Annotated in this window: 129 protein-coding genes, 1 tRNA gene and 1 pseudogene (1 of these 131 running past the window's edge); 103 read left to right on the forward strand and 28 right to left on the reverse strand. The window is 26.9% G+C overall.

The window, feature by feature from the left end:
* Window positions 1–284 (forward strand): LPXTG cell wall anchor domain-containing protein (locus ABDZ60_RS15595; RefSeq protein WP_343779320.1); only part of this gene is annotated, 284 nt, incomplete at its 5' end.
* Between the two features lie 156 nt (window positions 285–440).
* On the opposite strand, the gene ytaF is transcribed toward ABDZ60_RS15595, so the two are convergent.
* Window positions 441–1,064, reverse strand: coding sequence for a sporulation membrane protein YtaF (gene ytaF / locus ABDZ60_RS15600; RefSeq protein WP_047001141.1), 624 nt, complete (start codon window positions 1,062–1,064; stop codon window positions 441–443).
* A gap of 162 nt (window positions 1,065–1,226) precedes the next feature.
* Here ytaF and ABDZ60_RS15605 point away from each other — a divergent pair, with 162 nt between their 5' ends.
* The gene (locus ABDZ60_RS15605; RefSeq protein WP_047001142.1) at window positions 1,227–1,496 is read left to right on the forward strand and encodes a DUF1292 domain-containing protein; all 270 of its coding nucleotides are present in this window, start codon (window positions 1,227–1,229) and stop codon (window positions 1,494–1,496) included.
* A gap of 15 nt (window positions 1,497–1,511) precedes the next feature.
* The gene (locus ABDZ60_RS15610) at window positions 1,512–1,910 is read left to right on the forward strand and encodes a hypothetical protein (RefSeq protein ID WP_047001143.1); all 399 of its coding nucleotides are present in this window, start codon (window positions 1,512–1,514) and stop codon (window positions 1,908–1,910) included.
* Between the two features lie 231 nt (window positions 1,911–2,141).
* On the opposite strand, the gene ABDZ60_RS15615 is transcribed toward ABDZ60_RS15610, so the two are convergent.
* On the reverse strand, window positions 2,142–2,342 hold the full coding sequence (locus ABDZ60_RS15615; RefSeq protein WP_047001144.1) for a hypothetical protein: 201 nt from the start codon (window positions 2,340–2,342) through the stop codon (window positions 2,142–2,144).
* 305 nt (window positions 2,343–2,647) lie between these two features.
* Between ABDZ60_RS15615 and ABDZ60_RS15620 the strand changes: the two genes are divergently transcribed.
* From ABDZ60_RS15620 to ABDZ60_RS15645, 6 genes are all read left to right on the forward strand, one after another.
* Entirely contained in the window at window positions 2,648–2,839 is a 192-nt protein-coding gene (locus ABDZ60_RS15620) for a DUF896 domain-containing protein (RefSeq protein WP_016207243.1), read from the forward strand.
* Window positions 2,840–2,851: 12 nt separating this feature from the next.
* Window positions 2,852–3,760: an HPr(Ser) kinase/phosphatase gene (gene hprK / locus ABDZ60_RS15625; protein ID WP_016207242.1), complete on the forward strand. Its 909-nt coding sequence runs from the start codon at window positions 2,852–2,854 to the stop codon at window positions 3,758–3,760.
* Window positions 3,761–3,817: 57 nt separating this feature from the next.
* Window positions 3,818–5,212 (forward strand): aminopeptidase, encoded by a 1,395-nt coding sequence (locus ABDZ60_RS15630; protein WP_047001145.1) that lies wholly within the window; start codon window positions 3,818–3,820, stop codon window positions 5,210–5,212.
* Window positions 5,213–5,330: 118 nt separating this feature from the next.
* Window positions 5,331–5,576: a phage holin gene (locus tag ABDZ60_RS15635; RefSeq protein WP_016207240.1), complete on the forward strand. Its 246-nt coding sequence runs from the start codon at window positions 5,331–5,333 to the stop codon at window positions 5,574–5,576.
* A 276-nt stretch (window positions 5,577–5,852) separates the two neighbouring features.
* On the forward strand, window positions 5,853–7,067 hold the full coding sequence (locus ABDZ60_RS15640; protein WP_047001146.1) for a methyltransferase domain-containing protein: 1,215 nt from the start codon (window positions 5,853–5,855) through the stop codon (window positions 7,065–7,067).
* A gap of 101 nt (window positions 7,068–7,168) precedes the next feature.
* Complete coding sequence (locus ABDZ60_RS15645) at window positions 7,169–8,434, forward strand: MFS transporter (protein ID WP_047001147.1); 1,266 nt, start codon at window positions 7,169–7,171, stop codon at window positions 8,432–8,434.
* A 47-nt stretch (window positions 8,435–8,481) separates the two neighbouring features.
* On the opposite strand, the gene ABDZ60_RS15650 is transcribed toward ABDZ60_RS15645, so the two are convergent.
* Entirely contained in the window at window positions 8,482–9,318 is an 837-nt protein-coding gene (locus ABDZ60_RS15650) for a PHP domain-containing protein (protein WP_047001148.1), read from the reverse strand.
* Between the two features lie 132 nt (window positions 9,319–9,450).
* On the opposite strand from ABDZ60_RS15650, the gene ABDZ60_RS15655 reads away from it, so the two are divergent.
* From ABDZ60_RS15655 to folK, 7 genes are read left to right on the forward strand one after another with little or no spacing between them, the layout of a single operon-like run.
* Window positions 9,451–10,044, forward strand: a complete 594-nt coding sequence (locus ABDZ60_RS15655) for an anthranilate synthase component II (RefSeq protein ID WP_047001149.1) — start codon at window positions 9,451–9,453, stop codon at window positions 10,042–10,044.
* Window positions 10,037–11,386 (forward strand): aminodeoxychorismate synthase component I, encoded by a 1,350-nt coding sequence (gene pabB / locus ABDZ60_RS15660; protein ID WP_343779328.1) that lies wholly within the window; start codon window positions 10,037–10,039, stop codon window positions 11,384–11,386. The genes ABDZ60_RS15655 and pabB overlap by 8 nt, the downstream gene beginning before the upstream one ends.
* The gene (locus tag ABDZ60_RS15665; protein WP_242835092.1) at window positions 11,383–12,129 is read left to right on the forward strand and encodes an aminotransferase class IV; all 747 of its coding nucleotides are present in this window, start codon (window positions 11,383–11,385) and stop codon (window positions 12,127–12,129) included. Before pabB ends, ABDZ60_RS15665 begins: the two co-directional genes overlap by 4 nt.
* 12 nt (window positions 12,130–12,141) lie before the next feature.
* Window positions 12,142–12,696 carry a GTP cyclohydrolase I FolE gene (gene folE / locus ABDZ60_RS15670; protein WP_047001151.1) on the forward strand — a complete coding sequence of 185 codons (555 nt, stop codon included), beginning with the start codon at window positions 12,142–12,144 and terminating at the stop codon, window positions 12,694–12,696.
* An 11-nt stretch (window positions 12,697–12,707) separates the two neighbouring features.
* A complete protein-coding gene (locus tag ABDZ60_RS15675) occupies window positions 12,708–13,181 on the forward strand; it encodes an HD domain-containing protein (RefSeq protein ID WP_047001152.1) in 474 nt (157 codons plus the stop codon).
* 18 nt (window positions 13,182–13,199) lie between these two features.
* Window positions 13,200–14,009 (forward strand): dihydropteroate synthase, encoded by an 810-nt coding sequence (gene folP / locus ABDZ60_RS15680; protein ID WP_343779334.1) that lies wholly within the window; start codon window positions 13,200–13,202, stop codon window positions 14,007–14,009.
* Window positions 14,010–14,019: 10 nt separating this feature from the next.
* Window positions 14,020–14,835 carry a 2-amino-4-hydroxy-6-hydroxymethyldihydropteridine diphosphokinase gene (gene folK / locus ABDZ60_RS15685; RefSeq protein WP_016207226.1) on the forward strand — a complete coding sequence of 272 codons (816 nt, stop codon included), beginning with the start codon at window positions 14,020–14,022 and terminating at the stop codon, window positions 14,833–14,835.
* Between the two features lie 73 nt (window positions 14,836–14,908).
* Here the strand turns inward: folK and ABDZ60_RS15690 are convergent, their stop codons facing one another.
* A complete protein-coding gene (locus ABDZ60_RS15690) occupies window positions 14,909–15,397 on the reverse strand; it encodes a DUF4883 family protein (protein WP_016207225.1) in 489 nt (162 codons plus the stop codon).
* 115 nt (window positions 15,398–15,512) lie between these two features.
* On the opposite strand from ABDZ60_RS15690, the gene ABDZ60_RS15695 reads away from it, so the two are divergent.
* The 3 genes from ABDZ60_RS15695 to ABDZ60_RS15705 all read left to right on the forward strand — a co-directional run bounded on the left by ABDZ60_RS15695 (window position 15,513) and on the right by ABDZ60_RS15705 (window position 18,385).
* Window positions 15,513–15,950, forward strand: coding sequence for an N-acetylmuramoyl-L-alanine amidase (locus tag ABDZ60_RS15695; RefSeq protein WP_016207224.1), 438 nt, complete (start codon window positions 15,513–15,515; stop codon window positions 15,948–15,950).
* Window positions 15,951–16,100: 150 nt separating this feature from the next.
* Entirely contained in the window at window positions 16,101–17,111 is a 1,011-nt protein-coding gene (locus tag ABDZ60_RS15700) for a pyruvate kinase (protein ID WP_343779338.1), read from the forward strand.
* Between the two features lie 500 nt (window positions 17,112–17,611).
* Complete coding sequence (locus ABDZ60_RS15705; RefSeq protein ID WP_016207223.1) at window positions 17,612–18,385, forward strand: response regulator transcription factor; 774 nt, start codon at window positions 17,612–17,614, stop codon at window positions 18,383–18,385.
* 166 nt (window positions 18,386–18,551) lie between these two features.
* Here ABDZ60_RS15705 and ABDZ60_RS15710 read toward each other — a convergent pair whose 3' ends face one another.
* The 3 genes from ABDZ60_RS15710 to ABDZ60_RS15720 all read right to left on the reverse strand — a co-directional run bounded on the left by ABDZ60_RS15710 (window position 18,552) and on the right by ABDZ60_RS15720 (window position 21,699).
* Window positions 18,552–18,872: a DUF1540 domain-containing protein gene (locus ABDZ60_RS15710; protein ID WP_016207222.1), complete on the reverse strand. Its 321-nt coding sequence runs from the start codon at window positions 18,870–18,872 to the stop codon at window positions 18,552–18,554.
* Between the two features lie 26 nt (window positions 18,873–18,898).
* Window positions 18,899–19,441, reverse strand: coding sequence for an NADH peroxidase (locus ABDZ60_RS15715; protein ID WP_016207221.1), 543 nt, complete (start codon window positions 19,439–19,441; stop codon window positions 18,899–18,901).
* Window positions 19,442–19,581: 140 nt separating this feature from the next.
* On the reverse strand, window positions 19,582–21,699 hold the full coding sequence (locus ABDZ60_RS15720) for a sensor histidine kinase (RefSeq protein WP_343779343.1): 2,118 nt from the start codon (window positions 21,697–21,699) through the stop codon (window positions 19,582–19,584).
* A gap of 340 nt (window positions 21,700–22,039) precedes the next feature.
* Between ABDZ60_RS15720 and ABDZ60_RS15725 the strand changes: the two genes are divergently transcribed.
* The 3 genes from ABDZ60_RS15725 to ABDZ60_RS15735 all read left to right on the forward strand — a co-directional run bounded on the left by ABDZ60_RS15725 (window position 22,040) and on the right by ABDZ60_RS15735 (window position 25,668).
* Entirely contained in the window at window positions 22,040–23,650 is a 1,611-nt protein-coding gene (locus tag ABDZ60_RS15725; protein ID WP_343779345.1) for a methyl-accepting chemotaxis protein, read from the forward strand.
* Window positions 23,651–23,767: 117 nt separating this feature from the next.
* Window positions 23,768–24,439 (forward strand): hypothetical protein, encoded by a 672-nt coding sequence (locus tag ABDZ60_RS15730; RefSeq protein ID WP_343779348.1) that lies wholly within the window; start codon window positions 23,768–23,770, stop codon window positions 24,437–24,439.
* 134 nt (window positions 24,440–24,573) lie between these two features.
* On the forward strand, window positions 24,574–25,668 hold the full coding sequence (locus ABDZ60_RS15735; RefSeq protein WP_343779350.1) for a PQQ-dependent sugar dehydrogenase: 1,095 nt from the start codon (window positions 24,574–24,576) through the stop codon (window positions 25,666–25,668).
* Between the two features lie 86 nt (window positions 25,669–25,754).
* On the opposite strand, the gene ABDZ60_RS15740 is transcribed toward ABDZ60_RS15735, so the two are convergent.
* The 3 genes from ABDZ60_RS15740 to ABDZ60_RS15750 form a co-directional block, all read right to left on the reverse strand.
* The gene (locus ABDZ60_RS15740; RefSeq protein ID WP_016207215.1) at window positions 25,755–26,072 is read right to left on the reverse strand and encodes a hypothetical protein; all 318 of its coding nucleotides are present in this window, start codon (window positions 26,070–26,072) and stop codon (window positions 25,755–25,757) included.
* An 82-nt stretch (window positions 26,073–26,154) separates the two neighbouring features.
* Window positions 26,155–26,472, reverse strand: a complete 318-nt coding sequence (locus ABDZ60_RS15745; RefSeq protein WP_016207214.1) for a hypothetical protein — start codon at window positions 26,470–26,472, stop codon at window positions 26,155–26,157.
* Window positions 26,473–26,617: 145 nt separating this feature from the next.
* A tRNA-Leu gene (locus ABDZ60_RS15750) sits at window positions 26,618–26,700 on the reverse strand.
* Window positions 26,701–26,944: 244 nt separating this feature from the next.
* Here ABDZ60_RS15750 and ABDZ60_RS15755 point away from each other — a divergent pair.
* The 14 genes from ABDZ60_RS15755 (at window position 26,945) to ABDZ60_RS15820 (ending at window position 41,426) form a co-directional block, all read left to right on the forward strand.
* Complete coding sequence (locus ABDZ60_RS15755; RefSeq protein ID WP_016207213.1) at window positions 26,945–27,637, forward strand: iron-sulfur cluster assembly scaffold protein; 693 nt, start codon at window positions 26,945–26,947, stop codon at window positions 27,635–27,637.
* A 20-nt stretch (window positions 27,638–27,657) separates the two neighbouring features.
* On the forward strand, window positions 27,658–28,656 hold the full coding sequence (locus ABDZ60_RS15760; RefSeq protein WP_016207212.1) for a GGGtGRT protein: 999 nt from the start codon (window positions 27,658–27,660) through the stop codon (window positions 28,654–28,656).
* A 396-nt stretch (window positions 28,657–29,052) separates the two neighbouring features.
* The gene (locus ABDZ60_RS15765) at window positions 29,053–30,342 is read left to right on the forward strand and encodes an NCS2 family permease (protein ID WP_423219288.1); all 1,290 of its coding nucleotides are present in this window, start codon (window positions 29,053–29,055) and stop codon (window positions 30,340–30,342) included.
* Between the two features lie 298 nt (window positions 30,343–30,640).
* Window positions 30,641–32,059: an amino acid permease gene (locus tag ABDZ60_RS15770; protein ID WP_343779354.1), complete on the forward strand. Its 1,419-nt coding sequence runs from the start codon at window positions 30,641–30,643 to the stop codon at window positions 32,057–32,059.
* 143 nt (window positions 32,060–32,202) lie between these two features.
* On the forward strand, window positions 32,203–32,490 hold the full coding sequence (locus ABDZ60_RS15775; protein ID WP_016207209.1) for a hypothetical protein: 288 nt from the start codon (window positions 32,203–32,205) through the stop codon (window positions 32,488–32,490).
* A 58-nt stretch (window positions 32,491–32,548) separates the two neighbouring features.
* A complete protein-coding gene (locus ABDZ60_RS15780) occupies window positions 32,549–33,436 on the forward strand; it encodes a LysR family transcriptional regulator (RefSeq protein WP_047000774.1) in 888 nt (295 codons plus the stop codon).
* Window positions 33,437–33,543: 107 nt separating this feature from the next.
* Complete coding sequence (locus tag ABDZ60_RS15785; protein WP_047000775.1) at window positions 33,544–34,596, forward strand: YeiH family protein; 1,053 nt, start codon at window positions 33,544–33,546, stop codon at window positions 34,594–34,596.
* Window positions 34,597–34,764: 168 nt separating this feature from the next.
* Entirely contained in the window at window positions 34,765–35,457 is a 693-nt protein-coding gene (locus ABDZ60_RS15790; RefSeq protein ID WP_016207206.1) for a response regulator transcription factor, read from the forward strand.
* A gap of 106 nt (window positions 35,458–35,563) precedes the next feature.
* Window positions 35,564–36,877, forward strand: coding sequence for a sensor histidine kinase (locus ABDZ60_RS15795; protein WP_172655010.1), 1,314 nt, complete (start codon window positions 35,564–35,566; stop codon window positions 36,875–36,877).
* 60 nt (window positions 36,878–36,937) lie between these two features.
* Window positions 36,938–38,164 carry a hypothetical protein gene (locus tag ABDZ60_RS15800; RefSeq protein ID WP_047000776.1) on the forward strand — a complete coding sequence of 409 codons (1,227 nt, stop codon included), beginning with the start codon at window positions 36,938–36,940 and terminating at the stop codon, window positions 38,162–38,164.
* A 245-nt stretch (window positions 38,165–38,409) separates the two neighbouring features.
* The gene (locus ABDZ60_RS15805) at window positions 38,410–39,627 is read left to right on the forward strand and encodes an NADP-dependent isocitrate dehydrogenase (protein ID WP_016207203.1); all 1,218 of its coding nucleotides are present in this window, start codon (window positions 38,410–38,412) and stop codon (window positions 39,625–39,627) included.
* Window positions 39,628–39,754: 127 nt separating this feature from the next.
* On the forward strand, window positions 39,755–40,573 hold the full coding sequence (locus ABDZ60_RS15810; protein ID WP_343779361.1) for a glycerophosphodiester phosphodiesterase: 819 nt from the start codon (window positions 39,755–39,757) through the stop codon (window positions 40,571–40,573).
* Between the two features lie 69 nt (window positions 40,574–40,642).
* Window positions 40,643–40,804 carry a small, acid-soluble spore protein, alpha/beta type gene (locus ABDZ60_RS15815; RefSeq protein ID WP_343779363.1) on the forward strand — a complete coding sequence of 54 codons (162 nt, stop codon included), beginning with the start codon at window positions 40,643–40,645 and terminating at the stop codon, window positions 40,802–40,804.
* A 166-nt stretch (window positions 40,805–40,970) separates the two neighbouring features.
* Window positions 40,971–41,426 carry a DUF3284 domain-containing protein gene (locus tag ABDZ60_RS15820; protein WP_016207200.1) on the forward strand — a complete coding sequence of 152 codons (456 nt, stop codon included), beginning with the start codon at window positions 40,971–40,973 and terminating at the stop codon, window positions 41,424–41,426.
* 44 nt (window positions 41,427–41,470) lie between these two features.
* On the opposite strand, the gene ABDZ60_RS15825 is transcribed toward ABDZ60_RS15820, so the two are convergent.
* Entirely contained in the window at window positions 41,471–42,415 is a 945-nt protein-coding gene (locus ABDZ60_RS15825; protein ID WP_343779365.1) for an NAD-dependent epimerase/dehydratase family protein, read from the reverse strand.
* 134 nt (window positions 42,416–42,549) lie between these two features.
* A complete protein-coding gene (locus tag ABDZ60_RS15830; protein ID WP_343779367.1) occupies window positions 42,550–43,782 on the reverse strand; it encodes an aminopeptidase in 1,233 nt (410 codons plus the stop codon).
* A 194-nt stretch (window positions 43,783–43,976) separates the two neighbouring features.
* Between ABDZ60_RS15830 and glsA the strand changes: the two genes are divergently transcribed.
* The 4 genes from glsA (at window position 43,977) to ABDZ60_RS15850 (ending at window position 48,987) form a co-directional block, all read left to right on the forward strand.
* Complete coding sequence (glsA, locus tag ABDZ60_RS15835) at window positions 43,977–44,894, forward strand: glutaminase A (protein ID WP_343779370.1); 918 nt, start codon at window positions 43,977–43,979, stop codon at window positions 44,892–44,894.
* A gap of 302 nt (window positions 44,895–45,196) precedes the next feature.
* Window positions 45,197–47,809, forward strand: a complete 2,613-nt coding sequence (gene polA / locus ABDZ60_RS15840) for a DNA polymerase I (protein ID WP_343779372.1) — start codon at window positions 45,197–45,199, stop codon at window positions 47,807–47,809.
* A 16-nt stretch (window positions 47,810–47,825) separates the two neighbouring features.
* Window positions 47,826–48,428, forward strand: a complete 603-nt coding sequence (gene coaE, locus ABDZ60_RS15845) for a dephospho-CoA kinase (protein WP_343779375.1) — start codon at window positions 47,826–47,828, stop codon at window positions 48,426–48,428.
* A gap of 10 nt (window positions 48,429–48,438) precedes the next feature.
* Window positions 48,439–48,987: a lytic transglycosylase domain-containing protein gene (locus tag ABDZ60_RS15850; protein WP_016207197.1), complete on the forward strand. Its 549-nt coding sequence runs from the start codon at window positions 48,439–48,441 to the stop codon at window positions 48,985–48,987.
* Window positions 48,988–49,194: 207 nt separating this feature from the next.
* Here ABDZ60_RS15850 and ABDZ60_RS15855 read toward each other — a convergent pair whose 3' ends face one another.
* The 3 genes from ABDZ60_RS15855 to ABDZ60_RS15865 form a co-directional block, all read right to left on the reverse strand.
* The gene (locus ABDZ60_RS15855) at window positions 49,195–50,061 is read right to left on the reverse strand and encodes a 50S ribosomal protein L11 methyltransferase (RefSeq protein WP_343779380.1); all 867 of its coding nucleotides are present in this window, start codon (window positions 50,059–50,061) and stop codon (window positions 49,195–49,197) included.
* A gap of 106 nt (window positions 50,062–50,167) precedes the next feature.
* Window positions 50,168–50,848, reverse strand: a complete 681-nt coding sequence (locus ABDZ60_RS15860; RefSeq protein WP_343779383.1) for a flavin reductase family protein — start codon at window positions 50,846–50,848, stop codon at window positions 50,168–50,170.
* Window positions 50,849–50,947: 99 nt separating this feature from the next.
* Window positions 50,948–52,237, reverse strand: coding sequence for a D-alanyl-D-alanine carboxypeptidase family protein (locus tag ABDZ60_RS15865; RefSeq protein WP_343779385.1), 1,290 nt, complete (start codon window positions 52,235–52,237; stop codon window positions 50,948–50,950).
* Window positions 52,238–52,553: 316 nt separating this feature from the next.
* Between ABDZ60_RS15865 and ABDZ60_RS15870 the strand changes: the two genes are divergently transcribed.
* Window positions 52,554–53,273: a polysaccharide deacetylase family protein gene (locus tag ABDZ60_RS15870; protein ID WP_016207194.1), complete on the forward strand. Its 720-nt coding sequence runs from the start codon at window positions 52,554–52,556 to the stop codon at window positions 53,271–53,273.
* Window positions 53,274–53,321: 48 nt separating this feature from the next.
* Here the strand turns inward: ABDZ60_RS15870 and ABDZ60_RS15875 are convergent, their stop codons facing one another.
* Both ABDZ60_RS15875 and ABDZ60_RS15880 read right to left on the reverse strand, forming a co-directional pair.
* The gene (locus ABDZ60_RS15875; RefSeq protein ID WP_016207193.1) at window positions 53,322–54,050 is read right to left on the reverse strand and encodes a type 1 glutamine amidotransferase; all 729 of its coding nucleotides are present in this window, start codon (window positions 54,048–54,050) and stop codon (window positions 53,322–53,324) included.
* Window positions 54,051–54,066: 16 nt separating this feature from the next.
* The gene (locus ABDZ60_RS15880; RefSeq protein WP_040436681.1) at window positions 54,067–55,425 is read right to left on the reverse strand and encodes a Mur ligase family protein; all 1,359 of its coding nucleotides are present in this window, start codon (window positions 55,423–55,425) and stop codon (window positions 54,067–54,069) included.
* A gap of 205 nt (window positions 55,426–55,630) precedes the next feature.
* Between ABDZ60_RS15880 and ABDZ60_RS15885 the strand changes: the two genes are divergently transcribed.
* The 5 genes from ABDZ60_RS15885 to ABDZ60_RS15905 all read left to right on the forward strand — a co-directional run bounded on the left by ABDZ60_RS15885 (window position 55,631) and on the right by ABDZ60_RS15905 (window position 63,374).
* Window positions 55,631–56,551, forward strand: a complete 921-nt coding sequence (locus ABDZ60_RS15885; protein ID WP_016207191.1) for an alpha/beta hydrolase — start codon at window positions 55,631–55,633, stop codon at window positions 56,549–56,551.
* Between the two features lie 207 nt (window positions 56,552–56,758).
* The gene (locus tag ABDZ60_RS15890; RefSeq protein WP_343779389.1) at window positions 56,759–58,678 is read left to right on the forward strand and encodes a HAMP domain-containing sensor histidine kinase; all 1,920 of its coding nucleotides are present in this window, start codon (window positions 56,759–56,761) and stop codon (window positions 58,676–58,678) included.
* An 18-nt stretch (window positions 58,679–58,696) separates the two neighbouring features.
* A complete protein-coding gene (locus tag ABDZ60_RS15895) occupies window positions 58,697–60,706 on the forward strand; it encodes a sensor histidine kinase (protein ID WP_016208467.1) in 2,010 nt (669 codons plus the stop codon).
* 59 nt (window positions 60,707–60,765) lie between these two features.
* Window positions 60,766–61,353: a TspO/MBR family protein gene (locus ABDZ60_RS15900; RefSeq protein ID WP_343779391.1), complete on the forward strand. Its 588-nt coding sequence runs from the start codon at window positions 60,766–60,768 to the stop codon at window positions 61,351–61,353.
* A 68-nt stretch (window positions 61,354–61,421) separates the two neighbouring features.
* The gene (locus ABDZ60_RS15905) at window positions 61,422–63,374 is read left to right on the forward strand and encodes a DNA topoisomerase (protein ID WP_343779393.1); all 1,953 of its coding nucleotides are present in this window, start codon (window positions 61,422–61,424) and stop codon (window positions 63,372–63,374) included.
* Window positions 63,375–63,431: 57 nt separating this feature from the next.
* Here ABDZ60_RS15905 and ABDZ60_RS15910 read toward each other — a convergent pair whose 3' ends face one another.
* Entirely contained in the window at window positions 63,432–64,136 is a 705-nt protein-coding gene (locus tag ABDZ60_RS15910; protein ID WP_016208464.1) for an LrgB family protein, read from the reverse strand.
* Window positions 64,137–64,157: 21 nt separating this feature from the next.
* Window positions 64,158–64,514, reverse strand: coding sequence for a CidA/LrgA family protein (locus ABDZ60_RS15915; RefSeq protein ID WP_016208463.1), 357 nt, complete (start codon window positions 64,512–64,514; stop codon window positions 64,158–64,160).
* Between the two features lie 217 nt (window positions 64,515–64,731).
* Here ABDZ60_RS15915 and ABDZ60_RS15920 point away from each other — a divergent pair.
* Both ABDZ60_RS15920 and ABDZ60_RS15925 read left to right on the forward strand, forming a co-directional pair.
* Window positions 64,732–64,971, forward strand: a pseudogene (locus ABDZ60_RS15920) (ABC transporter substrate-binding protein); the annotation flags it as partial.
* A 169-nt stretch (window positions 64,972–65,140) separates the two neighbouring features.
* Window positions 65,141–65,638 (forward strand): hypothetical protein, encoded by a 498-nt coding sequence (locus ABDZ60_RS15925; RefSeq protein WP_343779396.1) that lies wholly within the window; start codon window positions 65,141–65,143, stop codon window positions 65,636–65,638.
* A gap of 38 nt (window positions 65,639–65,676) precedes the next feature.
* Here ABDZ60_RS15925 and ABDZ60_RS15930 read toward each other — a convergent pair whose 3' ends face one another.
* Together ABDZ60_RS15930 and ABDZ60_RS15935 are read right to left on the reverse strand one after the other, a co-directional pair.
* Window positions 65,677–67,296 carry a recombinase family protein gene (locus ABDZ60_RS15930; RefSeq protein WP_343779398.1) on the reverse strand — a complete coding sequence of 540 codons (1,620 nt, stop codon included), beginning with the start codon at window positions 67,294–67,296 and terminating at the stop codon, window positions 65,677–65,679.
* Between the two features lie 62 nt (window positions 67,297–67,358).
* Window positions 67,359–67,856, reverse strand: a complete 498-nt coding sequence (locus tag ABDZ60_RS15935) for an ImmA/IrrE family metallo-endopeptidase (protein ID WP_343779400.1) — start codon at window positions 67,854–67,856, stop codon at window positions 67,359–67,361.
* 171 nt (window positions 67,857–68,027) lie between these two features.
* Here ABDZ60_RS15935 and ABDZ60_RS15940 point away from each other — a divergent pair, with 171 nt between their 5' ends.
* Window positions 68,028–68,423 carry an ASCH domain-containing protein gene (locus tag ABDZ60_RS15940; protein WP_343779402.1) on the forward strand — a complete coding sequence of 132 codons (396 nt, stop codon included), beginning with the start codon at window positions 68,028–68,030 and terminating at the stop codon, window positions 68,421–68,423.
* Window positions 68,424–68,439: 16 nt separating this feature from the next.
* Here the strand turns inward: ABDZ60_RS15940 and ABDZ60_RS15945 are convergent, their stop codons facing one another.
* The 5 genes from ABDZ60_RS15945 to ABDZ60_RS15965 form a co-directional block, all read right to left on the reverse strand.
* A complete protein-coding gene (locus ABDZ60_RS15945; RefSeq protein WP_343779404.1) occupies window positions 68,440–68,778 on the reverse strand; it encodes an ASCH domain-containing protein in 339 nt (112 codons plus the stop codon).
* 32 nt (window positions 68,779–68,810) lie between these two features.
* A complete protein-coding gene (locus tag ABDZ60_RS15950) occupies window positions 68,811–69,860 on the reverse strand; it encodes an N-acetyltransferase (protein ID WP_343779406.1) in 1,050 nt (349 codons plus the stop codon).
* A 20-nt stretch (window positions 69,861–69,880) separates the two neighbouring features.
* Window positions 69,881–70,180 (reverse strand): helix-turn-helix transcriptional regulator, encoded by a 300-nt coding sequence (locus ABDZ60_RS15955; protein ID WP_343779409.1) that lies wholly within the window; start codon window positions 70,178–70,180, stop codon window positions 69,881–69,883.
* An 86-nt stretch (window positions 70,181–70,266) separates the two neighbouring features.
* Window positions 70,267–70,626, reverse strand: coding sequence for a hypothetical protein (locus tag ABDZ60_RS15960; RefSeq protein WP_343779412.1), 360 nt, complete (start codon window positions 70,624–70,626; stop codon window positions 70,267–70,269).
* A gap of 108 nt (window positions 70,627–70,734) precedes the next feature.
* Window positions 70,735–71,082, reverse strand: coding sequence for a helix-turn-helix domain-containing protein (locus ABDZ60_RS15965; protein ID WP_008679587.1), 348 nt, complete (start codon window positions 71,080–71,082; stop codon window positions 70,735–70,737).
* Between the two features lie 163 nt (window positions 71,083–71,245).
* Here ABDZ60_RS15965 and ABDZ60_RS15970 point away from each other — a divergent pair, with 163 nt between their 5' ends.
* From ABDZ60_RS15970 to ABDZ60_RS16200, 47 genes are all read left to right on the forward strand, one after another.
* Entirely contained in the window at window positions 71,246–71,440 is a 195-nt protein-coding gene (locus ABDZ60_RS15970) for a helix-turn-helix transcriptional regulator (protein WP_008679585.1), read from the forward strand.
* A gap of 199 nt (window positions 71,441–71,639) precedes the next feature.
* On the forward strand, window positions 71,640–71,843 hold the full coding sequence (locus tag ABDZ60_RS15975) for a hypothetical protein (RefSeq protein ID WP_008679584.1): 204 nt from the start codon (window positions 71,640–71,642) through the stop codon (window positions 71,841–71,843).
* A 158-nt stretch (window positions 71,844–72,001) separates the two neighbouring features.
* Complete coding sequence (locus ABDZ60_RS15980) at window positions 72,002–72,493, forward strand: helix-turn-helix domain-containing protein (protein ID WP_343779417.1); 492 nt, start codon at window positions 72,002–72,004, stop codon at window positions 72,491–72,493.
* Between the two features lie 11 nt (window positions 72,494–72,504).
* Window positions 72,505–72,681 carry a hypothetical protein gene (locus ABDZ60_RS15985; RefSeq protein ID WP_008679580.1) on the forward strand — a complete coding sequence of 59 codons (177 nt, stop codon included), beginning with the start codon at window positions 72,505–72,507 and terminating at the stop codon, window positions 72,679–72,681.
* Between the two features lie 140 nt (window positions 72,682–72,821).
* Window positions 72,822–73,730, forward strand: coding sequence for a conserved phage C-terminal domain-containing protein (locus tag ABDZ60_RS15990; protein WP_343779421.1), 909 nt, complete (start codon window positions 72,822–72,824; stop codon window positions 73,728–73,730).
* A 12-nt stretch (window positions 73,731–73,742) separates the two neighbouring features.
* Window positions 73,743–73,931, forward strand: a complete 189-nt coding sequence (locus ABDZ60_RS15995; RefSeq protein WP_343779423.1) for a BC1881 family protein — start codon at window positions 73,743–73,745, stop codon at window positions 73,929–73,931.
* Window positions 73,932–73,944: 13 nt separating this feature from the next.
* A complete protein-coding gene (locus ABDZ60_RS16000; RefSeq protein WP_343779426.1) occupies window positions 73,945–74,118 on the forward strand; it encodes a hypothetical protein in 174 nt (57 codons plus the stop codon).
* Between the two features lie 108 nt (window positions 74,119–74,226).
* Entirely contained in the window at window positions 74,227–74,418 is a 192-nt protein-coding gene (locus tag ABDZ60_RS16005) for a hypothetical protein (protein WP_343779429.1), read from the forward strand.
* A gap of 76 nt (window positions 74,419–74,494) precedes the next feature.
* A complete protein-coding gene (locus tag ABDZ60_RS16010) occupies window positions 74,495–74,839 on the forward strand; it encodes a GTP-binding protein (RefSeq protein WP_343779431.1) in 345 nt (114 codons plus the stop codon).
* A 171-nt stretch (window positions 74,840–75,010) separates the two neighbouring features.
* The gene (locus ABDZ60_RS16015) at window positions 75,011–75,553 is read left to right on the forward strand and encodes a hypothetical protein (protein ID WP_343779433.1); all 543 of its coding nucleotides are present in this window, start codon (window positions 75,011–75,013) and stop codon (window positions 75,551–75,553) included.
* A 617-nt stretch (window positions 75,554–76,170) separates the two neighbouring features.
* Window positions 76,171–76,563 carry an ArpU family phage packaging/lysis transcriptional regulator gene (locus ABDZ60_RS16020; RefSeq protein WP_343779435.1) on the forward strand — a complete coding sequence of 131 codons (393 nt, stop codon included), beginning with the start codon at window positions 76,171–76,173 and terminating at the stop codon, window positions 76,561–76,563.
* Window positions 76,564–76,680: 117 nt separating this feature from the next.
* On the forward strand, window positions 76,681–77,109 hold the full coding sequence (locus ABDZ60_RS16025) for a hypothetical protein (RefSeq protein WP_343779438.1): 429 nt from the start codon (window positions 76,681–76,683) through the stop codon (window positions 77,107–77,109).
* Between the two features lie 229 nt (window positions 77,110–77,338).
* Window positions 77,339–77,497 (forward strand): hypothetical protein, encoded by a 159-nt coding sequence (locus ABDZ60_RS16030; RefSeq protein ID WP_343779440.1) that lies wholly within the window; start codon window positions 77,339–77,341, stop codon window positions 77,495–77,497.
* Window positions 77,498–78,103, forward strand: a complete 606-nt coding sequence (locus ABDZ60_RS16035; RefSeq protein WP_343779442.1) for a tyrosine-type recombinase/integrase — start codon at window positions 77,498–77,500, stop codon at window positions 78,101–78,103. It abuts the gene before it with no gap.
* A gap of 208 nt (window positions 78,104–78,311) precedes the next feature.
* The gene (locus tag ABDZ60_RS16040; RefSeq protein ID WP_343779444.1) at window positions 78,312–78,482 is read left to right on the forward strand and encodes a hypothetical protein; all 171 of its coding nucleotides are present in this window, start codon (window positions 78,312–78,314) and stop codon (window positions 78,480–78,482) included.
* A 2-nt stretch (window positions 78,483–78,484) separates the two neighbouring features.
* The gene (locus ABDZ60_RS16045) at window positions 78,485–78,937 is read left to right on the forward strand and encodes a hypothetical protein (RefSeq protein ID WP_343779446.1); all 453 of its coding nucleotides are present in this window, start codon (window positions 78,485–78,487) and stop codon (window positions 78,935–78,937) included.
* A 119-nt stretch (window positions 78,938–79,056) separates the two neighbouring features.
* Window positions 79,057–79,443 carry a phage terminase small subunit P27 family gene (locus ABDZ60_RS16050; RefSeq protein ID WP_343779448.1) on the forward strand — a complete coding sequence of 129 codons (387 nt, stop codon included), beginning with the start codon at window positions 79,057–79,059 and terminating at the stop codon, window positions 79,441–79,443.
* Window positions 79,436–81,076, forward strand: coding sequence for a terminase large subunit (locus ABDZ60_RS16055; RefSeq protein WP_343779450.1), 1,641 nt, complete (start codon window positions 79,436–79,438; stop codon window positions 81,074–81,076). Before ABDZ60_RS16050 ends, ABDZ60_RS16055 begins: the two co-directional genes overlap by 8 nt.
* Before the next feature lie 177 nt (window positions 81,077–81,253).
* Complete coding sequence (locus tag ABDZ60_RS16060; RefSeq protein WP_343779452.1) at window positions 81,254–82,468, forward strand: phage portal protein; 1,215 nt, start codon at window positions 81,254–81,256, stop codon at window positions 82,466–82,468.
* Complete coding sequence (locus tag ABDZ60_RS16065) at window positions 82,461–83,072, forward strand: HK97 family phage prohead protease (RefSeq protein WP_343779810.1); 612 nt, start codon at window positions 82,461–82,463, stop codon at window positions 83,070–83,072. The genes ABDZ60_RS16060 and ABDZ60_RS16065 overlap by 8 nt, the downstream gene beginning before the upstream one ends.
* 36 nt (window positions 83,073–83,108) lie before the next feature.
* Window positions 83,109–84,188 (forward strand): phage major capsid protein, encoded by a 1,080-nt coding sequence (locus tag ABDZ60_RS16070; RefSeq protein ID WP_343779454.1) that lies wholly within the window; start codon window positions 83,109–83,111, stop codon window positions 84,186–84,188.
* Between the two features lie 50 nt (window positions 84,189–84,238).
* Complete coding sequence (locus tag ABDZ60_RS16075) at window positions 84,239–84,520, forward strand: head-tail connector protein (RefSeq protein WP_343779456.1); 282 nt, start codon at window positions 84,239–84,241, stop codon at window positions 84,518–84,520.
* Window positions 84,521–84,841: a phage head closure protein gene (locus ABDZ60_RS16080; RefSeq protein ID WP_343779458.1), complete on the forward strand. Its 321-nt coding sequence runs from the start codon at window positions 84,521–84,523 to the stop codon at window positions 84,839–84,841.
* Entirely contained in the window at window positions 84,842–85,273 is a 432-nt protein-coding gene (locus tag ABDZ60_RS16085) for an HK97-gp10 family putative phage morphogenesis protein (RefSeq protein WP_343779461.1), read from the forward strand. It abuts the gene before it with no gap.
* A gap of 8 nt (window positions 85,274–85,281) precedes the next feature.
* Complete coding sequence (locus ABDZ60_RS16090) at window positions 85,282–85,626, forward strand: hypothetical protein (RefSeq protein ID WP_343779464.1); 345 nt, start codon at window positions 85,282–85,284, stop codon at window positions 85,624–85,626.
* Window positions 85,627–86,262, forward strand: coding sequence for a major tail protein (locus ABDZ60_RS16095; protein ID WP_343779467.1), 636 nt, complete (start codon window positions 85,627–85,629; stop codon window positions 86,260–86,262).
* A gap of 56 nt (window positions 86,263–86,318) precedes the next feature.
* Window positions 86,319–86,639: a phage tail assembly chaperone G gene (gpG, locus tag ABDZ60_RS16100; protein ID WP_343779470.1), complete on the forward strand. Its 321-nt coding sequence runs from the start codon at window positions 86,319–86,321 to the stop codon at window positions 86,637–86,639.
* A gap of 265 nt (window positions 86,640–86,904) precedes the next feature.
* On the forward strand, window positions 86,905–89,736 hold the full coding sequence (locus tag ABDZ60_RS16105) for a phage tail tape measure protein (protein WP_343779473.1): 2,832 nt from the start codon (window positions 86,905–86,907) through the stop codon (window positions 89,734–89,736).
* Window positions 89,736–90,434, forward strand: coding sequence for a phage distal tail protein (locus tag ABDZ60_RS16110; protein ID WP_343779476.1), 699 nt, complete (start codon window positions 89,736–89,738; stop codon window positions 90,432–90,434). The genes ABDZ60_RS16105 and ABDZ60_RS16110 overlap by 1 nt, the downstream gene beginning before the upstream one ends.
* Window positions 90,435–90,479: 45 nt before the next feature.
* A complete protein-coding gene (locus tag ABDZ60_RS16115; RefSeq protein ID WP_343779479.1) occupies window positions 90,480–90,827 on the forward strand; it encodes a hypothetical protein in 348 nt (115 codons plus the stop codon).
* Between the two features lie 75 nt (window positions 90,828–90,902).
* Window positions 90,903–91,286, forward strand: a complete 384-nt coding sequence (locus ABDZ60_RS16120) for a hypothetical protein (protein ID WP_343779482.1) — start codon at window positions 90,903–90,905, stop codon at window positions 91,284–91,286.
* Window positions 91,287–91,326: 40 nt separating this feature from the next.
* The gene (locus ABDZ60_RS16125) at window positions 91,327–93,105 is read left to right on the forward strand and encodes a phage tail protein (protein WP_343779485.1); all 1,779 of its coding nucleotides are present in this window, start codon (window positions 91,327–91,329) and stop codon (window positions 93,103–93,105) included.
* Window positions 93,095–95,173: a hypothetical protein gene (locus tag ABDZ60_RS16130; protein WP_343779488.1), complete on the forward strand. Its 2,079-nt coding sequence runs from the start codon at window positions 93,095–93,097 to the stop codon at window positions 95,171–95,173. The genes ABDZ60_RS16125 and ABDZ60_RS16130 overlap by 11 nt, the downstream gene beginning before the upstream one ends.
* Window positions 95,163–95,375: a hypothetical protein gene (locus ABDZ60_RS16135; RefSeq protein WP_343779491.1), complete on the forward strand. Its 213-nt coding sequence runs from the start codon at window positions 95,163–95,165 to the stop codon at window positions 95,373–95,375. Before ABDZ60_RS16130 ends, ABDZ60_RS16135 begins: the two co-directional genes overlap by 11 nt.
* 56 nt (window positions 95,376–95,431) lie before the next feature.
* On the forward strand, window positions 95,432–95,638 hold the full coding sequence (locus tag ABDZ60_RS16140; protein WP_016208508.1) for a BhlA/UviB family holin-like peptide: 207 nt from the start codon (window positions 95,432–95,434) through the stop codon (window positions 95,636–95,638).
* Between the two features lie 5 nt (window positions 95,639–95,643).
* Window positions 95,644–95,838, forward strand: a complete 195-nt coding sequence (locus ABDZ60_RS16145) for a hypothetical protein (protein ID WP_343779495.1) — start codon at window positions 95,644–95,646, stop codon at window positions 95,836–95,838.
* Window positions 95,839–95,908: 70 nt separating this feature from the next.
* Window positions 95,909–96,823, forward strand: a complete 915-nt coding sequence (locus ABDZ60_RS16150) for an N-acetylmuramoyl-L-alanine amidase (RefSeq protein ID WP_343779498.1) — start codon at window positions 95,909–95,911, stop codon at window positions 96,821–96,823.
* Between the two features lie 127 nt (window positions 96,824–96,950).
* Window positions 96,951–98,477 carry an NlpC/P60 family protein gene (locus tag ABDZ60_RS16155; RefSeq protein WP_343779500.1) on the forward strand — a complete coding sequence of 509 codons (1,527 nt, stop codon included), beginning with the start codon at window positions 96,951–96,953 and terminating at the stop codon, window positions 98,475–98,477.
* A gap of 175 nt (window positions 98,478–98,652) precedes the next feature.
* Window positions 98,653–99,339, forward strand: a complete 687-nt coding sequence (locus tag ABDZ60_RS16160) for an Rv1352/Rv1906c domain-containing protein (RefSeq protein ID WP_343779503.1) — start codon at window positions 98,653–98,655, stop codon at window positions 99,337–99,339.
* Between the two features lie 104 nt (window positions 99,340–99,443).
* A complete protein-coding gene (locus ABDZ60_RS16165; protein ID WP_343779506.1) occupies window positions 99,444–99,620 on the forward strand; it encodes a hypothetical protein in 177 nt (58 codons plus the stop codon).
* An 89-nt stretch (window positions 99,621–99,709) separates the two neighbouring features.
* The gene (locus ABDZ60_RS16170; protein WP_343779509.1) at window positions 99,710–99,919 is read left to right on the forward strand and encodes a DUF6290 family protein; all 210 of its coding nucleotides are present in this window, start codon (window positions 99,710–99,712) and stop codon (window positions 99,917–99,919) included.
* Window positions 99,920–100,087: 168 nt separating this feature from the next.
* Window positions 100,088–100,876 (forward strand): ABC transporter substrate-binding protein, encoded by a 789-nt coding sequence (locus ABDZ60_RS16175; RefSeq protein ID WP_343779512.1) that lies wholly within the window; start codon window positions 100,088–100,090, stop codon window positions 100,874–100,876.
* An 83-nt stretch (window positions 100,877–100,959) separates the two neighbouring features.
* On the forward strand, window positions 100,960–101,727 hold the full coding sequence (locus ABDZ60_RS16180; protein WP_047000791.1) for an ABC transporter ATP-binding protein: 768 nt from the start codon (window positions 100,960–100,962) through the stop codon (window positions 101,725–101,727).
* Window positions 101,720–102,508 carry an ABC transporter permease gene (locus ABDZ60_RS16185; protein WP_343779516.1) on the forward strand — a complete coding sequence of 263 codons (789 nt, stop codon included), beginning with the start codon at window positions 101,720–101,722 and terminating at the stop codon, window positions 102,506–102,508. The genes ABDZ60_RS16180 and ABDZ60_RS16185 overlap by 8 nt, the downstream gene beginning before the upstream one ends.
* Window positions 102,509–102,731: 223 nt before the next feature.
* On the forward strand, window positions 102,732–104,558 hold the full coding sequence (locus ABDZ60_RS16190) for a tetratricopeptide repeat protein (RefSeq protein WP_343779518.1): 1,827 nt from the start codon (window positions 102,732–102,734) through the stop codon (window positions 104,556–104,558).
* 226 nt (window positions 104,559–104,784) lie between these two features.
* Window positions 104,785–105,882, forward strand: coding sequence for a hypothetical protein (locus ABDZ60_RS16195; protein ID WP_343779521.1), 1,098 nt, complete (start codon window positions 104,785–104,787; stop codon window positions 105,880–105,882).
* Between the two features lie 150 nt (window positions 105,883–106,032).
* Complete coding sequence (locus tag ABDZ60_RS16200) at window positions 106,033–106,923, forward strand: undecaprenyl-diphosphate phosphatase (protein WP_343779524.1); 891 nt, start codon at window positions 106,033–106,035, stop codon at window positions 106,921–106,923.
* Window positions 106,924–106,988: 65 nt separating this feature from the next.
* On the opposite strand, the gene ABDZ60_RS16205 is transcribed toward ABDZ60_RS16200, so the two are convergent.
* Complete coding sequence (locus ABDZ60_RS16205) at window positions 106,989–107,924, reverse strand: hypothetical protein (RefSeq protein ID WP_016208456.1); 936 nt, start codon at window positions 107,922–107,924, stop codon at window positions 106,989–106,991.
* A 322-nt stretch (window positions 107,925–108,246) separates the two neighbouring features.
* On the opposite strand from ABDZ60_RS16205, the gene ABDZ60_RS16210 reads away from it, so the two are divergent.
* From ABDZ60_RS16210 to ABDZ60_RS16220, 3 genes are all read left to right on the forward strand, one after another.
* Complete coding sequence (locus ABDZ60_RS16210) at window positions 108,247–109,347, forward strand: 6-phosphofructokinase (RefSeq protein WP_016208455.1); 1,101 nt, start codon at window positions 108,247–108,249, stop codon at window positions 109,345–109,347.
* Window positions 109,348–109,516: 169 nt separating this feature from the next.
* On the forward strand, window positions 109,517–110,296 hold the full coding sequence (locus ABDZ60_RS16215; protein WP_016208454.1) for a serine hydrolase: 780 nt from the start codon (window positions 109,517–109,519) through the stop codon (window positions 110,294–110,296).
* Window positions 110,297–110,470: 174 nt separating this feature from the next.
* Complete coding sequence (locus ABDZ60_RS16220) at window positions 110,471–111,142, forward strand: manganese catalase family protein (protein ID WP_016208453.1); 672 nt, start codon at window positions 110,471–110,473, stop codon at window positions 111,140–111,142.
* Window positions 111,143–111,566: 424 nt separating this feature from the next.
* Here the strand turns inward: ABDZ60_RS16220 and ABDZ60_RS16225 are convergent, their stop codons facing one another.
* Entirely contained in the window at window positions 111,567–112,157 is a 591-nt protein-coding gene (locus tag ABDZ60_RS16225; protein WP_343779531.1) for a hypothetical protein, read from the reverse strand.
* 366 nt (window positions 112,158–112,523) lie between these two features.
* On the opposite strand from ABDZ60_RS16225, the gene pyrB reads away from it, so the two are divergent.
* The 4 genes in view from pyrB to pyrF are tightly spaced (at most 28 nt apart) and all read left to right on the forward strand, a layout consistent with a single transcriptional unit that may run on beyond the window.
* Complete coding sequence (gene pyrB / locus ABDZ60_RS16230; RefSeq protein WP_016208451.1) at window positions 112,524–113,450, forward strand: aspartate carbamoyltransferase; 927 nt, start codon at window positions 112,524–112,526, stop codon at window positions 113,448–113,450.
* On the forward strand, window positions 113,451–113,882 hold the full coding sequence (locus ABDZ60_RS16235) for an aspartate carbamoyltransferase regulatory subunit (protein WP_016208450.1): 432 nt from the start codon (window positions 113,451–113,453) through the stop codon (window positions 113,880–113,882). It begins immediately after the preceding gene.
* A gap of 28 nt (window positions 113,883–113,910) precedes the next feature.
* Window positions 113,911–115,107 (forward strand): dihydroorotase, encoded by a 1,197-nt coding sequence (locus tag ABDZ60_RS16240; protein ID WP_343779535.1) that lies wholly within the window; start codon window positions 113,911–113,913, stop codon window positions 115,105–115,107.
* A gap of 10 nt (window positions 115,108–115,117) precedes the next feature.
* Window positions 115,118–115,343 carry the start of an orotidine-5'-phosphate decarboxylase gene (pyrF, locus tag ABDZ60_RS16245; protein ID WP_016208448.1) on the forward strand. 650 nt of this gene lie beyond the right edge of the window, so the window shows 226 of its 876 coding nt (coding positions 1–226); the start codon lies at window positions 115,118–115,120; its stop codon lies beyond the right edge, outside the window.

The raw sequence follows: 115,343 nt of genomic DNA on the forward strand, positions 1-115,343 counted from the left end.
GATTAAACAAAGGAAATTTAGCAGTATTCTATTATGATGAAGAAACTAAGACATTTAAAGAAATGGAAACAACTATAAATGGAAATGAAGTAACATTTAAGACTCCTCATTTTAGTAAGTTTATAATTGCAGAAAAAGCTTCTAATAATGGAAACGATAATGGAGGTTCTTTACCAGCAACAGGTGGAAATAATCCAATTTACCCATTAGTAATAGGATTAATTATAGTAGGTGCTGGAGCATTCTTCGTATTTAATAAAAAGAAAAAAGAAACAACTAAATAAAATATAAAAGGAAGCTATTTTAGCTTCCTTTTTATTTAGATATTATAAAAAGTTTAATAAATAAAGAGGCTTTACCCAATTTACTTTTCTTAGCTTTCAATAAAACATATGTAAGCTTGTATTTTTAGTATAGTATAACTATAAACTACAAGCTTTTTAAAATACTCTTAAAAAAGCAAGGATAATTAACATTGCTCCTGATAACCAAGAAAGATTTAGGTTTATATTTTCTATGAATTTTCTTCCGATAAATGCCCCTAATAATATTGATACAAGTCCTATAATAAGAGCAACTATAAAAACTTGAATATAATTAATAAAAATAAGGCTACTACCAAACCCTACAGCTAAGCTATCTAAAGAAAGAGCAAAGGCAAGGTAAAAGGCCTCTTTAGGAGTAAGTATTTTAGATTTATCAAAATCTGCTTTGACTTCATCAGCATATACTTGGAGAACAAATTTAAAATCAAATACTTTAAAGGTTAAAGGCGAAAAATTATGTGATCTTTTTTTTATATATGATTTGAGTAAGCTTTCAAAAAGTCTATATATACCTAGAAAAAAAAGTATAAAAAAACTTATTATTTTTGCAATATTAGAAGAAATATAATTTTGAAGAAATCCTCCTATTAATAAGGAGAATCCTAACATACTAGCAGAGATAATATCAACTATGAGAGCTGATAAAAATGGAATTTTTATTTTGCTAGTTCCATAAGCAATACTTGCTAAAAATGAATCTATAGATACTGATAAAACTAATAATATTGTTTCTAGCATAAACTCATCCTCTGAAAATATTTTTAATTTATAATATGAGAAAAATAGATATAAAGTTACAAAGTTTGACTAATAAATAAAAATGGATAAAATAAAAATAGTAGTAAAAAATTGCTTTTAAATATAAAATAATAATAATTAGTTAATATAAAGGAGAAAAGAATGGAAGATAAAGATTTTAACATTAATGAAGACGAAAGAAGAATAATGAGTTTTTTAGATGAGAAAGGTAATAAAATAGACTTTGAAGCAGTTGCTAGAGTTTATTTAGAAGAAACAGAATATTTACTTTTAGCACCAATAGATGAGAAAAGTGAAGATGTATATGTTTTTAGAGTAGATGAAGTAGATGGAAAAGAAGAATTAAATTTGGTTGAAGATGATAAAGAATTTTTAGCTGTAAAAAAAGAATATAAAAAATTGTTATATTAATTTGGAGGTTAAATTATGGATTTCAATAAAATTATAAACATATTAGATGAAAATGGATTATCTGAAATTGAAGATTTAAAAACTGAAGATGGTATATTTCTAGTTAAATTCTTTTTAGATTTTGATGAAGATGTATTAAGTGCAGCTAGAAGTTATTCAAATGAAGAAAGTGATTATGAAGAAGAAAGTAATGAATGGTTCAAAGAGTATTTTATTCCATACCTTTACGAGTATGCTAATGATGAAGTAGTTGATATAATAGAAGAAATAGTAGAAGAATTAGATGTTTTAGGAGAAGTTATGGCTTTTCAAATGGAGATATCAAATTATGAATCTATTCAATTCATGGCGCTATTTACAAAAGAAGAAAATGGAGTAACTATTGAAGATGTAGCTAAAGAATTTATCTGCTAATTAAAAGAGATTCCATTGAACATAAAAAGATATGGTTAAAAAACATGTTAGTAATATAATTTGTATTAATGCCTCAAATATTGAGGCGTTTTTTAATTCAAAAAAATATAAAAACTTTTAAAGCCATAAAAAGTTTTTATATTTTTTATTGATTATAAGTAATTATATTTATATATTCATAAAACAAAGTAATTTATACCTCTAATACATAATAAATAATTAGTAAATTATTTAGGCAACCTTTTTCAAAGGGTTGCTACCAAAGTGTTTTTTAATATATTTTCTATATATATTCTTTTGTGTTTTACTTATAAGCTTGTCCAAATCTTGAGAAAGATAAATTATTAGTTTGTTGCTTGGTGAAAGATATCCTAGTAAGAAATTTAGAATAGCTTTTTTAATTATTATTTGTTTTCTACGTTTTTTAATCATTTTAGTAGCACCTCCATCTATTTACAAAATACATCTTGTTATAACAATATTATACCAAAAAGTGTAAAAATGTAAAATGGTTTTATAAAACAAATAACAACAAAATAACCTATAAAAATTATGTAAATTTAATGAAAATATTAAAATAAATGGTATAAATTGAAAATAATACCTTAAAGTAAATGATTAACAAAAAAATTAATATTAGAATTTGTCGAAATTATATAAGTTGATATTGATTAAAATAGAAGGTAAAATGTAATAAAGAGTTAAATAAAATTAGTCAAAGCAAAGGAGAACCAAGGATGGAATATAAAGATATGAAAATGGATGATATAATAAAAAGAATTAATGAACTTTATAAAAAAAGTAAAGAAGAAGGATTAGATGATTCAGAAAAAGAAGAACAACAAATATTAAGAAGAAGATATATAGATAGTGTAAAAAGTAACTTCAAAGCTCAATTAGAAACAGTTGAATTAAAAAAAAGAAATTAAAGGGTGATAAATTTGTCAGTTACAGTAGAAAAATTAATTAAAGATTTTGATATGGAAGTATTAGTAGAAGGAAATAAAAACGTAGAAATTTTTGTTAATGATATAAATAGACCAGGATTACAATTAGCAGGGTTTTACAACTATTTTGCTCCTGAAAGAATACAAGTTATAGGTAAAGCAGAATGGAGTTTCTTAGATGCTATGGCAGTAGAACTCCGTAAAAAAAGAATAGATAAGTACTTTAGTTTTAATTTAAATTGCTTAATTATAACTAGGGATTTAGAGCCACATGAAGAATTATTAAAGGCAGCGAAAAAAAATAAAGTATGGATAATAAAAACTAAGTTAGTAACTACTCAATTTATAAGCAAAATAACAATTTATTTAGCAGGACAATTAGCTCCGGAAACTAGACTTCATGGAGTTTTAGTAGATGTATATGGAATAGGAATATTAATAACAGGTGAAAGTGGTATAGGCAAAAGTGAGACTGCTTTAGAGTTAATAAAAAGAGGACATAGATTAGTAACTGATGATGCAGTTGATATAAAAGAAATAGATGGAGAACTTATAGGAAGGTCTCCAAGAATAACAATAGGGATGCTTGAAGTTAGAGGAATTGGTATAATAGATGTTTCATCATTGTACGGCTTAAGTTCTATTCTTCCTGAAAAGGATATCCAATTACTTATGCATTTTGAGCATTGGAAAGATGATGGGGACTATGATAGATTAGGGTTAAATGATGAACGCCAAGATATTTTAGGAGTTAAAGTAAAAAGATTGAGAGTACCAGTAAGACCGGGTAGAAATATTGCTGTAATAATAGAGGCAGCAGCAGCAAATTATAGACATTCACTTATGTCAGATGTAACTCCAGTAGATATAATTGAAAATAGAATGGATAAGATAATAGAATAATAAATCATATAAATAAAAGTTATAATAATAAATATAATAGTTTTTAGGAGGAGTAATATGAATAAAGAAGATAAGAAAAATCCTTGGCAAAAATATTTAGGTAATAAAAAGGAAGAATTATTTGATTTCTGTAACGGCTATATAGACTATATGTCATTATGTAAAACAGAAAGAGAGTGTGTGTTGACTAGTATAGATATGGCAATGGCTCTTGGGTATAGGGATTTAGAAGAAGTAATAGAAAATCAAGAAAAATTAAAACCTGGAGATAAAGTGTTTATAAATAATAAAGATAAAGCACTAGCCTTATTTCTTATAGGAGAAGAGCCGCTAGAAAAAGGTATGAGAATAATAGGGTCACATGTGGATTCTCCAAGATTAGATTTAAAACAAAATCCACTATATGAAGATTCAGATCTTGCAATGATGGAAACACATTATTATGGAGGCGTAAAAAAATATCAATGGGTTACACTTCCGCTAGCGTTGCATGGAGTAGTGATTAAGAAAGATGGTACTAAAATAGATGTAGTTATAGGAGAAGATAGTAGTGATCCAGTAGTTGGAATATCAGATCTTTTAATACATTTATCAGCGGATCAACTTCAAAAGAAAGCTAATGTAGTAATCGAAGGAGAAGATTTAAATTTATTAGTTGGAAATATGCCTTTAGAAGGTAGTGAAAAAGATGCTGTTAAGGCAAATATTCTTAATATTTTAAAAGAAAAATATGATTTTGAAGAAGCTGATTTCTTATCAGCTGAAATAGAAGTAGTTCCAGCTGGAAGAGCTAGAGAGTATGGATTAGATAGAAGTATGGTAATGGCATATGGTCAAGATGATAGAGTTTGTGCGTACACTTCATTAATGGCTCTTTTAGATATAGACAAAACTAGATATACATCAGTAATATTGCTAGTAGATAAAGAAGAAGTTGGAAGTAATGGTGCTACAGGAATGCATTCAAAATTCTTTGAAAATACAGTAGCAGAAGTAATGGATAGACTTGGAGAATATTCAAGCTTAAAGTTAAGAAGGGCTCTATCAAACTCTAAAATGCTATCAGCCGATGTAACAGCAGCCTATGATCCTAATTATCCATCTGTAATGGAAAAGAAAAATTCATCATATTTTGGAAAAGGCCTTGTGTTTAGTAAGTACACAGGTGCAAGAGGAAAGTCAGGCTGTAATGATGCAAATCCAGAATTTATGGCATGGCTTAGAAATATAATGGATGAAAATGATATTGCTTATCAAACTGCTGAACTTGGAAAAGTAGATCAAGGTGGTGGTGGAACAATTGCTTACATATTAGCTGAATATAATATGGAAGTTATTGATTGTGGAGTAGCACTACAAAATATGCATGCTCCATGGGAAGTTGCAAGTAAATTAGATATATATGAAACAATGAGAGGCTATAAAGCCTTTTTAGAATCAAAATTAGATTAAATCCCAAAAGTCATATTAAATTAAGCTAAATAAGTCTTAATTTAATATGACTTTATTTTTTTATTCACATAATTTAATTATGTGAATAAAATATATTATGAATTAAGGAGGGGATATTATGGAATTTGATTGGTCAAGATTCAAAAATTATGGATTATGGGTATCCATATTTGCTTTAATACCAATGCTTTTAAATTCATTAGGTATAGAAGTAATTCCAGAAGAATATCAAGCAATAACAAATACTATATTGTCAATATTAGTTGCACTGGGAATAGTAAGTAATCCTACTACTCAATGTAAATGGTTTGTTGATGATAAAAAAGAAAAAGAGATAGATAATCAAGTGGAAGGTCATAAATAATTAGGTAATATCCTATATAAAGCATAATTTTTAGGAGCTGTTATAAGGCAGCTCCATTTTAATATTATTATGAATATAGTGATTTTCATATATTTTTATAATTTTAATACTACAAAAGTTTGAAAGATATAGTAAATTAATATAAAATTAATTAATATATATGTTTTTGATTTTATTATTTTATTTAAATGAATATAGAACAATGGTATATAATTCTTAATTGTTTAGATTATAAGCATGACATATATATCATAATATTGAAAAGTGAGAGTATATATGAGAATTGGAGAATTTAGTAAAAGGAATAAAGTAAGTATTGAAACTGTTAGACATTATATAGATTTAGGTCTTATTATACCTTATAAGAATGGTGCTCAATATGAATTTAATGAAAAATGCCAAAAAGAAATTGAAAGTATTTTAGAATTAAAAGCATTAGGTTTTACTTTGAATGAAATAAAATCCATTTTTGTGTACGAAACATTAGGAAAACTTAGTGTTAATGAAAAAAATAATGTTTTATATGATATATTTGATTTAAAGCAAAAGGAAGTAAATAGAAAAATAAATGAATTAGTAGATATAGAATCAAGATTAATAAACAAATTAAAATATATAAATACAACAGAAATACAAAAAAGTTTTAACTTAGGAATAGATATTAAAAACTTAAGTCTATTATCATGTATTAAATGTGGGGATGAGTTATACTTAGAAGATGGTAATATAAAAAATAATCAAATATTAGAAGGAAAATTAAAGTGTACTTGTGGTATGAAATATAGTATAAAATCAGGAATATTAATTATTGACGATGATTTTGTAAAAAATAGTGATGAAATATATAATCTCATTATTGAAGACTATATAAAAGAGACAGATGAAAGGTATATTTTAAATTTAAGAAAAGGCTTAGATTGGACATGTAATGAACTATGTAAAATTTCTTTTAAAAATAAAGTAATATTAGAAATAGGAACTGGATTAGGTTTTTTATTAAGAAATTTATATGATAATTTAGATAATAGTGTGTATATTGCTATAGATAATAATATTGAAAAACATAATTACTTAAAGTCATTAATAGAAAGAAGTAGTTTTAAAAAGAATATAATGTTTATTTGTACAGATTTTAAATACATACCAATAAAGAAAAAATCTATTGATATATTTTTAGACTATGGAGGTAGTAGCAATTATTGGTTTGATAAAAATGATTTTTCACTTGAAAATATATTGAAATATTTAAAGGAAGATTCATATGTTGTTTTATCATATATTTTATTTAAAAAATTTATATTAAGTAACCCCATAAAAAGAGAAAATAGAAAGAATTTTAACATTAATTATATTAAAGAGGAACTAAATAAATATAATTTTACTATGATATCAGATCAAAAGTCAGATTATTTAAATAAACCTAGTATATATGAAAATTATTTTTCTGATAGTGAGGAAGTTTATTCATATTTATATTTTGGAAAAAGGTAGGGTTAACCCTACCTTTTTTTAAAATATAATAAAAATATCCCAAAATATAGGGTTGATATGTTGTATAGAAGATATTATACAATTTTCTAGAGGTGATAAAAATGAAATATATAAAGAATAAAGAAGATAGAAACTCTATTTTATTTTATCTAGCAAATTTGATATCAATATTTGGGACAGCCATATATACTTTTGCCATAAGCTTATATACATTAAAGATAACTGGGTCAAGCATTAGCTTTTCTACTACTTTGATTTTAAGTATATTGCCAATAATTATATTGAATCCTTTTGTAGGAGTAATAGTAGATAAATTTAACAAGAAGAAGTTAGCAGTTATAGCTAACGCTTTAAATGGAATATTTTTATTTACAGTGTACTTAATCAGTAATTGGAAGGGGTTAAATCTAGGAACTATTTATTTAAGTACTTTTGTTATTACAAGTATAAACATTATATTTGATATAAGCATAGATTCAGCCATTCCTAATATTGTTTCAAAAGATAAGGTAGTTAACATTAATTCAGGAAATAGAATAATAGATTCAATATCTTCTGTGTTAGGACCAGTATTAGGAGGAGTGGCATTTGCTGCTTTTAATATAGAAACTTTTATATTAATAAATTCTATTTCGTTTATAGTTTCAGCAATTTTAGATACTTTAATTGATTTTAAATATAATACTGAAAATGAATCAGAAGAAATGGATAGTGAAAGTATTACTTTTGGGAAATTGAACTATTTTAAGGAAATAGCAGAAGGACTTAAATATTTAATAAGTAAAAGATACATTATTAGAATTCTATCTATATTTATAATATTTAACTTTTTTATATCTTTTTCAGTTACGATTCCAATACCAATTATATTAAATAATATATTAGAAATTCCAGCTAAAAGTTATGGATTAATTCAGGGAGGAATCCCTGTAGGAATGATAATAGGTGCATTTGTAGTTAAAAAAATTATGGCTAAATATAAATTAAACAATATTTTTTCAGCAGTAGGAATAGTCATGTCGGTTAATATAATATTACTTTCTATTCCGATATTATTTAAAACTATAAATAATATAAATGTATATATAATGTACTATTTAATTATAATGATATTTATGGGTATATGTATATCTTTAGTTGATATTCCATTTTCATATACTATGCAAACTAATATAGAGGAAGAATATAGAGGAAGATCAATAAGTTTAACAATAAGTATAGTAAAAGTAGTAGTCCCAATATCGTATATAATATCGGGAATTTTACTTCAAAGTATAGAACCTTATATAGTAGTTCTATTCGGAGGAATTTCAGTATTAATAATAAGTATAATATTTTTCAAATATGCGAAGCGACTATACAATTAAAATAAAAAATTATTAATTGGGCTGTCTATTTAACAGCCCTTTATGATTTAATCATAAGATAAAACCCAATTTAACATTGAGATTATATAATCCTCTTGAGTAATATTAACATCTCCAACACTTCCATGGCCTTTATCATTAGGGATACCATGACAGTCGGATCCACTTGAAATAAATAAATTTCTGTCTTTAGCTAATTTTAAAAAATTCTCTGTATCAGCTTCTTTATTTTTATAATAAATAGCTTCAAGTCCATCGAATCCTAAATCTAATAAATCTTCAACTGGTGTTTTCTTAACCAATACAGGATGTGCTAAAAAAACTAAGGCATTATACTTCTTTAATAATTCGATCCCTTCCTTTGTAGAAAGTTTAGTAGATGGAATATAAGCTGGGCAGTTATTACCTATAAAGTTATCAAAAATATAATCATGGTCATAAGAATAACCAGCATCTATTATAGCTTTCGCTATATGAGGTCTTGCTATAGTATCTTTTCCGTTAGATAAAACCTTATTTATATCAATTTTAATATTATGATATTTTTTTAGATTATCAACTATCTTATGAGCCCTGGAAATTCTTCTTTCTTTTAATTCGGCTAATATATTATTAAGTTCGGGATGATCATAATTATCTTTATTAAAAAAGCCTAAAATATGAATTGATTCTCTATTATATTCTGTAGATAGCTCTATTCCGGGAATAAACTTAACATTAAGAGCTTCTGCTTCATTTAAAGCTTCTTTTATACCAGTTAATGTATCGTGATCTGTTAATGAAACATAATCCAAATTCCTTTGCTTTGCCATTTTTACTATATCTCTAGGAGTAAATCTACCATCAGAGCAAATAGAATGAATATGCAAATCGCATTTAAACATATATCTTCTCCTTCCAAATTAATAATATGTAACTTAAAATTTTAAAGTTATATATTATTATGATATAATCTATTCATTAAAAATATTTTAACACAATAGATTTACTTTTAATATAAAACATGGAGGATATTTATGCTTTTAATGATAGATAATTATGATTCTTTTGTGTTTAATTTAGTTAGGTATATAGAAGAATTAGGAGAAGAAGTTTTAATATATAGAAATGATAAGATAACTATTCAAGAAATAGAAATGTTAGAGATAGATGGAATAATAATTTCGCCAGGACCTAAGACACCTAATGAGGCAGGGATATCGCTAGAAATTTTACATAAATTTAAGGGAGTAAAGCCTATACTTGGAATATGTTTAGGTCATCAGTGCATAGGACATTATTTTTCTAGTAATATAATAAAAGGAAAAGAACCTGTTCATGGAAAAATAAGTTATATCAATCATTCAAATAAAGATATTTTTAATGGCGTAAAAAATCCATTGAGGGTAACAAGATATCATTCACTTATAATAGATAATAAAAATATTAGTAATGACTTAGAAGTAACTAGTTACACCGAAGATAATGTAGTTATGGGAATAAAACATAAAAAATATCCTATTTTTGGAGTTCAATTTCATCCAGAAGCTGAAATGACAGAAGAGGGACATAAGATAATAGAGAATTTTATACAAATATCGAAGAGCTTTAAGGAGAATAAAGATGATTAGGGTTAGAGAAATAAGTACAAATTACAATCCTCTTGAAGTTTATAATATTTTCAAGGACGAAATAAATACAATATTACTTGATTCATCTAAAGAAGATAAAATTTTATCTAAATTCTCTTTTATAGGAACAAATCCTTTTATGATTTTTGAATCGAAAGGACAAGAGTCATTTATCGATAAAGTTAAGATTCATGGAGAGCCTTTTACTGTTTTAGAAAATCTTATAAATAAATATAAACTTGATAATGATGGATATGACAATATACCATTTATTTCAGGGGCAATAGGCTATATATCATATGATACAGGAAGAATATTAGAAGAACTTCCAGATACAAGTAAAGAGGATTTTAACATAAGTGATATGAAGTTTATTTTCTATAAGAATATTATAGTGTTTGATTTAGAAAATAAAAAACAATACATAACATCAATAATTGATAATGCTTATAATGAAGACTTAGATTATTTAGAGGAAAAGATAAAGTTAGCAAATATAATAAAAGAGCAGGATTTTGAATCTATAAATAAAAACTTTAAATCTAATTTTGAAAAAGAAAATTATAAAAATGCAATTACTAAACTAAAAAAATATATTATAAATGGTGATGTTTATATTGCTAATATGACTCAAAGGTTTTATACAGAAAATAAAGAAGAACCTTTTGAGATATATAAAAAGTTAAGAACTATAAATAAGGCACCATTTTCTGCTTATATGAATTTTGAAGATTTTCAGGTCATAAGTTCTTCGCCTGAAAGATTTATTGAAATAAATAAAGGGAAGGTAGTTACAAGGCCAATAAAAGGGACAAGACCTAGAGGGAAAAATGAAGAAGAAGATAAGAAAAATAGTTTAGAACTTATAAATAGCGAAAAAGATAGAGCAGAGTTATTAATGGTGGTAGATCTTGAAAGAAATGACTTAAGTAAAGTATGCAAACCTTACTCAGTAAAGGTAACTGAACTATTTGAACTTGAAAAATATGCAACAGTATTTCATTTAGTGTCAACCGTAGAGGGTATTTTAAAAGACAATATATCATCAGTAAAATGTATTAAGGAATGTTTCCCTGGGGGATCTATAACAGGAACTCCTAAAATTAGAGCTATGGAGATAATAGAAGAACTAGAAGGATTAAAAAGAAATCTTTATACAGGATCTATAGGATATTTTGATTTTAGAGGAAATGCTGATTTTAATATAGCTATAAGAACAATTATTAAAAAGGACAATAGGGCCTACTTTGGCGTTGGTGGAGGAGTAACTTATGATTCTATAGAAGAAGATGAGTATAATGAAACACTAGATAAAGCAAAAGCCTTAATGAGGGTATTATGATGAGAAATGTAATAATAGGAAAAGATAAAATAACTATAGATAGTGGATACTTTTTTGCTAGAGGGGTATTTGAAACCATACTAGTAAAAGAAAAGCCATTGTTTTTAGAAGAGCATATAAAAAGGCTTAATAATGGTATTAATATTCTTAAAATTGGAGAAGCAATTGAAGTTGAATATATTAGTAATATAATAAATGATTTTAATATAAAAAATTGTGTTTTGAAAATAATTGTAACAGAAAAAAATATATTATTAGAAACTAGAGAACTATTATATAAGAGCGGAGATTATCTAAGAGGGTTCTCATTAAAGGTAGCAAAAACAATAAAAAATTCTACATCTAAATTGACATATATAAAGTCTATGAATTATTTAGAAAATATTTTAGAAAGAGAAGAGGCTTTGGAAGAAGGATATAATGAGGTCATATTTTTGAATGAAAAAGGATATGTCTCCGAAGGAAGTTTTTCTAATATATTTGCTGTGAAGAATAATGTAATATTTACACCAAAAATTAGTAGTGGATTACTTCCAGGTGTAGTAAGAAATCACCTTATTAAAAATTATGATGTAATAGAAAAAGAAGTAAGTTTAGATGATATCATAAATGCTGATGAAATATTTATAACTAATAGTTTATTGGGTATAATGGGAGTAAGTAAATTTGAAAATAGAATTTTGACAGAAAATAAAATCACAATTAAGATAAGAAAAGAATATGAATCACAAATTGGAAATTAGGAGGGGCATTTAATGATAGATAGAGAAAAAGTATTAGAAGGAGTAAAATTAATATTAGAAGGTATTGGGGAAGATCCAAATAGAGAAGGTCTTTTAGAAACTCCAGATAGGATAGCTAGGATGTATGAAGAAATCTTTTCAGGAATAGGAAAAGATGCAAAAGGTGAGTTAGAAAAAACTTTTACTGTTGAGGAAAATGATTTAGTTCTTGAAAAAGATATCACTTTTTATTCAATGTGTGAACATCATCTTGTACCTTTTTATGGTAAAGCACACATTGCTTATATACCAAAAGGAAAGGTTGCGGGACTTTCAAAACTCGCAAGATGTGTAGAAGTTTATGCAAAAAAACCACAATTACAAGAAAAATTAACTACAGAAGTTGCTGATGCAATAATGAAATATTTAAATGCAGAAGGCGTTATGGTAATAATTGAAGCTGAACATATGTGTATGACTATGAGAGGTGTAAAAAAGACAGGAACAAAAACTGTAACAACAACATATAGAGGATGTTTTAAAGAGGATTATCAATTAAGAAAAGAAGTAATGAGTTTATTAAAATAGGGGGTAGAATTTTGGGAAATGTTAATAAAATTCTAAATCATCCTAAGTATAAGAGATTATTAAATGAATTAAACCAATTAGAAATAAATAGAGAGTTTTGTAATCATACCATTGAACATTTTTTAGATGTTGCAAGAATTGCGTATATAACTGTATTAGAAAAAGGATTAGGATATAATAAAGAAATAATATATTCAATAGCATTATTACATGATATAGGAAGAGTTATGCAATATAATGAAGGAATAGATCATCATAAGGGTAGTGCTATAATAGCATCAGAAATATTAGAAGATACAAATTTTTCTCATAAGGATAAAGAACTAATTATTAAATGCATAAAAGAGCATAGAAAAGAAAGTGATGATGAGCTTTCAAAAATAATATATAAAAGTGATAAACTTTCAAGAAATTGTTTTAACTGCAAATCTTATAATGATTGTTATTGGGATGAAAATAAAAAAAATAAGATTATAAAAATATAAGCTAAAGGGGAGAGACGTATGAAGATAGGAAATAAAGAAATAAATTTAGATGAAAGAACTTATATAATGGCTATATTAAATGTAACACCAGATTCTTTTTCTGATGGTGGAAAATATAATGAAGTAGAGCAAGCTGTAAAAAGAGCAAAGCAAATGGTAGAAGAAGGAGCCGATATAATAGATATAGGGGGAGAATCAACAAGACCAGGAGCGAATTATATATCCGAAGGAGAAGAAATAAAAAGAGTAGTTCCGATAATTAAAGCTATAAAAAGTGAACTAGATGTTTTAATATCAATAGATACTTATAAAAGCAAAACTGCTGAAGAAGCTATAAAAGCAGGTGCGGATATAATAAATGATGTATGGGGATTTAAAAAAGATAAAAATATGGCGGAAGTAGCAGCAAAATATGATATTCCATGTATATTAATGCATAACAGAGAAAATAAGCCTTATACAAATTTAATGAAGAATGTAATAGAAGATGTAATAGAAAGTATAAATATAGCTTTAGATGCTGGAGTAAAAAGAGAAAATATTATATTAGATCCAGGTATAGGATTTGCTAAAAACTATGAAGAAAATTTAATTGTAATGAATAACTTAGAGAAAATTGTAAATATAGGATTTCCTGTTTTACTTGCAACTTCAAAAAAATCAATGATTGGTTTAGCATTAGACTTACCAGTAGATGAAAGAAGAGAAGGTACTATAGCAACTACTGTAATGGGAATAATGAAGGGGTGTAAATTTGTTAGGGTACATGATGTACTTGAAAACAAAAGAGCATGTATTATGACTGATAAAATATTAAGAATGAAATAGAGGGAAAACTATGGATAAGTTATATTTAAAAGATGTTGAGATATTTGCAAATCATGGTGTATTTAATGAAGAGAAATCTCTTGGACAAAAGTTTATATTATCTTTAGAATTAGATGTAGATTTAAGTTTAGCATCTAAGAGTGGAGATTTAACAAAGTCAGTTCATTATGGGGAGCTTTGCCATAATATTGAAAAGGAATTTCAAAAAGAGAGTTATGATTTAATAGAAACCGCAGCAGAAAAGATAGCAGAATATGTATTATATAACTATGATTTAGTAAAAAACATAAAAGTATTATTAAAAAAACCATGGGCACCAATAGGTAGGCATTTAGATACAGCTGCGGTAGAAATAAATAGAGGATGGCATAAAGCATATATTGCGTTAGGTAGTAATATTGGAGAAAAGACTGAAAACATAAATATTGCAATAGAGAAAATAAAAAGCAATAAAGAAATAAAGTTGCTAAAAGCCTCTAAAATAATAGAAACAGAACCTTGGGGATATGAGAATCAAGATAGTTTTAAAAATGCAGCTATAGAAGTAGACACCATATTAAATCCAAGAGAACTTATGTCTTTATTATTGAATATTGAAAAAGACATGAAAAGAGAAAGAGTAATTAGATGGGGACCGAGAGTAATAGATTTAGATATTATTTTTTACGATGATTTAGTTACTAGTGATGATTTTATAACAATTCCACATCCAAGAATGGAAGAAAGAGAGTTTGTATTAGCTCCATTAAATGAAATAGCACCCAATAAAATTCATCCATTGAATAGAAAAAGAGTTTTTAAAATGCTTGAAGGAATAAAAAAATAATAACCGTTAGCTTAAGAAAAAATGACAGTAGGTAAAGTTTTACTTTATATAAATTTTACCTACTGTTCTGTATTTATCCTTCAAATCCATTAGAAACTTTTTTTATATATTCACAAAATTTATATAAATTATAATAGTCAGAAACACCTTCCATGGAAATAGTATCCTCATCATATACCCCATCCCATGGATAAATTGAAATTAATTTATTGTTATATGCATTTATAATATATTTTACATCTGAAAATTCTAGTAATAACTTATATTCAGGAGAAAGCCCTTCTTCTACTACAGCACCATAGTTTTCATCGTTTAAAGAGTCAATAAATTCAGGTAAAATACTATGTTCTTCTTCATTAACATCATAATATTTATATACATTTAAATCAAAAATCTTAATAGTATAAGAATCATTTTGATTCAATCTTTCTTGTATTTCATTAGTATAATAATTATTGTTAGGTTTAGTACCAGGTCTTATGTACTGTGATTTATTAAAATTACAACCTGAAAAAGAGAAAATAATAAATATACAAATTAAGGTGATAAGAAATTTTTTCACTATGAACCTCCTTAAGATAACTTATATATAAATTTATTCTTTCAACAAAGACTTTAGAACATATTCATACAAAAGAGAATAGAATGAACTAATAATAATTTTCCTTGGAGGCAAAGTGAAATACGGAATAGATATAAATAATACTGAAATTTTAAAAGCTATTTCACAAAAATTAAAGGAAAGTGGTAATTTTATTGTTGACTTGTATCAAGGTCAAAGTACAGCAAGAAGCTTGTTAAAGAAGGTCCTTATAGCAAATATAACAAATATAGATTTTTATGTTGGAATAGAATTTAAGAAAGATATTTCACAATGTGAAATATTTTATGATAACAATGAGAAGTCTAAAGAATGCAGTGAAATGGTAAATAAATTATTAAATGAAAATATAAAAAATATAATTTGTAAGCAGGGAGATCATTTATACTTGCTTAAAAATATAAATGCACCAGCTTTATATATTAAAATACCAGTAGAAGCTGAAGAGACAATAGAGCAATTATATATAGAAGGAATCGTTGATATACTAAATGAAATCTCAAATAGGGAGTGACAGTAATAATGATTATTTAATATGATATAAAATTATCTTAAATAAAAATAATTTTATATCATATTTTCATTATAATTATAAATAAATTTTTGTAATAAAAATTGAATTTCTGTAGTAAAGATAATTATGATCAATAATTAGGAGAAAATTATGCATATAATAGCCACTATAGGACCAAAATCTACAGATAAATGGATTATTAAGGAACTAATAGAAAATGGAGTAGATATATTAAGACTAAATTGTTCTCATTTTAATAAAGAAGAATTTGAATATGTAATAAAATATTCTAAAGGACTAAAAAGAGATATACATATACTAGTTGATTTATGCGGGAAAAAAATAAGAGTATCTAAGGACTTAAAATATATATACAAAGTTTATAATGGACAAGAAGTTTACTTTTGTGGAGAAGATTTCTATAGAGGTATAGATACTTTAACATTAAAAGACATGAAGCTAATTCCATTGACAATAGAAACCGATGAAATAATTAAAAGTAATATAAAGACTATTTCTATGAAAGACAATACAATGAATTTTGAAATAATTAAAATAGATAAAGGAGTAATAAATGCTAGAGTTATAAAAGGTGGAATTATAAGAGGGGGTAAGGGCTGTAATTTATCAGGCATTTATGATGATAAAAATTGTTTAAGTGAAATTGATAAAGAAAACATATTGTGGGCATTAAATAACGATGTAGATATTATATGTCAATCATTTGTAGAAAAAAAAGATGATATAAATATAATAAAAGAAATTATAAAAGGTAGTAGCAAAGATACAAACTGTAAAGTCTGGGCAAAAGTAGAAACACCTACTGGTATTAATAATATTGAAGATATTTTAAAGGTAGTAGATTCTATAGTTATAGGAAGAGGAGATTTAGTACCAGAGTCAGGAATATTAAATGCTATAAAGTTACAAGAAAAAGCTATTGAAACAATAAAATCAAAAAATAAAAAAGTAATTATAGCAACTCATTTATTAAATAGTATGAAAAATGGACATTTAGCTACATTACCAGAAATAGAAAGTATTCATCGATTTATAAAAGGTGGGGTAAGCGGTTTACTGCTAGCAGGAGAAACTTCTATAGGAAAAGCACCGATTCAAACAGTTAAATTTTTAAAGAATGTTATAGATTATTATCAATAATAGATAATAGAAATTTTAGGTGTATTTATGAATGAAAAAATAGAAAAAATTATAATTACAAGTTTATGGATATTATTAGGGAGTATAATGATTTTATTATTTTTATATGTATATAGATGGATAGCACATTTGGGATAATAAATTGCGAAGTAAAATTTCTAGATTGTAGTGCACAAGGCATAGTTTATTGGATAAAGTAACAGGGAATAGGTAACATGTAACCAGGTAACATGTAACAAGTAAGAGGTAATAGGTAACGGATGGTAGATTCTTTTAGAAAAATAATTATTAAATATATAATCTTAATTTTTGATTATACTTGATACCTGATACCTGTTCCCTAGCAAATGAAAATAACTGTGAACTAAATAAACATATGTAAGTTATTGTTAAGAAAAATTTCTTTAGTTTAATTTTTTTATACAAGTTTAGAAGATTTAATTAAAAGAAGAGAAGAAATACTGTATAATGAAATTAGATTTAATAAAGGGGTGGTAAGTATGTGCAATATATTACATATTGAACAAAGTAGCTTTTTTTCTAAATTAGTAGAGAAAAACGTTGAAGAAAAAGGACATAATTATATTAATGTTAAGGATTTCCATGAAGCAAGAGAAGTATTAGAATCGCAAAATATTTGTCTTATAATTTCATCTTTATATGTAAAGGATGGAAATATTGAGGACTTTGTAAGAGAAGTAAATAACAAGTTTGATATTCCTATATTTGTTGTAACTAGTGAAGATATGAGTGATACAAGAAAAGATCTTATTAACCTTGGAATAAGTGAATATATTTTAAAAAAGGATTTAGAAGATGAAATAAGAAAATATTTAGATAATGTATTTAGGGAAGATGAATATATGAACAATCTTCAGGAAGCAAGTATAGCGATTGTTGAAGATAATAATTTCTTTATAGAATTAGAAAGAACAATATTAGAGAACAGAAAAATATGTAACGTAGATTATTATGAAGATGGAAAATCTTTAATAGAAAGTGGGAAAAAGTATGATATATACTTAATAGATATTATACTCAAAAATGAATTTGGAAAAGATCTTATTAGAAAAATAAGAAGAAATAATATAGATTCATCAATAATAGCAGTTACTGCATTAGATAATAATAAAGCATTATCTAAAATATTAGATAGTGGAGCAGATGATTTTATCACTAAGCCGATAGACGAGGAGTTGTTTATAGCTAAGTTAAAGTCAAATATAAGGGTGTATAATCTTCAAAAGAAGTTAAATGAACTTAAGAAAAATTAAGAGTCTTAAGAAAAAAGAAATACTTTCTTATATTTTTTGTAACAGTACTGACATAAAAGCATAGTATTATATGTATATAAGTTGTTAGCGCGGCTTAGCAATAAATAATTTATCCCCTTAATAAATAAAAAATGATATCCTTTGTTGGATATCATTTTTATTTATATTATTCTCTACAAAAACTTTCACAATTGGTTTGGCTATATAACTTAACGCTATTTCCAGAAATGTTTATAGAATTTAGTGAACATAATTGATTTTCATTATATTTACAACTATTAACCTTACAGACTAAGCAACTACAAGGATCCCCCTCATCATAGGCATTATTAGTTAAATTACCATAAGTGGCACGATCTAAAAACGATGAACAACATGTATCACATTCGCTATCTGAATTCTTTCCAACAACATTTATACGATTAGAAAAACAAATATTTTCTTTGTTATGAGAACAATTATTTGCACTACAATAAATTTTTTGCATTAGAATCTCTCCTTATCAATTAAATATTAACTAAAATATCTATTTAGCAGGCCTTTAAAAGCGCAACCATGTCTTGCTTCATCCTTGCACATTTCATGTACAGTATCATGAATTGCATCGAGATTACGTTGCTTAGCTAAATCAGCAAGTTTCTTTTTACCGTCACAAGCCCCATATTCAGCTTCGACTCTTGCTTGTAAATTAGCTTTTGTATCAGCAACTACAACTTCACCTAAAATTTCAGCAAATTTAGATGCATGTTCAGCTTCTTCATAGGCAATTCTTTTATATGCCTCAGCAATTTCTGGATAACCTTCACGGTCAGCTTGACGTGACATAGCTAGATACATTCCAACTTCAGTGCACTCAGCGGTAAAGTTAGCTCTTAATGCATCTAGCATATCTGGTTCAAGATCATTTTTAGTACCAATTTTATGTTGATCTGCCCATCTCATTTCATCAGTAATTTCTTGGAACTTTTCAGAGCCTACTTTACAGACAGGACAAAATTCAGGTGGAGCATCTCCCTCATGTATATAGCCACAAACAGTACAAACAAACTTTTTCATTTAGAATCCTCCTTAAAATATATTTAGACAATAATCTAAAATGCAATAGTAGTATTTGCTAAATGATATAAAAAATACATTTATATAAAAATATATACTAAAAAAGTAGTTTGTTTGATACAATTTTCAAATATTAGTATTTAGAACAATTCATATATATCAGATAGTTCTCTTAGTATTTTTTCATCATCAATAAAATGCTTAAAATCAACATCGATTGAATCATTAACTTCTAACATATTAGAAAAGGTTATTACAAATTCACAGCCATCAGTATAGTCTTTGTTAAGATAGATATATCCTCCCTGCATTTCCACCAACCCTTTTGTTATTGATAAACCTATTCCACTTCCTTCTGTATTTCTAGATAAAGTTGTATCTACTTTAAAAAAGCGGTTAAAAACTAAATCTTTTAAATTATCAGGTATTCCAATACCATCATCTCTCACAATTATTTTTAAATCAAAATTTGTTTTATCAAGTTTAACTAGTATATTTCCATTAGTTCTAGTAAATTTAATAGAATTAGATAATAAATTTAATAATATTCTTTCTAATGCATAAGGATCTAGCTTCATATATAAATTTTCTATGTTAGTATCAAAAATAATATTAAGGCTTTTATATTTAGTGTACGGGATTACAGATAATGTTAAATTTTCTATAAAAGGTACTATATCTAAAGGAGAGGTATTCAATTGTACAGATCCAGAATCTATCTTGGTTATATCTATTAAATTATTTATGAGCTTTAGCATTCTCAAACAATTTTGTTTTATACTTCTTTCATATTTAAAAAAGCAATCTTCAATATGATATGAATCCTTATCTTTTAAGGAACTCATAAGCTGAACATAAGAATAAATTATGTTGACTGGAGTTCTAAGTTCATGACTAAGATTAGAAAAAAAGTTATTCTTTACAGAATGATAGCTTTTGGAATTCTCATAGTCCTCAAATAATCTAATAAACAAATCATGATTTTTGATTTTGTCATATCTTTCAATTATATAGTTAGACTTCTTAAAATATATGAGAGATTCCTTAAAATCAGAAAGAGCTTCATAATCTTTAGATATTAGCTTAAAAGAATTAATAGTTCTTCTATCCTGAAACTTTTCAGAATAGAGTAGCGATTTCTTATGATGAAATAAAGCATTTTTATAATCTTTTAATTTAAAGAATACATTACCATATGAAATTTCCAGCCAATAGCAAAAGTCCATAAATCTAAATTTGGAAAGATTACTTTTATAAATGTATGAAGCATTGTCTAAGTAATAAAATAAATCAGTTAAAGGATTAATATCTTTTGATATTTTAAATTTAACTTGTAGTAAATTATATTTTGCTAAATAAACATCAAAGTAAAAACTTTCTATCTTGTATAATTCTTTTTTGTAAAGTTCTAAAAATTCTTCTATGATTTCAGAATTTTTATTTAAGTTTATATAAATTTTAATGATCTCATTATATATCTTTATTTTTAAGGGACATGGTAAAATTTCATTAAACTCTCTTATTATAAAATTCAATATTTCTAAACTATCATTAGTTTTATCGGATGATCTATAAGTTTTAGCAATATAGAAATTGATTAAAATTTTTAATTTATCATCTTTATTTTCTTTAGCTATTGATAAGCCTTTTTTAAAAAGCTTTATAGCAATATTATTTAAATTTAGATATTTAAAATAAATAACGCCAAGCTTTAGATATGCTTGAGAAGAATAAGAATATTCTGCTTCAGACAAAAGTCTAAAGGCATTATTAATATTAATATATACTGAAGAATCAAATTTACATATTTTCAATTTTGTAATAGATACATTAATATAAAGAAAAAGTAATGATTCATTTTGGAAGTTGCTTTCTAAAAAATTAATTGCTAAATCAAAATATTTCTTACTATATTCAAAATTATTTAATTTTAAATATAGAATTGAAAGCATAGAATAAATATTTCCTGCAATGAATACATTTTTTATAGAATTTATATCTTTAAGTAAATCTTCAAATATTTCAATAGCAGAGAAATAGTCTTCCATTTTATCTTTACATAATCCAATTATAAATTTAACTAGTGTTTCGTCATCAACCTCAAGTATTTCATTAATTAAGATATTTTCCATATTATCATTCAAATCTTTAATGTAATGATTTTCTACAAAAAAATCAGGAGTAAAGAATAAGGAATTTACTGTATCAACATAAGAATTATTAATATTGTTAATTATACTTTTATGATTAATCTCCATTAATGTCACCTCCTGTGAAAAACGATTTAATATTTATAATTTTACCATTAATAGAAGTTTTTGTAAATATTTATAGAAAAATATTAGAAAAATAATTATTTTGTAATAAATATGTATAGTTTTAAAAATTTTTTTATATAGTTTTAACAAATACATAATTTAAATTTAATTTAATATTTATAAAATTAATTAAGGAGTTTATCAAATAAAGAAATTTTAGGGGGAGATTTAAATTAAAAGTAATGTATATAATATTAAAAAATACAATAAGCAAAAGGATAAAAAATATAGAAATATAGTAAATAGATTAATAATATTAATAAATATATTAATATTATTAATGATATTTTTAGGTGGACTAGGTGTTTATGGAATACTATTTGGGAGAAATAGTTTAGAGAAACTACAAATAGAAAATAAAAAATTAAGTACTTTATATGAAATAAATTATAATATTAATAGTTTAGATAATATTATAACTTATGTAATAGATGAAACAAAGGTATCTTCTAAAGGATATTATAAAATAAGATATAATAATATAACACAACAAATACAAGAAAAGATTAATGTATATGAAGATAAGAATTATACAAAAGATATAAATAATTATTTTATTAAACTAGAAGAGCTAATTAATATTATAGATAATAAAAATTATATTGAGGCTAATGAATTTTACAAAAAAGAAATAACCAACGAAAAAATTACAATTGAAGAAAAGAGTAGTGAATTGCTTAAGAAACATAGTTTGAATGTAAATATATTATCTAATAAGTATAATGATGAATCTAATATAATAATAGTATTAAATTTAATAATGATTATCATAGCTATACTATTATCATATTTCTTACTAATTAAGTTAAAAGAAAAATTAAGCAGGCAATTGAAAAATATTAGTTCATATGCCAAGGCTTTAGGCGAAGGAAATCTAAATTATAGAATGAAAGATTATTATAATGATGAAATTGGAGAAGTTATAGAAGAATTAAATTTAGCTATAGAAAGTATAAAAAATATATTAAACCAAACAAAGAAAATGGTTTATACTAGTAATGAAAATAGTGAGAATAATGTAATTTCATCAGATAAAATTAAAAAAACAATAAGTTTAGCTAAAAAAGATACATTAAATACATCTGATAAAGTTGCGATGTTAAATGATGATTGTGAAACTGCAGCATGTAAGATACAGGAGATAATAGCAGTTACTAAGGTTATAAGTAAAGAAATAATCAAAAATTCTAATAATGCAAATGATATGAGTAAAAAAGCAATACAAATAGAAAAATTGAGTTTAAAATCTGTAGAAAATGCATTTAATATATTTGAAACTAAATCTAAGCATATAGAATTATCTTTAGAAAGAGGAAAGATAATAAAAGAAATAGAGAGTATGCTGAAAATAATAAATTCTATTTTTAAACAAATTAATCTATTAGCTATTAATGCTTCAATAGAAGCAGCTAAAGCTGAAAATAGTGGGCATGGTTTTTCAATAATTGCAGAGGAGATTAGAAAATTATCAGATGAAACAGAATTGAATTTAAAAAATGTAAAAGAAACTATATTAAGTGTTATATCTGTATTTAATGATATATCTAGAGATTCAAAAGATTTAGTTAAATATTTAAATTCAAAAGTTAAAGATGACTATAATTTACTAATAGACATTTCAAAGTCTTATGGTGAAGATATGAAACTATTATCAGAGGAATCGATAAAAATTAACAACTTAACAGAGAATATATTTGCTTATATGGGGGAAATAGGAGAGAAAATAGAAAATATAGCTATTTCTACTAGTGATATACTTAGTAATTCAAAAGATACTAATTCAGACATGTGCAAAATTGAAGAATTTATAAAAGGATTAGGAGATTCAATTGAAAATGAAAAAATAGTTTTAAATAAACTGAACCTATCATTAAATAATTTTATTATTTAAATTTAATAATTGAAAAAATAGGTATTTAATAAAGTATATTAGTTCATTTGTATTATTTACTATATTCTGATAAAATATAGTAAATAAGACTAAAAAATATAAATTGGAGTAATGATGATGAAACTTATTAAAGGCTTAATTAAAACAATTAATAGTAACTTTAAAATAAAATTAGGAATATGTATAGGTTTAATAACAGTCTTTGCAGCTGTAGTTATAAGTGGTATGATTTATTCTAATAAAATAAATAAAATAAATTTATCTTTAAAAATATCTACTAATAAAACTAATAATGAAAGAGATGTTAATAAAGATAAAATATTAGAAAATGAAAAAAAGGAAAAGATAAAGTTGCTAAAAAATAAAATAAGAGAATTGGATTCTAATATAGATATAAGCAAAACAGAAAATAATCTTGATAAAGACTTATTGTTTTATGAGAATTTATATAATGATTTATTAAAGAAAAAGGAAGAAGCTATTATAGAAGATACAAATACAGATGAAACAATATATAATGAATCAATCCCTGTTATAAATGGAAATAATAATGAGAGCGGTTATAATAATATAAATGATAATCAAAATGAAGAGCCGGTAATAAATGAAGATAATAATCCAAATTCAAATGAAGAGGAAAAGGAACCGGAAAAGGAACCAGAAAAAGAAGAAGTAATAGATGAAACAGATACTAATGAAAATGAATCAAAGCCAGACGATGAGAAAAATCCAGAGAACAACACAAATACTGAAGAGAATCAAGAAGTTAAGCCTAATACAGAGGAATAAAAAATAAATATAATTAGAATCTATTTTTATATAACTTTTAAAAAACTTAAAAGGAGCATTTTAATAAAAATATCATAGTATAAACAAAGTGAATGTTTATACTATGATATTTTTTTATGATTGGAGGAAATGGTATGAAAAGAATAATCTACAGTCTTTTGTCTGATATGATGTCACGAAATTTAACAAATGCTAAAACAAGTATATCTCCTTCAGAAAAATTCCCTTATAAAGTAGAAGTAATAGCAGAGAATTTGAACATACCTTGGGCAATTGATATAAGTGATGAAGGAAAGTTATATTTTACTGAAAGAGTTGGAAGTATTAGGGTAATTGAAAATGGTAATCTTAATTTTAAACCAGTAATTACATTAAAAGAACCTTTCATAAGCAGAGGCGAAGGTGGATTGATGGGAGTAGTTTTAGACCCAAGTTACTTACAAAATCACTATATATATGTAATGTATTCATATTTAGAAGACAATAAAGTTTATAATAAAGTAGTTAGATTAATTGAAAATAATAATAAAGCATTTATTGATAAAGTAATTTTAGATAAAATTCCAGGTGGGAGAATTCATAATGGTGGAAGGCTGAAGATAGGTCCAGATAAAAAGTTATATATAACAACGGGAGATGCTGGAATTCCTAATTTAGCACAAGATTTAACGAGTTTAGCAGGAAAAATATTAAGAGTTGAATTAGATGGAAGTATTCCTAAAGATAATCCAATTATTAACTCATCTATTTATTCTTTAGGACATAGAAATCCTCAAGGTTTAGCATGGAATTCAAATAACATATTATATGAAGCAGAGCATGGACAAGCAGCTCATGATGAAATAAATATTATAAAGGCAGGAATAAACTATGGGTGGCCTATAGTACAGGGAAATGAGGTATCAAATAATATTTTATCACAAAAGCCTTTAATACAAAGTGGAGAAGAAACTTGGGCTCCTTCAGGTATTACATTTATAAGTCAAGGGCCTTGGAAAAGTAGATTGCTAGTTGCAAATTTAAGAGGAAGTCAATTGCTTAGTATTTCATTAAATGAAGAAGGAACAATGGTTACAAATGTTGAATCTATAATGAAAAATGAATTTGGACGGTTACGTGAAGTTGTTGAAGCAAAAGATGGATCAATTTATATAACAACAAACAACAGAGATGGAAGAGGAAATCCAAATATAAATGATGATAAAATTATAAAATTAACTCTTAATTAAATAGAAGTATTTATGTTTATATAAAAATAATAATAAGTGAGTTGTCTAAAGATAGATTACTCACTCATTTTTTAAAAATAAAAATTTTATGATAAAACAACCGAACCATTTCCTATTATTACTATTCTATAATGAGATGATAGTGGGTACAATTCGTACTTAGGTGAATTAGGTAATAATTTTATTGATTGTAGAATAGTTTCATCATCATTAAAAATAATAAAGTAAGCAAAATTATTATTTGATGAATTTGAAACATATTTTAAACTACTTAAGGGAATATCAAATTTACTTGCTTCATATACTCCTTCAGTAAGTAGAATAGGTTCAGCTTGAGGTTCGGCTTTAACAATATTAATAGCTAAAGTTAAAGAGATTAGCAGCATAGTGATAAATTTTTTCATTATAATAACCACCTTTTATAAATATTGTAATTATAATATTATATAGAATTTATTTTAATTGATTATTAACATATAAATTTAATTAAGATAAGAATGCATCCCCATCTCCAATCAATATCATTTTAAAATTAGGTTCTAAGTCGTTTAATCTATACTTTGCAGAATTAGGTGTCATTTTTATTGTTTGTATTACAGCTTGCTTATCATCCAAGACTATAAGGTATAGATTTTTATCCTTAGAAATATTTTGAACTGTGGTAATAGTCCCTAATGATCTATTAATAGAATTAACATCATATATACCTTCTTTAAAGATATTAGTACTAAGTTGAGGGTCTGCTCTAACAATATTAAAATTTATAAATAAAGAAATTAAAATAAGAACAATAAATTTTTTCATAAAAATAACCACCTTTCAAGATTATTTTGACCATGAAATATTTAAATATACAGTAATTTGCTAAGAAATATAAATATATCTAAAAGAAAAATGACTTTATCAAAAGGTAATTAAACCTAGTGATAAAGTCATTTCTTATAATTATTGGTGCCGGCAGAGGGAATCGAACCCTCACGGTTTCCCGCATGATTTTGAGTCATGTGCGTCTGCCAGTTCCGCCATGCCGACTGGCTGCAAAAATTATTATAGCAGAAATGTATTTGAATGGCAAGTATTAAATTTTTATGGCATAAAAGGTATATTTTTTATAATATAATATTGTTTGGATTTATTACATCTGTTATTATAGATGTAGGATAAATTTAACCCAGAGGGGCTATATTTGTCCCGATTACTTGTAGTCTACATACTTAACGAATTGTTATAAACATAATAAGACTATAGCAATCTATAATTAGGGAGGAGATATAATATGATGTATTCAAGAGAAGTGGAAGAAATGTGCATTGTTGCCAAAGGACCAAATCATGGACCAGCACCAATTCCTGTTGAAGGAAGATGGGTACAAGCTAAAGAGGTTAAAGACATTTCAGGATTAACTCACGGTGTGGGTTGGTGTGCACCTCAACAAGGAGCTTGTAAATTAACTTTAAATGTTAAGGATGGAATAATTGAAGAAGCATTAGTTGAGACTATAGGATGTTCAGGTATGACACATTCAGCAGCAATGGCTTCAGAAATATTACCAGGAAAGACAATACTAGAAGCATTAAATACAGATTTAGTTTGTGATGCAATAAATACAGCTATGAGAGAATTATTCCTTCAAATAGTTTACGGAAGAAGCCAAACTGCTTTCTCAGAAGGTGGACTACCAATAGGAGCTGGACTTGAAGATTTAGGAAAGGGGCTTAGATCACAAGTTGGTACTATGTATGGAACAGTTGCAAAGGGAACAAGATACCTAGAAATGGCAGAAGGATATGTGACAAAAGTTGCTTTAGATGCAAATAATGAAATCATTGGATATAGATTTGTACATTTAGGAAAAATGATGGAAATGGTTGCTAAAGGAATGGATGCTAACGAAGCAATGGAAAAAGCAACAGGTCAATATGGTAGATTTGACGAAGCAGTTAAAACTATTGATCCAAGACACGAATAGTTTGAAGGGGGAAAAGTATTATGCCATTATTTGAAAGTTATGAAAGAAGAATAAATCAAATCATTCCTGTATTAGAAAAATACGGAATGAGTAAAATAGAAGATGCAAAAACAGTTTGTGATGAAAAAGGAATAGACGTTTACGATATAGTAAAATCTACTCAACCAATCGCTTTTGAAAATGCTATGTGGGCATACACTTTAGGTGCTGCTATAGCAATTAAAAAAGGATGCACAAAAGCAGCAGAAGCAGCAGAAGCTATAGGAGAAGGCTTACAAGCTTTCTGTATTCCAGGTTCAGTTGCAGATGATAGAAAAGTTGGTTTAGGACATGGTAACTTAGGAGCTATGCTTTTAAGAGAAGAAACTAAATGTTTTGCTTTCTTAGCAGGACACGAAAGTTTTGCAGCTGCAGAAGGTGCTATAAAAATAGCTGAAAAGGCTAATAAAGTAAGAAAAGAGCCATTAAGAGTTATATTAAATGGTTTAGGAAAAGATGCTGCATTTATAATTTCAAGAATCAATGGATTTACTTATGTTGAAACTAACTTTGATTTCTTCACAGGTAAATTAGAAATAGTTAGAGAAGTTCCATATTCAAATGGACCAAGAGCTAAAGTTAAATGTTATGGAGCAAATGATGTTAGAGAAGGTGTTGCTATAATGCATCACGAAGGAGTTGATGTATCAATCACTGGTAACTCAACTAACCCAACTAGATTCCAACATCCAGTTGCTGGAACATATAAAAAAGAATGTGTTGATCAAGGAAAGAAATACTTCTCAGTAGCATCAGGTGGTGGTACAGGAAGAACTCTTCATCCAGATAATATGGCAGCAGGTCCAGCATCATACGGTATGACAGATACTATGGGAAGAATGCATTCAGATGCACAATTTGCAGGATCTTCATCAGTTCCAGCTCACGTTGAAATGATGGGTCTTATCGGAATGGGTAACAACCCAATGGTAGGAGCTACAGTTGCTGTTGCAGTTGCTATTGAAGAACATTCAAAGTAAGGCTACTCTAAGTTCATACTTAAAATAAAACATCCCAATTTGATAAAAATTTGGGGAAAAATAAATAGATAAATTAGTCCCGTGTTTAGCAAATGGCTTTATGCGGGGCTTTTTTCATGACTTTTTTATTACTTTTTAGGTGCTATATTATTATTTAGTAAATTGGCAATTTACTAAAATCATATTTGTGAATTAAAGTATTAATTACGAATTATAATAATAGATAAAATAAAAAAGTGTAGTTAAGAAAATGTTATCACAAAAAATATTATAAAAAATATTAATAATATTCGTTTTATACTTGGATTTTGTCGGAATTTAGTGTATTATAGTTCAGGGATTTATAAAATAATACGAAAGAGGGATAAAATGAAAACAATATTTAAAAATGATGGAATGGTTGATAATTATTTTGGTATAACTAAAAGTGGATCAAATATAAAAAGAGAAATTATAGCAGGAATAACTACATTTATGACTATGGCATATATATTAATAGTTAACCCTTCAATACTTTCACAAGCAGGAATGGATAGTGGGGCTGTATTTACAGCAACTGCAATTTCAGCAATTATTTCAACCTTAATAATGGGAGTATATGCTAAGCTTCCGTTTGCTCAAGCACCAGGTATGGGATTAAATGCTTTCTTTGCATTTACGGTAGTTATTGGAATGGGGTACTCATTTCAGTTTGCATTAACAGCCGTATTTTTAGAAGGTATAATATTTATTTTACTTACTGCTTTTAATGTTCGTGAAGCGATAGTTGATTCTATACCAGAAAATATTAAAAAGGCAATCTCAGTTGGAATAGGTTTATTTATAGCTGTTATAGGACTTGAAGGAGCAGGCGTTATTGTTAAAGGTGAGGGAACATTAATATCACTTGGAGATATAACAAAAGGTCCAGCGTTACTTGCAATTATAGGAATAGTTATAACAGGAATATTAATGGCGAGGAATGTTAAAGGTGCATTATTTATAGGAATGATAATAACAGCTATAATAGGTATTCCAATGGGAATAACAAATTTACCAGATGCCATTATAAGTGCCCCACCATCAATTAGTTCTGTATTTATGAAATTTGAATGGCATAATATATTTTCAATAGACATGCTAATTGTCTTATTTACATTATTATTTATGGATATGTTTGATACAATAGGAACACTAGTTGGAGTTGCAACAAAAGCCAAGATGTTAGATAGTGAAGGAAAAGTTCCGAATATTAAGAAGGCACTTTTATCAGATGCAATTGGAACTACTTTAGGAGCTTGTCTTGGAACTAGTACAGTAAGCACATTCGTTGAAAGTGCTGCTGGGGTTGCGGAAGGTGGAAGAACTGGATTAACAGCAGTATCAACAGCAATTATGTTTACATTAGCACTATTCTTTGCACCTTTATTTGGAGTTATTACATCAGCAGTAACATGTAGTGCTTTAGTATTAGTAGGCTTATTTATGTTAGAACCTATTAAAGAAATAGATTTAGAGGATTGGACAGAAGCGCTACCTGCATTTTTAACTATAATAATGATGCCTCTAGCTTATAGTATTTCAGATGGAATGGTATTTGGAGTTTTATCATATATAATACTTAAGTTATTTACAGGAAAATATAAAGAACTAACTATTCCAACTATAGTAGTAGGAGCAGTATTTGTTTTGAAGTTTATGATATAAATAATAAAATAGCTTTATAAAAACTATAAAGAAATAAAACTTTATAGTTTTTATTGTTTTCAAAATAGTGATTCTAATTTATACATTTTATAATATGATAAGAATTTTTAGGGAATTATAATAATATATTATGAAAAAATAATAAAAAAATTAATATTATCAATAAAAGATTAAAAAAATGTTAATATAATAAAAATATGTAAATGAAAAAAATATTTATTATTGTCGGAAGATACTGGTGTTGGTAAAATAATTATGGATTAATGATTTAATACTTAATATTTTAAGGAGGCGCGTTATGGGAGAAGACGCTAAAAAAATTAGGTGGTACAATCTGGCATTAATGGCTTTTGTATCAGTTTGGGGATTTGGAAATGTAGTAAATAATTTTGCAAATCAAGGATTAACTGTAGTTGTATCATGGATATTAATAATTGGTTTATATTTCGTTCCATATGCTTTGATGGTAGGGGAACTTGGATCAACTTTTAAAGATGGAAAAGGAGGAGTAAGTACATGGATTAGAGAAACCATGGGTCCAACTTTAGCATATTTTGCAGGCTGGACTTATTGGGTAGTACATGTACCTTATTTAGCTCAAAAGCCACAGGCAGTTTTAATAGCTCTTGGATGGGCTGTAAAACAAGATGGAACTTTTATAAATAATATGAATACACTTGTAGCACAAAGTTTAACACTAGTTGTATTTTTAGTATTCTTATGGGTAGCATCTAGAGGGGTTACATCTTTAAAGAAAATCGGGACTATAGCAGGTACTTCTGTATTTGTAATGTCTATGTTATATATCTTATTAATGGTAGCAGCACCTGCTATAAGAGGAGTAGAGATAGCTACTACCAATATAACAATACAATCACTTATACCTAAATTTGACTTCACATATTTTACAACATTATCAATGTTAGTTTTTGCAGTTGGAGGAGCTGAAAAAATTTCTCCATATGTAAATAATATGAATAAGCCAAGCAAGGAGTTTCCAAGGGGTATGATAATTTTAGCAGCTATGGTTGCTGTCTCAGCTTTACTTGGCTCAATGGCTATGGCAATGATGTTTGATGCAAATAATATTCCAAAAGATCTAATGATGAATGGTCAATATTATGCATTTAAAATGTTAGGCGAATATTATGGATTAGGAAATACATTTTTAATAGTGTATGCAATAGCTAATATGCTTGCACAAATATCAGCATTAGTATTTTCAATAGATGCTCCTCTTAAAGTTTTAATTGGAGATGCTGATAAAAATTATATACCAAAAAAATTAACTAAAACTAATAAATACGGAGCTCCTATAAATGGATATCTTATGACAGCTATTTTAGTTGGTATATTAATTATGGTTCCAGCTTTAGGAATCGGAGATATGAATGCTTTATTTGATTGGTTATTAAAGCTTAACTCAGTAGTAATGCCATTAAGATATTTATGGGTATTCTTAGCGTTTATAATGCTTAAAAAACTTTCAGACAAGTTTAATTCAGAGTACAAGTTTGTAAAAAACAAGAGTATAGCATTGGGATTTGGAATTTGGTGTTTCTTCTTTACAGCATTTGCTTGTATAATGGGGATGTTCCCAAAAGGAGTAGAAACATATTCAAGTGCTTGGTGGTTCCAAATCTCTCTTACTGTATTAACAATTTTAGTTTTATTGGGATTAGGAGCTATTTTACCAAAAGTTGCAAAAAAAAAATAAATCTATATAACAAAAAAACTATAAGGTATAACAAACCTTTTAAAGAAATATTGGTTATCTCTTATTGAAAAGACTTTATTACTGTGGTATAATATATTCATAGTAGTGGAAAATAACAATATGAAATAAAGAGGTAGTTTATTATGAATAGTGGATTAAAAACAGGGTTATACATAATAGGTAGTTTTTTAATAATTGGATTAGTTGCATCTGTAGCTATTCAACTTTTGATATGGATTTTACCTATTATAGTAGTTCTTTATGTTATATTAAAAATAAGCAAATATTTTTCGGGTAAAATTGGTAGAAACTCAAACAATACTAATTATACTTCAGAATTTGACTCTAATTTTAGTGATGAAAATTCAACTAAGATTGATGATTCTTCTAATGAAGTAATAGATGTAGAATATGAAGATATAAGTAAATAGTTATTTTAGAACTCAGCAATTGCTGAGTTCTTCTATTTAAAACAAGGGGGGGGATATTGTGAACTTTAGAAAGCTTAAGATATTCTATGAAACTGCTAGATATTTAAATATGACAAAAGTAGCAAAAGAAATGTATATAAGCCAACCTTCAATTAGTCAAAGTATAAATGAGTTAGAAGCAGAGCTAGGTGTAAAGCTGTTTGATAGAATAGGGAAAAAGCTATATTTAACTCATGAGGGACAAACTTTTTTAAATTATACAAGAAGAATTTTGAATTTATATGATGAAGGTGTTAAAAACTTAAGAGAATTCACATATAGTAGAAAAGGTAAAATTAGTATAGGTGCAAGTACCACTATAGGAATATATATACTTCCAGAAATAATTAAAGACTTTTCTAGTGAGTTTAAAGATATTGAAATATCTCTAATAATTGAAAATACAAAAAATATTGAGAAATTGATTCTTGAAAATAAAATAGATTTTGCATTTGTTGAAGGAGAAATTTATTGTAATGAAATAATAAAAGAAGTTGTATGGAAAGATGAGTTAGTATTTATATGTGGAGATAAAAACAACTTAAGAAATTTTGAAATAGTTCCAGGAATAGTACTAGAGGAACAAAGATTAATTATGAGAGAAGGGGGAAGTGGGACAAGAGAACATACAGAAGGTTTTCTGAAAAAGAATAAAATAAAATTTAATACCTTTTTAGAATTAGGAAATACAGAAGCAATAAAAAGAACTGTTGAGGCAAATTTAGGTGTGGGATGCGTTTCATATAGAGTTATAGAGGATAAAATTAATTTAGGAAAATTATTTAGTTTTAGAATAAAAGAAGGAAAAATTGAAAGAGATTTATATTTAATAATACATAAGGATAAATTTATTTCAAACAACATGAATTTATTTGTAAATTATACTAAAGATAAAAAATATATATAAGTAAAAACCTATTGTTATTATAAAATAATGATATTTCACCTTTCAAAAAAAGTTATCTATAATAGGATTCATAATAATAGTTATATGGATTTTGAGGTGAATATATTATGAAGAAAGTTATAAGTATAATACCTGGATTATTAGTTTGTTTAATTATAAGTGCTATTTCAAAAATATTAGGTGGAAAATTTTCAACAATAGGAGCAGCAAGCTTTGCTATATTTATAGGAATAGTGTTAGGAAACACTATATTTAAAGAAAATAAATATGAAAATGGTACTAAGTTTGCAGAAAAGGATCTTTTAAATTACTCTATAGTTCTTATGGGAGCTAATTTGAATTTGAATGAAATATTACAGCTTGGATTCAATGGACTTATATTTATTATCTTACAAATGATTTTAACAATTACAATAACATATTGGATAGGTAGGAAACTAAAATTCAATAGAAAATATTGTTTACTTATGGCATCAGGAAATGCAGTTTGTGGTTCATCTGCAATAGGTGCAACATCTGCAGTTATTAAGGCTAAGAATTCTGATAAGGTAATATCTATAACAATAGTAAATATTGTAGGTACTGTCTTAATGATTTTATTACCTTTAATAACCGCAAATTTATATAAGAATGAAATATTTCAGACATCAGCAATGATTGGTGGTATCTTACAATCAGTTGGACAAGTAATAGGCTCAGCAAAATTTATTTCAGATGATGTAGTAAAATTATCAACAGTATTTAAAATAATAAGGATTATATTATTAGTAGTTGTAGTATTGTTTTATGAAAAAATAGACTTCTCTAGAGATGAATTTTTGGAAGAAAAACTAAATAATGAAATTATTAGAGAAGAAAATATCAAGGAAAAACATATAAAAAAAAGAAAACTAAATGTTCCTTGGTTTATTAATGGCTTTTTTATAATTTGTATATTATATACTGTAGGGGTTGTGCCTCAATTTATATCATCTATGTTTAAATGGATTAGCGGTAATTTTGAAGTTATAGCACTGGCAGGAATAGGAATGAGGGTCAAGATAAAAGATTTAATGAAACAAGGGCCCAAAGCAATATTATATGGGGCACTAGTAGGATTCTTGCAGATAATGTTTGCTATAATTCTGATATCAATTTTTTTATTACCTTTTCAGATATAACATAGTATAAACTATACAAGAATATAAAGATAAAATTGTTATTGTTGAACTTTCAATTCAAAATAATTAAAAATTAAAGATTGAAATTCTCTTAAAAGTATTGTGAAAATTAGAAAACTAGTAAAAAATTAGAAAAGAATATATAATGTTAATAAAAGAGGTGATACTTTGAGAGAAAATATATTAATAATTGAAGATGATGAAGATATAAGTCAGATATTAAGATTTTCATTAACTAGAGAAGGATATAAAGTTAAAATAAATGATAATGGATTAAGAGTAGAAGATGATATACAAACATTTAAACCAAATTTAATATTATTAGATATTATGCTAGGTGATATAGATGGATTTTCTATTTGTAAAGAAATTACAAATTATAAAATACCTATAATTATGATTACAGCACGAATTGATATTACAGATAAGATTCTTGGTCTTGAATTAGGCGCTGATGATTATATTACGAAACCTTTTGATATTAGAGAAGTAATAACAAGAATTAGAGTGGCTTTAAGAAGAAAAAAAGAAATTACAAATCAAAAGAATAAAGAAAATGTTTCTAGTGGAAATATTAGTATTTCTGAACAGAGTAGAATTGTAAAATGTAATGGCGAAGAAATAAAACTTAAACCAAAGGAATTTGATCTTTTATTATTTTTAGTCAAAAATAAAAATAGAGTTTATTCAAGAGATGAGTTATTAAATTTAGTTTGGGGATATGATTTTATTGGAGATACAAGAACTATAGATGTACATATAACAAGATTACGACAAAAGTTAAAAAAGGAGATTAACATAGAAACAGTTTTTGGAGTGGGTTATATGTTGAAAGAAAGTGATGCTAACAATAAGGCGTAAATATGGAATAGTATTATCTGTAATTTTTATTGTATTAATATTTATCTCCAATATAATATTAAATAAATTTTTCTATAGAAATTTTAAAGAGTATATCACAAATGATATGGAGAAAAATTATGAGGTTTCATTTAGCAGTTTAAATGATTATTTAGCCATAAATAATATTTATAAAAATGAAATGACAGTAAGTGATTTAAATAATAGTGTAATTAACTTTATTTTAAACAGAGTTTATTGCCAAGGAGCATTATATGACCTAGATGGTAACTTATTATTAAAAGGAACAGTTAATGAAAGCGAATTAGACTTAAATGTATATGGAATATCAGAAGAAACCTTGAAGATAGTTAAAGATAATAAGGCTATTATAGATATTGAAAGAAGGTCTAATGGTATTATTGGAAAAGTAAGTTACTTAATATATGGTAAGGATAAACAAGCTATAGGGGTTATGATGTTAGCCAATAACTACGAAAAGGAGTATATAAGAAATCAAAACATAAATGAATTAGTTAATTATATATTTGCTGGGCTTTTCTTAATTATACTAATTTCGATATATTTTTTATCATCAAAGATAGTTAATCCTTTAATACTTCTTAAGAATAAAGTTTCAGAAGTAGGAAAAGGTAGTTATCCTTCCAAAATTGATATTACTTCAAATGACGAGGTAGGAGTTCTGGTTGACTCATTTAATTCAATGAGTGAAAAGTTAAAAAAGAAGGATGAGCAAGAAAAAAATATATTTAGAAATATAACTCATGAGTTAAAATCACCAATTACTAGTATTTCAGGATATGCACAAATATTAAGTGAAGATAATTTTCAAGATGAGGAATTTAAGGCTATAGCTATAAAAAGAATTGTTTTTGAGGCTAATAGAATGAATGAGTTAGTAGGTACACTTTTAGAGATTTCAAAGCAAATAAGTGACTTAGAAGATTACTCCTTTGAAAATGTTAATTTAAAATTTATTTTAAATGATATAATACAAACTAATTTAATAAGTGTAAAGGAAAAGTCATTAGAAATAATTAATCAAACAAATGATATTAGTATAAAGGGCAATAAACAATATTTATATATATTAGTAAATAACTTAGTAGAAAATGCAATAAAGTATTCAAATGATAATAGTAAAATAATTATTGAATTGAAAAATATTAATGAACATACGATTTTTTCAGTTTTATCAGAAGGAAAGGTTATTCCAATCGAGAAGAAGGAAAGAATATTTGAACCATTTGTTAAAGTTGATGATAGTAGGAAAAACAAGAAAAATTCTCATGGATTAGGCTTATATATTTGCAAAAATATAGCAGAATCGCATAATGCAACAATAGAAGTAGATGTAGATGGAAATAGATCTAAATTTACCGTAAAATTTACACATTTTAACACTTTAGAAACATCTTAATATTATTCCAATAATAACTAATTATTATAATGAGTATATATAGTGATTGGAGGAATTAATATGAAAACAAAATATTTAGTATTATTACTTGTCATAGTAATGATAATGATACCAATAGGATGTTCGAAGGATAGTAGTGAAAATGTAGTATTAGGAACAGAAAAGATTATTATTGATGAGAATACAAAAGACAAGAAAAATGAAGATTTTCAAATTAAAAAGGTTGCAGAAATAGAACTTCCGGATACTGGAGCTATTTATAGAATGGCTTATATAAAGGAAAATATTATTCAACTTATTTATCAGAATGAAAATGATGTTATTAGAGAAGTAAGCATTGGTAAGTTAGACAGCGATAATAAAGTTAATTGGACTTATAAAAATCTTGAAGGGGAATCATATTCCGCTAATTCTCATAATGGAATTTATTCAAATAAGATAAAAAGGGATAATAAAGTATATGCTATTAATAAGGATGGCGAATTAGAAGAATTAGCTGTATATACTAAGTTAGTTGAAGAACAAGGCAATCTACTTTATGATGTTCATGATTCTTACAGAAATGGTACTATAGATGTAGTATTAGTGGGAGGTGAGAAAGAACAAAAATTTGCTTTAATAGATATCCCAAACGAAAAATATTATGTTATTCCAAAGGAATTAAGACATAATGATAAAGATGGGGGATTAAGAGAAGTATTAGGAGTAGATGGAGAGAGAATTTATGTTAACTATCAGTATGTAGAAGGATACTATTCAGATGATTTCGATCCAACTCAAGAGCATGATACAAAAAATACTATAGGATATATTGAGAATAATAAGTTCACTAAAATATTGTCAGATGATGATGGTATTGAAATTGATACTAGAGGAGAAATGCTTTATGAAAATGGTAGAATATTATTTTCAGGCTTTGCAGAAGGTAAAAATGGAATTTGGAATTATGATATAGATAACAAAAAACTTACAAAAATTGTAGATGTAGATAGTGGTACATTCTTCGAATTTCATATAAGTGAAAATAAAGATAAAGTTATCATAAGCAGTTTGAAACCTGCGTTAGAAAAAGATGAAAAACGGAATAATACTTTAAGTATTGCAAATATCAATGATAAGTTAGAAGTTACAAATATCACCAATATAGTTACTAATACAGAGGAAAGACATCATAAAATATTTGAAGGTTGGGCAAATAATGGGAAAACATTTTATATAAGATCAATTGTAGAGGATGAACATTATAACGGAACAAATAATTTAGAAGTTTATAATATAGTAGAATAAAAAGTAATTAGGAATGAACATCTACAAAATTATAATAGTGAAATCTTACTTCAATACAACACCATAAGTAAATTTGTGTAAACTGAATATAATGAACTCCTGCTTATAACGATGAAAGTAATAAATTATTATAAGTAGGAGTTTTTTTTAGTATGTAATTAGAGGCTAAATAAAACGTAATTGTAAAAAGCTAGTTTGTAATGTATAATTATCTTATTAAAAATTTATACAATGGGGGGCTAAACATGGATAAAATAAAGATGAAAACACCATTAGTTGAGATGGATGGAGATGAAATGACAAGAATCTTATGGGGCATGATAAAGGATGAATTGTTAAATCCATTTATTGATTTAAAAACAGAATACTATGATTTAGGATTAGAGTATAGAAATGAAACTAATGATGAAGTTACAGTACAAGCAGCAGAAGCAATAAAAAAATATGGTGTAGGTGTAAAGTGTGCTACAATTACACCAAATGCAGAAAGAGTTAAAGAGTATAATTTAAAAGAAATGTGGAAAAGTCCAAATGGGACTATAAGAGCAATTTTAGATGGTACAGTTTTTAGAGCACCAATAATAGTGGATTCTATTAAACCTTATGTAAGAACATGGGAAAAACCAATAACTATAGCAAGACATGCATATGGTGATGTATATAGAGATGTTGAAATGAAGATTGAAGGCAAAGGAAAGGCTGAATTGGTATTTACTAATGAATTTGGGGAAGAAAAGAAGGAACTTATTCATGACTTTGATGGTGATGGAGTAATACTAGGTATGCATAATTTAAATAAATCTATAGAAAGTTTTGCTAGAAGTTGTTTTAATTTTGCAATTGATTCAAAACAAGATTTATGGTTTGCATCAAAAGATACTATTTCTAAAAAATATGACCATACGTTTAAAGACATTTTTCAGGATATCTTTGAAAAGGAATATAAGAGTAAATTTAATGAAATGAACATAGAATACTTCTATACGTTGATTGATGATGCTATAGCAAGAGTAATAAAATCAAATGGAGGGTATATATGGGCATGTAAAAATTATGATGGTGATGTGATGAGTGATATGGTAGCAACAGCTTTTGGATCTCTTGCGATGATGACTTCAGTATTAGTTTCTCCAGATGGGGATTACGAATATGAAGCAGCTCATGGAACTGTTCAAAGGCATTATTATAATCATTTAGAAGGAAAAGAAACATCAACTAATTCAATAGCAACAATATTTGCTTGGTCAGGTGCTTTAAGAAAAAGAGGCGAGCTAGATAATATAGAGGAATTGATTAAGTTTGCTGATAATTTAGAGAAAGCATCAATACAAACAATAGATGATGGATGTATGACAAAGGATTTAGCTATCCTTTCAAATTTAGAGAACATAAAAGTAAATAATTCAGATGAATTTATAAAATCTATAAGAGTGAGATTAGAAAATTTATATAAATTACAATAAATTATTTGAAGTTAATAAAGGCTATCTAAAGTATAATATTTTAGATAGCTACTTTTTTTTATACAAGAAAATGGTATAATTATTATTATGGGAATTAATGGTTCAAATTTGAGTTAGGAGAATATTTATGAAGAAGAAAGCAATTATAATTTTATTAATTATTTTAGGAGTGGTTTTATTGTTTAGCATGGGAATCTTTATATTAACAAAAGCAACTCCAATAGAAGATGGAAGTTTAGACTGGATAAAAAATATAAAAATATCCCATAGGGGATTGTATAATAATGAGGATATACCAGAAAATTCATTAAAGGCATTTAAGAAATCTATAGAAAATAATGTTGCAATTGAATTGGACGTACAATTAAGTAAAGATAATGAAGTAGTAGTATTCCACGATTATAATTTGGAAAGAATGACGGGCGCAAATAAGGATGTAAATGAATTAAATTATATTGATATTCTAGACTTAAAACTTTTAAATACAAAAGAGTATATACCAACATTAAAAGAAGTGTTAGAACTTGTTGATGGGAAAGTACCAGTACTTATAGAGGTGAAAAATGAAGATAAAGTAGGAGTACTTGAAAGTGAAATATATAATATTATAAAAACTTATAAAGGAGATATGGCTGTTCAGGCATTTAATCCATTTGTATTATCTTGGTTTAAGAAAAATGCCCCAGAAATAGCTAGGGGACAACTTTCAGGATCCTTTGAAGACTCCGATTTAGTTTGGTATAAGAAATTTTTATTGAAAAATTTGTTGTTAAATTTTGAAAGTAAGCCAGCATTTATATCATATGAAATTGATTGTTTGCCAAAATCTATAGTTAAAGTTCAACGTAATAGAAATGTGCCTATTTTAGGATGGACAATAAAATCAGAATCTGATATAGAAAAAGCTAATATAAATTGTGATAATATAATATACGAAGATAAATAAAATTTAATTACTTGTCATTAGAATAAAAACACCTTAATAATTTCAAACTATCATGAGGAGGTGTTTTATATGGCACATAAGAATAATAAAAATTCAAAAAATAATAAAAAATCAGGTCAAAAAACTAAGTCAGAATTGAAAAAAATGCAAATGGAAACTGCTAATGAAGTAGGTTATTCAAAAGAATCTAGAAAACTTGGCAAAAATAAGCCAAGAAGTGAAGATAATTAATAAATCATATAATATTATTGGAAACCTTCTGTTTTAACAGAGGGTTTTTAGTTTAATAGAAGTGAATTTAAATTGGTATAGACAAGTTGTGTAATCATTTAATTTATTATAGAAATTTATTAGAAAAGATGTAATAATATTATTATAAGAAAGTGGGGGATTTGATATGAGTATTTATAAAGGAAATATTATAATAAATTATCCAATAGAAAAGGTCTTTAAGGTATTTATAGATTTAAATAAACAACAAATACCTAAATTTAATGACAAAAATCCAACAGAAGTTAGCTATAAAAAAGTAGTAAAAACAGTAGGAAAGCAAAAAATTGAAATGGTAACTACTATAACAGGATTTGAAAAAGATAATTTATATGAAGTTACAAATACAATTAATAAAGATAAGTATGTTTCTAGGTATGAGTTTAAGGGAATAGATTCAAGTTCTACAGAAATATCATTAAGTGAAAGTCAGGAAATATATGCTTTTTCTTCATCATTAACATTATTATTTGAGAAAATTACTGCAAAGAAAAAAATGAAAAATAAACTTGAGGGAATAAGAGAAGCTTTAGAACTTGAAATAAAAAGAAGATATAAAGAAAGCAATGATTCTATAAAGTAATTACAAAAAAGTTTCAGTCATTATAGGCTGAAACTTTTTGTGATTTATAATGCTTTTACAAGCTTATAATCTCTATAAATCGGTCGTTCATCACTATACCATTTATAGGACATTTCTAATCCTTCTTTTAGATATATAACAGGTAAATGAAATCCATTTTCCCTTAAATCCTTTATATTTAGATTAAAGTTGGTATTTCTAAAAGGGAAATAGCTTCTAACATCTAAATTAGAAATAGGAACTTTTTTTATATTAGCCTTCTTATTTAAGATACAGGCACAAAGATTTATAAGTTCTTCAAAAGAGTATAAATTTGGACTAGTTAAATTATAAGCTCTTCTGTCATTATCGTTATAGATAGCACATTCAAAAGCCTTAACTAAATCTTGTATATGGATAAATTGAACTTTTACATCATCATCTGGAACTAGTATTATATCTTCATTTTCTAATTTATCAAAGAAGTAACATTCCCTATATAAATCATTACCTTCCCCATAAATATAAGTAGGTCTGAAAATTGTTGCATGTAAATCTTCCTTTAATATTAATTCATTTATATAAGATTCAGCTTGAAGTTTATTATATCCATATATACCCCAAGTAGAATTTTCACCTTTATCAGCATCTTCTTTAATATTTCTATTAGTAGGGATATATACTGCAGCGGATGAACAAAATATATAGCGCTTCAATGAAGATGGATTTATACATGAAAATAATATTTCTACATCATCCTTAGAATAAGCAGATATATCAAAAATCACATCATAATTTTTATTTTTTAAAGAAGATTTTAAGGACTTCTTATCTTTTCTATTGCAAATTATATGATTTCTAAAGCCTAAATAATTAACTTCTTTTATTCCCCTAGTTAGAATATCAGTTTCATAGCCACGCTTAATTAGGTATTTAGCAAGGGCCTGAGAAACAAAGCCACTTCCACCTAATATTAAAACCTTAACCATTTTATCCTCCTTCAATCTCATAAAAAAACCCCTTTCATATATAAAGTATCTACATTATTTACATATAAAAGCAATATTAATCACTTTGAATTAAATATGTAAATTTATATTAACAATATAAATATATGATTGAAGACTTTTATATATTAAAGAAATTAAAAAGCCCAATTTCCAGAAGTAAATATTTTAATTTCTGTAGTATCTTCAGTATATCCAGTAATATCTAAATCTTTAGTTCCTATCATAAAATCAACATGAATTATAGAATCATTGGCCCCTTTTTTTGATAACTCTTCATTACTTAAATTTTCTCCATTAATTATACAAGTTGGATAAGCTTTTCCGAAAGCTAAATGACAAGCAGCATTTTCATCAAATAAAGTATTATAAAAAATTAAATTAGAATTTGAAATAGGTGAATCATAAGGAACTAATGCCACCTCACCTAAATATTTAGCTCCATCATCACTATCTAATAATTTTTTTAATGTCTCAAACCCTTCTTTAGCAGTAAAATCTATGACTTTTCCATCTTTAAAAGTTAAAGAAAAATCATCTATTAAATTTCCACCATAACTTAAAGGTTTTGATGAGACTACAGTACCGTTAATACCAGTTTTTTTAGGTAATGTATAAACTTCTTCAGTTGGCATATTAGCATTAAATTCTATTCCAGCAGCACATTTTTCTGAACCACCAAGCCAAATATGATCTTCAGGTAATTCTATAGTTAAATCAGTACCTATAGAGTTTTTATAATGAAGTTTTTTTAATTTATTAGAATTTAAAAAGTTTAAATTCTTACTAATATTATTGTTATGCTCATTCCAAGCTTCAATAGGATCATCACTGTTCAATCTAACTACATTAAATATAACATCCCAAAGTTTAGATACAGCTTCTTCTGAGTTAGAATTTTTAAATACTTTTAATGCCCAGGCTTCAGTAGGAACAGAAACTACTGTCCAACGAATTTTATTTGACATTGAATAATCGTAGTATTCCTTTAGAGCTAATTGACGGCTTTTTTGGAAAGCGGCTATTTTATCCATTGGAATATTTTTGTATGCATCTGGGTCTGAAGCAGAAATTGAAATGACTGCACAACCTTGTTTAGCATAAGAATTATATGATTCAGCTATCCAGTTTGGTGTTTCTTTTAGCGTATCCATAGATGCATATTCAAGTTTAAGTTTTTGTAAACTTTGATCACTATAGTGAACCACAACTTCTTTTGCCCCTTCCTTGTAAGCAACTTCAGCTATAGCTCTTGAAAAATCTACACATTCTATTGGAGAATTAACAAGCAAAACTTGATCTTTTTGTAGATTAACTCCCTTTTTAACAGCAAGGGTAGCATATTTCTTTAACATATTCTTCATATCCATGAAATCACCTCTATTTTCTAAGTTATATCACTTATTTTGCCATAATATAGTAAGATAGTCTAGTTAAAATTTTTATACTTCAAATTACCTTATGAGTAATAATTATGTAGATTATTAATTAAAACATATATATAATATAAATACTTAGATATAAAGAGATTTTCATAAATGAAGGACATAAAGAGGTGATATATATGTTTAATTTGTTAAATACATTAGTTGATAAAAATAGGGAGTATGGAAGCAAGGGAAAACTTGCATCATATATACCAGCTTTATTAGAGGCTAACCCAAATGACTTAGGGATATGTCTAGTAGATTTAAACGGAAAAGAGTTTTATGCTGGAGAGTGCGATAAAAGATTTACTATTCAAAGTATATCAAAAGTCGTAACATTAATTTTAGCTCTTAAAGATAATGGGAGATATAATGTATTTAAAAAAGTTAATGTTGAGCCTACAGGAATGGGGTTTAATTCTATAGTAAATTTAGAGGTAAGGGATTCGGGAAGACCTTATAATCCTATGATCAATGCTGGTGCAATAGTAACAACATCTTTAATAAATGGGAAAGATATAAATGAAAAACTTAATAAAATATTAAATTTTATAAAAATAGTTACTAAAAATGATAGTATATCAATAAATGAAAGAGTATATTTATCAGAAAAAGAAACAGGAGATAGAAATAGAGCTTTGGCATATTTTATGAAAAGTACTAAAATATTAGATGGAGATGTAGAGGAAATATTAGATTTATATTTTAAGCAGTGTTCTATAGAAGTAAGTGCAAGAGATTTGGCTAGATTCGGATCTGTGATTGCAAATGATGGTGTTATCCCTTGGAGTAATGAAAGAATAATGTCTAGAGAGGTATGTAGAATTGTCAAAACTATTATGGTTACCTGTGGAATGTATGATGCATCGGGAGAATTTGCAGTTCATGTTGGGATACCAGCAAAATCAGGAGTAGGTGGAGGCATTTTAGCTACTGTTCCTAGGAGATATGGAATAGGAATATATGGACCATCATTAGATGAGAAAGGAAATAGCTTATCAGGATTACATATAATTAAAGATTTATCAGAAGAGTTAGATTTAAGTATTTTTTAATAGATAAATCTTAAGTTATAATAAAAATTAAAACTTTAAAAATGAAAGTAGATAAGTAAATTTGCTAAATAAATAATTTATATAACAAATTTAATATATATTTATGAATTAACGAATAGCAAATTGGGAAATTTTATAAGAGAAGAGTTAAATAAGATATATAATTATAGGATATCAATATTCTATGATTATAAGTAAAACTATTTATATTAATTAAAATGTAATGATTTATAGCTATAAAAATAGTATAATTTATAATAAAAATAACTTTAAGGAGTTAATTCCTTAATTTGGAGGAAAATATGGAAAGATTATTGATTTTAGATTCTAATTCGCTTTTAAATAGAGCTTTTTATGCAATTCCTGAATTAACAACTACAGATGGTATTCATACAAATGCTGTTTATGGATTTGCAAATATGTTATTTAAAATGAAGGAAGAATTAAAACCAGATTATATAGTTGCAGCTTTTGATAAGAAAGGGCCAACATTTAGACATAAAGAATATGAAGAATATAAAGCAGGAAGAAAAAAAATGCCACCAGAGCTTGCAGAACAATTTCCTATAGTGAAAGATATGTTAGATTTATTATCTATAAGTAAATATGAAATTGATGGATTTGAAGCAGATGATATAATAGGTTCTCTTGCTAAATATGCAGAAAAAAACGAGATTGAAGTTTATATAGTGACAGGAGATAAAGATGCCCTTCAGTTAGCATCTAATAATATAAATGTAGTTATAACTAAAAAAGGAGTTTCAGAAACAGCAAAATATAATTACGAAACATTTTTTCAGGAATTTGGAGTTACTCCAACTCAATTTATAGATGTAAAGGGTCTTATGGGAGATAAATCAGATAATATACCAGGGGTACCAGGAATAGGGGAAAAAACAGCTTATAAATTAATTCAAACTTATGGTTCTGTGGAAGAAGTGTTAAATAATATAGATAATATTAGTGGAAAAAAAATAAAAGAAAATCTAGAGAACTTTAGAGAGCAAGCTATATTTAGTAAAAAGTTAGCTACTATAATTACAGAAGTACCTTTAGAATTTGATTTAGACGAAATAAAAAGTCAAGAATCGTATAATGGAGAAGGATTAAGAAAGTTATTTTTTAAGCTACAAATGAAATCACTGGTAGATAAACTTCCTGAAAATAAAGAAGATATAAAAGATGATAAAATAATTTTAGATGTTATTGATATAGACAGTTCAGATGATTTATTTAATTTGTCTAAATCTTTAAATGAAATATGTTATATAACTTATGAGGTTTTGAATAATGGAAGATATTCAGAAATAGAATTAAATAAGATGTATTTATCTTGTGGAGATAAGATTTATTTAATTAATTTTAAAAATATTTATAGTTCTAATACAAATAACGAATATCTAGGATTAAAAGTAATAATGGAAAACAAAAATCTAAAAAAGGTAATTCATGATGGAAAGTCTCTTGTTACAGTATTAAATAAATTAGGTATTTCTATAGAAAGCTTTGAATTTGATACAGCAATAGCCTCTTATCTTATTGATTCAGCAAGATCATCTTATGATTTGGTAACATTAATAAATGAATATTTAAGTGAAGATGTAACAGGTGATGATAAAACAATAGAGGCAAAGGTAAATTTGAAATTAAAGGAAATATATGAATTACTAAAAAATAAAATAAAAGAAGAAAAAATGGAGGAACTTTATTATGATGTTGAACATCCATTAATATATATTCTTTCATCTATGGAATCTTTAGGATTTAATATAAATAAAAATATGTTAGAAGATTTAGCAGTTAAATTTAAAGAAGAAATTGTTACAACAGAAAAAGAAATTTTTAAATTGGCAGAAGAAGAATTTAATATAAATTCTCCAAAGCAACTAGGAAAAATTTTATTTGAAAAATTAGATTTACCTGTAGTTAAAAAAACAAAAACAGGTTATTCAACCAATGCAGAAGTTTTAGAAAAGTTACAAGATAAACATGAGATAATACCCAAAATAACTTATTATAGACAAATAACAAAACTTAATTCTACTTATGTGGAAGGATTAAAAAATGTTATAGATATTGATGGACACATACATTCTAATTTTAATCAAACTGTAACAACAACAGGAAGGTTATCTAGTACAGAACCTAACCTTCAGAATATTCCTATAAAATATGAAATGGGAAGAGAAATAAGAAAAGTATTTATACCTAATGAACCAGGAGATATATTATTATCATGCGACTATTCACAAATAGAGCTAAGAGTTTTAGCACATATGTCACAGGATGAAAATATGATAGATGCATTTAAACATCATAGTGATATACATACAAAAACGGCATCTGAGGTATTTAAAGTTCCAGTAGAGGAAGTTACATCTTTAATGAGAAGTAGAGCTAAGGCTGTTAATTTTGGAATAGTTTATGGAATTAGTGATTTTAGTCTTTCACAAGATTTACACATAGCTAAAAAGGAAGCTTCAGAATATATGGAAATTTATTTTGATAGATATCCTAAAATAAAGGGATATTTAGATGGTGTTATAGAAGAGGCAAAGGAAAAAGGATATGTACTAACTATTTTAAATAGAAGAAGAGCGATACCAGAAATTAAATCTTCTAATAGAATAGTAAAAGCTTTAGGTGAAAGATTAGCAATGAATGCGCCTATTCAAGGAAGTGCAGCTGATATAATAAAACTAGCAATGGTTAATGTTTATAAAAAGTTAAAAGAAAGCAAATTAGAAAGTAATATAATATTACAAGTTCATGATGAACTTATATTAAATGTTAAAGCAAAAGAGCTTGAAGAGGTAAAGAAAATAGTAAAAGAAGAAATGGAAAATGTCTTAGACATAGAAGTACCTCTTGAAGTAGATATTAATTTAGGGGAAACATGGTATGATGCTAAGTAAGGGGGCTTAATTAAAAATGATTAAAATAGGATTAACAGGGGGAATTGGTTCAGGTAAAAGCACAGTATCAAAAATGCTTACTGAAAAAGGATTTGAAGTAATAGATTCAGATGATATATCAAGAGATGTTCTTATTAAGTACCCTGAAATTCTAGAAAAAATAAAAATAGAATTTGGATCAGGTTTTTTTGATTGGAGAGGGGAATTTAGAAGAAGGGAATTTGGAAATCATATTTTTCGATTCCCAAAACAAAGAAAGAAATATGAAGATATAATAATACCATATATAAAAAAGGAAATATTTCTTGAGCTAGATAAATATGAAAGAAATGGTGAATCCATGGTAATATTAGATGCGCCTACTTTAATAGAAAATGATCTTCATACATATATGGATTATATAATTGTAGTATGGGTTGATAATAATACACAAATAATGAGAATAAAAAACAGAGATAAATTATCAAGAGATGAGGCTATAAATAGATTAAATGCCCAAATATCATTAGATAGAAAAAAAGAATATGCACATATTATTATTGATAATAATAATGATTTATTAAAAACTAAGAAGCAAGTAGATAAAGTAATAGATTTTTTAAAGGTAATTAATAAATAAGGAGAAAATAATGAAATTTAAGCGTATATTAGCTATTTTAATCGTAATAATTATTGCTTATTTTGGAGTAGTATTAGTAATGAAGAACTATGTGTATCCTTACCCGTATGATGAATATATAAATAAGTATAGTGAGGAATATGAAATAGATCCATATCTTGTGTTAGCAGTCATAAAAACTGAGAGTGATTTTAATAAAGAAGCTGTTTCGAAGAGAGATGCAAAAGGATTGATGCAAATAATGGATACAACTGGAGAATGGGCAGCTAAAGAAATAGGAATTAACTACTTTATGCCATCCATGCTTTTTGATTCAGAGTTAAATATAAGGATAGGATGCTGGTATTTAAAAACTTTAGAAAATGAATTTGATAATAATTTAGATTTGATATTAGCGGCTTACAATGGTGGAAGTGGAAATGTTAATAAGTGGTTAAGTGATGAAGACTATTCAAATGATGGAGAAAATTTGGATTATATACCATTCCCAGAAACTAAAAAATATGTAGATAAAGTTAAAGCAAATTACAACATATATAAATATCTTTATAATAAATAACTAAAAATAGTGCACAGTTCACAAGGCGCAGTGCACAGTTATGGAAATAATTCAGATTTGCTGAATTAAGAATATATTAAGGCTACTATAAAATAGTTGCTATAATATAAGTTTAAGAAACTACTCAGTAGTTTCTATCCTAAACTGTGAACTGCAAATTGTGCACTGTGCACTTAATAATTTTTCACTCTCAATTAGTGTTAATTACTAATTGAAAACTGCTGTTATCCATTCATTACTTTGATATTTTGTTTCTAGTTCAAATCCATAACTTTCTACAATAGATTTGACTTTATCAAAGCTCCATTCAACAAGTCCAGATACAAGAATTTTACCATCATTTTTTAGACGTTCTCTTATAAAATTCATAAATAATTCAGTTTCTTCTCCGCCTATATTTATGTAGATCCAGTCATATGTATCATTGATTTTAATTTCATCATTTAATGCATTCCCAACTAATACTTCAATATTATATAGTCCATTTAGTGAAGCATTTAATAAAACCTCATCTTTTACATCTCTTATATCAAGAGCGGTAACTTTGGATGCACCAATAATAGCAGAAGCTACAGATAAAATGCCAGAACCAGTTCCAATATCAAGTACTGACTTATTAGATAAATCAATTTTAGTTAAAATTATATTTAGTAAATCTTTTGTTGTTTCATGTAATCCAGTACCAAAGGCTCCTTGAGAAATAAAAGATATTTTATGAATATTTTTATCATGTATAACTTCATCAGGAGAAGATAATACCCAGTTATCATTTATATGAACAGTAGGAAAATTATAATTATAATTATCATAGTTACATTGTTCTATACTTATACAATTGGTTCCTAAAATAGAGGTAACTTTTTCTTTAAACAACTCTAAATATTCTTCAGAATTTTCATAGGCAATTCTAATATCAATTGTATCAACTATTTTTTCTAAATAACCATAACCATATTCCTCAGTTGTTATTTCTAAAGGACTTTCATAAAAAACATTAAAAATATCATTGATTTGTAATTTTTCAATTTGTTCATCTAATTCTGTAAATTTAATATTATAAGTAAGTATAAACATTATTTCATCCCCCGAATATAATTCAATGTAATATTATTGAGTATAGATAGATTTTTAATTAATGTCAAGAAATATAAAATAATAAATATTCTATATAAAAAAATCACTATTTATTTCTAGATTTTGATTTAGATGACGATTTATAATTCTTTAAATTTTTACTATTAGATTTTAAATCATTTTTCCTAGAAGTAACGGTAGTATTAACTTTTTTAGTATTAGATTTTTTTCTAACCGAAAAGCCGAAAGAACCTATAGATTTTTCGGGAAGCTTAAAGTATTCTCCGTGACAATAAGAAATTAAATTTCCTTTTTCAAAATGTATTTTCCCATTATCATCTATTAAATTGCTATTAATATGTGAGCCAACTACTTCTGCTATAAACATATGATGACTTCCAAGCTTTATTATATCCTTAACTTTACACTCTATAGAAACTGGACAGTCATCTATATATGCCACATTAACATTTTCCCCATCTTTCATGGTAAAGTTCATATCTTTTATTTTATCAAATTTCCTACCTGGCTTAACTCCACAGTAATCAACAGCTTTAACCATATTGGAAGAAGGTATATTAACTATGAATTCCATAGTTTCACATATATACTCATAAGAAAGTCGTTCAGGTCTAATAGAAATAGAAAGCATAGGAGGCTTTGTACATATTGTTCCTGTCCAACCAACTGTAAATACATTGTCTTTACCAGCTTTATTTCTAGATGTGATTAGAACTACAGGAACAGGATTTAAAACCACACTACCTTTAAAATCAATTTTATCCAAGTATATCTCTCCTTAAAATAAATTTTTAGATTACATAAAAAAGTGTACATATATTAAAGAAAAGGTAGATTCAGATATCTAAATCTACCTTTATATATTTTAATAATATCTTCTTCTTCTTCTCTTTTTCATATTAATAATTCTAGTTATAAATATTAATAGAACTAATATAACAATAAGAATTAGTAATGATAATAAGTATAGTGGTAAATTTGCTTTAACAAGCTCTAAAGAAGAAACTTGTATAGTACCAGATATTTCTTCTGTGTATCCAGGTAATGAAAATGTTAGTTTAACTTCCTTATTACCACTAAGCTTCCAAGCATCTTTTACATCTTGAGTGTAAGAAATAGAAGCATTTTTATCATTAAAATCATTTTTATAGTACTCTACATCTTGATTTAAAATTATAGGAGCTGTTATTTGTTTTTCAGGACCAAAAAACCTAAATGCTTTATATGTTAAGTTAATAGTTCCAACTTCATCATTAGCACTCTTATAGACTTCCTTTTTAGCTAAATATCCATAATTAGCTATTTTTTCAGTGTCCTCAAATACATTAAGCCCAGTTGCACCATATTCAGATTTCAAAACAACAGTAACTAAATCTCTGCCATCTCTTTCATAAAAGCCAACAAAACAATGCCCAGCTTGATCTTCAGTTCCTGTTTTACCCCCTATATTACCATTTTTACCAAGTATTTTATTTCTTGATTCGATTATTACAGGAGTACCTGACAAATTAACACTAAGCTCACCAGTTTTAGGTGCCATAGTTTCTCTAATCCAATCATTTTTAAAAGCAGCAATTCCTATTTGTGCTAAATCATAAGCAGTAGTTTGGTTTATTTCAGTATTTGTAGGGTTTAATGGATCGATTTCTAATCCAGAAGGATTAACAAAATGTGTATTTTTAAGCCCTAAGTCATTAGCTTTTTCATTCATCATAGTTATAAAATTATCTACTGTTCCACCAACTGATTCTGCCATTAAATAAGCCGTATCATTAGCAGAGAAGATCATTACAGCTTTCATTGTATCTTCTGCTGAAATTTTGTCACCAGAATTTATCTTCTTATATCCATTTAATGAAGTTTCTGTAACCTTTAAAACAGTATCAGTAAAGGTTAGTGAATCTGATTTTGACTTATTTTCTGCAAAAAGCAATGCAGTCATAAGCTTAGTAGTACTTGCAGGTGATAATTTTAAATCTGCATTTTTTGAATAAATAACTTCACCTGTATTAATATCGATTGTTATAGCAGCTTCCCCAATAATTTCTGGAGATTGGATATTTGTCTCTTGTGCACTAACCTTATTAGCAAAAGGAGCTAATAATGAAATAGAAAGAGCAACTGCCAGCGTCTTTAATAAATTTTTTCTTTTCAATTTCATCTCCCCATTTCTTAAATATTTTTATGTATATAAGTTGTAATAAATGCTATACAGCAACTGATTATATTACAGTTATATAATTATATAGATTTCTAATTGAAGTATAAATAACAATTAAAAATTCAACTTTTAAATTACACATTTTATACACAACTTAAAGTATAACATCTACATTACATAATAACAACATAAAGAACATTTGTTAAGTGGTTTAATTTACATATAATATAATCTTAATAATTGCATAAAATAACATTATAAGTAGGAGGTGGTTAATATAAAAAGGTTTAACAAATATAGTAGTATTTTTATGATTTTTTTACTTATTAGTATTATAAATTATATCCCTGTATTAGCATTACATACAGATAAGGAAATAAAAACTGTATATTTAACATTTGAAGACGGACCTTCAGCAAATATAACTAATAAAATAATTAATACATTAAATGAAAATGATGTAAAAGCGACCTTTTTTGTTGTAGGGGATTCAGCTAATATATATTCTTATATAATAAAAACTTTAAGAAAAAGTAATATGTGTATAATGCCACACTGCAATATACATGATTATAGTTATCTATATAAAAGTGAAGAAAATTATTTCAATGATTTAGATAAATGTAAGAAGACTATAGAAAGTATAACTGGAGAAGGTAATTTGAGTTTTATAAAATTGTTGGAATGTCCAAATAATTCTCAAAATAAAAAAGAAGTGTTATCTAGAATACAACAAAAAATAATAAGTAATGGAGAATATTATATAGGGCATACTATAGCTATAGGAGATGAAAAATCAAAAGATATATCCTCAGAATTTGTAAACTCTAAGTTAAGGGATGAGGCTGGATTAAATAAGGTTGAGGTAGTTCTTATGCATGATTGTAGCAATCAAACTATTATTGCTGAAACGCTTAAAGATGTTATAAACTATTACAAAGAAAAAGGATATATATTTAAAACATTAAATGAAATGGATTCATGGGAAATTAATTATTTAAAAGAAAACAAAGTACTAAATAAAGAGTAATAAAAGCTAAGGCAAACTATCAAAAGCTACTAATAGTTTGCCTTGAATTTATTTTTTATTCTCTAATCTTTTTATCATAACATCTTTAGCTTTAAGCTCTAGAGTATCGTCTATAGGATCTAAAACAACATTCTCATACTTCTTATTTAAAGCTATAGTTAGGAATCTATCTGCAAGTTCTGGATTTTTTGATAATAATGATCCATGAAAATAGCTGCAAAAAGTATTCTTATATATACAACCCTCATTTCCATCTTCACCGTTATTTCCGTACCCATGTAAGCACTTTCCTAATGGCTTCAATCCGTTTGTGTAGGTTCTACCAGAATGATTTTCAAAACCAACATAAGTTTCATTAAAATCTTCATTGTATATAACTGTGTTTCCGATAAAACGAGTATCTCCCCCCTCGGAATAGATATCAAGTATTCCTAATCCATCAATTTTTTCACCATTTGGAGCTATGTAATATTTTCCAAGCAATTGATAACCACCACAAATAGCAATAACTACTTTTTCATCTTCAATATATTTTTGTAAGTTAGGTTTTTTTATAGTTTTTAGATCATTAGAAACGATTGATTGCTCAAAATCTTGACCGCCGCCAAAAAATAAAATATCTGTATTTTCTGAATCAAATTCATCATTTAGCGAAGTGTTAATTATATTAACCTTTATTCCTCTTTGTTCAGCTCTATGTTTAAGTATTAGAATATTACCAACATCTCCATAAACATTAAGTAAGTCAGGATAAAGATGACAAATATTTAATTCCATTTATAGACCTCCTTATTTACCAAAGTTTTTTAATGTAACCTTTTGAATGAAGATATTTTCTAAAGTTAATCATAGCAGTATAGGTAGCAAGAACATAAATCTTATCATTTTTACTACTTTTAATCTTTTCTGTTAAGTCTTCAAAGGTTTCTTCAATTATGAAAGTATCTTTATTCAATCCAGCCACATTAAGTCTAACAGCCATATCATAACATCTTATACCAGAAACAAATACTTCATCTATATTAAGATCATGAAGCTTTTCAAAGTCAACATCCCATATCCAGGAAACATCAGTACCATCAGCGTAGTTATCATTTAAAAGAAATGCCGCAGCAAAAGTATCTTTATTTAGACACAGTGTATCTAAAGCTTGATTATATCCTGCAGGATTTTTGACTAAAATGATTTTTACATCTTTATCTTCAATATTTAATGCTTCTTGTCTTCCAAAACTAGAATCTTGATTCTGTAATGATTTTTTTATTGAATTGTCATTTATTCCAAGTTCTTTAGTTACAGCATAAGCACAAAGGCCATTATAAATATTATAAACTCCTGATTGGCTTATAGTAATTTCTAAATCATTGAGTTTTACAGTTGAGCTATCAGGTGTTAGTTCTAAAACTTCATTTACTGCATATTCTAAATCAGCTCTTTTAAATCCACAGCCTGTACAGTAGAAATCACCTAAATGATTATATGTAATATGATTATATTCATAAGGAGACTTACAGAATTTACAGAACTTAGCATCTGCATTTATTTCTATCTCTTTATTATTTCCTATGCTAGCATTAAAACCATAAAACACAGTTTTATTTTGAAGCTCAAGTTTACCTAAAAGAGATTCATCTCCATTTAAAACTAAAGTAGTATTAGGAGAAAGATGAATTCCTTCTAATATTTTGGATAAAGTAGTATAAACTTCACCATATCTATCTAGTTGGTCTCTAAAAAGGTTTGTCACAGTTATTATTTCTGGATTAATATATTCAGTTATATATTTTAAGTTAGCTTCATCAACTTCAATAACTGCATATGAATTTTCGACTTTCTTAAAGAACTTATAGTTATCAATGAAGGTTGTAACTATTCCAGGAAAAAGGTTTGCACCAGTATTATTAGTAATAACCTTATTTCCATTTTCTTTTATAATATTATAAATCATGCTAGTTGTAGTAGTTTTACCATTAGTACCTGTGATTAAAACTACATTGTAGCCTTTTGATACCTTTGAGAGTATATTTTTATCTATTTTTAAGGCCACTTTTCCAGGAAAGGTTGTTCCCCCTTTTAGTATTGTCTTTGTTAGAAAAATTGTAATTTTTGAAGCTATAATGCTTATTATTGATTTAATACTAATCTTTTTCACCACCTTATAATACTTATCCAATATTATATACAATAATATTAATAGATAATCAAAAAATAAAAAAATTGATTTTAACTATGAATAGTATATCATAACTTTATATACTTACAAATAAGGTTATTATAAGATTTTATTAATTATTGAAGTTTGACTGTTATAGATATAAGAGAGATAATATAATTAATAATTGAATGGAGGAATTAATATGGAGAATTTTATTTTTAAGAATAAAAATGGAATAGATATTAGTTGCTATAGATGGAGTAATAAATCAGAAAATACTAAAGGAATTATTCAAATAGTTCATGGAATGTCAGAATGGGCAGGAAGATATGAGTATTTCGCAAATAAACTTACACAAGAAGGATATACAGTTTATGCTCATGATCATAGTGGGCATGGAAAAAGTGTAAAGAATTTAGATAAACTAGGATTTATAAACAAAGAAAATAGATTTTATTCAATGCTTGATGATATAAGAATGTTAAATGAAATTATTAAAAAGGAAAATAAAGAATTGCCGGTAATATTATTTGGTCATAGCATGGGGTCTTTTTTAAGTCAAAGATATATACAAATTTATGGAGATACTATTGATGGTGTTATTTTATCTGGAAGTAATGGAAAGCCAAAAGTATTTACTAAAGCTGGATTAATTGTTTCTAAAATAGAAATGTTGATTAGTGGAAATTATAAGAGAAGTAAATTTATGGATAAGTTATCATTTGGAAGTTTTAATAATAGTGTTAAAAATCCAAAAACGAATTTTGATTGGCTATCTTCAGATGAAAAAGAAGTAGATAAGTATATAAAGGATAAATATTGTGGATTTATATATCCAACTCCTTTTTACTATGATTTAATAAGAGGGTTATGGGATATACATAAAGATGAAAGCCTAGAAAAGATAAAAAACTTAAATATTCCTATCTATATATTTTCTGGAGATAAAGATCCGGTGGGATATTTTGGTGATGGGGTAATAAATCTTTATGAACAATATAAAGAACTTGGTGTGAAAGATATAAGCTATAAACTATATAAAGATGGAAGACATGAAATGTTAAATGAAGTAAATAAAAATGAAGTTATTGAAGATATAATTATATGGATAAAAAAACTATAAATATACAAATATAGCAAAGAGAAATAAGTACATGTATTTTCCTAGAAAATCATATGTACTTATTTTTTTTGTATAAGCATCTGAGAGAAGGAATAAGTAAACTTATAGAAGCAATTTTTTTATTTATAAAAGTCTTTTAAATTTATTCACATATATAAGGAAATGATGTAAAATTATGTAGTAATAACATATAGTGAGGGAAAAAAATTGGATTATAATAATTTTAGAGAGAGAATTTATTATGTTGATAAGAAAAAATTATTAGTTTATGCATTATTAAGTCTAGTAATGTATAGTTGTTTCGAAATTGCTTTAATATATGATAGTAGAATAATAAATGATTTTGTTAAAATATTTAAAATAATATTGGTTATGATATCTCTTATGTTTGCAATGCATTTAAAAAGTATAACTCAAAAAGAATTATATGGAGTACTGGAAATTTTCTTTACTATATTTTGGATAATATCTATGATTTTTTTTACTCCAAACAGTCAATTTGAAGAGATAAAAATATTATTAAAAAAAATTGGATGTGGAACAAATTATGAGTTTAATATTTTTCATATAGTCATCCTATATTATATTATGGCAAAATATAGGATTAATAAGAAAAATGATAAATTTATATATTTAGAATACTTTGTATTAATATTAATAACTTCAACTATAAATTTTATCAATAATATTACTGAAGTGCATTTTGTATATAAAATATATTATTTAGTTATTATATTAATTGTAATTGGAACTTATAGGTATTTTAAGATTTATAATATAAATGTTGAAAAAAAGATAGATTTATTAAAATTAAATGTAAATTTATTAACATTAAAAATTTTAGCATCATTGTCCACTAATTATATAAATATATTTTTTATTAATGATGTAGTTAAGTTTGTTAAAATTATAATTTTTACTAGTACTATACTTATTATTATAGTTAATATAGCAAAAGAAAATTATAATTTTATATTTAAAGAAACTGTAAAAACCAATAAAAATTTGGAGTATATAAATAAAGAAATAATATATAATAATTATAAATTGGAAGAAGTATATAGAAATTTAAATGAAAAGCAGTTACTATATAAAAGATTTTTAGGATGTTTACCAAATCCTATTGTTATAATAAATAATAATCTAAGAATATATTATTGTAATGAAAAATTTTTAGATATTATGGAAGTTAATAATTTAAAAAATATAGTAAATAGAAGAATAGATAATTATATTGATTTTAAATGTGACATTAGAGATATTATATCAGATATTAATAACAGACCAGTTTCTACTACAATAAATAAAGATAATAAGAAATTAGAAGTAAGAATTTTTTCTGTAAACACTGAAAAATCAGAATTTATATTACTATTAAAAGATTTAACAGAAGAAATTAAATTGTCTAATATGAAAGAAGAGTTAGAAAGTATAAAAATGAGAGAAGAAATAAAAAGAAACTTTTTATCAAATATCTCTCATGATCTTAAGATACCAATAAATGTAATATATTCTGCAATACAACTTGAAAAAGTTTTAATACAAAATGATGATATTGAAAAATTGAGTATGTACAATGAATTAAGTAAGCAAAATTGCTTTATTTTAACAAAGTTTACTAATAATCTTATTGATATGAGTAAAATAGATTCAGAGAATTTAGAAGCAAATTTAGGTTTAGATAATATAGTAGAATTTATTGAAGATTATTTAAATTCGTTATCTACCTATATAAAAAATAGTGGATTAGATATTGTATTTGATACAGAAGAAGAAGAGGAATTCGTATATTTTGATAAAGAGATGATGCAACGAATAATATTAAATTTAGTATCAAACTCATTAAAGTTTACTAAGGAAAAGGGAACTATATTTATAAATATAAAAAGTACTAATAGTTATGTATTGATAGATATAGGTGATAATGGAATAGGGATGAGTGAAGAATTTATAAAAAAGGCTTTTAACAAATATGAAATGGAAAATAGAACAAGAGAAAGTAATTCAACTGGTTTTGGTGTTGGGCTTTTTGTAGTTTATAATTTAGTAAAAGCTCAAAATGGAGATATAAAAATAAATAGTAATATAGGACAAGGAACTATTTTTACTATTAAGTTGTATAGGTAAAGGATGATTGAGAAATAAATGTTAAATGAAAAAATTAATTATAAACATAAGTGTTTAATGTCAAGAGTATTTATCGGTACGCTTATAGGATTGACCTTTATTGATCTAGTTTTTAAAATGACCGATGAGTTTATATTTATAATAAAAATGTTAAATTTTTCTATTTCAATTTTGATTTTTATAATGAGTATAGTTGGTGTTAATAATAAGCAGTTAAAAATACTAAAATATGTAGGAATAGGATACTTCTATATAGCTATAGTAAGGTTTATAGATTTAGAATATATCTTTTCAATAAATAGTATACTTGGCTCTTTATCACTTTTTCAACTTATAACATATTTAGAAGTTTTAAACATGATATCTAGCATTGTATTATTTAAAAAAGGATATTCACCTAAGGTACAAAATATTGTATTTATTACGATTACTCCAATTATATTCGCTTTTGTACAAGCTGAGTATAGTAGTATATCTTCCATAACAGATGTATATAATGCTTATTCAGCAATTATTGCGAATCAAGGGATATTAGCAATATTATTTGGCTTTTTATTATATTATTATAAGAAAAATAAAGTTGATAAAAACTATAAATGGATTGTAGATGTAACGTTAATTATAGTGTTAAATAATATATTTGTTGTTTTAGAAGCTATATTAAATATAGAACTTACATTTCTTATATGGATAGCTAAGCCAATATCATATTTTTTAGTTTATGCCAAAATAGAAGAGATATTGATATCTAGTGTCTATGAAGGAGCTTATGAAAGTTTAAATAGAGCTAAAAAGGTTAAAACCAATTTAAATAAAAGTCTTAAGAGAAGAGAAAAACAGTTAAAAGAATTAAATCTACTCTTAGAAAAAAGTGAAAAAAAATATTATGATGTTGTTAAGGCATTGTCAGATGGATTATTACTTTTTGAAAATGATATTATGGTGTACTCCAATGATTATAAGGAAACAGATTATAATATGGTAAACGAAATAATATATGATTCCAATAAGCTAAAATTAAATAAAATATTAAGCAAGATTACTGGAGAAGAATATCCAGATAATTATGATATTAATGATTTTACTATAGAAGTAGATACAAGAAATGAATATGGAGAAAATAGAAATTTAGAAATTGATCTTGTAAAAATTAATGATAATAAAAAAATTCTAGTATTTAATGATATAACTGAAATAATAAAGCAAAGGGAAGAAATAGTTAAACTTGAAAAAAGGATAAATGATGAAAATATTAAGGACGAGTTTTATTCAAATATTTCTCATGAATTAAGAACTCCAATAAATGTTATATATTCAGCGCTTCAGCTAAATGATATATATTTAAAAAGTGATGAAGTAAATAAAATAAATAAGAACAATAATATAATAAAACAAAATTGCCTAAGGTTAATTAGAACTGTGAATAATTTTATAGATAGTAATAAACTTTCAGAAGGATTTTTAGATATAGAAAAAAGTGTTTATAATATTGTAGATATAATAGAAAATGTTGTTTTATCATGTGACTTTTATATGAAACTTAGAGAAACAAAATTGATTTTTGATCCACAATATGAAGAAATATATTTTTACTGCGATAAAAGTTACATAGAAAGAATAATGTTGAATATATTATCAAATTCCTTAAAGTATGGAAAATACAAGGGTAATATTTATGTAATGGTGAAGATTGAGAATAATGAAATAATAATAGAAGTAATAAATGATGCAGAAGCAATTCCAGTAGATAAAAGAATAGTAATATTCGATAAATTTACTAAAATAAATACATCTTTAAATAGACCATCAGAAGGTAGTGGTTTAGGATTATTTTTAACTAGAGGGTTAGTTGAATTACATGATGGAGAAATAAAAATAGATGCAGGAATAAAGTACGGGAATATTTTCAAGATATCATTCCCATACGATAGTGAGCTTAAAGGCGAAGTTATATCTTTAAATAATAATATAGAGATTAATGAACTAAAAGAGAAAATAGATATAGAGTTTTCAGATATATATTTTTAATTACATAAAAACACTTGTCTATGCATATATAATAATGAATATTTTATAGAGGTGCATAAATGAGAAATAAGGAAAAAAAAACAAATAAAAAATCTAAGGAAAAGAAAATTAAAAAATCTAAAAAAATGAAAAATAAAAAAGATATTGGTTTAAATATATTTAAGGTTAATAGTAATTTTAAATTGATACCTTTAATAATTAATATATTAATTCCAGTAGGAATGGGATTTATTGTAGGATATATTAATAAAAATACTATTTCTACATATGAGGCTTTAAAAAAACCATTTTTTAGTCCTCCAGCTCTTACTTTTCCAATAGTATGGAATATACTATATGTATTAATGGGAATAGCTGCATATAGAATATATATGAAAAATAAAGAAGGTATAAATGACAATGGAGCGTACTTTTTTTATCTAGTTCAATTAATATTTAATTTAATGTGGAGCTTTATATTTTTTACATTTAAGCTATACGCAATTTCATTTTTTTGGATTATAATATTGTTTGTTTTAGTAAGTATAACATTTATTAAATTTATTAAAGCAGATAAAATATCTGCATTTTTAATAACTCCCTATATGCTATGGCTTATCTTTGCAGGCATTTTGAATTATTTTATTTGGTTACTTAATGAAATGTAAGTTAATATGTAGTATAATATAAATAAGCCTTCTTTTGAAGGTTTATTTCATTTAGAAAGGAAGTTTTTATGGGGAAAACTTTATTTATAGCAGAAAAACCATCAGTAGCTATGGATTTTGTAAAGCTACTCAATGTTAAGGGGATAAGAAGTAATGGATATATAGAGGGAGAAAAAAGTATTTTTACATGGTGTGTAGGACATATGGTTACAATGAGTTATCCAGAAGCTTATGACGAAAAATTAAAATTTTGGAATCTGAAAGATTTACCCTTCTTACCAAATGAGTATAAATATGAAGTTATTTCTTCAGCTGCAAATCAATTTAATATAGTTAACAGTTTAATGAATAGAAAAGATGTTGATTGTATATATGTATGTACTGACTCAGGAAGAGAAGGAGAATATATTTATAGATTAGTAGATGATATGGCAGGAAAGCCTAATAAAATAAAAAAGAGAGTTTGGATTGACTCTCAGACGGAAGAAGAAATAAGAAGAGGAATAAAAGAAGCGAAATTATTATCAGAATATGATTCTTTAGCACATTCAGCATATTTAAGAGCTAAAGAGGATTATATATTTGGTATAAACTTCTCTAGATTATTAACTCTTATGTATGGAAAAACAGTTGCTAATGCTTTAAAAAAAGACAAAAATGTAGTAGTAGCTGTTGGAAGAGTAATGACTTGTGTTCTTGGAATGGTTGTTGAAAGAGAAAGAGAAATAAGGAGTTTCAATAAAACATCTTTTTATAAAATATCTGGAGAATTTATAAAGGATAATGATGAAGTTATTATAAAAGGTGATTGGAAATCTATAGAAGGATCTAAATATTTTGAATCTCCAAAGTTGTATAATGAGGTGGGATTTAAAAATAAAGAAGATGCTGAAATATTAATTAAAGATTTAAGAGAGATAGGGTTTGGAGTAGTAAATGAGGTTAAGAAAACAAAAGAAAAGAAGAATGCACCTCTTTTATATAATTTAGCAGAACTTCAAAATGAATGTACCAAAAGGTTCAAAATAAGTCCTGATGAAACTTTAAAAATAGTTCAGGGGTTATATGAGAAAAAGATGGTCACATATCCAAGAACAGATGCTAGAGTATTATCTACAGCTGTAGCTAAAGGAATAAAAAGCAATATAATAAAACTTAGAAATATGCCAATAGGAGATGAGTTAATTAATGTTACATCTGAAATATTGGAAAAAGATTATTCAAAATCTATAATGAAAAGCAAGTATGTAGATGATAGTAAAATTACTGATCACTATGCCATTATACCAACAGGAGAAGGCAAAGATACTTTAAGTAAATTGCCTAGTTTAGATAAGAAAGTTTATTATATTATACTTAGAAGATTTTTATCTATATTTTATCCACCAGCTCAATATAGTAAGATGTCTATTGTCATTTTAGTGGGGAGTGAAAGCTTTATATTAAATAAAAAAATATGTATAGATAAAGGATATTTAATTGTACTTGGAAATGAAAAAGATGAAGAACAAGAATCTTTTCCGGAAAACTTACGCAAAGGTACTAAATTAAATATAAATGAATTAGAAATAAAAGAGGGTGAAACATCACCTCCAAAGAGATATACAACTGGATCTATGATAATAGCTATGGAAAATGCGGGAAAGTTAATAGAAGATGAAGAATTACGTGAACATATAAAAGGAGCTGGAATAGGAACTTCAGCTACTAGAGCAGAAATACTTAAAAAATTAATAAATATACAATATATACAATCTAACAACAAAACTCAAATTATAACCCCAACTGAGCTTGGAGAAATGATTTATGAAGTTATAAATGTATCTATACCATCACTTCTCAATCCATCTTTAACAGCATCATGGGAAAAAGGATTAAAGATGGTAAATGATAAGGAAATAGAGCCTAAAGAATTTATGATTAAGTTAGAAGCTTATACTAGAAAAAATACTACAAAGGTTTTAAATAATCCTAATATAAGTTTTTTAAACACCAAATTACTAAAAATTAAAAATCAATAAAAATATATAAGCTCAAAGATTATATAAATATTTTATAATCTTTGAGCTTTATTAATGTTACTTAAGAAATATTGATAATATTATATAAAATGCAGGTGCTAGAAAAACTGTCATTATTCCAGCTATTCCAATAGATAGAGAACTCATAGCACCTTCTGTTTCACCAAGTTCTAATGCTTTTGTTGTTCCTACTGCATGTGCAGCAGTTCCTAATGAAATTCCAATTGCAACTCTCTCATTAATTTTAAATAATTTACATAAAATAGGTCCGATTATAGCACCAATTATTCCAGATAAGATTATAGAAAGCACTGTTACAGGAGCTAATCCACCAAGTTGATTTGTAATTTCAATTCCTATAGGTGTGGTAACAGATTTAGAAAGTAAAGATATAGTTATAAGCTTATCCAGTTTAAATATATATCCAAAGAATACTACAGAAAATATGCCCACACTACTACCTAATAGAATACCTATAAATATTGGGATTAAATGTTGTTTTAATAATTGTAACTGCTTATATAAGGGAACAGCCAAAACAACAGTTGCAGGACCTAAAAACATATTTATAAATTGTCCTCCTTTATTATAAACATCAAAATCCACTTTAAATAATATCAGAAATCCAATTATTAATATAATAGAAATCAGTAAAGGGTTAAATAATGGGAATTTAGTTTTTTTATAAATAAAAAGTCCAACTTCAAATGATATTAGTGAAATTACTATTCCGAATAAAATATTTCCAGTTAAAATACTCATTACTTTGATTCATACTCCTTATTAGTTTTTCTTTTTTTGAAGATTCATAACAATTTGAACTGTTAATCCAGTGACTACGATAACTATAGATGTAGTAATAATGCAAAGAAGTATTATTAGTATTAAGCTATCCTTAATCGAATCAAAAGATGTTAGTAAACCTACCCCCGCAGGAACAAAGAAAAAAGCTAGATGATCTAAGAAAAAATTAGACACGGTTTCAACTTTTTCGACTTTTACAATATTACAGCATAATAAAATTAATAATATAATCATACCTAATATATTTCCTGGTATAGGTAAAGAAAGTCCTTTTGAAATAAGTTCTCCAAGTAAGTAAATGCCCAAAATTATTAGAGCTTCCCTAAAAATTTTCATTTTCAAACCTCCTTAAACTATCCAACTAATAATTTATCACTATTAAATAAAGATGTAAATGGAATAATGAAATTTACAAGAAGGATTTTCAGTGTTTAATTCTTTGAAAAGTACATAATATTGATAATTTAAATTAAAAAATCTTATTTTTTAACAAAATATGTTGTGGTGTCATATTATAAATCATAGTATAGATTAAAAAAATAAGGAGGTTTAAATGAAAAATAAATTAATAAAAATAGTATCATTAGTAGCCTTAATAGGAATTACAAGCTTTAGCTTTATATCATGTGGAAAAAACAATGAAATTCCTAAAAAAGAATTAACTAAAGTTAGGTTAAATGAAGTAGTTCGTTCAGTTTTTTATGCACCTATGTATGTAGCCATAAATGAAGGGCTATTTGAAGAAGAAGGAATAGAGATAGACTTATCAACAGGTCAAGGCGCAGATGCAACATATTCTTATACACAATAGAGGTGAAACATTGAAATCACTATATTTAGTATAGTAAATAAATTTGTTTTTTGGAACATAAAACATTAATCAGTTAGAAGATTATGGTATAATTACTTCATAATAGTAAGATGTTAGAATAATCTTATAATAATTTAAGGGGCAAATAGAAATGAAAAAAGTATATAACTTATTATTTATTTTACATGTATTTGTAGGAGTAGGAGCTATGGCAGGGGGAAGTATGGCTATTCTTAATCCTATAGAACCAGGCGGAGTGCCAACGGATGCTTTAAAAAACTCACCTTTTACTAATTTTCTTATACCAGGAATTATTTTATTTATGGTAATTGGACTTGGAAATATACTTAGTGCTGTGACTATGCATTTTAAATCTAAATATCAGGGTTATATAAGTAGTACTTTTAGCTGGGCCTTAGTAATATGGATTATTGTCCAATGCATAATGCTTAGATCAATTGTTCATTTACACGTTATATTTTTTATAATAGGATTGGTACAAGCTTTTTTATCAACTCTTATACTGTTCAAACAGCAATTATTTCCGACTAATAGTATTTTAAAGGTTATAACAAATTTAGAAAGTAAGTTTCCTGAAAATAGTGTCTTAAAGAAAATAGTTAAATTAGAGAATAAATTTTATAAATAAATAGGTCAGGAGTATCTGACCTATTTTAAATCTTCAAATTATAATCTTATCTTAAATTTAATTTGCTTTGTATCACTATTATAAGTAAAGTACTCAACTAAATTTTTTATCATATTTCTTTTTATTTCAACATCATCTATAAAATCAATAGTGTTCTTAAATAAATTTAAGCTTTCTATGAAGGCTTTTTTATTTTCTGTTTCATCTTCAACTATAAAAGATTTTATAGATAAATCATTTATGTTTTTTTCAATAACTTCGTTATCACTTTTTAAAGTCTTAATTTCACTTTGGATAGCTTTAAGAATATCAATATCATCAAGTAAAGCTATCTTTTTTATAAGTCCAGAGATTATTTTGTTATTTTCATTTAAAGATTTATTTAATAGATTTTTTTCTTTTTCAATACTTGCAGCGTTAATAGAATTTGATTTACTTTTAAAATTATCAATCATTTTTATATTAAAGTTTTTTAATAGATCTATTACAAAAGCTTCAGCTTTATCTGAATTCAACATTTTGCAAGTACATCTTTTAGATGCTCTATTTTTAAGCTCACATCTATAATATCTTTCATATTTATTGTTCTTAGGATTATTTCTACTCCAGGAGCACATAGATGATCCACAATGTTCACATTTTAATAATCCTGATAATAAAAACTTATTACCAGTACCAGATTTATTATTAGATTTTTTTCTTACAGCATCTAATATTTGCTGACATTGAATCCATTTATCAGAAGGAATTACCCCTAAATGGCCTCCAGTTGAAATTATCCATTGATCCATAGGATTATCCTTCCTACCATTTTTACGCTTGTTATAAGCCATAATACCATTACTAGAATTAGCATTACCTTCAATGGTAGAGCCTTTAGATTTAAAATAATCAAAAGCTTTTTTATCAGCAGTACAATATACAGGATTAGTTAATATCTGTAATACTGTATTACGGCTAAAATCACCACCATTTTTTCCTTTAATGCTATTAGTACATAGATAACGAGCAATGGGGCTGCAACTATGTTTCTCAATATACATATTATAAATAAGTTTTACTATTTCAATTTCTTCATCTATAACTTCAAGAGAATACATTTTCTTCTTATGGCCATTACTTTCATAAGTAATAGGAATAGATTTAAAACCTAAGGGGCAAGTACCACCTAGCCATCTACCAGTTTTAGAAAGTTCAAGCATATTATCTCTTATTCTTTCAGCAATAGTTTCACGTTCCATTTGAGCAAAAGTTGCAGATATATTAATCATAGCTCTACCCATAACAGAAGTTGTATCAAATTGTTCAGTTATAGAAATAAAGTTTACATCATTTTCTTCTAAAATTTTAAGAGTAGAAGTAAAGTCAGCTACATTTCTTGAAATTCTATCAAGCTTATAGCAAACTAAATAATTAAATCTTCTCTTTTTAACATCTTTAATTAATTTTTGAAACTCAGGTCTATTAATATTTCCACCACTAAAGCCTTCATCTTGATATATAACAAACTCAATATTGTCTTCTAGGTGAAGATTAGAAAAATACTTTTTACAAAGTTCTATTTGGTTATTAATAGATTCACCTTTTTCTGATAATCTAGACTTTCTAACATATATTGCAGCTCTAATTTTAATCACCCCTTTGTATATACTATTCACTAAAACTCTTAAAAATTAAATTGATGTTGGTTAAACTATAAAGGTTAATTAATTTATTAGAACTACACAGTACACTGGTTATATTGTATTTCTTTACTCATAAAATCTTCTTTTATAGACTTGTACTTATTTTCATCATGAACTATGGATAAAATTTTATATTCTAATAGTTCATTTGTGACGTCAAAATATTCAGCCATTTCGAATTTTGAAGCAATACATTTATTTAAAGCAGCTACAAAATCTTCATCAGGTATTAAAAAATTAGCGGCCCATTTTTTAGCTATATTTTCTTTCTTATGTTTTATTAATCTATCTACATAATTCTTGCTTGGCTCTAAAAGATTACCATAGGTAGTAAAATGATGTCCTAGTTCTTCGGAGAGAATAGAAATATAAATACTAGTGTTATTTATTATTGAGTTATCTATAGCAATTATAGGGGCAATTTCATGGATTTTAAGATATAGGCCTTTTGATTTTAAATTGCTTAAATCTCTTTCTTCATAAATGATATTTTCTTTTTCTATAATTTCATATATTTCTTTAATATCTTTCATTCCTGATACTCCTTAGAAAAAATGTAATTTTTAAATATTATAGCAAACATATGTTCGAATAACAACCAAAAGTTTTAATAAGAATATTAAATTTAATTAATTTTTATTGAAATGCGAATATATGTTTTGTATAATGATTAGAGTATAGAATTTATGGATTGGGTGATTGAAATGAAAGTATTGCTATCAATAAAGCCACAATATGTAAAAGAGATTTTTGAAGGAAAAAAGAAATATGAATATAGAAGAAGCGTATTTAAAAGAGATGATGTTGATACAATTATAGTATATGCAACCAAACCTATAGGTAAAGTAGTAGGAGAATTCAAAATCAATGGAATTATTAAAGAGGATCCAATTGCTTTATGGGAAAAAACAAAAAAGTATTCAGGTATTCTAAAAGAAGACTATATGGAGTATTTTAAAGAAAAGGAAAATGCATTTGCTATAGGAATAAAAAATATAAAAATATATGAGAAACCTTTAGATTTAACTGATATAAATCCAAATATAAAATATGCACCACAATCATTTATGTATGTTGATAATATGATGGATATAGATTAATAAAAAAAGATTAATACTACGGAGTATTAATCTTTTTTATTTCTATAGCAAGAATCTTACATCCTTGTAATTTATCTTTTGGATATATTGAATAAAGCTCTTTTAATGCATCATCGTTTGAGTCGGATAATCCAATTCTCTTTGTAGGTATATTATCAATTAGTTCTTCAAAAGATTTATATACCATTAAATTTAAAATTTTTGTGTTTATTATATCTTTTGAATTTTGGAAAGTAATTATATCTCCTATTTTTAATTTAGATCTTTTTTCGTCAAGGAGTCTAACTTCTATATCTTTTAATTCATAATTAAGTAATTCAAAATATTTTTGTGATAAGTTCATTACTACATTCATATAAAAACCTTCTTAGATTATTAGTTTAGAGGTTATATTAAATAAGCTTTATTAACTTCACCAAGTTCTAATATAGAATTAAATTGACTATTTGTCAATTGAAAGAATCCCCAATATGCTGGAGATAGTCCTATATCGTCTATAAGATTACCTTGAATTATTCTTTTATTTAAAGATACATTATATATCATTTTAACGACATAATAATTTTCTCTACTTTGCCTAAAGTCATTAAGTTGTCTATCATCAAAGATACTATAATTTTTACAGTAGTCCTTAAGAGCATCTAAAGTTTTAAAGCTACTAATATGCTTTGTATCTAAAACTGTACAAGCTGTAGTTGCTACTGAACGGAATCGTGCTGGAGCTCGTCCATCACTTGTTCTATATATGATTATGTTATCACCAGGTCTTATAGAAGACATCCCTCTCATTTTAGCTATATATACTTTAGTTATGCTATTTGTATGTGAAACATCTTTGATTACATCAAAGCTTTCATTAAAAAGTTTTGAATCTGGAAATAAATTTGTATGAAATTCAGGCTTTATCCCGAGTAAAAAAGATTTAGATGTAGTGTTTATTTTTGGATAGTCTAAAAGACTATCATTAGAAATTTTAGATATACGCTTTACTAATACATTTTCTTCACCATTTTGAGTTGTTTTAGAGCCATGAATGATGAAACCATATTTTAAGAACATATTTAGCAAATACTCATGATGAGAGAATATAGTTACATATATATAGTCTATTCCTTTATTTATTGCAAAATCTATAGATTTTTTTATAAACCTTTCACCTAATCTAGTTCCATGAGGAACTATTTTAAAGGTACCAATTTTTAAAGCTTTATCACAATTTAAAATTGGATATATATCATTTATTGGACCTTTTTCTTCTTTTAAATATAAAAAACCTTCTAAGGATCCGTTAACAATTTGAATAAAAGCATTTTCATCATTTTCTTTTTTTCTACTAAACCATTCTTCAAACTCAGTATAGTCATTTTTTAAAGAATCAAAGAAAATGTCATTAATATCTATTTCATTAAAAGATTTATATAAAAATTGTTCTGACATAATATCAAACCCCTTTAAATTTAATTGAAATCACTTAGTTTTATAATCTGTATGTCTATATTTAATGATTTAGCTATAATTTTTGAATATGAAATTTCTTTATCTTGAAATTTATTTACTAAGTCTTCTGAATAGTCCTTCTTATCTCTATTTTTAAAATTACGTATTATAATAGAAGTAACTAAATTACTATCCATATCTCTTAATCCTTTTTCATAATGGCTTACAGCTTGTTGGGATATATTAAAAACTTCAGCTAATTTAGCTTGGCTCATGTGTTTTTCAAGTCTAAGTTCCTTTAAACGATTCAAAATTATCACCTCATTATAATTTTACTACTTTATGGAGTGAAAAATACACGTATTTGTTGTAAAAACTATAGGAGCTCATAACTAATACCATTTACTTAAGAATTTTCATTTTTTAATCTATTGAAAATCTCATTGAAAATTTCAGATTCACCTTCAATATACCAATATGTAACAATATATTGCTCCAGTAAAAATTTATCTGCTTTTGCGGATATATTCATAACTTGGCACCTATGACACACAATGCTATTAATAAAGTTTGTTGCTTCAACAGTATTTTTACCTACTTCAATAAAGAATCCTTCCCCAGTACGAGCAACGTTAATTTTGGTAGGGTAAGTTCCTGGATTTTTATACTCCTCCAGGACTTTAGGAAGCATAACTTGTCTGAATTCTTCCCAAGCTAAACTTCTTAGCTCCTTTTCACTAATTTTACTTTTTTTATTCCCAAACATAAATTTTCCTCCTTGAAGTTTAAGTTTGACATAATATGAATATTTATTATATTATGTAATTTACTTACATATAAATAGTAAAAAATAATAGTGCTCGTCACGAACACATTATTTTTTATATTTAGCTTTAACATATTCTATAAAGTTCTCAATTTCTTTTTTAGCCTCGTCTGGAAGTTCATCATATTCATAATCACTATGAAGAGCTATAGTAGGCTCTTTTTTGTTTAAAATTTCATCTGCTGATTCTCGTATATCGGTATTACCCATTAGATAATCTAAAGAAACACCAAAAAATTCAGCTAATTTTTTTTTCATATCATCATCAGCTTGACGCTTATTCAATTCATATTGAGATATACGTGTTTTATGAAGACCGAAGTATGAAGCAACGTCTTCTTGTGTCATATCTTTTTCTAATCTTAGGCTTCTTAATCTTTCACCGAATGATTGCATAGAATCAACTCCTTTACAATTATATTATAATATACAAAATGACTACTTTAAAAGATGTAGACAAAAAGATTACAAAAACAAAAAAACTACTTGACAGTAGTCAAAACGACTATTATACTTAATTTAAGTAAACAAAAAGACTACTAGAAGGGAGATAATTTGCTTGTATAATAAATTAAAAAAAATTAGGGAAGAAAATAATATAAGTCAAGCTGAATTAGCAAGTTTACTTGGGTATAAGCATAAAAGTGGTTATGGTAAGTTAGAAAATGGTGATAGAAAGATATCACTTGAACAAGCAAAAATTATTTCAGAATATTTTAAGATGACAATTGAAGAAATTTTTTTTGAAAATTAGGTAAACAAAATGACTACAAGGAGGGTGAGAATATGCGAAATGGAAAAGAATTAAATCTTATTGAAAATAGAGATAGATATGCTTGTTGAGTTGAAAGAAGTATGTAAGGCTATGGAAATCCTAAAAAGACTTAATAGGGGTAACCAATAATTTTTATAAAAATATACTAGATTATAAATAGTTTTAAGGAGTATAGATTATGGCTTGTATTAAAGAATTTAAAAGTGACAAAAGTGATTTAACAGCTATTTGTTTAAATTACCCAAGCACAGAAGAAGAACTTGAAGCTTTAAGTGATAGATATTACAAGTCTATGATAGAAGGTTTAGAAAAGCAATACGGCCCAAACTGGGGCACAATTATTATGCAAAAGGTTAAGGCCGCAGATAAAGATGTTGAATAGCTTCATAAGAAAAGTATAGATTAAATATTCTTAAAAGTAGATATGTAATATTTTTCTTTATATTAATTATCTCATGTTCAATTTAACTTTTAAATTGAATATGGATAAATTTAGAAGCTACATAAATTTATTATTGTTAAGTTTTAGGAGGTATAAAAATGACAAGAGCAGTTAGTAAAGCAATAGAAAACCCTTATTGTAAAGCAAGAATTGAGGCTGCCAAATATAATTCTAAATTTGCTAGTAGAGAAAGTGCAAGTGATGAATTAGGATGGAGCAAAGATTCTTTAGCACAGTATGAACTTGGTTTATGTAAAGTTGTACCAGTAGATAAAGTTGTTATTATGGCGGATGTATATAATGCTCCAGAATTATTAAACAACTATTGTTGTAATGAATGTCCAATAGGCAAAAAGATTATACAACCTATAGATAATGAAAATATTGATAATTTATTTAGATTTGCAGTATTAACAACTAATACTTTAGAAGAAAGCCCTAAGATCCAAAAGCTTTTATTTAAAATAGTTGAAGATGGGGTTATTGATGAATCAGAAAAAGAAGAACTAGGAACGATAATTGATTTCTTTAGCAAATTAGAAATGAGAGCATCGGAACTTAAGATATTTGCTACGAAGTTAATGTTATAGGAGGCAATATAATGAGTAGTTTATTAGGCAGATTTAAAGAAATCTATGAAAGTGGGACTGATTTTAAAGTTTCCTGGAGCAACTTAGATAAAGATGGAAACCTAACTGTTGGAATAGTTGATAAAGAAGGGAATGAAAAGTTTTGGCTTCATGTAGTAGAGCGTAATGGTGAAATTCAATGGTTTTAAAATAAAAAAGAACCTTATAAAAAGGTTCATCAATTGAAAAGATACGGACCGCCATCCGTATCTCTATTATAACATTAAATAAGTATAAAGTAAAAATATAATTAGAATTATTTAGTAATTTAAGTAAGGAGATAAAGAGAATGCAATATTCATTTTTAGGATTTTCAGTTTCAAAGATTATGGAATTAAAGCTTGATATGAAAGATATGGCTATACTTAGATATTTTGTTGATTTTAGAGAAACAGGAAGAATGAAAGCTGAAATAATTGAAGGTAAGGCATATTATTGGGTTAATTATAATTCAATGGCAGAAGAAATGCCTTTCTTAGAGTTAGGTAAAAGAACAATAATGCTAAGAATGCTTAAATTAAGAGATTTAGATATTTTAACTCATTATACCAAAAAAGAAGGAGGAACTTATTCATTTTTCGCTTTAGGCCCTAAATATATTGAGCTTATAAGCAGCACTAAAGATATAAAAGAAGAAAATGTTAATGAGAAAGTGACCAAGCCATCTAATGCAAGAAAGGGTGTGCATGAAAATGAACAGGGTATGCATAGGAATGAACAGGGTGTGCATGAAAATGTAGAGGGGGTGTGCGTAGAAATGAACACCGGGTGTGCATCAGAATGTACAACAAAGACTCATCTATTAAATAACTCATCTACTAAAGAAACCCTTAATAAAAAATATATAAAAAAAGATGTTGATGAGGTAGTTGAGTATTTAAACATAAAAACAGGAGCTAGATATAAATCAAACTCTAGAAATACTATTAAGCTAATATCTGCTAGATTTAATGATGGATATAGTGTTGATGATTTTAAGAAAGTCATAGATAAGAAGGTGAAGGAATGGAAAGGAACAAAATTTGAGCAATATCTAACACCACAAACACTATTTGGGAATAAGTTTGAAAATTATTTAAATCAAAAAATAATAATAGAGCATAACAGCAATGAGAAGCCAAAGTTAAGATTTAATAACTTTAAAGGCAGAGATTATGACTATGATGATTTAGAGAAAAAGTTACTAGGTTGGGATTAAGGAGGAGTGTAAATGGCTGATTTAAGACAAGCAACATTAAGCGAATTAATACGTGAACTACAAAATAGGGATGGCATAAGAAGTATGGAAATTAAGAAAAATGAAGTCCATAAAGTTCAAGCAGCAGGATGTGATGATATTAGGAGCAGATACATAAAAGGTGAAGGCCCAGCAATTATCCTAGAAGTTAAAAAATCTTAAGGAGGATAAAACCATGGATGAGATATTTGAGTACCTTGAAGAAATATCATACATGAATCCAAAAGTTATAAAAATAAGATTGAGAAATATGTTTAGACTTTCAGATAAGCAAGTAGAGAAAATATACTCTAAGTGGAAAAAGGAATTCATGAAATGTAAGCACAAGGAGATAACCAAAAGTGATTGATCCAAAGCTAGAAAAAATAATATGCAAAGCTATTGAGTATTATTTTAGCGGAATGGCTATAAATAAAGCTATAGAAAAAGCTTTGAAAGAAAGTAAGGGTGAGGATTAATGATTGCAAAAGAGCTTAAAATAAATGATTTAGTTGAATTCAACTTTAAGAATGAAAAACTACAAGGATTAATAAAATTCATACATCTTAACAAAAAACTAGTCAGAGTAAGAGTAATAAAAAATGGTAGAAGATGTTGGCATGAATGGATAAGAATAAATGATTTGAAATCAGTAAATGGGATGGAGTAATTAAAATGGATTGATATTTAGATATGTTAGAGTTAGGAATTAGTTTGTAATTGCGAAGTAAAGGAGTTAAGAAATAATGTGTATAAAGTTAAGCGAATTAAAAGATAATGAAATGTTATTGATAGATGATGATTATAATTCAATTATGCCTAAGGAAGATTACTTGGAAGATTTAGAAAGCTATAAAGGGTATGAAGTGTACACAACCACAGAATACAGAGCAAATATTAATGCTAAATATATGCTAGAGAGTGCAATAGAATGTGAAGCTGATAATATGTATGAAGATTGGGAAACTGATATATGGTACGATATAAATGAAGAAGATATAGAAGAATTACAAAAGATTGTAAATAGAATATTAAGTGGAAATAGGAATATTTCTTATATAGCTAATAAAAGAGTAGAAATTGATATTTAGTTAATTCGTCATTCAAATATATTAGACAATTTGATGGTATAACGAACTAATTAAGAAAATTTGTTCTTTGAAAATTGAATAGTACGGTATTGTAAAAATATGTTATAATCAACTCATAATGATAAAATGTTGCGTATTAATTTGATATGCTATGGAGAGGTATGATTACTCATGAGTAGAACAATATTTGAGATAGTAGATGATAACTTTTATGAGTGTAAAGAAGTAAGTAAACAAATTCTTTGGATGTATGATGAGATAATTTCTAATTGGGGCATAGGTCATGATAATGATTATGAACAAGTTAACTATGATAAATATATAATGTGTAAGATTGCTGAAGAAAGACTCAAAACTCCAGATATACAACGAGTTGTAGATCTGGTTAATGACGGTTGCTTTACAGCTTTAAGTTGTTATGTTTCAGACCTTATGGATGAAGAAAGAAGAGATAATAATGTTAATAATCTTATTATTCATCTATTAGAAGATCAAAGAATAAATAGCATGGAATTTGAAAAAGAGTTATTAACATTAATGCATAATGCACTAATGCAAAAGCCAACGTATCAAATAGATAAAAATCTGTACTGGACTGAATTGCCTGATGGTAAGGCATTCTATAATAAACTAAAAGAAGTATATATAAAGTATGTAATTGGTTATTATCAGTCTAATTTAGAAATAGCAAAAATTAATATTGATAAGATGTAATCTTATTATATTACCAAGATAAAATTAAATATTAAATTGCTTAAAATGCCGTATTATTCAAAAGAACATGCGGTATTTTTTAGTGCGTCATTCAAATATATTAGGCAATTTGATGGTATAACGAACTAATTAAGAAAATTTGTTCTTTGAAAATTGAATAGTACGGTATCAAATGGATGTGTTATAATTATTCATGATATAAAGGAAATTTCTAATGTTAATTTTCAAGAAAGGTTAATATAACTATGGCTAATGATATTATTTCAAAAACTATGGAATTAATAAAAACTAAATATTCAGTTAGTGACGACATTGCTTGAAAATATGCAGAAAAAGCTTTAGACTCATTAGAAAGTCATGGAGGAACAAGAACAGATTTTTCAAGTGTTATTAAAGTTGTGGAGGTAGTTGTTAAAGATTGGCTAGAAAATGAGAGATTTATATAGATCCATTGTTATTATATTAAAAATAAAATGTTTAAATACCGTATTATTGAAAAAAATATGCGGTATTTTTTATTGTTAAATTTAAAACTATAGCGTAATCAAAAATGTTCGTCATGAACATCTTAAGAGATAAAGTGAGAAAACATAAATAGAAGAAAGTGAGAGTGAAGTATGTTAATAGATGAGAAGAAATATAAGAAGTTCAAAAAACAAGTTGAGGATGATTTACAGAAGTATTATTATTACTTGATATCAATAGAAACACCAGGACTAGGACAAGCCACAAGATGGGATAAAGTATATGAAAAAAGCAATGTTCCATCAGATCCAGTAGGCAAAGCTGCTATTGATGATGAATATAAAAAGATATTAGTTAATGCAATAGAAAATATATATAATAGGTTAGATGAAAATTCAAAAGAAATAATTAAAAAATATTACTTTGAGGATAATTTAGAAAGACCAGAAGATGTTATGAAGAAATTAGGAATAAGTAAAAATAGGTATTATGAATTAAGAAAGATAAGCTTATATAAATTTATGCTGGGATTAGGATATTGTTAAGACTGCTATTAAAGCAGTCTTTTTGATTGCTATCATAAATATAAATAATGAAATAATGAAATAAATATTATATAATTATTTATAGAAAAATATAAATAATATATGGAGGGGATTGAAATGAAAGATATTTATTCAGATGAAATGAGAGCTATAGAACAATCAGGATTAAAGGGAAAATTAAAAAATGAAAAAGATTGCGTACTAATAGATGAAAATAGATATTGTGAGATACAAATTGATTTTGGATACGTAATATCTATTAGGGGAATAAATGGTATGGGGTTTAGCACAACAGAAATAGGATCATTTGATAATATTTATAATAAAAAAGATTTAATTAAAAGTCTTGAATGTTTGGTAAATGAAGTTAAAAAGGGTAATAATACATATAAGTTAACAGTATATATATCACCTACTAAAATAAAAAATAATATAGATAAAGAAGTATGGGATGATGAAGTTATAAAAGATGATGTAATTGATAAGATATATAGATTTTATGATGTTAAATTAGATAGAAATAATATTGAAATTAAACGCAAGTAAAGTATGAAAGGTGTAATTTTAAAATTAATGAAAATATAGGGAAAAAATAATGAAAATATCATAGACAAATGAAAAACTAATTGTTAAGATTATGCTATAGTGAGAAAATTATATAGATCTAAAAGTATTAAGCACAGGCGAGAGCGTCTGTGTTTTTTTATGAAGTTTAAAGGATTAGTAGTTAATAAATTACTAGTCCTTTTATTATGTTCAAAAAAGGGGTGAGAGTATGAGGATAAAGGATATATTAAAAGAAAAGCAACCAGGAACATACAGTAAGCTACATTCCAAAAAAGAAGAAAAGCTTACTGAAAAAGACATTAAAGAACTTATGAGTCATAGTGCTTATAAACGAAGTTCTAGTGGGGCAATTAGGCAGGTGATGTAAGTGGCAAAGAAAAGACCATCAAGGCCTATAACAAGTACTGAAAAGGTTCTTGATATTCAAGATTATCTTAAATATAAAAATGATAGAGATTATATTTTATTTCTACTTGGAGTAACAACAGGATATAGAGCTGGTGATTTAGTTAAATTAAAAGTAAGAGATATTAAAGAAGCTTTAAGAAGAAAAGAGTTTACTATTTACGAAGGTAAAAAAATGAATTCTAAAAATATAAGAGAAAAAAATAGAAAACCTAGAACTGTAGAATTAATTCCAGAAGTAGCCCAAATATTAAAAGAGTATATAAATGATAGAAAAGATTATGAGTATATGTTCAAGTCTAGAAAAGGAATTAATAAGCCAATAGGAGTACAAGCAATAAGTAATACAATAAAAGATGCAGCTGATTATTTTGGGCTTTATGATATAACAGCACATAGCATGAGAAAAACATATGCATATAAAATTTATATAGAAAGCGGTAGAGACATAGTGGCAGTTAAAGAACTTTTAGGTCATAGTTCAATAGAAGAAACTAAAAGGTATATAGGATTAGATAGGGAAAAATATCATCAATATTCAAAGTCATTAAGAGATTTTGTGAGATGATATTTTATTTTTTAAAGACTAAATGTTTAATAATTTGGTGTGTTGATATTCGAGGGTAAAAAATTAATGCATATATTAGTAGATAAATTTCAAAATGAACGTGTGATTCTCTATATAAATAAAACATTCAAAACGAAAAACACGAACATTAAAAGGGTACTTTTTTATGTTTTTAACAATCTTTTTTATACAAAAGGAGTGAAGTTTTTTGGAAAATAAAATACTAGAAAATGAGGATACATTAAAAAATATAGTAAATAGATTAAATAGAAATGATTATGAGATTTATTTATTAGATAGAAAAGATAATTCAAAGATAGCTATAGATGATGATTTACTAAAAATTATTATTAACTACTACAAACTGAAACTAATATAGAAATGGCTCTAAAAAAACTATGTAGTTTCACTGGATGTCATAAGGTAGTTGACGAAGGTTTAAAGTATTGCACTAAACATGAAAAAGTAGATAAAGAAAGGTATAAAGAATATCAGCAGCGAAGATTATCTGATAAGGTGCAAAGGAAGTACCAAGAATTCTATGAAGGTATAGATTGGAGAAAGCTTAGGAATCTCATAATATTAAATTTCTTTGGAATTGATATATTAGAATATTATACAACTGGAAGAATAGTACAAGGCGAAAGAGTACACCATGTTATTGAATTAGATGAAGATTGGAATAGTAGGCTGGATATATTTAATCTAGTGTACTTAACTGAAAAGAATCATAGGAGAGTGCATGCCATATATGAACGTAGCAAGAAAGATAAAAAGAATATGCAGAATAAATTATTTAAATTAATAGATAGATTTAATAAAGAGTTTAATTAATACCGGGGGGATACCTTCAATAAAAAAAGAAAATAAAATCGTCGCGTGTCCAAGTCCCCTTGAGATAAAAGGTAAAATTTCAGATAGGGGGGTATAAAAAAACAAAGGAGGCGAACATTATGGCAAAGAAAATAAAATGCCCTATATGGCTAGATGAAGAGGCAATAATAGAGTGGAAGAGAATTGTAAAATTATTAGAAAAAGAGAATAAGGATTTTACATCTAAAGATGTAAAAGCTCTTGAAGGATACTGTGCAAGTTATTCAAGATGGAAATCTTGTGAATTAATCTTGAAGAAGCATGGATATACATTTATAACACCTAATGGATATGAGCAACAAAAACCAGAAGTATCTATTAGTAATAAAGCACAACAAGAAATGAGAAGTTGGATGAGGGAACTTGGAATAACTCCAGCATCTAGATCTAGAATAATGAAAGCATCTCCACAAAATTCAGATGGACAATATGATGAAGAGATGGAAGATATGATCTCACATGGTTAAAAAGAAAATAGAAAATATTTTACTTGTATCATGGATAGAAGAATTACAGTCTAAGTGGGATAGTGAAGAATATTATTATGATACAGATGAAGCTGAACAAATATATAAGTTTATTAGAAAGCTAAAAAATGATAGGGGAATGTCTAAATACTTTGAGCTTATAAGGTTTCAGTTTGAAATAGTAACGGAAATTCTTTGTGTTAGACGTAAAAAGGATGGTTTAAGAAAACATAGGGAAGCACATATAAACATTCCTAGAAAAAATGGTAAGTCGTTTTTAGTCGCAATAATAGTGACTTATTTATTCTTCTGTCAAAAAGGAATATTTGGAGCGTTATTTATTCTAACTGCCAATACTACTAAACAGGCTGCTGAATTATATAATACAGTAGCTCATTTTATTAAGACTAATAAAACATTAAGGAAGTATTGCAAAATAACAGATAGTATAAAAACTATAGTTAGAAAAGATAATGGAAATAAGCTTATGATTCTTTCTAGTGATGCAGATAATGCAGATTCATTTAATGACTATGTAGCTTGTTTAGATGAAATACATCAAGCTAAAAATGACCAAATGTATGGTAAGTTAAGGACAGGACAAGGTACATGGACAGAACCATTATTAATTACAATAACTACAGCATCATCAGGTGAAGATCCTGCTAATTTAGAGCAGCAACTCTATGATATGAGTAAGAAAATAGAAAGTGGAGAAACAGAAGATGATCCTACATTTTATTATAAAATCTTTGAAGCGGATAAAGGCTGCGATGTTATGGATGAATCACAATGGTACAAGGCTAATCCAGCTTTAGGAGTTTTTAGAAACTATGAGGATTTAAAAAATCTAGCTAAAAGAGTTAAATTAATGCCACTTCAAGAGAATATGTTTAGACGGATGTATTTAAATCAACATGTAGCACTTGATAATGAGAAAGGTGCTATAAATATGGATTTATGGGATAAATGCACTAGAAAAATTAATTTTGAAGATTTAAAGGGATTAAAATGCTGGGGAGGATTAGATTTATCATCTAAAAATGATATTACTGGATTCGTTCTTATATTTTATGATGAAATTAATGATAAATTTATAATATATCCATTCTTATTTACACCTAAAAATACAGTTATAGATAGAGAATTTAAAGATAAAAACCCATATTCTCATTGGATAAAGCAAAAAGATTTAATTGCACTAGAAGGTAAATATATTAAATTTGATAGATTCTTAGATTATTTATTTGATTTAGACAATGAAGTCGAAATTATAGAAATAGGTTTTGATAGATGGGGATCACAAACAATACTAAATAGACTTGAAGAAAAGTGGGACATAATACCTTTAGGACAAGGGAGTAAGACTATGACACAAGTTATTAATGATTTTGAAAATCTTTTAATTGATGAAAGATTGATAATTGCAGAAAATGAGTGTTTTAGGTTTATGGCAAAGAATTGTATAGCTGTAATTGATGATTGTATGAATGTTAAATATAGCAAAAAGAAGTCTAAATTTAAGATAGATGGAATAGTTGCCATGCTTATGGCTTTATTATTAGCGATAGAAGCAAATGATGTAGAACATTATGATGCAATCGCAGCATTAGATGAAACAGATTGGGGGTAATAAATTAGTGCTAAAGTGGATTAAAAAGAACTTAATAGATATTTTAGTCGGGATCTCACTATTTATTATTATAAGTACAACATTAATCCTTAATATTTATATTGGTTTATACTTGCTATCCTTTGTATTAATAGGGATAGCAATAATTATATCAAGATATAGATAGGGGGTGAGAAAATGTTTGAAAAGCTATTTGAACAGAGAAACTTAACTGGTGAGAATCCTTTTGATTGGACAGCTTGGATAAAGGGAGAAAATCAAGACTTTACAGGGAATGATAGCACATATTCTAAATGTATTAATCTTTATGCTGATAATATTGCAAAACTGCCTATTGTAACTAAGAAAAGTACTAAAAAAGGGGATATAGATGCAGATAGCTTTTATCTCTATGAATTATTAAGACTAAGGCCTAATCCTTCAATGAATGCATTTGAATGTATAAAAGCACTTGTAGCAATGAATAAGCATTATGGAAGTGCTGGATTATATATAGATTATGATAAGAAGGGTTTAGTTAAAGGCCTTTATCCAGTTAAAATTAATCAATTTATAGTAGATAATGCTGGGCTTATAAAATCAACTAAGGAAAATAAAGTATTAGTTGATTTTACATGTGGAGATGTAAGTGGAAGTTGTTTTGAGAAAGATATAATAATACTAAGAGATAATTCTATAAATGGGATAAACTTTAAAAAAACCAGATCATATATAAAAGATAGTATTGATACTAATATTAAGGCTCAAAAATATCAATCTCAATTATTTAGTAATGGATTAACTAATAAAATAGTAGTTCAATTAACATCAGATATAAAAGAGGAAAAAGAGCTTAGGAAAGTTCAAAGTAAATTCGATAGAATGTATTCAAACAATGGAAGAGTTTTCACAGTTCCAGCAGGATATAATGTATCGGCTTTAAATCTTTCCTTAGCAGATAGCCAATTTGCAGAATTAAAAATAATAGGTAAGAAAGATATAACAAGTGCTATAGGTGTTCCATATTCGCTAATAGAAAAAGGTTCATTGACAGAAGAGGAAACAATAGCTTTTTTAAGTAACGCTATAATTCCAATAATAACAGCTCTAGAACAAGAAATGGATTGGAAATTGCTTACTGATAAAGAAAGAAAAGCAGGATATAAAATTAGATTTAATGTTAATGCTATGCTTAGAACTAGCCCATTAACTCAAAGTATAATTATAGATAGATATTTAAAGAATGGTGCATACACAGTAAATGATGCCAAAAGAATACTTGGAGTACCACTTGTTGATGGTGGAGATATAGTAACTTTACCTAGTGGTCAAATTACTCTTAATAACCTTATTAATGGAAAAGCTACTTGGCAGAAGAACTCTATTAAGGGAGGAGATGATAGTGATGAATAAGGAAATTATAAAAGTTAGCACTACTTTTGAAGTCAGGCAGGTAGGGGAAGGGGAGGAAAAGCAAACTCACCTACAGGGTTATGCATTAACCTTTGATAGTTTAAGTGAAGATTTAGGATACTTTAGGGAAATAATAAGGAAAGGTGCTTTAGATGAATGCCTCATGGATAATGTTGTATTAAATATTAATCATGATATGTCTAAACCACTAGCAAGAAACAGTAAGACTTCTGGATTAGGAGCATTAACATTAACTGTTGATGAAAAAGGATTATTTTTTGATGCAGTACCTACAGATACAACTTATTCTAAAGACTTAGTAGCTAATATGTCGGCTGGAATAATTGATAAATGTAGTTTTGCTTTTAGATTAGACTATTCAGATAAAGAAGCTCAAACATGGGATTGGGATACTGGCAATAGAGGATATGATTTAAGAACTATAAATAAAATTAAAGAAATATTTGATGTGTCTATTGTAACTAATCCAGCCTATGAAAGTACAGGTTGTACAAGTTATAAAAGAGCAAAAGAAAATTCAGAGAAAGAAAAAAATATTGAAATTAGAAAAAGAAAACTTAAATTAGAGTTAGATTTAATTTAAGTTTTTTTATTTTATAAAAAAATGGAGGAATGAAAATTGAAAATTAAAGAATTAAGACAATTATTAGAACAAAAGAAGGTTGAAGCTAGGGCTTTAGCAGAGACAGATTTAAAAAAAGCAGAAGAAGTAAGAGATGAAGTAAGAGAAATTCAAAGAAAAATAGCTTTACTTGAAGAAATTGAAGAAGAGGAAAAAAGAGATTTAGAGGATCAAAGAGATTTAAATAAAAGAAATAGAGAAACAACTGTAAATGAAATGAGAGCTATAGTTAAGAGTGTAATGGGGGAAGAGTTAAGTCAAGAAGAAAGAGCTACAGTAGTATCAAGTGATAATGCTGCTGTATTGCCTAAACAATTTATAAATCAATTACAAGAAATTAAAAAAGGATATGGTTCATTAAAAGAACTTTGTGATGTTATTCCAGTTACAAAAAATGAAGGAACTATTCCAGTAGTTGATTATGATCAAAATGAATTAGCAGATTTAGCTGAGGGTGAAGATATAGTAGATGGTACTTTAGTAACTACTGATTTAGCTTATAAATGCAAGAAGGTTGGGTTAATTCAATCTTTATCATCTGAATTAGTTGATGATGCAGAAATAGAAATTGAAGGAATCGCTAAGACTAACTTTACAGAAATCTCGGTCGCAAAAGAAAATAAAAAAATTATGAATGTTGTTAATACTAATGCAACAATAGTAGAAGCTACAGATTATACAACTTTAGAAGATGTAATGGCAAAAGCTTTACCAACAGTTAAAGCTGGGTTAATTACTTTATGTAATGTAGAGGGTTATGCCCATCTAAAAAATATGAAAGACAAGCAAGGTAGAAATATGAATCTTATAACTACTATTGGAGATAAGGAATACTTCAATGGTAAGCCGATAGAAACTTTTGATAGTTCACTAGTTACTCCATCAGAAGGAAAAACAAAAGTGTATTTTTCATTAAATATGAAGGAAGCAGTTAAGTACCCAGAAAGAAAAGGGATTACTATTGCAAGAAGTACTGAAGCTGGATTTAAAGACGATACTATTAAACTAAGAATTTTAGAAAGATTTGATGTTATTAAGGGTTCAATTAGATCTGTAAAGAAAATAGAGTTAGCTTAATCTGAAAGGGATTAATTTCCCTTTCATTGCTTTTTAGAAGGGGTGATTATATGACCTTAGAAGAAACAAAACAATATTTAAGAATTGATTATGATGATGAGGATGTATATATAGATAATTTAATAGAAGTTAGTGATATATATATTGAATCATGTGTAGGCAGTGCATATAAAAGTAATGAAAAGGCATTAAAATTATCTACATTATTACAGAAAAAGCTTATCTATGATATGTATGAGAATAGAAGTACTGAAATACCAGGTAATACCAAAAAAGACACAATAGTTAATACAATATTAGATAAGTTGAGTAATTATAGTGAGGTAGAGTAAGTGTATAACAGGATTATTATTAAATTAAAAGATAAGAAAGTAGTAAATGGAAGATGGGAAGAAGTATTAAGTGAATATTATAGTTGCTGGTGTGATCCATTAGATTTATATGGCAAGGAACTTTATGAAGCTCAAAATATAAAATATGAAAATGTATTAGTTTTTAAAGTTAGATATTGCAATAAAATTAAAGCTATGAGGACTACTGATAAGAATAAGTTTGTAGTGGTATTTGATAATGTTGAGTATCAGGTATATCAAGTAGATTTTAAGGCTAATGCAAAGGATTATATTTATATAAAGGCTAAAATGGTGATTTGAATGTATGTAAAATTTGAAGGAATAGATGAGCTTATCAAAGAGTTTGAAAATATAGCTAGTGAAAAGGAAATAGATAAGGCTAATGTAAATATCATTAAGGAATGTGCAAAGGTTGTTGAAAAAAATCTTAAACCAAAAGTTCATAAAAGTAAAAATGTTATGCATAGTGGAATAAAAGGAATGAAAACATTTGAGCATGCTGCAGATAATATTGAAGTTAGTAAGGTTAAAAATACAAAAGGAGTAAAATTCATTACAGTAGGATGGGATAAATCAAAGAATTCACCATATTCTTATATGCAATGGGAAGAATGGGGAAACACAACAAGAGAGCCTCATGCAATGTTATATCCAACAATTGAAGCCAGTCAATCAGAAATGAATGAAATAGCAAAGAAAGAGTATGAAAACTTAATAAAAAATTTAAAGTAGGTGAGTATATGGATATTATAGAAATCATAGCAAAAGCATTAGAAAGTATATCATCCAGAGGAATTACAGTAGTACAAGGTTGGTATGACAAAAATATTAACGATACTCACATTACTTTTTGTGAGTTAAGTGATAGAAGTAATAATATTTCTGATGATGAAGAAGAAGATATAATTCATACAATCCAAGTTGACATTTGGTCAAAAAGTGATGAATGGAAATTAAAAAAGGAAATTAAAAGATTAATGATAAATAATGACTTTGGATATATTGATGGACAAGACTTCCTTGAAACTGACACTAAAATATATCATAAAGCACTAAGATTTAATTATTTAGAGGAGGTAAATTAAATGGCAGGTGAAATACAAACTATAGTTAGAAGCAGATTATGCGGATTAAAAGATATTTATGTTGCAGTAGTAAATACTAATGATGGAGTAACATATATAACTGGTACACCAGTAAAGCTTGCAAAAGCATTAAGTGCAAAGGTAAGTGATAAATTTACACAAGAAAAACTTTATAGTGATGATAATGTGGAAGAAATTGTTGAGCAATATGAAGGTACTGATATAGATTTTTCAGTAAATACACTAGCTCCGCAGGATTATGCTGTGTTATTTGAGAATCTATATAAAAATGGATACTTATTAAAAGCTTCAGGAGATGGAGCAAAAGAAATTGCTATTGGCTGGAGAGCTAAAAAGAGAAATGGTAAATATGAATTTACCTGGTATTATTGCGGTAAGCTTGAAAGACCTGAAATGAATTATGAAACTCAAGAAGATAAAGTAAAGACGCAAACAGCAGGGCTTAAAGGATCGTTTTATGCTAGGCAAAAAGAAGATGTTATAGATGGTAAAAAGAAAAATCTTTACGCAATACAAGTTGATGAAAGTAATTTGATTGCAGCAGATACAACAGCAACTGAAGCTATAAGTAACTGGTTTTCAGAAGTCCAAGAATATACAGGAACAACAGTCTAATAATTAATATTTGACCAGGAGTTATTTCTCCTGGTTTAATTTTTGGAGGAATAAAAGTGAAAATAAAGTTAGAGATATTAGAAAATGGTGATTTTATAGAAAAAGAATTTTCGACTATCAGAATGAGAGGTAGAGCATTAAAAAGAATGCTAGAGATACAAGATGTTATGAGTAAAGCTAATGAAGAAGGTATTTTTACTCAAGAGCATTATGATTTAATGTGCGAGTATATTTGTGAGATGTTTGGAGATAAGTTTTCTGTTGATGAGCTTTTAGATGGAATGGATCTTGATGAAATATACCCAGCTTTTATGAAGCTTGGGGAAGAGATAGGCAATAAGACAATGAGGAAAATGGAAAGCTTAATAAAAAAATAAATGGCGGGAGTGAAATAAAAGAAACTTCCGCCTTTGATGACTTCGATAAAGAAAATGGTTATGAAGATACCGAAGAAGAAAATAATAAATGGGTAGATATCTTCTTTTGGATTATTAGATATGCAATAAGAGTTCATAAAATGAGTTATAAAGAATGCATGGATATGGATATTGTTGATTATATAGATTATCTAGAATTTGATATGGTTAGAAATCCTATAGAAAATAATAAAAATGAAGATTTTGATGTATAGGAGGTGAAAATTTGGCAGGTGCAAATATTAAGATTGGTGCTTCAAGTAGTGAATTTCAAACTCAAATGAGGGAAGTAACAAGACAATTAAAGCTTGTTAGTTCAGAATGTGGAGTTGCTACAGAAAAAGCAAAGCTATTTGGTAATGCTCAAGAAAAGTTGTCATCAGTACAAAAAGAATTAACAACTAAAATCCAGGCTCAAAATCAAATTATAGGCATATATAAAGATAGGATAGCTGGTATTAATTCAGAAATTGAAAAGGAAAAGAATAAACAGGAAGAATTAAGCAAAAAGATAGAGGAAGTTACTAAGAAAAAGAAAGAAAGTATTCAAACTACTGGGAAAGATAGTGAAGAAACAAAAAAACTTACAGATGAATTAACTAAATTAAAAAATGAATATGATAAGAATGAGAAAGCTATTGAAACTAGTAATAATAAATTAGTAGATGCAACAACTAAAATGAATAATACTGAAAAGTCTATATTGCAAAATAAAAAGGCTATTGAAGAAATAGATAAGCAAATTTCTAATCTAAAATTAGAAAAGCTAGAAAAAGGTTTTGATAGTGTATCTCAAGCTAGTGGGAAAATGAGTGATAAGTTAAAGCCAGTAAGTACAGCAATAGTTGCAACTGGAGTAGCAAGTGCAACTGCAAGTATAACTTTTGAAGATAGTATGGCAAAGGTTATGACAATAGCAGATGAATCTATAGTTAGTTATGATGATATGAAAAAAGCAATAATAGCTTTATCTGATCAAACAGGAATTTCAGCGAATGAAATTGCTGATAATGTTTATGATGCAATATCATCTGGTCAAAGTACAGGGGATGCAGTTAAATTTGTAACTGAATCAACAAAATTAGCTAAAGCAGGATTTGCGGAAGCAGGACAATCACTTGATTTATTAACTACTATAATGAATTCTTATGAACTTGAAGCAAGTGAAGTAAACAGAGTATCCGATATATTAATACAAACTCAAAATGTAGGTAAAGTAACAGTTGGAGAATTATCGGCAGATATGGGTAAATTAATTCCTACTGCAAAGGCAACAGGAGTTAATTTAGAACAAATAGCAACTGGATATGCACTTATGACAAGCAAGGGTATTAGATCAGCAGAATCAACAACTTATATGAACTCAATGTTAAATGAACTTGGGAAAAGTGGTACAAAGGTTAGTGATTCAATTAAGGAGTTAACAGGTAAGAGTTTTCAGGATTTAATTGCTAGTGGATCATCAGTAGGTGATATATTAAATTTACTTGATGAAAACGCAAAAGCTAATGGAAAATCTTTAGCAGATATGTTTGGTAGTAGTGAAGCAGCAAAAGCAGCTATGATATTAGTTACTGATTCAGGAAAAGCATTTAATGAAACTTTATCTGATATGGGTAATGTAATAGGAGAAACAGATAAGGCTTTTAACACTATTAGTGATACAAAGGGTAATAAATTGAGAATATCATTAAATGAAATTAAGAATAGCGCAATTAATATGGGAGATGCCTTAGCTCCAGTTACAGAAATGATTGCAAATGGATTTAGCAAAGTAACCAAGGTATTGAGTAGCTTAAGTTCTGAACAATTAAAAACTGTTGCTGCAATAGGGGGTAGTATAGTTACAGTAAATTTAGCATTAGGTGCATTTAGTAAATTCACGGCAGGATTAAGAGATACTGTTAAAGCATATAAGGATGTAAAAGAATTTGGAGGAAAGAGCATAGATGTAGTAAAAAACTTTGGAAGTAAGGCACTTGATGGAGCAAAGGCAGCAGGTAATTTTGCAATGAACCTAGGGAAAACTGCACTAGAGTTTGGAAAAACCGCTGTACAATCTGGAATATCAGCAACTCAATTTATTGCTCATAAAGTAGCTACAATAGCAAGTACAATAGCTACTAATACAATGGTAGCAGCACAAGCTGCTTTAAATTTTGTAATGTCTTTAAGTCCAATAACATTAATAATAATTGGGATAACTGCGTTAATTGCAACAATAATTTTATTGTGGAATAAATGCGAATGGTTTAGAAACCTATGTATAGGATTATTTGAAGCTTTAAAGGTAGGATGGGATGTTACAATAAACTTCTTTAAAAATATATGGGAAAGTTTTGTTGCAGCATTTAAAGTGGCATGGGATATGGCAGTTCTATATTTTAAAGTTCAGATTGCAGCTTGGAAAATGGCGTTTGAAGTAGTTGTTAATGGCATTAAATTTATATGGGAAGGTGCTTGCAATATAATAAAAAATGCATGGACTGTTATTGTTAGTTTTTTAAAGAGCTCATGGGAAGGATGGAAAAGTATATTTCAAGTTGTAGGGAGCACAATATCATCAATTTGGAAGGGAATAACTAATGGAATATCTTCCGTATGGGATGGAGTTATAAGTGGTGTTAAAAGTGCTTGGAATGGAATAATATCACCATTTCAAAATGTAGTTAATTCAATAACAAGAATATGGGATGGAATTAAATCTATGTTTAAGCTACCTCACTTTAATATATCAGGTGAATTTAGTTTAGTGCCGCCTAAAATACCTAAGGTATCAGTAGATTGGTATTATAATGGAGGAATATTTAAATCTCCAACTATCTTAGGTGGAATAGGAGTAGGAGATGCATTTAATGGACAAGGATCTAATGCAGAGGCTATTATTCCTTTAGATAGTATGTATAGAAGTATAAGAGGAATTGTAAGAGAAGAAGTTAATGTAAATAAAGAACAAGTTTTTATCGTAAATAACTATATGGATAGTGAACAAATAAGTCAGTATACCTATAAGAAAGTAAATGGGAAACTGGTTCTAAACTCAAGGCAGGTGAGATAATGTTAATAGATTCAATTAATATATCTAGCTTCAATGCTAAGTTATTAAAAGTAGATATTGATACACAAGAGTTAAGCAATGTAAGTGAATGGCCAACTGGTACATTAAACCCTATATTTTTAGAAAATAGGGAAAAATTTAAAAAAATAGAATTAGAGTTAGCATTTAAAGGTGAATCAAGAGATTTAATATTAAACAATATAAGCAATTTCATGAGTAAATTAACAAGAGAAGTTGTACTAACGTTAGATAGCTACGCTAATAAATACAGATGCATTTTATCTGCAAATACAACTGAAAAAACAGTATCTAAACATATGTATAAGAAGAAGTTAACCTTCCTAGGGTATGAATTTGCAAATGAGAAAATCGAAACAATGAATAGGGTAACATCTAAAACTATTAATGTAGCAGGAAATCAAGTAACTCCTGCCATAGTTGAAATTACTCCTAGTATTGCTTTAGTGGATTTAACTATTACAGGGCTAGATGAAGATTTTATTAAGATAAAAAATATAACAGCTAGTAAGAAGATAATTATAAATGGAGAAGATGGAACAGTTATAGTAGATGGAGCAAATAAGTATGGTGATACAGAAATGTGGAGCTTTCCAAGTTTGAAACCAGGAGTGAATACTATAACAGTAGATAAAAGTAGTGTAGATATAACAATAAAATATAAACCAAGGTACATTTAAAGAATGAATATGAATTATCGACAATAATCAAGAGAGGTGATTATTATGTTTGATAGTTCAGGTTTCCTTAAGGCTGGTTATGTTATTGCCATAGCAATGTTTTTGTTTGCTGTCATAATAAATAACAGCAATATAGAGAAAAGTGATTTAGATAATATAAAGAGTGATGAGTTTATTATTAACTTTACAAAATTAATAGTATATGGGTTAATAACATATTTTTCATATAAAGTTTTTACAAGTATTGAGATTGATAATATAGAAAGTCTGCTAAGTTGTGTAGTTAGCATTGCAGCAGCTATTGAAACATCTCATAGCTTGTATAATCTAATTGGAAAATATCTTAGCTATGCTTTTAAAATATTATTAAAATCAATGAATAAGTATAAGTAAAGGAAACTCAATAGGGTTTCTTTTTTTATTTCTAAAATTAATGAGAAATAAAAGAATAATTAGGAGGGAATGTAAATGAATAAAACTAAAATTACCAATATAAATATGGTAAATGGATTAAATACACTAGCAGTTTTAGCAGGTGCTAAATTACCTATAAAGATAAGCTATGCAGTAAAGAAAAATATAGAGATAATTTCTAGGGAATTAAAAGCTTATGAAGAAGAAAGAAAAGTACTTATAAATAAGTATGGTTCAAAAGATGGGGAAGGGAAAATAAGAATAGAAAATAATAAATATATAATAGATGATTTAGAAAACTTCAATAAAGATATATATGAGTTGCAAAGTATAGAAAATGAAATAGAAACTTTTGATATATCTTTAGATCTTCTTTTAAATTCTAATATAGAATTAACTACAGGAGAATTAACAAGCATTGAGTTTTTACTTAAGTAGTAGCTAGAATTATGAAAATTCTAAAGAAAGGAGGAATAAGTTGTTACAATTATATGATGTAAATAGAATTAAGATAAAAGGCTTAGTAGCATATAAAGATTATTGTATAGAAAGTGTTCTTAAAACTGGAGATAAGACACTTTCTTTTTTATATCCAAAAAGACTTGGGAAAGAAATTAAAAATGAGGGATATATAAGAACTAAGACGGATGAATTTGTAATTAAGTCCATTGATAATTCTGGGGATTGGATAACTGTTAATACGTCTTTAAATGTAGAAGATTTAGAAGGTGAAGCAAGGGAAAGTTTTACTTGTTTAGAGGAAACTATAAGCAAGTGTTTAGATTTGGCCTTAGCTGGTACTGGATGGACTGCAAATGTTACAGGAGTAACTAAGAAGAGAACTGTAAGAATGACTAACTGTAATAGTTGGGATATTATACAACAAGCTAGAAAGACTTATTTAGTAGAGTATAAATTTGACACTATAAATAAGATTATCTATGTTAAGGAAAAGCAAGGGCAAGATAAAGGAACTTACTTCACAGAGGATTTAAACTTGAAAAAGTTAGATATAAATAACGATAGTTATGACTTTTTTACAAGGATTAAACCTATTGGGAAAGATGGACTTAAGATTGATGCTAATGGCAAAGACTACTTAGAAAACTATCAATATTCTAAAAAAGTTAAAACTCTTATTTGGAAAGATGAAAGATACACAGTAGCTTCCAGTCTATTAGAAGATGCAACAATAAAGCTTAATGAATTAAGCAAACCTCGTGTAGCTTATGCAGTAGATATTATAGACCTTGCTAAGTTAAATACTAAATATAAAAATATCTTAGATTATAGTTTAGGAGATACCATTTATCTTGTATCTAAAGAAAATGGGGTAAGAGAAAAGCAACGTATAGTTAAGATAAAAGAATACCCAGATGAGCCTGAAAGAAATACATGTGAAGTTGCTAATACGATTTTAAATTTTGAAGATATTCAAAAGGAGTATCAAGATGCAGTAGATACAGTAAATAATATAACTAGCGACAATGGGACAGTAAGCGAAAATGCTATTGCAAAAGCAGTGGAGAAACTTACAATCAATAAAGTTGAAATGAATAAATTCACAGCTCTTGAAGGGACTGTAGGAAGTTTAACTGTAAATAAATTAAATATAGATGTTGCTAATATTAAATTCGCTGAGATAGACACAGCTATAGCTAAGAAAATAGAAGTAACAGACTTAACTGCAGGTAATATAAAATTTGATGTTGCTAGTGGTGGAACATTAGATTTACAAACACTACTTTCTAAATTTGTTACTGGAGAAAACGGACAATTTCTAAACATAACATCTAGTAATACTGTAATAGCAAATGCAGTAATAAAAGATGCAATGATAGATAGTCTTAGCTTAAATAAATTAAAAGCAGGAACAATTAACACTAATACCATTAATTTAGCTTCAGTAGATGGTGGACTTTCTATTGTAGGACCAACAATGCAATTTAAAGATAAATCCAATAAGGTTAGATTACAATTAGGACAAGATGTCTCCGGAAACTTTAGTTTTATTCTAAGAGGTACAGATGGAACTACTACATTAATAGATCACACAGGAATAAAAGAAAAAGCTATTGCTGATGATTTAATAAAATCAAATATGGTTGCAGCAGATGCAATAGGTGAAAAGCAAATAAATTATAGTTCTCTTATTACTGGATTAAATAAAGATACTAATACAAGCTTAATTAAAGCTAGTAAAGTGTCATTGGAGTTTTATTATACCTTCACAAAATATAGCTTCAATGCCGAATAGGATAATCAAAACAGTTATTGTTCCTGTGAATGGGGATAAAACATTTTCAAGAATTGAGTATAGATTGGATAATGCAATAGGAACCTTTACTATTTCAAATTTAAAGGTAGAACTTGGAGAAAATCTTAACCCGCTATGGACACAAGCTCCAGAGGACATAGATTCGAAAATAGAAGTTAATACAACATCTATAAACGTAATGAATAGACAAATAGATACATTAATTAAAGATACAACTATAACAGATGATGGAACTAGTGTTAAACTACAAGATTTTTATTCTGTTTTTAAACAAACATCTAAAGATATTAATTTTAAAGTAGAAAGCCTAGAAACTATGGAAATAAAGGGAGCAAACCTATTATTAAATAGTGGAGCTGAATTAGATTTAAAGTACTGGAATAAACCAGAAAGCAATGGAGAAGTATTAATATCTGAAATAGATGTTTATTATGGTGCTAAAGCTTTTAGAATAAAAGAAACAACAGGTAGTAAGTATCAAACACTAAGACAAAACATAAGTGTTAATCCAAATAGTAAAATTGCTATTAGTGGGTTTGTTAAAGTTTTGCAAGTTGTAAATACTAGTTCATCAGTAAAATTAGCATGTAATTATTATAGAGCTGATGGATCTATTGCAGGGGGTCCTACTCCTATAACATTAAATGTAACTGGAGATTATAAAAAGATTGAATATCTAGTAACCATACCTAGTGATGTTGTTACTTTACAAATAGTATTGCTTGTGCAAGGTGGAGAAGCTACTTTTGATAATATAAAAGTAGAAAAAGGTGTAAAAGCCACAGATTGGACACCTGCTCCGGAGGATATAGATAGTAATATAAATGGTCTTTCTAGTAGAATGGCAACAGCGGAGATAAATCTACAACCAGGGAAGATAACACAATCTATAAGTGATGCAATAAATGGTGGGACTGCTTCTATATCTACAGTAACTACAGTATTAGATAAAACAGGCTTTACTGTAAAAAATGGTGCTATAAAGATATTAAATAAATCTAATCAAGAGGTTTTAACTGGAGATACAAATGGTAATTTAACTATAGCAGGAACATTTATAAATAAGAATTGGAATGGTGTTGATGCAATAAAAATACAAGATACAAGCATATATTTTTATGATTGGGAACGTAATGGAAGGGAACTTGGAATAATATATAGTTCTTATTTAACAGACTATCCAAATGTAAGAGGACTTTCTCTAGCACATCACAATGAAGGATATATGACTTTAGGTTATAGGAGGCCGGATGGAACATATGGTTCATATATTGTATTTGATAAGTATGCTAAAAATCCTACTTACCCATCACCTATAAGAGTACTTGAGAGTGCAGTATTTAATTCAGCTGTAAATTTTCAAGATAGGGTTTATACACCAAATGCTATTTATTTGGGATCTAGTGCTGGATCAAATGTACCAATTATTTTCGGAGCGCAAAATAAATTAGTTATGCAAGTTTCAGTTACCAATAAAGATGATGGATTAAAAGTACAATCAAATACCGGTGGTATACTAGCTTATATTTTAGCAGGGAATAATTACCCTACTTACTTTAATACTAACACATATATAAATGGTAACTTTGCAGCAACAGGATCTAAGGCTAGGTTAGTTAATGCGCAAAATTACGGTGGAGTAAAATTAAATGCCATAGAAAGCGCAGATGCTCTATTTGAAGATATAGGAGAAGGAGTTATAGATAAAACCGGATTATGTTACATCTATTTAGATCCAATTATGGCAGAGACTATTAATACTAAATGTAGTTATCAAGTATTTTTGCAGAAGTATGGAGAAGGCAATTTATTTGTATTAGAAAGAACAGAAAACTACTTTGTAGTAAAAGGTACTTCTAACCTTAAATTTGGATGGAGATTTTCAGCTAAGCAAAAGGGATATGAAACAGAAAGGTTAGAACAAGAAAGAATAAATATAACAGAAGAATACTTAAATAATATAGAACACGATAAAGAAGTAAATTACGATGAGTTAGCAAGTGAGTATTTTAATTATTATGAAATGGAGTTGATTAATGTTGTCTAACATAAAAAAAATAACAAGCTTTACAGCACATACAACAGCAGAAGGGGAAAGACTTAGCTATACCTATTCAGAGATAGATGAAAATGGAACTCTGGTTAAATCTAATGAAAGAGCTACTTGTATAGTATTAGATTCTGATATTCTTGATAGCATAAGTAAAATAAATAAATTCTTATTAGACAGAGAAAATTCTATAAATTAATAGCTAAGAACTTACAAATGTGGGTTCTTTTTATTTTATAAGAAAGCGGGTGTAAGATGGATGCTTTAATGCAAGCAGCAATAGGACAAGGATTAGGATATGCATTATTTGTATTTCTATTAATCTATGTTCTTAAAACAACAGGGGAGAGAGAAAAGAGATACCAGGATCTATTAGATGCAATGGCAAATAAGTTTAGTGTTGTTGAAAATATTCAAGAAGATGTTAAGGAAATAAAAATTAAAGTTGAAGAAAGGAAGTGATAAAGATGGAAACATTAAAGAAATTATTACAAATTAAAAAGATAATAGCTTTGATATTAACTATAGTATTTTCAATATTAGCTTTAAAGGGTTTAATAGGAGCTACTGAATTTTTAACTATATTTAGTATGGTTATAGCTTTTTATTTTGGACAAAGTTCAACTAGACAAGCTATAAAAGAAACTAAAGAGCAAGAGTAAATTTTGCTTCTTTATTTTGAACAATAATATAATACTTTTCATAATATAAATTACAAGGAGGCTGGTAAATATGAAAATAACAGTAAGGGGAGGACACAACTTTCAAGCACCAGGAGCAAGTGGATTAATAGATGAAACAACAGAAGATAGAAAAGTAAAAGATTCTGTAATTAAGTATTTAGGTCAATTAGGTCATGAGGTACTAGATGTAACTCCAAGCAATATGGATTCAAATAGTGATTTAGTCTATGGCGTAAATAAGGCTAATAATTGGAGTGCAGATTTATTTATATCAATTCATTTTAATAAAGCGTACGATAGCTATAATGGCGCAATAGGAACTGAAACATGGGTGTATAGTAAGTCAGATAATATTAAACTAGATGAAGAAGTAGCAGCAAGAATAGTAAATGCTATAGCTGGATTAGGATTTGTAAACAGAGGAGTAAAAGAAAGTAATCAGCTATATGAACTAAGGGCAACTAATATGGCGAGTATTATTGTGGAGGTATGTTTTGTAGAAGCTACAGAAGATGTCGCTTTATATAAAAAATTAGGTCCAGACAAAATTGGACAAACTATTGCAGAGGCAATAGCAAATAAAAAAATAGAAGTTAGTAAATTTCCATTGCCATTAAAAATGAAAGAAGATGCAATGTCATATGATGGAGAAGTTAAGATATTTAACAAGGGAGATTTATTAACTGCAGATGCTGAAAATCAATGGGCCTACGCTATAGAATTAGATGGGAAAAGGTGTTGGGTAGAAAAAGAAAATGTTAAGTTGATAGGATTAACTGATGAAAGATATAGAAGATTTAGACTACAAGTAACAGAATATCCATGTAGAGTATGGAGCAAAGAAATAAAGCCATTCTACACTAATGAATTAATAACTGCTAGATTTGAAATGAGTGGTTATTACGCTTTAGATATAGATGGTGCAAGAGCTTATATAAGAAAAAATGCAACAGTTAATAGATAATTATTAAGGATAGTAGGTGGGAGAAATCTTACTTACTATCCTTTATCTTTGAGGGTAAAAAGAATATTATTTATTTAATTTACATAATATGGTAATATGTAAATATAAAATAGAAGGGGGTAATTTAATGATTAAGAAAAAACTTAGAACATTTTTAGCTGTTGCGGTTTTTACATCAATTTTTTCATTAGGTTTTTTACATTCAGAAGAAGCCAAGGCATATAATGCTGGAGGAGATGGAATAATCAGAATTAACTCTTGGGATATCAATAATTTTAATAGTACAGCAGATTTATGGACTCAAACTAGAGCTAATTATGATCCAGAAGAAGTAAAAGATAGAGTTGTATCTGGAGATTTTGATGGTAATGGCAAAGATGAAATTGCTGCATTTTATGATTATGGAAATTCAACAACAAAAATGCATCGTTTCTATGAATCTGGTGGAGTTTACCAGTCGCCTACAGCTTGGAGTTCTTGGACTGGAAAATTTAATGCTGATAGTATTACAGGAAGGGTGGTATCAGGTGACTTTAATGGAGATGGGAAGGATGAAATAGTAGCACTTTATGACTATAAAGATGCAACTGTAACTATGTTTCAATTTTCATTAAATTCAGATGAACAAACATTTAGTGATAAATCAGTATGGAGTTCAAAGAGTTTTACAGGTGATAGGGTTACAGCTATGGTAGCTGGAGATTTTGATGGAGATAGAAAAGATGAAGTGTTAATTTTCTATGATTATGGAAATAATGTTACTGGAATGTTCGAATTAAAAATGAATTCAAATGGAACTTTTACAGATAGGTATGCGTGGGAATGCAAAACATACAATTCAAACTGTATGAGAAATAAAACAGTAGCAGGTGATTTCAACGGGGATGGTAAAGATGAGGTAGCAATGTTCTATGATTATGGGAATGCAACAACAAAAGTATGGTCTTTATATAATACAAATAATGTATATTCAGACAAACTAACTTGGGAATCATCATCTTTTGCGGCATCTCAAATAGATGGAAAAGTAGTAGCAACACATAATAAAAATGGAAGTAAAGACAAAATAATAGCACTATATGATTATAGAAACAATGTAACTGGAATATTTACATTAGAAATGAATGATAATAGTAAGTTTACTGATAGAAAAATAAATGATCTAAATAATTATGAGGCAGATAGGATAAAAGGTAGAGTTACTGTTGGAAACTATAATGGACAAGCTATTAGATTAGCTGCAATGTATGATGGAACTGTAGTACAATCACAAACTCAGGGAGAAAAGGTAGTTGCTGAAGCAAAGGAGCATTTAGGCAAGCCATATGTTTGGAGTGCAACTGGTCCAAATAGTTTTGATTGTTCTGGATTTACTCAATTCGTATATAGGGAATCAGTTGGTATATATCTACCTAGAGTAATTTCATCATATATGTCAAGTCAAAGAGGTGTTGGAACCAAAGTATCAAATATAAGTGATCTAAGAGTAGGTGATTTAGTTATAACTAATAATTATAATCATGTTGGAATTTACGTAGGAAATGGTCAATATATAAATGCACAAGGAGATGACCTTGGTAATACTCCTGGCTTAGCTTATAAAGTTGTAATTTCAAATATTTATGGTTTTAATGAAGGAAGAAGAGTTTTATAGATATAAGATTAATAAAATAAATAGCATAATAAAAAGGCTAATAGGTAAGAGAAATCTTATTTAATAGTCTTTTTATTTTAGATAAATATAATTAAACAAGAAAGAGTAGTGACAAAATTTAAATATTGACATAATTTACATATATTATACAATATAAAAGAGAGGGGATGAATTTATGAAAAGGGAAGGAAAAAAGAAAAAAATTTATAAAAGATGGTGGTTCTGGTTAATTGTAATAATTATCTTTATTTTAAGTGTACCTAAAGGAGAAAAGGACAAGGATAATACAGGGAATAATACACAAATAACTTCTTCAGATACAAATACAGATAACAAAGAAAATGAATCTAAACAAGATGAAAAGGAGCAACCAAAAGAAGAAGATTCTAAAATTAAATCAGGAACGTATAAAATTGGTACAGATATTCCAGCTGGTGAATATCTAGTTATTTCAAAATCATTAACTTATATTGAATGTGCTAGTGATAGTACTGGAGCATTAGAAAGTATAGTATTTAATGATAATTTAACAAGTGGTAGTAATAGTTATGTTACATTAAATGATGGAGAATACTTTAAAATGACAGGAGCTGATATGTATCCAGTTGCCTCAGCACCATCAGTTGTTCCTAAAGATGGAGAATATAAATCTGGTATGTATAAAGTAGGTACAGATATTCCTGCAGGAGAATATAAAGTAATATTAGATAGTTCAAGCGGATTTGGTTATTACGAGGTATCTACTGATAGTAGACATAATATAGAAGGTATTGTTACTAATGAAAATGTTCAAGCAGATACTTATTTGACAATTCAAGAAGGGCAATATCTAAAGATGTCAGGATTAAAAATACAAAAATAAATAAAAAGGTACATAGACTTTCTATGTACCTTTCCATTTTGTGGTTCTACAACATATTACTTCGGCATGCAATGTACTACTAAGCAATATTTAGGAGATGCAATATGGCAGAAATAATAATAATAATAATAGAGTTCTCTAAAAATAAGGAAAAGGAATTGAAGCTTTATAGCAAGTTACAAGAGTATTCAGTTCCATCTGTAACAGTTAAGGATATGTTACTAGGATTAATACCTTTGCCAGATATAATTCATGCCAATGTAATGCAAAAAGAGGAATAAAAAGTAATGGAGTATGTCCGTAATGTCCATACATGTACGGACAAGCCTATATTTTTAATAACTAATTAAAATAGACGTGGGGGAGAGCAATGAGTAAAATAATGGAGTTGATCAATTTCATCTTTAAAAAGGAAGAAAAGGATATAATATTAGATGAGAGATTTGAATTTAGACTTAATTCTAAAGAAAAACAATTAATCAAAAAGTATTGTGATTTAAAACATATTTCAGCTAGTGAATTCTTTAGATCTCTAGCCATAAAGGAAATAGATAATTTTATTAAATGCAACGGAAGATAATAATAAAATAAAATATTATAATTAATTAAAAATCTAACTATATATAATGAAGAAATCCAAATCAAAATAAATTAAAGACAATTCATATATTCATTTCTTTAGATAGCTCGTATCTAAATTTAATTTCATATAAATACTTGTGTAAAAGAATGTGTTGCAGACAAAACAATGCAGCAACTTTTAAGTAAAAATGTAGATATAGGTTTCTCTGGACCTGAGCAAGCAATATATATACACAATCAAGGTAGAGAAGATTATCCAGTATTATTTGCACAACTAACCAAAACAGATGGATCATTTTTAGTTGGTAGAGAAGAAAATCCAAATTTCAAATGGGAAGACTTAAAAGGGGTTGAAATAATAGGGGCAAGACCAGGTGGAATGCCACAAATGGCTTTTGAGTATGTGTTAAGAAATCACGGATTAGACCCTAGAAAGGACGTATCATTAGTAACTAATATCGACTTCACAGCAACAGCTGGAGCCTTTAAGTCAGGAGTTGGAGAATATGTTAATTTATTTGAGCCAACAGCTTCTATGCTTGAAAAAGAAGGTAGTGGAAAGATAATAGCTTCAATTGGAGAAGCCGTTGGAGATTTACCATATACTTGTTTTTATACAACTAAATCTTATATGGACAAGAACCCTGAAATAGTACAAAAATTTACTAATGCAATATATAAAGGACAAAAGTGGGTTGAAACACATAGTGATGAAGAAGTAGCTAATTCAATAATTTCATTTTTCCCTGGGACTGATAAAGAGATAATAGTCTCAGTTGTTAAAAATTATAGAAAAATAAATGCAATAGCAACTAATCCATCAATTGCAGAAGAAGATTTAAATAGATTAATGGATGTAATAGAAGGTTATGATAGTAGTTTGTTACAAGACAGACCTGAATTTGAGAAGATTGTTAATAATACTTTTGCGGAAGAAGCCGTAAAATCTAAATAAATTTTTAATGGAGCTGTCTTTCTGACAGCCCCAATAAACTTCTTTCTATCAAGATTTACATAAATTAGAAAGGGGGCACAAATTTGAGTTTAATAAATATATCAAATGTGAGTTTAACGTATCATTCTTTAAAAGATGAGACAAAAGCAATAGAAAATTTAAATTTTTCAATAGAAAAAGGAGAATTTGTTAGTATAATAGGTCCATCAGGATGTGGAAAATCAACACTTTTAAATATTATTAGTGGACTGTTAAAACCATCTGAAGGGGATGTATTATATACAGATAAAGATATAAAAAATAGATTAGATAAAATGGGATACATGTTTCAAAAAGATTATTTATTTGAATGGCTTTCAGTAAGAAGCAATGTATTATTAGGGTTAAAGATTAAAGGCTTAGATAGCAAAGAAAATATAGATAGAGCAGATAGGTTGTTAGAAAATTATCAGTTATCAAAGTTTAAAGACCATAAACCAACAGAGCTTTCCGGAGGAATGAGGCAAAGGGTTGCTCTTATTAGAACTCTTGCGCTAAATCCAGATGTACTTCTTTTAGATGAGCCTTTTTCAGCTTTAGACTATCAGACAAGACTTAAAGTTTGTGATGATGTGAAAAGCATAATAAAAAGAGAAGGAAAAACAGCAATTATGGTTACACATGATTTAGGAGAAGCGATAGCAATTTCAAATAGAATAATAATCCTTACTAAAAGGCCAGCAAACTTAAAATTAGATGTGGAGATAAACTTTAAGAATACTGAAGCAACTCCATTTCAAAGGAGAAAAGAGCCAGAGTTTAACGAGTACTTTAATTTATTATGGAAGGAGCTTGATGCAGTAAATGAGTAAAGAACATGAAGATTATATAAAAAAAATAAAAAGAGATAGAATAAAAGTAGCTATATTTAGAATAGCCATATTAGTAGTATTCATTGCTTTATGGGAAGTTGCAGCAAGATTAAAGTGGATAGATCCTTTTTTAACATCGAGCCCTACTAGAATAATTAATTCATTTTTATCTTTTGTAAAAGAAGGAACACTTTTAAAGCATATATTAGTAACCTGTTATGAAACTGTATTAGGTTTTATGTTAGGAACATTACTTGGAGCCTTTATAGCTATTATATTATGGTCATCCCCTTTTACATCAAAAGTTTTAGATCCATACTTAGTAGTGCTAAATGCATTGCCAAAGGTTGCACTTGCACCAATTGTAATATTTTGGGTGGGTAATGGGATGACAGCTATAATAGTAATAGCACTTCTTATTTCAATAGTAACAACAATAATAACAGTTTTAACTGGATTTAATGAAGTTGATAAGGGAAAACTAAAGCTTATGCAAACACTTCAAGCAACAAAATTTCAAACATTAAAATATCTTGTATTTCCAGCTAATATCCAGGTTTTAATTTCTGCACTTAAAATAAATGTTGGATTATCCTGGGTAGGTGTAATTATGGGTGAATTTTTAGTTGCAAGAGAAGGCTTAGGATTCTTAATAGTATATGGTGGTCAAATTTCACAGTTAGATATGGTTATGATGAGTATAGTAATTCTTTCTATAATAGCCTTTGTTATGTATAAAGTTGTTTCGAGATTAGAAGAAAAATTAAAGAATATTAATTAATGTTGATTTTAAAAAGCTAATAGTAGTATATATTATTAGCTTTTTAAATTTAATTTTAATATGTTGTTAGCACTAAATTTTTACATTTTTATTTAATTTACTTAAAAAAAAGTTAGTTAATGGGGAATTTTTGTAAATATTTCAATTGTAAATATTAAAAAAATCTGCTAAAATGTATATTAGCTTATAATTATGTAGATTAAATGAAAAGGTGGAGAGAGTCATGAATGAAATAAAAAAACTTTTTTCTACTACAAAAAAGTATCTGAAATCGTTTTTTAGAAAACTTAGCAAAGTAATTAATAGGACAAGTGCTAATTTAATAGATAAATATAGAAAAGCTAATAAAAAGAATAAGTATGTAGAACCTATTGTCATCATAGGGGGCTCATGTATCATAACACTTATTATGATACTATGTATAAAAGGATTTACCACAGTTGAAGAAGTTGACATAACCCAAAATAGAGCTGAATATCTATATTATGAAAATAAATATGATGAAGCAATAGAAGAATATAATAAAATGCAAAAAGATGATAATTGGCCAATATGGACAGTTAAGGCTGCTGATATATATTCCTTAAAAGGGGATGTTAAGAAATCAAGTTCTCTTCTAAAGGAATCAATTATAAAGAGAGATAGAATAATAAAAGAAGAGGGCTTTGATAAGTATAGGGATAAAGATATAGAACTAATTAATTCAATGCTATTTACTTTTATTATGAATAAAGAATATGATGAAGCTATTTCATTTGGAGAGAAATACATAAATGACTATGGTTCTAATAAAGATATATTAAAAACTTTATTTTCAGCTTATATAGCTAATAATCATATATACAAAGCAGAAGGATTAACAGAAAATTATCCTTTGGATAAAAATTCTTCTTATGATATATGTATTTTGTCTAATATGAATATGCTAATAAATAGATGGGAAAATGGATTAGAATTATTAAAAGATGCATGGAATTTAGATAGAAATGAAATGAAAATATATGATGTTATAGACGATATGTATTCATTTGATAAAGATATGTTAATTAAATCTATAGAGAAAAAAATAGAAGCAAATCCAGAAGAAGCAGCATATAAAATGATGTTAGCAAAAGCAAATTCTATTTCTAAAGAGAATATAGGAAAAGCTGAAGAATTAATTATAAAATTAGAAGATGAAAATATAAATGGAATATCAACAGATTATATAAATTTTGAAATATTTAAAAATTCTAACAGAGAATCGGAAGCAGAAGATTATTTGGGTGATGCTGTAAGAAAAGCAAGTAATGATAAAAAAGATTCATATATAGAGTATTATTTATCTTCATTAAGATCTTTTTACAATGAGAAATATGATGAAGCCTTTAATCTAGCTAAAAAGAGTATAGTTAAAAATAATAATTATCCTAACAGTTATGGAAGTTTGATTACAGATATATTATTAAAAAAGGGAAATATTAAACCAACTGAAGCGTATTTTAGGACAGCAATGCAAAAAGAGCCTTATAATTATGAAACAATAATGAGAATAGCTAATTATTATTCTAATTATGAGTCAAATAATGAAAAAGCAAGAGATTATTATTCATTAGCATTAAATATAAAAGTAGATAATAGTAAATTATATTACAAATTGGCTAGGCTAGATATAATTGATGAAAAATGGGATGATGCAGCATTAAATTTGAAAGAAGCTATAAAGATAGAAAAAGATAATCAGGAATATTATAGAACTTTAGGAGCTGTATATTTAACCCAAGGAAATAATGAAGAAGGAATCAACTTAATACGTGAAGCTTATGCAATGAATGAGAAAGATGTAATTTCCCTAAATAATGCTGGATGGTACTATTTAATGGTAGAAAAAGACATAGCAAGAGGATATGAAAATATAAAGGCGGCTTATGAGGAAATTTCTACAACTATGGATGAAGCAACTAAAAATACCATTGTAGGAAATTATAATAAATCAAAAGAAATTTATGAACAATTCTTAAAAGATAGTTCACAGGACTTTAAATTATCAGGAATAAAGTTAGTTTACTAAAAAGTGCCTAAGGGCACTTTTTTCTATTAAAAATTTATAAAAAGTAGTTTATATGGTAAACTTTTATAAATTCATTCTTTCAGTTTTTGAGTTAATATATGTAAATTTGTGGTGAATTGGAAAAAAGTCAGGTCATAAGCAAATTTAGATATATCCACTTTTTTATAGAAAAGTGGTGTATTTTCTGATAGTATTATATTAATAACTAATTTATGGAGGGATTTATTTGAAAAAATCTAAAAGCTTTATTCGATTGATTGTTGTAGGATTAATAATTGCCTTAGGAATTATATTTATTTTTAAGATAAATAATAAAAGTGAAATTATTATAAAAAAATGGGACAATATATATAACGAAAATAATATTATATTTTTTTATGGAGATGAAGATGATGAAAAAATAAAAATATTAAAACAAATGTATAGCATAGAAGAGAAGTTAGATGGAGAAAAAGATAAATTAAAAAAAGCCATTAAGGTATCAGAGATCTTAAATGAAATTATAACATTTGATGATATTTCTAGTTCTCAAGGAATAAATGGATATGATATATTAAAAGAAAAAGGCGACTCAAAAAAAGCATCAGCTAGAGATCTTGGAATAATATATAGAGATTTCCTTGAAAGTGTTGGATATACTGCAAGACTTGGAGTATTTAAGAGAACAGATACAAATTTTAATAAACAAAAGGCTTATTATGTAGTTGAATATTGGAGTAAAGAAGATAATAAGTGGATAATGATAGATTTTATAGATAGAGGATACTTTGATGAAAAGGGTTTTCCTTGTAGTGCTATGGAACTTTTAGATACAGATATAAGAAATTTAAATTATACAGGTAATAGTAATAGAAGTGATTATATACCAATGTTGAAAAAAGTATTGTACACATACACTATAAACATAGACAATACCACGGATATGAAAAAAAGTAATAGTTATATAACTTATATTAAAAGTGAGAATGATATAAATATTAAATTTAAAGGAAGTTATATTCCACCTACAGTATTTACACAAAATAAAGAGTTAATGAATAGAAATCCTATTGACACTACATATATAGAAGATGAAAAATCGTATATTATTTTAATGAAAAAACAAGAAGAGCAAGAGGAACCTAAACAAGATAAAGAAGAAAACTTTATAGTTGGAGCCTTTAAAAATGGAAAAATAGTTGATGAATATTATATAAGAGAAAATAATAAAGAGTTTAAAAAAGTAAAAAAATATTCAGATTTAATATTATCAAAAGGAGTTAATACAATAGAAATTTCTTTGGATGGTGAAAATATAGAAAGTAGCATAGAAATAGAGTGGTAATAGCAAATGAATTTAAAAATTGTACTTATCTTTTGATTTCTTTAATATAATTTTAAGATTTAATAGTAGATAATGAATAGACAGCTTGGAATTATAAAGGTATAATAGGATTTGTTGTAAATAAAACAGGTCTTAAAGGGAGGAAAAAGAATGAGTTTAGATTTTATCTATATAATTAAGGCTATAGTGATAGCTGTAGTAGAAGGTCTTACAGAATTTGTACCAGTTTCATCCACTGGACATATGATCTTAGTTGGAAGTTTAATAGGATTTAGATCAGGAGCAGTTGGAGCAGAAGAATTTGCCAAAATGTTTGAAGTAGTTATTCAGCTAGGAGCAATATTGGCGGTGGTAGTATTATATTGGAATAAACTTTGGAAAGCTGTAGTTGAATTTTTTACATATATATTTACATTAGGTAAAAAAGGGCACTCAGGTTTTAAGTTTGGAATAAATGTAATAATAGGATCCATTCCAGCTTTAATTGTAGGAGTAACTTTATACGATAAAATAAAAGGCTTATTTAAACCGTCAGCAGTTGTAGTTGGATTCATAGTTGGAGGTATATTATTAATTATAATAGAGAATATGTACAGGAATAAGGCCTCCAAAAGAAGAAGTTATCAAACTATGGATGTTTTTGATTTAACTCCAATACAAGCATTAAAGGTTGGACTTTTTCAAATTTTAGCAATGTGGCCAGGAATGTCAAGAAGTGCATCAACAATAATGGGTGGATGGATTGCAGGCCTTTCAACTCCAGTAGCGGCAGAATTCTCATTCTTTTTAGCAATTCCAGCTATGGTAGGCTCATCAATTATGGATTTATCTAATTTTGATTTTTCAATAATGAATTCTACATATGTAGTTGCATTGATTGTTGGCTTCATAGTAGCATTTATAGTGGCATTAATAGTTATGGATATGTTTGTAAGCTACCTAAAGAAGAAACCAATGAGAATATTTGCTATTTATAGAATTATTGCAGGTATTGTTTTATTAGCATTATCTGTTGCAGGAATAGTAACTTTAACAATATAATAAGTAGGACTAATAATTATCTTTTTAAATTATTAGTCCTATTTATTATATTTATAAGATATTTTTTAATATTTTTTTATTTCGATTTCCAAAGCATTTTTTAAATACTCAATTTTTTTACTATAATCTTTAGATTTATTTGTTAAATTAGATTGAATCATATTTACTTTAGACTGTAAATTTCTTGTGGAATCTAAAGCAGAATTTATTTTACCTTGAATAAAATAATCAGTAAAAAAGTTGTCAAAAATATAATCCATTATTCCATCGAAGCTATTAAGATTTAATGAAATACTAATTTCATCACTTAGATCAGAGAGTTCAGTATTATATCTATTTAGCATAATTTTAATATCATTAATTGATTTTGAGGCATCCTCCATTTTAGAGCGTTTAGCCATTGTGGCTAAGAAATCTCCGCCTAGCATATCATAAATTCCCCAATTTTGAGCACTATTTAAATGGGAAATAGCTTCATCTATATAAGGGACAAGCTTATTCCCTTCAAAAATAGCTTCTTGAATTTCCTTTAGATTTAAAGAAGCAGATTTCATTTTGTCTAAAAGTAAAGAAATTTCTTTACTACTTTCATTATTTAAATTTAAAATATACTGGGAAGATGTATTTAAAAGATTTTCATGTTTTAAATCTATATCTCCAAGTTCAGAAATATTATTTAATATTTTTTTCTTATCTGATGCAAGTCTATTTAAATAATCTTCACATTCTAAAAATTTTGCTTGAGCTTGTAAGAATTCAATCTTTTCCTCTGACAATTTTTCATCTAGAGAACCTTTAATTTTATAATAAATATAACTTAAACTAAATGATTCTAAATTAGAAACATCCTTTTCTTCTTTAGATAATATCTTTTTCAATTCTTTTAATGATGTGTTTGTTTTAGTAATTTCTAAATCGATATTAGAAAGCTTTGTTTTTAGTTTTTTTAAAGTATTTTTATCTTCTTCAAGTTTTAAAAATTCTTCGTTAAAGTTAAGCATAAATAATCCCCCTCATTCAAAATAAATATAATCATATTATAAGGTAATGCATACCTTATATCAAGACTTTTGATAATTTTTATATAAATTAAAAGATAATTAGATAAAAATTACCAAAATGAAAAAAATTATTAAAAATATAATTATTCTACTTTTCAGCATAAAATCTTTATGCTATCATTAAGTAAGAGAGTAAATAACATTTTGAAAACAATTGCATAAACAACATTTAAAGTTGTTAAATTTTTTTAAAATGAATTAACAGAAAATTTTAAATGTATAGTCAATTTAAAAGTTACTGAAGGAGTAGGGGGAATTTTAAATGTCACAACAAATTAAGAAAATAGCGTTACTAACAGGTGGTGGAGATTGTCCAGGATTAAATGCAGTTATAAGAGCGGTAACACGAACAGCAATATTAAACTATGGAATGGAAGTAATAGGTTATAAGTTTGGATACAGAGGATTGTATAATAATGATTTCGTACCTCTAACTTTAGAAAGTGTATCAGGTATTCTTCATAGGGGAGGAACTATATTATATAGCTCAAATAAAGACAATTTATTTGATTATTTAGTAGAAGAAAATGGATCTATGATAAAAAAAGATGTATCAGATGTAGGTGTAGAAAACCTAAAAAAAGAAGGAGTAGATGTATTAGTTGTAATAGGAGGAGATGGTACTTTAACATCAGCAAGAGATTTTGCAAGAAAAGGTGTTAAAGTAATAGGTGTGCCAAAAACCATTGATAATGATTTAGCGTCAACAGATGTAACTTTTGGATTTAATACAGCTATAGATGTAGCTACAGAAGCTTTAGATAGACTTCATACTACAGCAGAATCTCATCATAGAGTAATGATTTGTGAAGTTATGGGTAGAGGTGCAGGTTGGATAGCATTAGAATCTGGGATTGCAGGTTCTGCAGATGTTATATTATTGCCAGAAATCCCTTATGATATAAATAAAATCGCAGATAAGGTTAAGGAAAGAGAAGCAGAAGGAAAAAGATTTAGTATAGTAGTAGTAGCGGAAGGTGCAAAGCCAAAAGACGGGGATGTAGTAGTTGCTAAAATAGTTGCGGATAGCCCAGATCCAATTAGACTTGGAGGAATAGGAAATAAATTAGCAGGTGATTTAGAAAAAGTATTACCAGACAAAGAAATAAGATGTACAGTTCTTGGACATATTCAAAGAGGTGGAATAACGTCAACATATGATAGAATTTTATCAACAAGATATGGAGTTGGAGCAGTAGAACTAATTAATGAAGGTAAATTTGGTGATATGGTTTGTCTTAAAGATGGGAAAATATCTAGTGATAGCTTAGAAAATGTTATAGGACAAAAATCAAAATTAGTTGATCCAAATGGAGAATTAGTAAAAATTGCGAAAAAAATAGGAATTTCTTTTGCCGATTAAGTAGAAAATAAGTGGTAGAGAGTTAAACTCTACCACTATTTTTAATATTAAAAATGAATAAAAACTAAATAAAAGTTATATAAACTTTTATTTGATACTTCAAAATTTTCTGACAATATGATATAATTTTAATAGGCAGAGATTACAGGAAAGAAAGCTGGAGGGTATTATGAAAGAAATAAAGAAATATTTAGAATCAAGAATTGGGACATATGGATTTTTCTTTGAGGATTTGAAGAGTGGATATATCTATGGGTACAATGAAAACGTTCAAATGGTAGCAGCAGGTTGTATGAAGTTGCCTATAGCTGTATCATTAATAAAAGCAGTAGAAGATAAAAAGATAGATTTTCTAGATAAAATTAGAATAGATGGAAAAGATAAGGTCTTTGGAACTGGAATAATTCATGAGTTTAATGAAAGAGAATATACTGTCTTCGAATTACTTGTTGCAATGTTAATTCAAAGCGATAACACTGCTGCAAACAAAATAATAGATATAGTAGGAATGGATAAAATAAATAAAAACATAGAAGAAATGGGATTGAAAAATACAGTATTAAATAGAAAAACCACTGATGAGAGAAAAGTAAAAAATGAAGTTGAAAATATAACATGTGCACTAGATCTTGCAAAGGTATGGAGACATTTATACAATTCAACATATTTAAGTAAAGAAAATAGTCAAATGTTAATAGATATTTTAACAAGGCAGCAAATAAAGAATAAATTAGCATTGTATATTCCAGATGACTTAAAATATGAAATTTCTAGCAAAACTGGTGACAAAAATGGTGTGGAAAATGATACGGAATTGATTAGGCTATCAAAAGGAAACTTCACATTCACACTATTATCTATGGGGATTCCTAATAGTGTTTATGGAACTGTTACTTTAGCTAAGTGTGGAAAGATGATGTGGGATAATGTTATGAATAATTGGCATTAAGTCAATAAATTTATATATGAAATGTTAAGAAAAGTATTATCTAGTAGAATTAAAAAATAATAATTTTTCAAATAAAAATTAGGATAGTTATATAATTATCCTTATTTTTATTTAGAATAATAAGTCAAGTATGGGGTAACATAATTCTGAAATAATTTTTATGGAGGAATAAAAATGTTTGAACACAAAAAGCAATTGTTACATGAAGTAAAAGTAGAAAGACCTAACCCACAATACGCAGTATTATTACAAGAGCAGTTAGGGGGAGCTAATGGAGAGTTAAAAGCAGCATTACAATATATGTCCCAAAGTTTCAGAATAAAAGATCAAGAAATAAAAGATTTATTTCTTGATATAGCTGCTGAAGAATTAAGCCATATGGAAATGGTAGCTACAACTATAAATTTATTGAATGGTCATGATGTAGATTATAAGACTGTAGTCTCTGGAGAAATACAAGGTCATGTTTTAGGTGGATTATCACCATTATTAATTAATTCATCTGGATATTCATGGACTTCCGATTATGTATCTTGTACCGGAGATTTAGTAGCGGATTTGCTTTCTAATATAGCATCTGAACAAAGAGCTAAAGTTGTATATGAATATTTATATCGCCAAATTGAAGACAAAGAAGTAAGAGCAACAATAGATTTCTTATTAAATAGAGAAGAAGCTCATAATGCTTTATTTAGAGAAGCACTTAACAAAGTTCAGAATACTGGATCAAATAAGGATTTTGGTGTTACGGAAGATTCTAAACTTTATTTTGATTTATCAACTCCAGGACCAGAGCATAAAGCACCAGATCCTACAGCACCGACTTTTAATAATCCAAGAAAATAATAATCCAATGAGAATCTTTTCATGCAATTAACATCAAAGAAACTAAATCAATTAAGTAAATTAATAATGAGTTGTGTTAACTCAAAGCTAGAATAAATAATAGCTATAATGAAATTACTAATCAGTAATATACTTATAAAAATATATTATATAGTAATAATATGTAAAATTTAAATAAGGTAAGATACATGTAATTAAGGCACTAGATTTACTAGTGCTTTTTTATATAGAATTTTGAATTTTATAATAAAATATAATAATTATTAATATTTAAGAGTCAATTTTTATAGCTTAAAAAGTCTTACTAGAATTTTAACTCTAGTAAGACCATAAAAATTATTATAATTAATATTAAATTAATAAACTAAACATATTAATAAGAAACAAAGCTACCAAAAAGATTTTTCTTAAAATCAATTCAATTCTATATTGTTAAATTTATATCATCAACATTTACTGGGACAACAGCATTATCATTACCAGTGGCAGCACCTAAAGCAGATTGGTTATCGTTATTAGCAGCAGCACCGCCGCCGCCGCCACCGCCACCTCCGCTAGCTCCAGAAGTAGAGCCAGCACTAGTAGTTTCTGTTTCAGCTTCAGTTGAAGTAAGCCCATTAGTTACTGTAATATTAATATTTATTGGTTGATTATTGCTAGTTGTATCGGTATCTGTAGTTGTAGTTTCTTGAGCTTGAGCTTGAAGCTGAGCTTGAAGTTGAGCTTGAAGTTGAGCTTGAAGTTGAGCTTGAATTTGAGCCTGAAGTTGAATTTGAGCCTGAAGCTGAGCTTGAACTTGAGCTTGTATTTGTTCTTGCTGTTGAAGTTGTTGCTGAAGTTGCTCTTGAAGTTGTTTTTGAAGTTGAGCTTGAACTTGAAGTTGTTCTTGAAGTTGATATAATAATTTAATATAATTATTGTCATCATAATTATTAGAGTTATTACAAGTACAATTCTTATAAGAACCATTAATTAATTCATCATAATTATAGTCACTGCCATAATATTTAGACATATAAATTTCTCCTTTTATCTTTAGTTTTGATAAAATTTATTTGTGTTACTTGCATAATGTATAATATGTAATTAAGCATAAAAGTGATACAAATTTAATATATTAAAAATAAAAAAGTTTTAAATTTTCTTGTTAATACTTTCTTGACAATAAATTATATAAGTGTTATTCTAATGAAAAAAGATTACCTTTAAATTAATCCAGAGAGATTAACAAGGAAGAAATTGTAAAAGTAAAAATACTTTTATGTAGGCTTATCATACCTTCCTTGAAATTAAGGAAGGTTTTTTTGTGCAAATTATAATATATAACTAAATTAATATACCTTTAAATTTAACACAGAGATGTTAACAAGGAGTGATGTAAATGAATATGAAAAGCAAACATTTAATCGACCCAATGGATTTTTCAAAAGAAGAACTACAAGAAATTTTTAAGTTAGCACATCAAATAATAGCAAATCCAAGAGAATATTCTCATATCTGTGATGGAAAAATTTTAGCCACGTTATTTTATGAACCAAGTACAAGAACTAGATTTAGTTTCGAAGCTGCCATGATGAGACTTGGGGGTAAAATTTTGGGATTTTCAGAACCAAATTCAAGTTCTACTGCAAAAGGAGAAACTTTAGCAGATACTATAACAATGGTATCTATATATTCTGACATAATAGCTATGAGACATCCCATGGAGGGTTCTGTTAAACTTGCAAGTATGTACTCAGAGGTGCCTGTAATAAATGCAGGAGATGGAGGACATCAGCATCCAACTCAAACATTAACAGATCTTTTAACTATAGAATCTTTAAAAGATGGATTAATAAATCATACCATAGGAATCTGTGGTGACTTAAAAAATGGAAGGACAGTGCACTCACTTATAAAAGCTATGTCAAGGTATGAAGGAACTAAATTTATCTTAATTTCACCCAAAGAATTATCTATACCAATTTATATAAGAGAAGAAATATTAGCAAAAAATAATATAGAATTTAAAGAAGTTGAAAAACTAGAAGATATAATAGACGAACTAGATATCTTATATATGACAAGAATTCAAAAGGAAAGATTTTTTAATGAAGAGGAATATATAAGGCTTAAAGATAGCTATATTTTAGATGGCGAAAAGATGGAATTGGCCAAAAGGAATATGATAGTTATGCATCCACTACCAAGAGTAAATGAAATTTCTATAGAAGTAGATAAAGATGAGAGAGCTTGCTATTTTAAGCAAGCAGAATATGGAATGTACGTAAGAATGGCATTAATTGCAAAACTTTTGGGGGTGGCTTAGATGTTAGAAATAACAAGTATTAAAAATGGACTAGTAATAGACCATATAAAAGTTGGAATGGGAATAAAAATATTTAACTATTTAAATCTTGATAAAGTTAATAGTCAAGTTGCTTTAATAATGAATGTTGAAAGTGATAAGATTGGAAAAAAAGATATAATTAAAATAGAAAATTCCTCAGAAGTAAATTATACAATTTTAGGATTACTTTCACCGAATCTTACTATAAATGAGGTAAGGTTTGGTGAAATAGTTAGAAAAATAAAGCCAAAGTTACCTAAAAAGGTTATAGATGTTCTGATTTGCAGTAATCCAAGGTGTATTACAGAAGTAGAACAATATGTTCCACATACATTTAATTTGATAGATGAAGATAAAGGAACATATAAGTGCGATTATTGCGATCACATAACAAGTCTATCTGATTTATAGATTTAAATATAATTTATGAGGTGAAATTATGAATTTGCTAATAAAAAACGCTAGAATAGTAGATTACTCACAGGATTTTATTGGGGATATTTATATAGAGAATGGAAAAATAAAAGAAGTAGGATTAGATATTAATATAGAAGAGGTAGATCTTATAGATGCTAAGGGACTTACTCTAATGCCTTCATTTATAGATACTCATGCACACTTTAGAGAGCCTGGACTTACTTACAAAGAAGATATAGAAAGCGGCTCTAAAGCAGCATTAAGAGGGGGATATACTGGAGTATGTTTGATGGCGAACACTAAGCCAATATGCTCTAGTAAAGAAGTTTTAGAAGGGGTTAGAAATAGAGAAGAAGAATTAAATTTAATAGATTTACACCAATGTATATCTGTTACAAAAGGTTTTAATGGCAAAGATATAAGTCATTTAGATGATTTTAGTAATGATAATAAAGTTAAAGCAATATCTGACGATGGTGTTGGAGTTATGGATTCAGACGTAATGTATAAAGCTATGTTAAAGGCAAAAGAATATGACTGGATAATAATGTCTCATGCAGAAGATCATAAATTTTCACATATAGATATGAGAATAGCTGAAAATATAATGACTTTAAGAGATATATATTTAGCAAAAGAAACTGGAGCAAGACTTCATATGTGTCATGTTAGTACAAAAGAAGCGGTAGGATATATTAGAGAAGCAAAGAAGCAATTTAATAATATAACTTGTGAAGTTACACCACATCATATATATTTAACAAAAGATATAAGCAATTATAGAGTAAATCCTCCTATAAGGGAAAAAGACGATGCATCTGAAATTATAAATGCTATAAAAGATGGAATTATAGATTGTATAGGTACAGATCATGCTCCTCATACAAAAGAAGATAAAGAAAAAGGAGCACCAGGAATGGTTGGAATTGAAACATCATTTTCTATATGTTATACAAGATTAGTTAAATCAGGAGCTATAACTTTAAATAAGTTAAGTGAAATTATGTCAACAAATGGAGCGAATATTCTAGGAATGAATAAAGGCAGAATTACCCCAGGGGTTGAAGGGGATATAGTTTTATTAGATTTAGATAAGAATATAGTAGTAAATTCAAATGATTTTCATTCAAAAGGTAAAAATACTCCATTTGAAGGCATGGAGTTTTATGGAGAAGTTCAAATGACTATAAAAGAGGGACGAATTCTTTATAAGAAATAGGAGGATATTCATGAAAAGTTTAATAATAGATAAATTATTTAATAGAGTAAAAGAAAGAGGAGTAGTTTGTGTTGGATTAGACACAGCACTTGAATATATACCTAGCTATATTTTTGAAGGAAGATCGGAAGTAGAGGCATTAGTTGAGTTTAATAAAGCAATAATAGATGCAACTATAGATGTAGCAGCATGCTTTAAGGTTCAAATTGCTTATTATGAATCTTTAGGATTAAAGG

This window comes from Clostridium sartagoforme, from assembly GCF_039521405.1.
In the GTDB taxonomy this organism is placed as follows: Bacteria; Bacillota; Clostridia; order Clostridiales; family Clostridiaceae; genus Clostridium; species Clostridium sartagoforme.

Excerpts from the sequence above, each read along its gene's own strand:
- ytaF (WP_047001141.1), bottom strand. The coding sequence starts at position 1,064 with ATGCTAGAAACAATATTATTAGTTTTATCAGTATCTATAGATTCATTT.
- ABDZ60_RS15605 (WP_047001142.1), top strand. The coding sequence starts at position 1,227 with ATGGAAGATAAAGATTTTAACATTAATGAAGACGAAAGAAGAATAATG.
- ABDZ60_RS15610 (WP_047001143.1), top strand. The coding sequence starts at position 1,512 with ATGGATTTCAATAAAATTATAAACATATTAGATGAAAATGGATTATCT.
- ABDZ60_RS15615 (WP_047001144.1), bottom strand. The coding sequence starts at position 2,342 with ATGATTAAAAAACGTAGAAAACAAATAATAATTAAAAAAGCTATTCTA.
- ABDZ60_RS15620 (WP_016207243.1), top strand. The coding sequence starts at position 2,648 with ATGGAATATAAAGATATGAAAATGGATGATATAATAAAAAGAATTAAT.
- ABDZ60_RS15630 (WP_047001145.1), top strand. The coding sequence starts at position 3,818 with ATGAATAAAGAAGATAAGAAAAATCCTTGGCAAAAATATTTAGGTAAT.
- ABDZ60_RS15635 (WP_016207240.1), top strand. The coding sequence starts at position 5,331 with ATGGAATTTGATTGGTCAAGATTCAAAAATTATGGATTATGGGTATCC.
- ABDZ60_RS15640 (WP_047001146.1), top strand. The coding sequence starts at position 5,853 with ATGAGAATTGGAGAATTTAGTAAAAGGAATAAAGTAAGTATTGAAACT.
- ABDZ60_RS15645 (WP_047001147.1), top strand. The coding sequence starts at position 7,169 with ATGAAATATATAAAGAATAAAGAAGATAGAAACTCTATTTTATTTTAT.
- ABDZ60_RS15650 (WP_047001148.1), bottom strand. The coding sequence starts at position 9,318 with ATGTTTAAATGCGATTTGCATATTCATTCTATTTGCTCTGATGGTAGA.
- ABDZ60_RS15655 (WP_047001149.1), top strand. The coding sequence starts at position 9,451 with ATGCTTTTAATGATAGATAATTATGATTCTTTTGTGTTTAATTTAGTT.
- pabB (WP_343779328.1), top strand. The coding sequence starts at position 10,037 with ATGATTAGGGTTAGAGAAATAAGTACAAATTACAATCCTCTTGAAGTT.
- ABDZ60_RS15665 (WP_242835092.1), top strand. The coding sequence starts at position 11,383 with ATGATGAGAAATGTAATAATAGGAAAAGATAAAATAACTATAGATAGT.
- folE (WP_047001151.1), top strand. The coding sequence starts at position 12,142 with ATGATAGATAGAGAAAAAGTATTAGAAGGAGTAAAATTAATATTAGAA.
- folP (WP_343779334.1), top strand. The coding sequence starts at position 13,200 with ATGAAGATAGGAAATAAAGAAATAAATTTAGATGAAAGAACTTATATA.
- folK (WP_016207226.1), top strand. The coding sequence starts at position 14,020 with ATGGATAAGTTATATTTAAAAGATGTTGAGATATTTGCAAATCATGGT.
- ABDZ60_RS15700 (WP_343779338.1), top strand. The coding sequence starts at position 16,101 with ATGCATATAATAGCCACTATAGGACCAAAATCTACAGATAAATGGATT.
- ABDZ60_RS15705 (WP_016207223.1), top strand. The coding sequence starts at position 17,612 with ATGTGCAATATATTACATATTGAACAAAGTAGCTTTTTTTCTAAATTA.
- ABDZ60_RS15710 (WP_016207222.1), bottom strand. The coding sequence starts at position 18,872 with ATGCAAAAAATTTATTGTAGTGCAAATAATTGTTCTCATAACAAAGAA.
- ABDZ60_RS15715 (WP_016207221.1), bottom strand. The coding sequence starts at position 19,441 with ATGAAAAAGTTTGTTTGTACTGTTTGTGGCTATATACATGAGGGAGAT.
- ABDZ60_RS15720 (WP_343779343.1), bottom strand. The coding sequence starts at position 21,699 with ATGGAGATTAATCATAAAAGTATAATTAACAATATTAATAATTCTTAT.
- ABDZ60_RS15725 (WP_343779345.1), top strand. The coding sequence starts at position 22,040 with ATGATATTTTTAGGTGGACTAGGTGTTTATGGAATACTATTTGGGAGA.
- ABDZ60_RS15730 (WP_343779348.1), top strand. The coding sequence starts at position 23,768 with ATGAAACTTATTAAAGGCTTAATTAAAACAATTAATAGTAACTTTAAA.
- ABDZ60_RS15735 (WP_343779350.1), top strand. The coding sequence starts at position 24,574 with ATGAAAAGAATAATCTACAGTCTTTTGTCTGATATGATGTCACGAAAT.
- ABDZ60_RS15740 (WP_016207215.1), bottom strand. The coding sequence starts at position 26,072 with ATGAAAAAATTTATCACTATGCTGCTAATCTCTTTAACTTTAGCTATT.
- ABDZ60_RS15745 (WP_016207214.1), bottom strand. The coding sequence starts at position 26,472 with ATGAAAAAATTTATTGTTCTTATTTTAATTTCTTTATTTATAAATTTT.
- ABDZ60_RS15755 (WP_016207213.1), top strand. The coding sequence starts at position 26,945 with ATGATGTATTCAAGAGAAGTGGAAGAAATGTGCATTGTTGCCAAAGGA.
- ABDZ60_RS15760 (WP_016207212.1), top strand. The coding sequence starts at position 27,658 with ATGCCATTATTTGAAAGTTATGAAAGAAGAATAAATCAAATCATTCCT.
- ABDZ60_RS15765 (WP_423219288.1), top strand. The coding sequence starts at position 29,053 with ATGGTTGATAATTATTTTGGTATAACTAAAAGTGGATCAAATATAAAA.
- ABDZ60_RS15770 (WP_343779354.1), top strand. The coding sequence starts at position 30,641 with ATGGGAGAAGACGCTAAAAAAATTAGGTGGTACAATCTGGCATTAATG.
- ABDZ60_RS15775 (WP_016207209.1), top strand. The coding sequence starts at position 32,203 with ATGAATAGTGGATTAAAAACAGGGTTATACATAATAGGTAGTTTTTTA.
- ABDZ60_RS15785 (WP_047000775.1), top strand. The coding sequence starts at position 33,544 with ATGAAGAAAGTTATAAGTATAATACCTGGATTATTAGTTTGTTTAATT.
- ABDZ60_RS15795 (WP_172655010.1), top strand. The coding sequence starts at position 35,564 with ATGGAGAAAAATTATGAGGTTTCATTTAGCAGTTTAAATGATTATTTA.
- ABDZ60_RS15800 (WP_047000776.1), top strand. The coding sequence starts at position 36,938 with ATGAAAACAAAATATTTAGTATTATTACTTGTCATAGTAATGATAATG.
- ABDZ60_RS15805 (WP_016207203.1), top strand. The coding sequence starts at position 38,410 with ATGGATAAAATAAAGATGAAAACACCATTAGTTGAGATGGATGGAGAT.
- ABDZ60_RS15810 (WP_343779361.1), top strand. The coding sequence starts at position 39,755 with ATGAAGAAGAAAGCAATTATAATTTTATTAATTATTTTAGGAGTGGTT.
- ABDZ60_RS15815 (WP_343779363.1), top strand. The coding sequence starts at position 40,643 with ATGGCACATAAGAATAATAAAAATTCAAAAAATAATAAAAAATCAGGT.
- ABDZ60_RS15820 (WP_016207200.1), top strand. The coding sequence starts at position 40,971 with ATGAGTATTTATAAAGGAAATATTATAATAAATTATCCAATAGAAAAG.
- ABDZ60_RS15825 (WP_343779365.1), bottom strand. The coding sequence starts at position 42,415 with ATGAGATTGAAGGAGGATAAAATGGTTAAGGTTTTAATATTAGGTGGA.
- ABDZ60_RS15830 (WP_343779367.1), bottom strand. The coding sequence starts at position 43,782 with ATGGATATGAAGAATATGTTAAAGAAATATGCTACCCTTGCTGTTAAA.
- glsA (WP_343779370.1), top strand. The coding sequence starts at position 43,977 with ATGTTTAATTTGTTAAATACATTAGTTGATAAAAATAGGGAGTATGGA.
- polA (WP_343779372.1), top strand. The coding sequence starts at position 45,197 with ATGGAAAGATTATTGATTTTAGATTCTAATTCGCTTTTAAATAGAGCT.
- coaE (WP_343779375.1), top strand. The coding sequence starts at position 47,826 with ATGATTAAAATAGGATTAACAGGGGGAATTGGTTCAGGTAAAAGCACA.
- ABDZ60_RS15850 (WP_016207197.1), top strand. The coding sequence starts at position 48,439 with ATGAAATTTAAGCGTATATTAGCTATTTTAATCGTAATAATTATTGCT.
- ABDZ60_RS15855 (WP_343779380.1), bottom strand. The coding sequence starts at position 50,061 with ATGTTTATACTTACTTATAATATTAAATTTACAGAATTAGATGAACAA.
- ABDZ60_RS15870 (WP_016207194.1), top strand. The coding sequence starts at position 52,554 with ATGATTTTTTTACTTATTAGTATTATAAATTATATCCCTGTATTAGCA.
- ABDZ60_RS15875 (WP_016207193.1), bottom strand. The coding sequence starts at position 54,050 with ATGGAATTAAATATTTGTCATCTTTATCCTGACTTACTTAATGTTTAT.
- ABDZ60_RS15885 (WP_016207191.1), top strand. The coding sequence starts at position 55,631 with ATGGAGAATTTTATTTTTAAGAATAAAAATGGAATAGATATTAGTTGC.
- ABDZ60_RS15895 (WP_016208467.1), top strand. The coding sequence starts at position 58,697 with ATGTTAAATGAAAAAATTAATTATAAACATAAGTGTTTAATGTCAAGA.
- ABDZ60_RS15900 (WP_343779391.1), top strand. The coding sequence starts at position 60,766 with ATGAGAAATAAGGAAAAAAAAACAAATAAAAAATCTAAGGAAAAGAAA.
- ABDZ60_RS15905 (WP_343779393.1), top strand. The coding sequence starts at position 61,422 with ATGGGGAAAACTTTATTTATAGCAGAAAAACCATCAGTAGCTATGGAT.
- ABDZ60_RS15910 (WP_016208464.1), bottom strand. The coding sequence starts at position 64,136 with ATGAGTATTTTAACTGGAAATATTTTATTCGGAATAGTAATTTCACTA.
- ABDZ60_RS15915 (WP_016208463.1), bottom strand. The coding sequence starts at position 64,514 with ATGAAAATTTTTAGGGAAGCTCTAATAATTTTGGGCATTTACTTACTT.
- ABDZ60_RS15925 (WP_343779396.1), top strand. The coding sequence starts at position 65,141 with ATGAAAAAAGTATATAACTTATTATTTATTTTACATGTATTTGTAGGA.
- ABDZ60_RS15935 (WP_343779400.1), bottom strand. The coding sequence starts at position 67,856 with ATGAAAGATATTAAAGAAATATATGAAATTATAGAAAAAGAAAATATC.
- ABDZ60_RS15940 (WP_343779402.1), top strand. The coding sequence starts at position 68,028 with ATGAAAGTATTGCTATCAATAAAGCCACAATATGTAAAAGAGATTTTT.
- ABDZ60_RS15945 (WP_343779404.1), bottom strand. The coding sequence starts at position 68,778 with ATGAATGTAGTAATGAACTTATCACAAAAATATTTTGAATTACTTAAT.
- ABDZ60_RS15950 (WP_343779406.1), bottom strand. The coding sequence starts at position 69,860 with ATGTCAGAACAATTTTTATATAAATCTTTTAATGAAATAGATATTAAT.
- ABDZ60_RS15960 (WP_343779412.1), bottom strand. The coding sequence starts at position 70,626 with ATGTTTGGGAATAAAAAAAGTAAAATTAGTGAAAAGGAGCTAAGAAGT.
- ABDZ60_RS15965 (WP_008679587.1), bottom strand. The coding sequence starts at position 71,082 with ATGCAATCATTCGGTGAAAGATTAAGAAGCCTAAGATTAGAAAAAGAT.
- ABDZ60_RS15975 (WP_008679584.1), top strand. The coding sequence starts at position 71,640 with ATGGCTTGTATTAAAGAATTTAAAAGTGACAAAAGTGATTTAACAGCT.
- ABDZ60_RS15980 (WP_343779417.1), top strand. The coding sequence starts at position 72,002 with ATGACAAGAGCAGTTAGTAAAGCAATAGAAAACCCTTATTGTAAAGCA.
- ABDZ60_RS15985 (WP_008679580.1), top strand. The coding sequence starts at position 72,505 with ATGAGTAGTTTATTAGGCAGATTTAAAGAAATCTATGAAAGTGGGACT.
- ABDZ60_RS15990 (WP_343779421.1), top strand. The coding sequence starts at position 72,822 with ATGCAATATTCATTTTTAGGATTTTCAGTTTCAAAGATTATGGAATTA.
- ABDZ60_RS15995 (WP_343779423.1), top strand. The coding sequence starts at position 73,743 with ATGGCTGATTTAAGACAAGCAACATTAAGCGAATTAATACGTGAACTA.
- ABDZ60_RS16000 (WP_343779426.1), top strand. The coding sequence starts at position 73,945 with ATGGATGAGATATTTGAGTACCTTGAAGAAATATCATACATGAATCCA.
- ABDZ60_RS16005 (WP_343779429.1), top strand. The coding sequence starts at position 74,227 with ATGATTGCAAAAGAGCTTAAAATAAATGATTTAGTTGAATTCAACTTT.
- ABDZ60_RS16010 (WP_343779431.1), top strand. The coding sequence starts at position 74,495 with ATGTGTATAAAGTTAAGCGAATTAAAAGATAATGAAATGTTATTGATA.
- ABDZ60_RS16015 (WP_343779433.1), top strand. The coding sequence starts at position 75,011 with ATGAGTAGAACAATATTTGAGATAGTAGATGATAACTTTTATGAGTGT.
- ABDZ60_RS16020 (WP_343779435.1), top strand. The coding sequence starts at position 76,171 with ATGTTAATAGATGAGAAGAAATATAAGAAGTTCAAAAAACAAGTTGAG.
- ABDZ60_RS16025 (WP_343779438.1), top strand. The coding sequence starts at position 76,681 with ATGAAAGATATTTATTCAGATGAAATGAGAGCTATAGAACAATCAGGA.
- ABDZ60_RS16030 (WP_343779440.1), top strand. The coding sequence starts at position 77,339 with ATGAGGATAAAGGATATATTAAAAGAAAAGCAACCAGGAACATACAGT.
- ABDZ60_RS16045 (WP_343779446.1), top strand. The coding sequence starts at position 78,485 with ATGGCTCTAAAAAAACTATGTAGTTTCACTGGATGTCATAAGGTAGTT.
- ABDZ60_RS16050 (WP_343779448.1), top strand. The coding sequence starts at position 79,057 with ATGGCAAAGAAAATAAAATGCCCTATATGGCTAGATGAAGAGGCAATA.
- ABDZ60_RS16055 (WP_343779450.1), top strand. The coding sequence starts at position 79,436 with ATGGTTAAAAAGAAAATAGAAAATATTTTACTTGTATCATGGATAGAA.
- ABDZ60_RS16060 (WP_343779452.1), top strand. The coding sequence starts at position 81,254 with ATGTTTGAAAAGCTATTTGAACAGAGAAACTTAACTGGTGAGAATCCT.
- ABDZ60_RS16065 (WP_343779810.1), top strand. The coding sequence starts at position 82,461 with ATGAATAAGGAAATTATAAAAGTTAGCACTACTTTTGAAGTCAGGCAG.
- ABDZ60_RS16075 (WP_343779456.1), top strand. The coding sequence starts at position 84,239 with ATGACCTTAGAAGAAACAAAACAATATTTAAGAATTGATTATGATGAT.
- ABDZ60_RS16085 (WP_343779461.1), top strand. The coding sequence starts at position 84,842 with ATGTATGTAAAATTTGAAGGAATAGATGAGCTTATCAAAGAGTTTGAA.
- ABDZ60_RS16090 (WP_343779464.1), top strand. The coding sequence starts at position 85,282 with ATGGATATTATAGAAATCATAGCAAAAGCATTAGAAAGTATATCATCC.
- ABDZ60_RS16095 (WP_343779467.1), top strand. The coding sequence starts at position 85,627 with ATGGCAGGTGAAATACAAACTATAGTTAGAAGCAGATTATGCGGATTA.
- ABDZ60_RS16110 (WP_343779476.1), top strand. The coding sequence starts at position 89,736 with ATGTTAATAGATTCAATTAATATATCTAGCTTCAATGCTAAGTTATTA.
- ABDZ60_RS16115 (WP_343779479.1), top strand. The coding sequence starts at position 90,480 with ATGTTTGATAGTTCAGGTTTCCTTAAGGCTGGTTATGTTATTGCCATA.
- ABDZ60_RS16120 (WP_343779482.1), top strand. The coding sequence starts at position 90,903 with ATGAATAAAACTAAAATTACCAATATAAATATGGTAAATGGATTAAAT.
- ABDZ60_RS16130 (WP_343779488.1), top strand. The coding sequence starts at position 93,095 with ATGCCGAATAGGATAATCAAAACAGTTATTGTTCCTGTGAATGGGGAT.
- ABDZ60_RS16135 (WP_343779491.1), top strand. The coding sequence starts at position 95,163 with ATGTTGTCTAACATAAAAAAAATAACAAGCTTTACAGCACATACAACA.
- ABDZ60_RS16140 (WP_016208508.1), top strand. The coding sequence starts at position 95,432 with ATGGATGCTTTAATGCAAGCAGCAATAGGACAAGGATTAGGATATGCA.
- ABDZ60_RS16145 (WP_343779495.1), top strand. The coding sequence starts at position 95,644 with ATGGAAACATTAAAGAAATTATTACAAATTAAAAAGATAATAGCTTTG.
- ABDZ60_RS16150 (WP_343779498.1), top strand. The coding sequence starts at position 95,909 with ATGAAAATAACAGTAAGGGGAGGACACAACTTTCAAGCACCAGGAGCA.
- ABDZ60_RS16155 (WP_343779500.1), top strand. The coding sequence starts at position 96,951 with ATGATTAAGAAAAAACTTAGAACATTTTTAGCTGTTGCGGTTTTTACA.
- ABDZ60_RS16160 (WP_343779503.1), top strand. The coding sequence starts at position 98,653 with ATGAAAAGGGAAGGAAAAAAGAAAAAAATTTATAAAAGATGGTGGTTC.
- ABDZ60_RS16165 (WP_343779506.1), top strand. The coding sequence starts at position 99,444 with ATGGCAGAAATAATAATAATAATAATAGAGTTCTCTAAAAATAAGGAA.
- ABDZ60_RS16170 (WP_343779509.1), top strand. The coding sequence starts at position 99,710 with ATGAGTAAAATAATGGAGTTGATCAATTTCATCTTTAAAAAGGAAGAA.
- ABDZ60_RS16175 (WP_343779512.1), top strand. The coding sequence starts at position 100,088 with ATGCAGCAACTTTTAAGTAAAAATGTAGATATAGGTTTCTCTGGACCT.
- ABDZ60_RS16185 (WP_343779516.1), top strand. The coding sequence starts at position 101,720 with ATGAGTAAAGAACATGAAGATTATATAAAAAAAATAAAAAGAGATAGA.
- ABDZ60_RS16190 (WP_343779518.1), top strand. The coding sequence starts at position 102,732 with ATGAATGAAATAAAAAAACTTTTTTCTACTACAAAAAAGTATCTGAAA.
- ABDZ60_RS16200 (WP_343779524.1), top strand. The coding sequence starts at position 106,033 with ATGAGTTTAGATTTTATCTATATAATTAAGGCTATAGTGATAGCTGTA.
- ABDZ60_RS16205 (WP_016208456.1), bottom strand. The coding sequence starts at position 107,924 with ATGCTTAACTTTAACGAAGAATTTTTAAAACTTGAAGAAGATAAAAAT.
- ABDZ60_RS16210 (WP_016208455.1), top strand. The coding sequence starts at position 108,247 with ATGTCACAACAAATTAAGAAAATAGCGTTACTAACAGGTGGTGGAGAT.
- ABDZ60_RS16215 (WP_016208454.1), top strand. The coding sequence starts at position 109,517 with ATGAAAGAAATAAAGAAATATTTAGAATCAAGAATTGGGACATATGGA.
- ABDZ60_RS16220 (WP_016208453.1), top strand. The coding sequence starts at position 110,471 with ATGTTTGAACACAAAAAGCAATTGTTACATGAAGTAAAAGTAGAAAGA.
- ABDZ60_RS16225 (WP_343779531.1), bottom strand. The coding sequence starts at position 112,157 with ATGTCTAAATATTATGGCAGTGACTATAATTATGATGAATTAATTAAT.
- pyrB (WP_016208451.1), top strand. The coding sequence starts at position 112,524 with ATGAATATGAAAAGCAAACATTTAATCGACCCAATGGATTTTTCAAAA.
- ABDZ60_RS16235 (WP_016208450.1), top strand. The coding sequence starts at position 113,451 with ATGTTAGAAATAACAAGTATTAAAAATGGACTAGTAATAGACCATATA.
- ABDZ60_RS16240 (WP_343779535.1), top strand. The coding sequence starts at position 113,911 with ATGAATTTGCTAATAAAAAACGCTAGAATAGTAGATTACTCACAGGAT.